This is a genomic window from Paraglaciecola hydrolytica, assembly GCF_001565895.1.
Lineage (GTDB): Bacteria > Pseudomonadota > Gammaproteobacteria > Enterobacterales > Alteromonadaceae > Paraglaciecola > Paraglaciecola hydrolytica.
The window spans coordinates 2,653-117,995 of record NZ_LSNE01000003.1; the positions used below are offsets into that span (position 1 = coordinate 2,653).

A 115,343-nucleotide genomic window follows, 5' to 3' on the forward strand; every position below is an offset into this window, starting at 1 on the left:
TTAGCGACTCAACCTCTGGACTTAAATGACTCTTTCAAGTCTGTCCCGAAGCGAGGAGGCGCATTATAGAGAAGCCTTCATCACTTGCAACACCTTTTTTAAAGTTATTGTTTAAGTGCTGGTTTATTCGCCAAAGCGTGCGTAAAACACCTCAATTGGCCTTATTAAGCAGCCTACATACGTCCTCAACTTTTATAGTGTTGGCGATTTATCGATAAGTAAGTAACATAGGCATGGCAATTCTTATTATAAATATAACTTTTTAGGTACTCTTAAATATGAACTCATCGTTACTCACCAACATTATTTGTGTTTTGATCTTAGCCGTAGTGGGCTATTTCCTTTTTGATACAGTTAACCCTGCCATGTCTTCAGCAATGGCCGTCGCTCTTGGTGTTATTCTGGGCGGCTTATTGAGTATTGTCCTTTCATCCAAAGCAAACGGCGTCAGCAGCTCTACCACATCACAAACAACTGACCTTAGTACTTTATATGTAGGTAATCTTCCTTATAGAGCAAATGAGCAATCCGTTCAGGAACATTTCGAAAAATATGGCGCAGTTAATTCAGTGCGATTAATGAAAGACCGTCGCACAGGAAAGCGCAAAGGTTATGGCTTTGTTGAGATGGATGCCAAAGGCGCTGATAAAGCTATTAAAAACCTGAATGACTCTGTCTTTCAAGAAAGAACACTTAAAGTTCGCTTAGCTAAAGATAAAGTTGAAGAAGAAGAGCAATAAGCTCGACATTGGATTATTACCGAACACAAAAACGCCTGCTAATTTGCAGGCGTTTTTTTATGCTTAATAGAATGTCTATTGTTATTCAGCCTTAAAAGTCAAAGGCAGATTATCGAGTAGTTTCTGATTAAATGAATGAAAGCGATTGATAGCATGAATAAGATCTGGGGTGTGCACTTCGCCCATACGGTTAATCAGTTCATTGATCATGTTTTCAAACTCTTTACCATCTTGTAACTTCAATCTGCTTTCTTCAACAACCCCCAGCATCTTATCCAAATAATGGGCTACAGGTTTTACAGCCTTAGCGGGTTCATTGCTGGTATTTTCTTGGTCATAGTGAGACACCGTTTCATAGGCTTTAATAACCTGAGTATTTTCAACTTTGGTTAATTGAAGAGCAAAACTAGTCAGCTCCTGATCATCAAAGCCCAATTTCAATGCTTGTTTGTAAGCGGTTTCGATGTCGCCGTTAAAAAACTCATCTGCCAAATCATTGGCATCTGCCACTAATTTACCTATGGCTTTCAATTCATCTTCATCCAGTTCACCGCTCACACTGAAACTCAACGCATTACTTTCGTAATAAATACTATTTTGAGTAGCAAGGGCTTGAGGTTTAACCTCTTGTTTACGTTCATCCTGAGCAACAGACTGAGCTGCTTGAGTCGTATCTGTATTTGCCTCTGCTTGGTCATTTTCAGAAGTAGCACTATTAACCAGTGTAGGCTGTGGCTTTTCTTTGGTTTCAACCTGCTCTTTATCTTTTTCAGCGGATTCAGCGGACGCATTTTGTTTTTGCAACATTAACTGTTGAGTTAATTCAAAACGGCGAAAATCCTCAAAAGACAAACTGACTTCATCACCGTCTTTAGTTTTAATCAATAACTGTCCAGATTGTTGCTGAGAAACGCTAATCTGCGTGGTACTTACAACTGACTCTGAATTTAAGGTTTCTTGATTATCTTGTTTGCCAAAGATTTGTTGTTTGAGTTTCTCAATGCCTTCGTCAATTAGCTTTTTACTGCTATCGATACCGTTTCTGATTTCATCGTTCATAAAACCAGCCAAATCTTTTTCGGCTAACTTAATACCTTTAAGCACACCTGAAGTCGCTTGCTCAAACAATTTATTTAACTCGGCTTCATCTGCCCCCTTGGCTTTTGCATTTTTCAATGCTCCACCAACAAAATTCAGCACATTCTTAGCGACTTCTTCGAAATCAAATGCTGGTGTCGCTGGTTTGGCTGACTTGCCCACAGAAAAATCCGGTTTGCGGTTGTTAATTTCCAAGGTGGAATGCAATGAGTTTGCATACACTCTCACCCCAAAAGTTGAACTAGAGCTAAATTGGTCTGCTTTTAGCTGCGTTTGTTTAGCCTGAAAACTGGCTGCTTGTTGGAGTCCTGACTCACGCATTTGGTTCTGGATACTACCTTCATTACCTAAATGCGGTGGTTTTTCTCCTAAAAATGCTTTTAGTTGATTAATGTTCATCTGATATACCTCACTCGCCTCATTAGTAATTATCGACCAAGTTCGTACAATATTTAGGCTAAGCATGATAAAAAACTTAATACTGCCAGCCTTGCAGTATCAACTGAAACCTTATACCGTGCGCATTTTTACCGTGATGAACATGAGATAGACGATGCGCCAGACTGATATAAACGCTAAAGATTACCCCAATCAACTACAAAATAAGGTTGAATTTCTTAGTCAATATTTCGCGGCGTTTGCGATGCCAACACTTGATGTATACGCCTCTGAGCCACTTCATTACCGCATGCGTGCCGAATTTAGAGTTTGGCATGAAGGTGATAACTTATATCACATTATGTTCGATCAAGAGACTAAACAAAAATATCAGGTCGAAGCCTTCCCGCCAGCTAGTCAATTGATCAATCAGGTTATGGCAGACTTAATTCATTTGTTAAAAAATAATGAGATTGCGCGCCGTAAACTCTTTCAGATTGATTATTTAAGCAGTCTAAGTGGCGAAATAGTGGTGTCTTTGCTCTACCACAAAACCCTTGATGAGAATTGGACTGCTGAAATGCAAAGCATCCTAACTGAGTTAAGGAAACAATATAAGATTGATCTCATCGGGCGTGCGAAGAACCAAAAAATCGTCTTAGATAAGGATTTTTTGCTGGAATCACTTACGATCAAAGGCCGCGACTATCAGTTCAAGCATATTGAAAATAGCTTTACCCAGCCAAATGCCAGGGTCAACATCAAGATGATTGAGTGGGCAATTGATGCAACGAAGGATTGTCACGGGGATCTATTAGAACTGTATTGTGGTTTGGGTAACTTTACCCTACCTATGGCACAAAATTTCAAGCGTGTTTTAGCCACGGAGATCGCCAAATCTTCAGTCGCAGCGGCTCAATTTAATATTGCAACCAACCACATTGATAATGTAACTATTCTGCGGATGTCTAGTGAAGAGTTTGTAGAAGCGCAACAGCAGAAACGTCAATTTAGACGACTCGAAGGTATTAATCTCAGTGAATATGACTGCCAGACAATATTGGTTGATCCACCACGGTCAGGGCTAGACGACGAAACCCTGCATATGGTTAAAGAGTATGCAAACATCGTTTATATCTCATGCAATCCTGAAACACTTAAGGACAACCTAGTAACACTTAGTCTCACTCATGAGGTAAGTAGGTTTGCGCTGTTCGATCAATTCCCTTACACCCACCATAGCGAGTGTGGTGTATTTTTGCGTAAAAAACCTTAATCAACTGTGGTACGCAGCGCGCCATTGGCAATAAAACGTAACTGAAGTTTTAATCTGCCAGCGAGAATTTTTTTTTGTTCAACGCTAGCATCTAAACCCTCAGCACCAGCGCTAAAAACCAACTTGACCATAGCTTCAGCTTGTAAATTGGCCACCTTAGGTGAAAGCCCGGTGGTCGCCATAGTGTAATCAGTTAATTCAACATTAAAGTGCTGAATTTCCCTTAGCACAGCAGCCCTGAAAGCCAGTGATGTGCCAGTGTGTTCACGTAGCAATAATCTGAACACGTTACTGTTGTCACTGATAAATTCCATAAAGGTATCGACTGAGGTATTAATCACCCCGCCACCAGAAGCAATGCGTAAACGAGCCTGACGCATTAATTGCCTAAGCGCCAAACCCGCCTCATCAACGAGTGTTAAACCCAATTCATCAATATCTTTAAAATGCCGATAAAATGAAGTCGGCGCAATGCCAGCTTCTCTGGCAACTTCGCGCAAGCTGATACTGGATAAACTACGTTGGTCATCCAATAATGAAAATGCTGCATCAATGATGCTTCGGCGCGTACGTAACTTCTGTAATTGACGACTCAAAATTCAACTAACCTTAATTTTTAGCAAGTAGTTTAACCTGAAAATCTCTGGCGACACAGTTAGCTTTTTCATTGTTTCAAACAGAAAATCCTTGCCTAAGTTTCGCACTGCCGCTAAATTAGCGTACAGTTGTAAGCTGAATAAATTCTCTAATGAAAAAACCCCGTCTACTTTTTATCAATATTTCCATATTTGTGATCACAGGGTTGATTGCGTTGTTTGCTGTACCTTATGAGGCCTTGTTAAATGGATTTGATGCTATCGAAATAGCGGCTTGTATTGGTCTAATATATTTCTCAGGTATGTCGATTACCGCTGGTTATCACAGACTTTGGTCACATAAAACCTATGATGCCAACCCTGTTGTCAAAGTCATCCTAGCCATTGGTGGCGCAATGGCTTTGCAAAATAGCATACTTCACTGGTCAGCCGATCATCGTATCCATCATAAACACGTCGATGATAACGACTCTGATCCCTATTCAGCCAACAAAGGTTTTTGGTATTCGCATATTGGTTGGATGTTAAGAGAGTATCAAGCACATCGTTATGGCGATTACAGCAATTGTCGAGATCTGCAAAAAGACAAAGTAGTCATGTGGCAACATAATCACTATTTGTCCATTATGCTCAGTGCCAATTTTGGAATTCCTTTGTTATTTGGTTGGCTAAATGGCGATATCTGGGGGATGTTACTATTAGCAGGGGTATTCAGATTAGTGGTAGTTCACCACGTTACTTTTTTTATTAATTCACTTGCCCATATCTGGGGACGCCAGCCTTATACGGATAAAAACAGCGCGCGAGATAATGATATTCTGGCATTTTTTACCTTTGGAGAGGGTTACCATAATTTCCATCATATTTTTGAATATGACTATAGAAACGGTATTCGTTGGTGGCAATTTGATCCAACTAAGTGGTTAATTAGTGGCTTGTCTTACATTGGCCTTACAAAAAACTTACGTCGCTGCCCCGAAGAGCGTATTGAAAAAGCACGCTTTAATATGCAATTGCAACGTTCAAAAATACAAATTGCGTCCTTAGCAAATGCTGAAGAAGTACTGCAAAAATTACAGACCGAATATGAATTGCTAATGCAAAGAATGACTGATTATTACGCAACCAAAAAACGCTTAATGGAGCTTAAAAAACAAGATTTAAAACGTAGTTATGAAAAACTTGAAGTACATCATAAGTATAAAGAGTTAAAACTTAATTTAGCACTACAAAAAGAAAAGTGGCTGAAACTAAACCAGCTTGTCTACCTGCCTGTACTTGCTGACGAATAAAATGCACAACAAAAAAGCGCTTAAAGCGCTTTTTTGTTGTTCAAGATATCTAATATACGATGTGATGGGACAGTACTTTTAACGTGTAACATTTAAAAATGTAGTGCGTGTTCAAGACGGTTATTTATCTTGCTGATTTTCCAAAAAGACCACAAGTTGCTCAAAAGGCATGGGCTTAGCAAATAAATAACCTTGTGCTTCATCACAGCCCAATTTAAGCATGTAACTGGCTTGCTCTCGTTTTTCTACACCTTCAGCAATAGTCGATAACCCTAACTTGTTACCCAAAGTAACTATCGTTTCTGCGATAAAAGCAGATTTACCTGGGGTGATCTCGTTGACAAAAGAACGATCAACTTTCAGTCGGTCTAGAGGAAGTTGTTGCAGATAACTCATAGAAGAAAATCCGGTTCCAAAGTCATCAATAGCGACCTTCACGCCAAACTCTTTTAGCTCATGCAGTGCTTCAACCACTATCTGAGGTTCATCCATTACAATACTTTCGGTTATCTCCAACTCTATTCTGGCAGGTTTTATACCTTGTTCTGTGATCACGCTTTTAACGATGTTTATAAACTCAGGATCCCTGAATTGAGGCATCGAAATATTGACTGCCATTCTTAATTCGGTAAAGCCAAGCGCACTTAACACGCCTAATTGTCGACAGGACTCTTCCAACACCCAAGCTCCGATGTCAATAATCAAACCAGAATATTCAGCTAATGGGATAAATACATCAGGAGAGATAAAACCGCCGTTTGATGTGGGCCAACGCAACAGGGCCTCCATACCAACAACACGTTCTGTGACTAAATCGACCTGCGGCTGATACCAAAGTTGTAACTTGCGTTCAGAGAAATCGAGACCTAACTGACGGATCATATCTAAGCGCCAGGTTGTCTGTTCTTCCATTTCTGGTTCGTAGTACTCAAAATTGGTATTCAGATTTTTTTTGGCTTTGTTAAGGGCAATATTGGTTTGTTTAAGAATGTTAATACCGCTTTGAATTTTACTAGTCAGCCTAGCCAAACCAAACGAAGCGCCTAAATGTAAAGAATGTTCACCCGCCTTAAAAGGGCTAACAAACAATTCTTGGATCGTTTGCGGGTTAATAAAAAATTCGGGGCCAATTAAACCAAACACGTCCGAGCCAATACGCCCAAGTTTAACTTTATCTTTAAACGTTAACTCTAGTCTAGAGGCCACAGATAATAACAGGCTGTTACCCACATCTTGACCTAGTCCATCATTAATATCGGCAAAATGGCTAATATCGATTAAGGCTACCACTATATCTGAAGTAGTGAGTTTATTACTCCCTACTTCATCCAGCATGTTAATAAACTCACTGCGGTTGGGTAACTTGGTCAACCAATCTTTAAAAGCAGCTGTGCGCAACTGATGGAATAAATTGACGTTTTCATAACCAACTGACACGCTCGATAAAAAAACTTCCAATAGCTGTCTATCTATAGGACTTATTTCTTTACCAATTTGTAAATACACTGCGGCTTCGTAACCTGAGCTATTGAGATACAAAACTGAAAAATCTTGTTCAAATATATGCTGCTTTAATAACAAACAACGATTTACAAAACTGACTATTTTAACATTATGTAAATTTTCCAATTTTTCGTTAATGTAGCTGGCAAACTCTCCTGCGGCACCAAGGATATACACGCCATCGTCGTCTCGATCTAACACTGAGCCTGCACGTGCACACACTACCCCGCCAGCATCTAAACCAATTAAAGAGCTTATTTGGGTTACCACGCCTTCACAGAAATTTTTGACTGAGTGTTCTTCCATCAAATTAGCTGCAGATATAATAATCTTCTGCAAACCTAGACGGCTTTGATTAATTGAAAGTATTTGTTGATAGGAGCGTAGTGAAGCAATGATAGTAGTAACAAGTTTACTGCGAGTTAATTCGGTTTTCGTTTTATAGTCATTAATATCGTAGTCTTTGATGACTTGTTCTTCTGGGGCGTATCCTGGTTGGCCGGTACGTAAGATAATTCTGGGTTCATCTAACTTCAACTCGGTACGCATGGCTCTGGCCACTTTAAGCCCAGCATCATCGGTTTCCATCACCACATCTAATAAAATAATGGCAAGGCTAGAGCCCATTTCAGCAATCATTTTTAAGGCTTCAGCGCCCGAATAGGCATGAAAAAATTTTAAGCCTTTATCATTAACTATCAAATCGGATAAGGCTAAACGTGTGACAGAGTGGATTTCCTCATCGTCATCAACAACCAATATATTCCAAAAACCACTGGCAACTTTGGTTTCTGCGCCTTTTTCTTCCGATAAGAAAATTAATTCATCATTTTCATAATTACTGGGACACATTTAATTACTGAAGACTCCGATTCATAATACCTATTTTCCGACACTTTCTGCCTAATACCAATCCAGCATAGAAACAAAAAGTCATCTACAAAACACCGCGGTAATTTCATAGTTAATGATATTACCCCAAATAAATTCTTTTGGCTTCAAGCAATTAATGACGCAATATACAACTCAATAAATGTAACGCAATTTCACTTTAACGCAATGCCCATGAAAATCCAAAGCGCTATTTTACCTCAAGTAAACGTTGAGCTTAAATCTGACTCAAGTGCCTCTGAAAAGATTAGTACTAAGAATGTCAAACAAGCAGAAAAGTTAACTAAATTTGCTGGCAAAGAGCGCGTAGCAAAATGGTTTGCTCAGGCAGGGGTTTACCCTAGTTTTGCTAAACGTCCTAGCCAAACCTTAGATGAAAAAATCTTAGCTAAAAACACCTTAAAAGAAAGGCGCAAGTTTGCCAATCTCGAACGCATATTAGGCAAAGCCTTAGATTTTTGTCTCGAAGAAACCCAAGGAGATGACATTGATCCCGATTGGTTTTTCAGTTTTCTAAATATGGCAGAGGATGTTTATTCCGCACAAATGCAAGAAGTGTGGGGCAAAATTTTTGCAGTTGAGAGTAGCCAACCAGGCAGTTTTTCGCTTAAAACACTACAAACACTCAAACAGTTAACTCAGAAAGACGCTTTGATTTTTCGTCAGGCCGTGAACTTAGCCAGTAAACGTAAGGGTGAAAGTGCGCCTAAAATTTTACTGGGCTATTATCGTAAAAAATCAATCTGGTCTTTTTTAAGGCCGGGGGCGGAACACCAACTCAATCTTGCTCACTTTACTTTGAGCTACCCAGATTTACTGGCTTTGATGGACTTGGGTTTAATCCATCATAGTGAAATTGAATCGGGGGAATTAGCCCTTGAACAGCTAACAGAATGGCGGGTTGCAGGGCATTCAATTAGTTTTGTGCCCAAACATCGTGGATTAACTTTGGTCTATTTTAAGTTTACGACCACGGGTGCCGAGCTGAGTAAATTGGTGACCAGTCAAAAACAAGATGCCTATGTTAATGCGCTTAAACAAACCTTGGCTCATGCCTTTGAAATGAGCTAACAGAAAAACGGTTAGCTTGTTAGATACCATCACCAAATTCATGTAAACCACACTCGCGTTTCATACCAAAGAATCGGGTATCTTGTTCGTTCATGCCTTCTTCCAACGAACGAGTAGTGTGCCAATCGCCAATGGATACATACCCTTTTTCCCATAAAGGATGGTAGGGCAAGTCATGCTCTTTGAGGTAATAATGAATATCTTTATTACTCCAATCGATAATCGGATAAATTTTGTATTGGTTTTTCAACTGCTGCACAACAGGTAAAGTTTCACGCATGTCAGACTGACTTCGGCGCAAACCAGCAAACCAAGATTTGGCTGATAGCTCTTGTAGCGCTTTTTGCATTGGCTGCACTTTATTTAAGTTGTTGTATTGCTCCATGCCATCTAAACCTTGTTCCCACAGTTTACCCATACGAGCCTCTTGCCATGCAGGAGACATATCTGCGCTGAAAACTTTGAGGTTTAGATTCAGACGACTGGTTAACTCATCAATAAATTGGTAGGTTTCCGGAAACAAATAACCAGTATCCGTTAATACCACTGGGATATCCGGATACTGACGAGTGAGCATGTGCAACATCACCGCAGCCTGTGCACCAAAACTGGATGACAAGATAAAGTTGGCGGGTAAATGTTCCAACGCCCAGCTTATCCGCTGCTCGGCGCTAGCCAATTCCAAGCGTTGATTCACCTCAGCCAGCGACTCTTGCCCATTAATCGCGGGCAAGACTGGTTTAAGTGCGTCACTCAGCACAGAATTTTGTGCCTTAGGCATAAAAATCCTTAGCAGAATCAACTACCGGAGCAATAATTTCTGCTCTGATTACATAGTCACCAAAAGCCTCATTAGCTAAGCGTTCTTGTGACCAGCGGCCAATCAAAACATCCAATTCGTCCATGATTTGTTGTTCGCTAATATTCTCCAAATACATTTTTGGAATACGTGTACCGTTGCGATTACCACCTAAATGGAAGTTGTATTTACCTGGACCTTTGCCCACTAAACCCACTTCGGCCAACATGGCACGGCCACAACCATTCGGACAGCCAGTAACACGAAATATAATGCTGTCATCCGCTAAACCGTGTTTAGCTAACAATCCTTCTATCTGCGTCACAGCATCAGGCAAATAACGTTCTGCTTCTGCCATCGCTAAAGGACAAGTAGGCAAAGCTACACAAGCCATAGAATCTTTGCGCTGGGCGCTCACATCATCAGCCATCAAACCATGTTGACGTGCAAGTTGCTCGATCGTCTCTTTTAGCTCAGCGGGTACACCTGCAACGATTAAGTTTTGGTTAGCGGTTAAACGAAAATCACCAGGGTGAATTTTTGCTATCTCGGCACAACCCGTTTTTAAGGTTTTACCGGGATAATCAAGAATACGGCCATTTTCAATAAACAGCGTTAAATGGTATTTACCATCAACTCCTGCAACCCAACCAATGCGGTCACCGCGCTCGGTAAATTCATAAGGACGGCTAGCGGTAAATTGCACACCAGCACGCTTTTCAACTTCAGTCTTGAAGTTTTCAACGCCAACCCGTTCTAGGGTATATTTGGTTTTGGCATTTTTACGAGCGACTCTATTACCCCAGTCACGTTGGGTGGTAACCACAGCTTCGGCTATCGCTAAAGTATGCTCTAAGGGGATAAAACCAAAATCGTCAGCTTTACGCGGGTAGGTTTCTTTATCACCATGAGTCATGGCCAAGCCACCACCCACTAGTACGTTAAAACCAACAAGCTTGCCATCATGAGCAATTGCCACAAAATTCAAGTCATTAGCATGTACGTCCACGTCATTTTGCGGCGGGATCACAACAGTCGTTTTAAATTTACGCGGTAAATAGGTGCTACCTAAAATAGGTTCATGATCCGTGGTTTCTAACTTTTCGCCATCCAGCCAAATTTCAGCATAGGCTCGCGTTTTAGGCAGCAAATGTTCACTGATCTTTTTGGCCCATTCATAGGCTTCTTGATGAACTATTGACTCAACCGGATTAGAAGTACACAAGACATTACGATTTACATCACCCGCTGTTGCAATGGCATCAATGCCTACTTGATTAAGGGTTTGATGCATCAGTTTAATATGTGGCTTTAATACCCCATGAAACTGAAATGTTTGACGTGTAGTCAGGCGGATACTGCCATATAGGCTTTTTTCTTCAGCAAATTTGTCAATCGCTAACCACTGCGCCGTACTAATAATGCCACCCGGTAAACGGGCACGTAACATCACATTTTGTAGGGGCTCAAGTTTTTGCTTGGCACGCTCAGCACGCAAGTCACGATCATCCTGCTGATACATGCCATGAAAACGAATTAGCTGAAAGTTATCACCCACAAAGGCGCCCGTTAAGTCGTCTTGCAGATCTTGCGCTATGGTGCCACGTAAAAAATTACTTTGGGTTTTTAAACGTTCGTTGTCGGCTAATTTGCCTTGTACGATAAATTTAGTGTTGTCAGTCGTCATTAGTAAACGTCCTTCTGATAGCGTTTTGCACGTCTTAAATCAGTTAAATAAAGTTCTGCCTGTTCAGCCGTTTTACCACCAAACTCAACCACAACATGAATAAGAGCATCATGTACATCTTTTGCCATGTGGTTTGCATCACCACAAATATACAAATGTGCACCTTTTTCGAGCCATTGATACAGCTCTGCACCCTGTTCTTTGATGCGGTGTTGCACGTAGACTTTCTGTTCTTGATCACGAGAAAATGCCAAGCTGACTTTAGTTAATACACCCTCTTTAACAAAACGTTGCCATTCAGTTTGATATAAAAAATCTTGGGTATAATTTGGATTACCAAAAAACAGCCAGTTTTTACCTTCTGCTTCATCGGCTTGACGCTGTTGCATAAAGGCTCTGAAAGGCGCTATACCAGTGCCAGGGCCAATCATGATCACATCGGTATTAGGATCATCGGGCAATCTGAAATTATCATTGTGTTCAACAAACACACCTAGTTCGCCACCGGCTTCCAAACGCGCAGCCAAATAACTGGAAGCTCCGCCTTGGCGTAGGTTTCCTTCGTTATCGTATTGCAATAACGCCACAGTTAAGTGCACTTCGTCTTCTACTTCATCCTGAGATGAGGCAATGGAATACAAACGTGGGGTAATTTTGCGTAAACAATCTAGCAATTGCTGAGCGGTAACATGAGCCGGATATTCTCTGACGATATCCACTATCTGACGAGAAGCCAGATAAGTGCGCAAGGCTTCTTTGTCTGTTGCCAAATCAATTAGCTGTTTGTTTTGGGTAAAGGCACTATATGCACTAATAAAAGTTGGATAACTTTGGGTTAACTCAAACTGATTAATTAGCGCATCACGCACCGTATACTTTGCACCCGCAAGCTCAACCGTAGCTGATGGCTGAATTGATAATAACTGTAACAATTCATCAACTAAAGCCGCATCATTTTTAAACCATACCCCTAAAGCATCACCCGGTCGGTACTGAATTCCCGAACCTTCTAATGAGATCTCGATATGACGGATATCTTTAACCGAATCACGGCCAGTAATTTTTTGGCTTTCAAGTAAGGACGCACTAAAAGGGTTCTTTTTGTTATAAACACTTGCCTTATTACTGGCCTGAGCACGCGCATTGCTTGTGACAGCGGGAGTCGCCGATTGCTGTAATAGCTCGTCACTGATTTTAGCGATAACTGCGCCAAACCATGCCTGACAGGCATCATCGTAATCCACATCGCAATCAACCCTGTCAATAATACGTTTAGCACCTAAGTCGGCCAAACGTTGATCAAAGTCTTTACCTGTCTGACAGAAAAACTCGTAACTGCTGTCACCTAAACCTAAAACAGAAAATTTCAGATCAGGTAATTTTACGGCTTTTTTACTGGCTAAAAATTCATGTAATTCAACAGCATCATCCGGCGCATCACCTTCACCATGAGTACTGGCGATCACCACCAAATGGGTTTCCGCTTTTAATTGCTTGGCTTTGTAGTCAGCCATATTCGACAGCGTGACAGGAATATTTTTAGCTTCGAGCAGGGCTTTAAACTCAGCCGCTACGGACTTAGCATTGCCGGTTTGTGAACCATATAAAATAGTTAACTTTTTATCATTGGCAACGCTGCTCTGGACAGCTTGCACACTCTGACCTGATTGAGCAAGCCCTGCCAAATAACCGCTTAACCAGTTTAATTGTTGAGAACTTAAGGTAGAGCTAAGCTGATTGACAAGTGCCCATTGGCTGTCGTTCAACGCGACCATCATGTTTGAATTTTGTTGTGCTGCTATAGACATAAATCACTAACCGTTATTAATACCTTAGTAGATTAGCGATTTAAGCCCATAACCGGAAAGAATAAAAACTGATTTTTTATTACTTAAAAGCCTGAAACATTAAAAGTGTAGTTCTAAACCAGCAAAAGCACCTTTAAATTCTAAATTAGAATAGATCCCATCCAGATCATCCAGATCAACTTCAACTGAGCGGTAACCCAACTGGAAGGTCATATCGATGGCGAGGTTTTCCATCAAACTATAGGTCAATGCGGCCTGATAATCGGTCAACGTTTGGTCATCAAAACTTAAAAAACTACCTTCAATATAAAAACCTAAACCTGTGGTCGGAATACCTATCGCTACTCTTGAATAAACCATAGGCACCACCCCAGAAAACTCCTCGCGACCACTTGTGCTGGGGTCTTCGCTATCAATAACAAATAACTCGCCATCCAAATATTTGGCATTGATACCCACATCAAAACTTATAAGATCATTATCAAATAGTTCGTAATACAAAATCGCATCTGTGCTGGTGAGTTTGATATCAGTCAGTGCGGTACTGTTGGCCGTAAATAATTCGTCGCCAAAGGTAAAACTGGTCGTCAAAGATACTTTTCCGTCGGTATCCATGCCTGTTCTTTGCACTTTCAAATTAGGCACAAGCGGAATGGGATGCTCAAATGCCACATAAAAACTACCTTGCGTTTTATCTTCGAAGTTAAACGCAATGTTGGTGCCGTCATCCGAAAAGCCACCAATGGTTTCCATATTCCAGCCTTGAGCGCCAGCATATAGTCCCAATAATGTATCAGCCTGAGCTGAAACACAGCCAAGTAAACTAACCATGCCAATAGATAGTGCGTATTTTTTCATAGTATCAACCTTGATTTAATAATTCTGATAGCTCAATAAGAGCCGCATTTGCCCGCGATATATAGTTTGCCATGACCAAAGAATGATTAGCCAACAGTCCAAAACCACTGCCATTAAGAATAAACGGACTCCAGATAGGTTCCTGCGTCGCTTCTAGTTCACGCACAATTTGTTGCAAACTGATACGTGCATTCTTTTTCTCTAATACATCGGCAAAATCGGCTTCAACGGCTTTAAGAAAATGTAATAGAGCCCAACTAGCACCCCGCGCTTCATAAAAATTGTTATCTAATTGCCACCAACTAGTTTTATCCACTAAGTGACGTGCAGTAGGAGTAGATTGGCTAGCCTGTGCATCACCGGCCAAGCTGGTATCTAAACGATCTTGTCCAACACTGGCACTGAGCCTTTGTGACAAACTGCCTAAACGTTTTTCGACTTGCTTGAGCCAATCACGTAAGTTATCGGCTCGGGCGTAAAACTGTCCTTGATTCTGCTGGATGTCAGATAAAGTGGTGCGATACAAATATAAATAATCAATGCCTTCTTGATAACGGGATTCAGCAGATGGCAATAACCAATCCAAATGGTTATTATTAAATAAGGGCTGAGCTTTGGTTAAATTTGGATTTTCTAAGGATTGTGACTGTGAACGGCTCAAATCTTTACGCATGGCCAAGGACAAATCCCGCGTCATTTCTAATACGCCAAACTCCCAACTAGGCATATCATCCATCAATACACTGGGTGGTAATACGTCATTAGATAAGTATCCACCGGATTTATTTAACAAAGATTCACTGACCGCGATTAAGGTTGTTGTCATGGTATAACCAGGTACGACTTTTTCATTGCGTAATTGAGCTTGTTGAGCCGCTAACTCTCTAGGCTCAAATAATTCAGGCTCAACACTCCAAAACAAAGACACTATCCATAAGAGTAGGAAAAAAGCAGCCAGGTAAGTTGCGATCCATTTGGGGCTCAAAAATCGTTGCATAATATTCCCCTTAAATTGAAATATACGTTATTACGGCCTAACCACTATAGCATCAAATGACACCTGCAAACCTGCCTTAGTGCTCAGATTAAAGTTAACACTTTGCCCCTCAACCAATGGTTTTTTTAAACCAAACACCATCAAGTGCAAACCACCCGGCACAAATTGAATACTCTGGCCGGCCGCTATTGTGAGTTCATTTTGACGTTCCATGTGCATACCATCATCGTCCATCACGTGTTTATGTATTTCTACGCTGCGGGCTATATCAGTACTTACTGCGGCGCTAATGATGATTTCAGCTATATCACCAGTATTTTCAAGTGCAAAATAAGCTGAAGAATTAGGAACGCCAGGAGGTAACAAACGTAAAGTGGCATCTTTTACCACTAACTCTGCGTGACAAGGCAAAAGAACAAAGGCGCAAAACAAGCTTATCCATTTAATCATTTCAATTCCATACAACTAGTTGTTTCAATTTAGAATTATTCAGTAATTCAGGATAATTTGCCAACTCTTAATTAGACTATTTTTAATCGCTAATTTTTTACTACTAATAAGTATTGTGGCGGCGTTTATCATCTTTATCTTTAACGAGATAATAAATTATAAAGGCAATCAGCAATACCGGCCAAAAGACACTCAGCCCTGCGATAAATAGTCCGACTAAGCCTGCACACAGTGCAAACAACAGAGCGCCAAACACACTGACAGCCACCGCAAACCCGACTATCACCAAGATAGCTACCACCACTGTAATTAGTAAAATAGTCATAAAAGGCTCTACCCATTGTTGGTCAATTTGCACACGCAGATCAAGCCACTGTGTCGCGATTGAACCAACACAAACGGTTAGCACTATCGCAATCAAAATGGCCAAAATCAGGTTCTTGATCATGATTTAACTCAGCGTGTAGGTAGCAGCAACACGGCCATAAAATAAGCCACGGCGGTCGCTACAGGTAACATAACTAAGCAAACCAAAGCAGCAACCCTGACTAACCAACGTGGTTGTTCCCAATGTTTAGCCAATCCAGCACATACACCTGAGATTTTGCTATTCAGGGTATCTCTGTGCAATCTGTTAACATCGAAGTACTGTCTCATTTTTTTATCCTCGAACATTTTAAAGTTTCAGCGCGTGGTAACTCAGCGTTACCACAGCCAGCATTATTTCTATACTAAACACTCACTAAGCCGCTTTTTTACGTAATTTGGCCAACTCTTGTTCAATTTTTTCTTCAGCTTCGAGTTGCACAAACTGGCTGCTCAGATTCTGTGATGAACGTAACAAATCAAAAGCATCAACTTGCGACTCTAAGTCGTCAATGCGGCGTTCATACTGTTCAAAACGATTGATTGCAGCGTCAATTTTCTCAGCACTGGTATTATTTTTAGCTTGTAAACGCACCGTAACTGAACGTTCTCTCACTACAAATGAATTTTGTTTAGCACGTGCCTCAGCTAACTTTTCTTGTAACTTAGCAGTATCAGTCTGTAAATTACTTAAAGACTCTTCAACGGTCACCAATTCAGCCTGAAAACCGCTAAGCTGTTGTTGACACGTATGTTTTTCTGCTAAGGCGGCTCTGGCAAGATCTTCGCGATTTTTATCCATTGCTAATGCAGCATTGGCCTGCCAGTTTTCAATTTGCTGTTGAGTCTTTTCTGTTTTACGTTGCAAGCGCTTTTTTTCCGCTAAATGCGATGCCGCTACAGAGCGAAGTTCAACTAAGGTTTCATCCATTTCCTGCACTAATAATTTCAGCACTTTTGCCGGATCTTCTGCCTTATCTAAGATGGCATTAAGGTTGGCTTGTACTATGTCTGACATTCTTGACAACATTCCCATTTTGAATTCTCCAGTAAGATTAATAAGTATTCTAGCGGGGTAAATTTCACTAGTACTTTACTATTACAAATCCCATGCCAAACCATATAAATTGATTAAACCATTGTTTTTAAAGGACAATATCAATATTAAGTAATGATCGCTCAAGTTAGATAAAATAGAAATGGCCAATATAGCCACTTGTTTAGCGTTTTTGACTAAAAAATGAAAAAGGCGTTTTAAACTCAAATTGATCGTTGTTTATAGGGCGCTAAAACGAAGGCGTGTTGCAGTTTCTCTTTAGTCAGTGATGAAGCACTAGCTTTGCTGCACACATCCAGTTGCAATGGTTTTTACACAACACATAGGTTTAATCATCACGCAAAAATTGACGCTCGCAGGGCTGATAACAACAAAATGGGCTTGAAAATAAAATAGGGTTAAAACGAGGGAGATAAAAAAAGCAGGATTCAATCGCAAAGAAACGGTCAATACAACTTTTAGAGACCGTTTCGATAATTAACAGAGACAGACTGACGACTGCACATCGGCGTTTTGTGAACTAAGCCTATTAGGCTAAAGACCACTGCACCTAAGATGTATGCCAGTACTGGCGCTAGGGACAAATAAAGTAAGGGCATATGACTCATCATATTAATACTCCTTACTCTGCTTCGTTTTTATCGGCCTCAATTACTTTGATATCAGTAATGGTCACTTTCGCAATATAGGTCTTTTCTTCGTTAAAACTTAAAGAATTAGTCGCCGTTAATACCGCTGCTTGCACACTATACTGAACTTCTTGCGACGCTACTTGTACTGCTTGAGTCACTAAAGTTGTTACGTAGTCTTCAACAGACATTTCTTTTGCTTGTACGCCAGCAGCAAAAACTAAACTAGAAACTAAGGCTACTGCTGCGATTTTAGATTTAATGAACATGATATTTTCCTTTTGGGTTAAATTAAAAACTATCTTAAGCATTACTAGATAGTTATTGCTTAAGTCGCAATAACTATTGCGATAGTTGTGCCAAATTGGAAAAAATATGTATCACTATGTTTTTTAAGGATTTTTTATTTTATAACTGCATTTTAGCTGTGGTTGAATTACGTTCAAAAATACATTTTGGTTAAATTAACCATCTACTTAGTCAATTTAGCCAAACTGGACACTGAATAATTTAGTATTGTAAAAATGTCGCCGCTTTCTGCTGGGTTTCCAGTAATTGATCCAATGCATCAGTGAGTAACTCGGAGCCGACCCCTGTTTTTGTTCCTTGCTGACTTAAATAACGACGCCATATTCGGCCACCCGCCTGCCCCTGAAATAACCCTAACATGTGACGAGCAATATTCCATACCCGCGCCCCCTGAGCTATTTGTTGTTCGATATACGGCAGCATAGCCATTACCACTTCAACACGACTTTTTACTTGGTGGGCATCGCCATAAAAACGTTTGTCAACTTCAGCCAAAATATAGGGGTTGCTGTAGACTTCGCGGCCTATCATTACACCGTCTAAAAACTGTAAATGTAATGCTGCGTCATCGAGAGTCTTCACGCCGCCATTTAAACTAATGTGCAGGTGCGGAAATTGCTCTTTTAAATGATAAACACGGTCATACAACAGGGGTGGAATATCGCGGTTTTCTTTTGGGCTTAAACCTTTTAGCCAGGCTTTACGAGCATGTACGATAAAAGTATCACAACCACCATGTGCAACGGTTTCAATAAAACGGGTGAGATCTTCGTACTCATCCATTTCATCAATACCAATACGTGACTTAACGGTGACTGGAATATCCACTTCAGCTTGCATAGCTCTAATACACGTAGCGACGACTTGCGGCTCAGCCATTAAACACGCGCCAAAACGCCCATTTTGTACTCGGTCTGAAGGGCAACCTACATTAATATTGACTTCATCGTAGCCATATTCTTGGGCTTTGACCGCACACTTAGTCATGTCTGTAGGATCAGAACCACCTAATTGCAAAGCAACAGGGTGTTCTTCAGAATTAAAACTTAGATAGTCACCCTTACCAAAGATAATCGCCCCCGTGGTCACCATTTCGGTATATAACAGCGCGTGCTGGGAAATCTGGCGTAAAAAATACCGGCAATGTTTATCAGTCCAATCGAGCATTGGCGCAACAGAAATAGTGCGATTGATTGCTTTACTCATTTTTTGCCTCGCCAATGTAAAATTTAGGGCGCGCATTCTAGCTGATTTCGCCTGTCAGCACTAGAGAAGCTTATTTAGGCTAAAGAGATCCTATCAAAGCTAGTGATTCAGCCATCTGACTAACAAAATAAATCCTAAGTAAAAGTCACTAATAGTAGTTCGCTTGATTATTGAAACTATTGTAAAAATACTTTAGGCGCACATGATTGTTTATCGTTATTTTCACTCAATCAAACATTCACATTAATAATAACTGGTGATATAACAAGTACTAATACTTTATTGAGTGCGGCCATGCAGTTGCGGTTGCGGTTGCGAGCAATGTGAAATGAATTCACGATAAATATAAGCACAGGACATCATGACATTTTTCAAGGAACTTAAACGCCGTAATGTAGTAAAAGTCGCCAGTGTATATCTGGTCACCGCTTGGTTAGTGATTCAAATCATTTCCGTCATTTCCCCTTATCTACAATTACCCACTATGTTTGGCACTATTGTTACCGTGGTGCTAATGATAGGTTTTCCTATTGCTTGTATTTTTGCTTGGGCCTTTGAATTGACCCCAGAGGGAATTCGCCCCACCAGTGATGTCGAGCAAGGTACTTCCATCACCAAGCAAACCGGGCAAAAAATTAATCGTTTGTTGCTGAGTGTGGTGGCGTTACTGCTGGTTTATCTTGCGGTCGATAAATTTTGGTTATCTTCTGCTGCCACACCAGTAGTGCAGGAAGCTGAATTAGTTACTGCCCAAAACCAAACCAAAGTGCTGGCGGTATTGCCCTTTTTAAACTTGAGTAATGATCCCGAGCAAGACATCTTTGTTGATGGCCTGACCGAAGAGCTGCTTAATACACTGGTACGAATTCGTGATTTAAAAGTACTAGGGCGTACCACCAGTTTTGCCTATAAAAATGTGCAAAAAGATTTAACCGTGATTGCTGCAGAGCTCAAGGCCGATTATTTGATTGAAGGTAGCGTGCGCAAAAGTCAGGACAATTTACGCATAACCGTACAATTGATTGAGGCTCAATCAGGGGCGCACCTTTTCTCAGATACCTTTGATCGTAAACTCGAAGATGTGTTTGTATTGCAAGAAGAAGTCAGTGATCAAGTGGCCTCGGCGCTTAAACTTAAACTGATCCATCAGGATGACCGCTATGCAGCGGCTCTTGATAAGCTCGATTATAAAGCCGTTGAAAAGTTAGTTATCGCCCGTGCACTAGCAAACCGTAATACAACCGCTGACATTAATCAGGCCAAACTTATCTTAAATACTTTGCTTGAACAGTATCCTGATACATCAGCTATTTTGGGCTTAGCCGCCTACGTGGGGGTTGCTGATGTGTCTTACACTGAAAATGATGATGTAACTGATAAGCAGATTATTGACTTTGCCGAGCAAGCCTTAGTGCTCGACCCTTTAAACCGCGATGCCATTTTCACCTTGGCAGTATATTACGATGATTTTGCCCAATTGACTGACAAAGCCTTGCAACTTTACCAAAAGGCGATGCGGGCTTATCCCTATGATTCTGAATTTCAGATTTCGTATTTTATGGCTTTATCATTCCAATATACACCTTGCGAAGACCTTGCAACATTTGTGGATAGTATCGCCCCTTCAGCTATTGAGTTAGTCTACAAAAACCGCCTACAATATTTTGTGCTACGTTGTTTGTCACCTGCAGACGCGCAAGATTTTAAACAAAATGCCACAACAGAAGACGTATCTCGTTACGTCTCATACATAAACCCTGAGCTACGGTTATTGACCGCGCAACGCTTTTATCAAGACAACCCCAACCAACGCACCACTCATGGATATTTTTATTACTTAAACAAACTAGGCCTACACCAGCGCGCCCAAACGTTGTTAGACAATATCGATATGAGCAGTAAGGGATACTGGGCAACCTATAGTTACACCGCGGCTTATTTTAATGGTTTCCCTTTGCCCAACAAATCATTTGATGAGTTGTGGAATGCATTGGTACCTAATCAATATTTCAACATTTATTCAGAAGACGCCATGGTATTAATCGACATGGCGCAAAAGAGTGAACAGCTTGGTGAGCTAAATAGACGAGTCAAACAATTGATCCCACCTACGCCCTCAATTGAGCAATTAGATGTTACGGTCTCTTACATTAGCTTTTTGCGCAAATTGGGCAATACAAAACAAGCAAAAAAACTGGCCGAACAAGTATTACAACTGATAGCAGAATACAAATTAGCTCATCCTGCCTCTTATAATTTTTATCTAGACATGCCTGCATTTGAATTTGCCTTGTCGATTTATGCTGGGCAATTTGAGCAGGCACAAAGCTTATTGCAACAACTGCCAGAAGATTCTGGCATTGGTTTGTGGGGTCTGGAAGAGATGCGCTATGAGCTTAATGATATAAGCGACAAACCGGTTATTCAGGCACTGCTCAGTAAAATAGACAGCGAGCGTATGCGCTTACGCAAAAAGTATGAATTTGAGTAAGGCTTGAACGTTCGGGGTGTTAGAGCTCGAAAGCGCTGCTGAGCCAGTTAGAATTCTCGTTATTCAGCCAACTGATTGACAAAATAAATTCTAAGTAAATGTAACTGGTCATAACTCACTTGTTCATTCAAAGCATCATAAACAGGCCTCAAACGCTCGTGGGAATGTTCTGTAAATGCTGCTACCGCTAAATCAATCTCGCCTTGACTCAAACCTGATTGTTCTAATAGTTGTTTGGGTTTTGCAATCTTATGTCCATCCTGAACGTAACGGTATAAATGATTAAGGATAGTGCCGTCTTTTACCTTAAATTGTGCCGCCAAAGATGTAATAGATTGGCCTTGTTGATAAGCACTGACTATTTCCGCGCTACGACTATTAGAGTTGGTTGCACTGCTTTTACTTACGGTTGTTTTGCTGGCAGTTTGAGTATTGGCGACTTCCTGAATATCATTTTGCTGGCAGAACTCAATGATAAGTTCAAGGAAATGCTGACCATATTTATCTAACTTGGCTTGACCTACTCCATGTATACGCAACAGGCTTTCTTGAGAATGAGGGAAGTAATAAGCCATTTCGTTGAGGGTACGATCCGAGAAAATAGCGTAAGGAGGTAAGTTTGCTGCATCGGCTAACTGCTTGCGATCAGCTTTTAAGATGGCGACCAATTGCTGGTCACCAGGGTTAGGGAGCGCTTTAGAAGAGTGGCTACTTACAGCGACAGGTTGTTGCAACAACGCAAAAAATGGCACCTTACCTTTTAATACATCCGCGGCTTTTTGCGTGAGCTTTAACCCGCCAAATTGTTCTTCTTGATTGAGTAACCCTTTTTGGATTAGTTGCCGTGCCAACGCCATCCACTGCTTCTTATTATACTCATTGCCAATGTTGTAAGTTGACAATAAATTGTGTTGATTCTGAAGGACTTTTTCAGCATTTGAGCCGCGCAACACATCAATAATATGACTCGAACCAAAACGTTGACCGGTGCGATGCACGCAGGACAAGAACTTTTGCGCAGGCACAGTTAAATCAGATTTTTCTTGGCTTTCGCTAGTGCAATTGTCACAGTTTGCACAATTTTTTTTAGCTGATTTTTCACCAAAATATGCCAGCAATGGGGTTCGCCTGCAATCTTCGGCTTCAGCCAAAGCTAACATTTGATTAAGGTGTATATTAGCTAAACGCTTTTCTTGCTCGTTGCTCATCTGCTCAATAAAAAATCGAATTTTACCCGTGTCACCGTAACCAAATAACAGCAAACAATCGGCGTCTAAACCGTCACGGCCCGCACGACCTATTTGTTGGTAATAGCCTTCAATATTTTTTGGCAAATCGTAATGTAATACGTAACGTACATCAGGTTTATTAATGCCCATGCCAAAGGCAATAGTCGCCACTATGATATTGACGTCATCTCGGATAAAACGTTCTTGATAGTCACTACGTTTGAGACTACTCAATCCTGCATGGTAAGGTAGGGCTGAAAACCCATCCTGTTGTAACTTAGCTGTGAGTTCATCTACACCGGATCGGGATTGACAATAGATGATCCCCGACTGTTCTGGGTGTTGTTCAACAAACTTTTTACACTGCTGGTAAGGGTTTTCTTTAGGTACCACTGCAATAAACAAATTCGGGCGGTCAAAACTAGAAATGTATTCACTACTGTCAGCTATGTTGAGCTGGCGTTTAATGTCTTCTCGCACTCTTGGCGTAGCAGTCGCAGTTAATGCAATACAAACAGCCTTTGGAAAACACTCAACAAGCCTATTAAGCTGACGATATTCGGGACGAAAATCATGCCCCCACTCCGAAATACAATGAGCCTCGTCGATGGCGATACACGCCACATCACATTGCGTAAGCCGCTCTAGAATATTGTTTTGTAACGCAGTTTCTGGTGCCAGAAAAAGCAACTTTATTTGCTGCTGTTTGATGGCTTCTAAATTATCTTGATAATCACTATCCGATAGCGAACTATTTAACACGCATGCGGGAATAGCCAGTTCATTCAGTTGCCTGACTTGATCTTGCATCAGCGAAATAAGTGGCGATATAACAATGGTTAAACCATCAAATACTGTACCTGGGATCTGGTAACACAAAGATTTACCGCCACCCGTTGGCATAATCGCCAAGGTATTCTGTTTATTTAAAACGTTGCCGATAATTGCTTCTTGAGACGCTCGAAACTGATCAAAACCAAATACGCTTTTTAGAATAACAGTCGCTTGATTAATCACTTTATTTCTTCCCTGTTAAGCCCAATAAACGAGGATGCGTTAACCTAAAAATAACGATTTTTAAGTTAACGCATTGCGCAAGATTAAAGTGGCTTCCCTTCTTCATCAATTTCAACAATATTCTTAAACAAGGGTTGCAAACTTTCCATAATGGCGGCTTTATCACCCACTACTACAGTAATCATTTCATCAAGCTTAAGATGTTTTTTAGCTAAAGCATTTAATTCTTCTTTGCTTATTTTGGATAAAATCTGGTTTTGTTCATCAACAAAACTCCTCGTCAGTTGGTACTCCATAATTTCAGATAAAAAACTCAACTTTTGTCCTGGTGTTTCATATTCTCGCGCATCACGTTGACCAATCGCATTTTTCATAAATTGCAATTCCACATCCGTCATACCGTTTGCAGCAAACTCAGAAATTTCCTTTCTAAATTGCACTATCGAATCGGCTGTGGTGTCGCTGCGTACTCCAGCTTGTGCTTTATAAAAGCCATAAATATCATCACCATAGAAAAATGAACGCGCTCCATAGGTATAACCTTTGTCTTCACGTAAATTAAGATTAATACGGCTATTAAAGGCACCACCAAGGTTATAGTTCATCAAATCAACTCGATAGTATTCACCAGTAGCATCGTAATTGAGGGCACGTTTACCTATGCGGATCTCAGACTGGGCCGCTTCGGGTTTGTCGATAAAATATAAGGTTCCAGCGGCTAAAGCAGGAAAGGCTTTGATAGCAGGCTCGGCACTAGTATTGCCCTGCCATGAATTTAAGTTTTGCAAAGCACTTAACATGGAGAGCTCACTCAAATTACTCACTACAAGCAACTCTGACTTTGCTGGCCCATAATTCGCCTTGTAAAAAGCTTTAACGTCGTCCAAGTTTAGTTTTTCAACAGTTTCAATCGTACCGCCGCTGCTGTATGCAAAACTATTATTGTGGCCAAAAGCTAGCTTATTAAAGGCCTCTGCCGCTAGAGAACTCGCATTCTTTTTAGCCGTTTTTAACCCTTCAATTTGCTGTTTTTGCAAACGAGAAAAATCGTCTTGAGTAAATTTAGGTTGGGTTAACTTTTCAAGGGCAATAGCCAGAGTTGGTTCCAAATTTTTAGTCAGAGTACGAATACGTAAGGTTGTATATTTATTACCCGCTCTAAAGTCGACACTGGATCCCAGTTTTTGCAATTCATTCGACAAGTCTTCTGCACTGTTTTGCTCTGTACCTTCTCCCATCATGGCAGCCGTTAATGCGGCGAGTCCTAATTGACTTAAGTCTTCACGGGTTTGGCCTGCAGGAATACGTAAGTGAATAGTGGTAGTAGGTACTTCATCGTTAACCGCACCCAAAATGGCAATCTTATTTGTGGTACTCACTTGATAGATATCAGGCACTTTGATACTGGGGTTTGGACCAGAGGGAGGAACCACTGAACGGTCAAAATCCGACTTGCCTGGACGCAAGACTAAAGCACTTTCATCTTGTTCTTGGGTGAAGGTGCGCTCTAGCCGCTGCCATGTATCAGGCTTAATTATTTTATCGGCTTGGCCCTTAGGCACTATGCTCATGATCACCGCATGTTTGTTTTTGATGTATTGCTGATAAACCCGCATTACATCTTCTTTGCTGACATTTTGATAACGAGCAATATCGTCACCTATGGCATTGGGATTCTGTCGATAGGTTTGATAGGCGGCTAATTGACTAACTTTGCCACTGACACTTTCTAAACCATACACCATGCCCGATACAATACCGGCTTTAACACGAGCCAAATCATCTTCATTGGCACCGCCACGACTTTCAAACTCTACTAAAGAAGTGCGCGCTATCGTTTCCAACTCAGCGAGAGAAGAGTTAGGTGTAGGCAAAGCTAACAAACTAAACTGACAGCTCAGTTCACCACAGCTATGCCCTGCTTGTGCTTGCACTGCCTTACCGTTTTTAACCATATTTTTGTAGAGTAAAGAGGTTTTACCGCTACCTAGGATAGACATCAGTACATCTAAAGGTGCTTCATCAGGATGATTGGCGTATACCGTCGGAAAAGCCATATACATCAAGGGTAACGACACATTGTCTTGCATTGAAATATAACGATCTTCTGGTAATACAACATCTACATATTCTGGATCAACTACCTCAGGACCGCGTGGGATACCACCGAAGTATTTATTCACCCACTCTAAGGTTTGTTGCTCATCAAAATCGCCACCAATAGTTAAGGTGGCATTATTAGGGCCGTACCAGCGTAAAAAGAACTTTTTAAGATCGTTTAAGTCGGCACGATTTAAGTCTTCGATATAACCAATGGTGAGCCATGAATAGGGATGACCTTGTGGGAATAGGGCTTCATTTACACGTTCACGTAATAAACCATAAGGGCGATTATCATAATTTTGGCCACGTTCGTTTTTAACAGTTTCACGCTGATTTTCAAATTTTTCTACCGTCACAGCATCAAGGAAAAAGCCCATGCGGTCAGCCTCTAACCACAACATACGCTCTAGTTGATTAGAGGGCACAGTTTCGTAGTAGTTAGTGCGGTCGGTATTGGTAGAACCATTCAGCGTACCACCTGATTCTGTGATCAAACCAAAGTGCTGTTCGTCGGCGACATTTTCAGAACCTTGGAACATCATGTGTTCAAAAAAGTGGGCAAAGCCTGATTTTCCGGGCTCTTCGCGTCCTGAACCAACATGGTAGGTAATATCAACATGAGCAAGTGGATCGGATTTGTCAGAGTGCAAAACCACAGTTAAACCATTAGCCAATTCATATTGAGTAAAAGGGATAACAATTTCATCGTCAGCCTTTTGCACGGAATTTATTTTAGTCATACCCACTGGCAGTTCAAGCTTTGCTTTAGTACTAAGCTGTTGTGGAGCTGTATTGCTGTCACACGCTGACAAGCCAAATAACAAAACTATTCCTGTACTTAGAAGTACATGTTTTTTCATACTTATATTTCCCTTTATGGCTTAGGTTAATTTTTTGCTTGGGGATAATGCATCATTATGCAATGCAGATAAAGCCTCAGACAGAAGCTGAGTTGGCTTTATGTAACTGATGTTTTACAGGGTATATTTTTATCAGGCAAAGAGACTAACACTTGCACTAGGCAACGCGGCTATGACATTGACAAACAAACTGATAATAAAAGATAAATCAGAAAGGAATACAAACACGCCACAATGAAATCACTCATCTTGCCAACGGGCTTTTATGGAAAGAATTGCATCCAAATTTTGTTCAAACAATTCGACCAGTTTGGGATCAAAATGTTTGCCACTTTGGGCCTTAATAAACTCCATGGTGCGTTCAATAGACCACGCTTCTTTATAAGGTCTGACACTGGTAAGTGCATCAAATACATCAGCTAAAGCCACAATCCGCCCTTCAATAGGAATATCCTCTCCCGATAAGCCTTTTGGGTAACCACTACCGTCCCATTTTTCGTGATGGGTTAAGGATACCGAAATCGCTAATCTGATTAAGTCAGAGTCAGGCTCACCTAAAATTTCAGCACCGATTTCTGGGTGTTTTTTCATAATAGCAAACTCTTCTTCAGTCAGTTTGCCGGGCTTTAACATGATGTTGTCAGGGATGCCTATTTTACCAATATCATGCATAGGTGCGGCATGCAGAAGGCGCTCTGCCTCTGTGGCAGTATAACCAAGGGCTAAAGCTAGCACTTGGGAAAAATGACTCATACGCATGACATGCATGCCCGTTTCATTATCTTTATATTCAGCTGCCCGACCTAAACGTTGTATCACTTGCAAGCGAGTGCGTTTGAGCTCGTCTGCTTGCACTAACGATAAGTGAGTTTTCACTCGCGCTCTTACCACAGCAGGAGAAATAGGCTTAGAAATATAATCCACAGCACCAGCATGCAAACCCTTGGCTTCATCTACGGCATCGTTAAGGGCAGTAACAAAGATGACGGGAATATTTTTAGTTTCGTGGCTTTGTTTAAGGGTGATGCACACTTCAAGACCGGTCATGCCTGGCATCATCACATCAAGCAAAATTAAATCAGGTTTGTCTTGGTTAACCAACTTAAGTGCATCAAGGCCACTTTTAGCAAAAATCAGGCGATACTCGTCACCCAAGGTTTGTTTTAGTACACGTAAATTAACTGGCTCGTCGTCTACTAAGAGCAGCGTAAAGCGACTATCCATCATGATTTATCTCCTCCATCAAACTGTGCCAGCAAAAGACTGATTTCACGCTGTGCTAAATCAAATTCAAAATCATTGAACGCGTGGAAAATTTTATCGATTTTTAAGCGATAAATATCAGGGCTTTGTTGAGCTAGTTTAGCGAATAATGCTTCATCAAATTCACTGTGGATGGCCATCTCATGAACCTGCTGGAGCAACAGGGTAAATTGAGTTAGGTCAGTTGATTCAACTTGTTGTGGCGATTGTTGAGCACTACGTTGAGTCTCATTAAGTTGCGTACTTAATTCCGTTAACAACACATACACTTGGCTTAAGACCGTTTGTATGATGCTGGCATCTTTAACATTTAGCGCATTTTCCAACTGAGTGAATACCTCCCCCAATGAACTTAAGGCTAAGTTTCCGCAGACACCCTTATAACCATGGGCAAGATGTTTTAGCTCCTGCCAATTTTCTTGGCTCATGGCTTGTGTAAGTTTGTCTTCTACTTGCGCGGCAGTTTTAACAAATTTAGCAATTTCAGCAAACAATACCGCCTTGCTACCCCACAATACAATACCGGTTTTTTCGTCAATTATTGCCTTAGGGTTACTGTTTGCGACTGCCACGCTAGTGTGACTGAGTGTGATACCAAGCACTCGAGCAATCTCCGCATTTAAGATCTCAATATTGACGGGTTTGTTGGCAAAACCGTTCATACCGGCGTCAAAAGCGGCTTTTTTATCTTCAGCTAAAACGCTGGCGGTTAAGGCAATAATAGGTAAAGCGGGAAGCTGATTTTCCTGCTCATAAACACGTCGCTGCTGGGTGGCGCTTAGCCCGTCCAATACTGGCATTTGCACATCCATCAGTACGATATCAATGCCTTGATTTAACATTCTGAGCAAAGCTTGTTCACCATCTCTGGCAGTTTGAACTTTATGTCCGGCCCGTTTTAATAAAATACTCAACAACTCAATATTTTGCTCAATATCGTCCACCACTAAGATACTCAAGGGCGGTAGTTCATGTTTGGTTTTGTCAGCCACAAACCCTAATGTATCAATAGCTTTTAAAGGCAAACTAAACGAAAACGTACTGCCTTGATTTAATACACTGGTGGCACTGATAGTACCGCCCATCAATTCAACCAATTGTTTACTGATTGTGGTACCTAAACCTGTACCACCAAAACGGCGACTCATGGTGGCATCTGCCTGAGAAAACGCATCAAAAACCTGGGCAAGCTGAGTTTGACTCATGCCAATGCCAGTGTCTTGAATCATAAAATCAATCAGTTGCCCATCGCCCTCCTGAACACTAATGCTAATTTTTCCCTGCTCAGTAAATTTAACCGCATTGCCAATTAAGTTGGTCAATACTTGACGTAAGCGGTCAGGTGCACCGTGATAATAGTGATTCAATGTTGGAGCAATATGTAATTCGAGTTCAATTCCTTTGTTTTTGGTTTGCAACCACAGGGTTGATACAACGGCATCAATTTCTTCCACCAACGAAAAGTCGCGCAGCTCTAATTCTATTTTGCCTTTATCTAATTTAGCGCTATCCAAAATATCGTTGAGCAAATGCATTAAAGATTTTGCAGATTGATTAATGGTATTTAAGTATTTTTGCTGCTCTGCAGACACGTCACTTTCGAGCAATATGTCACTGAAACCAATTACCGCATTCATAGGCGTTCTAATTTCATGGCTCATGTTGGCCAAAAATGCCGCTCGAGTCGCTGCGGCCGTTTCCGCCTTCTCTTTAGCGAAGATCAGTTGCTGTTCCATTTCTTTACGCTGACTGATATCCATAATAAAACCATCGAGCCATTTGGGACTGCCATCGGTACTGCAAACTTTACGGCCAAATTCCAGTAACCACTTTTGCTGACCTTGTTTGTCAATAATGCGGTACTCAAGTTGAAAACCTTGTTCAGCATTGGTATCACATGTGTTGATCTGAGCGATATCGTCGGGATGATAAAAATTCGCGATACTACGTTTGGGATTAGGCATCAAAAAATCGTCAGCCGGATAACCTGTGACCCGCTCAATTTCATCACTGACAAATTCCATTGGCCAGTTATCCTGTTCTAAGCAGCGATAGGCTATGCCGGGTATATTACTGATCATGGAGCGAAACTTGGCTTCATTTTCCCGTAAATCCGCCTCCATTTTATTACGTAGGCGTAGGTCGGAAATAAAAGCCACATACAGATTTTCATGTTCGGTTTCAACACGACCAATACCAACCCGTACCGGAATTAATTCACCATTTTTATGCAGCACCTCTACTTCACGACCATTGCCGATGATTTCACCATCTCGAGTGGTTAGATAACCTTGAAAATTGTCATTTTGTTCATTTTTAAGCGTGTCAGGCATAATCATGCGCACATTGCTGCCCAACAACTGTTCATTTTGCCAGCCTAATAGCTGTTCTACTGCTTTATTGGTACTGACAATCACACCACGGACATCAATCGTAATAATACTATCAAGGGCTGCATCCATTGTGGCAAGCAGGCGTTGCTCATTATTACTCGCCTTAATCGAAATGTTTTTATAACGTAGAGCCAAGTTAACAACCAGTACCAAGGTACTGATAATAATGGTGATCAGCGTCACACCAATAGCCAAATACGCGGGGATTTCACTTGATTGATTGGATACCTCAAATCCGGGAGGTGGTACAAAACGCGCAGCCGCCATGCCGGTGTAGTGCATACCGGTAATTGCACACCCCATCACCACACTTGCTATCACAGTAATTAGCTTTTGATCAAAATAACGATGTTTAACATAAGCTAAACCAAAACGTATCCATAGCGCCAACATCGCCAGTACCACGGCGACCACAATTGACACTAAAAACATCAACAAATCATAACGTAAGAATAAGGACATTTTCATCGCAGCCATACCCACATAGTGCATGCTGCCAATGCCGGACCCCACTAATAGACCGCCAATCAGTAATTGGACAAAACCCAATTTATTACGAGTAATCAGGTGAAGGGCCACCCAAGATGCTGCCACCGCCGGTACCATAGAAATCAAGGTAATGCGCCAGTTGTAATCCACCGACGTACATAAATCAAAAGCCAACATGCCAATAAAGTGCATGGACCAAACCCCGCCCCCCAACGCTATACTGCCCGTTGACAAAGATAGGTAGCGCCCAAAAGCAGTATTACTCTTCGAGGCTTGGGCGGAAATTTGAAACCCCATAAATGAGGCAAAAATAGCAATGGCAATCGACAAGACAACTAAGCCAGGTTCGAAATTTCCGTAAACCAGCAAACTGTCGTCAGGGTAATTAAATAAGTTTTGAATGAAATCTAGCATGTAAGAGAAGTTTTGAACTACAAACCATGAATCGAGTGTAAGTGAAAATAAAGTGATTGCAATCACTTTCGCTAACAACTCCTTGTTTTTAAAGGCATGCAGAAGGTTTTCGCATAAATACTTACTCATAAAAACAACTAATTTACATTAAAATAACACGAGGTTTTTTCATCGTTATGTGCGACTAACAGAACTTATGCTTCTGCTTAAAGTTAGTTTTAGTTAAACTTGCCCTAGTTATCTCGAAGATAGGTTTTTTAGAGCATATATGCATGTTTTTACCGGTATTTTGGCCATTTTAGCTTACTTTTTTAACACCTTATTTTGGGTTATACCCATAGTGTTTTTGTCATTTTTTAAACTTATTCCAATTAAGCCGTGGCAAACCGCTATTTCTTACTTATTAGATGGTTGTGCGACTGCATGGATAAGTGTGAATAAACTTAATCAAAACCTCGTGGCTAACACTGATTTTAAGGTCAATGGAGATGAAGATTTAAGTCTAAACGATTGGTATCTAGTGATATCTAATCATCGTTCCTGGGTCGATATTTTGGTGCTACAACGGGTATTCAATCGCAAAATTCCTTTTTTGAAATTTTTCCTCAAAAAAGAGCTCATTTGGGTGCCTTTATTAGGCCTAGCATGGTGGGCCTTAGATTTCCCATTTATGCACCGTTATAACAAAGCGTTTTTAGCTAGACATCCACAACTGAAAGGTAAGGATTTAGAAGTTACCCGTCAGGCCTGTGAAAAATTTCGTTTTAAGCCCGTAAGCATCATGAATTTTGTCGAAGGAACACGTTTCACTCAACACAAAAAACAACTACAAAATGCCTCTTACGAGCATTTACTTAATCCAAGAGCTGGCGGCATGGCCTTTGTATTAAGCGCCATGGGCGACAAACTGCATAAACTATTAGACGTCACCATACATTATCCCCAAGGCACTCCGAGTTTTTGGCAATTTGTTTGTGGCAAAGTCCAGCATATCAACGTGGAAATTAAGGTTTTTTCTATCGAAGAACTTATCAAAAACGACATTTTCGCGGCAGATTATTTTGACAACCCAGAGCAACGAGCCAAGTTTCAACTGTGGTTAAGCTCCCTGTGGCAGCAAAAAGATCAGGAACTACAAAAATTAACCATGAGCCAGAAATAAGATGTTTAGTTTTTTACCTGTTGTAGTGTTATTTCCACTGCATTTATTTCTGCAAGTGGCCAATATTATGTTTTGGGCTACCCTTGTTGTCTTGTTTGGCTTGCTCAAACTCCTACTACCTTTCTCACTCTTTGTTCGCCCGCTGAATGTGTTACTTAATTTCATGTTATTTGCTTTTAGTAAAGTCAGTGTAAAGATAATTAAACTGACCAACAAAGTGGAATTTGACTATCAAGTTGATGGTCACTTAAGTAAAAATGACTGGTATCTAATGATGTCTAATCATCTAAGTTGGCTCGACATTGTTATCCTTACCGAATTTGCCGCTGACAGAATTCCCGCCCCCAAGTTTTTTCTGAAAAAAGAGCTCATTTGGTTACCATTTATCGGTGTCGGCGCTTGGGCTTTAGATATGCCTTTTATGCAACGTTATAGCAGCGCCTTTATTGCCAAAAATCCGCATTTAAAAGGTAAAGACATTGCGACGACTAAAAAGTCCTGCGAAAAATTCAAATTACACCCCACAACGGTGATCAACTTTGTTGAAGGTAGTCGTTTCACCGCCGAGAAACACCGGTTGCGTAACAGCCCGTATCAGAAATTATTGCCACCTAAAGCCGGAGGTATTGCCTTTACCTTGGCAGCGATGGGAGAACTATTTAACAGTGTATTAGACGTGACTATTTTGTACCCCAAGACCTCAGGCAGTGCCATAGTGGCCCTACTCAGTGGTAAGTTAAAAACCGTGGTACTGCGAGTTAAAGTGCACGCCATCAATAATGCTATTATTGGCGACTACTTCAATGATGAAGATTTCAGAATGGCTTTTCAGTCATGGTTAAACCAAAAATGGCAAGAAAAAGACCAACAAATTAACGATATGGATAAAACGTGAAAACTAATGAACAAATTACCCAGGCAGTCATAGACAGTTTTGCCTACTTCGATTTAACCATCAGTGCAGAGGGTTGGTTGTTTCAAATAAGTGCCTTTTTGGTCATTGCCAGTTTAGCCTGGATCAGCCTCAAAATATGCAGCATTGTGTTAAGTGGTAATCTTACTAAATTAATCATGCGCACCAAAAACACCTTTGATGATGAATTACATCAGCATGGTTTTTTCCGGCGTGCCAGCCACTTAGCTCCCTCTATCGTCATTTATGTCCTCTCTCCTTTGTTTATTGGTAATGAACTGTTACTCAGCTTCTTACAAAAGACCGCGGTTATTTATGCATTGATAGCGGTAGTAAGATCAATCAGTGCCTTACTCAATACCATAGAAGACAGTTATAACGCCTCCAATCTCGCGAAAAAAGCGCCTATCACTGGATTTATTCAAGTGGCTAAACTTTTTATGGTAATCGTTGGTTTATTGCTGATCATATCTAATATTTTGGATAAATCGCCGCTAATACTGCTGTCTGGTCTTGGCGCGGTTACTGCCATCCTATTGTTGTTGTTTAAAGATACTATTTTAGGTTTTGTGGCAGGTATCCAAATTGCGGCTAATCGTATGGTCAATACCGGTGACTGGATTTCCATGCCGCAATACGGCGCTGACGGTGATGTATTACAGGTTGGTTTAACCACAGTAAAAGTACAAAATTGGGATAAAACCATTACCACTATCCCCACTTATGCACTTATTGCTGAACCCGTAAAAAACTGGCGCGGCATGAGTGAATCTGGCGGCCGCAGAATTAAACGTTCGATTAATATTGATATTCAAAGTATTCGTTTTTGTGATGAAGATATGCTCAAAGAATATTCCACTATTCGTTATATAAAGGCTTATATTCAACAGAAAAAAGAAGAGTTACAGGCTTTCCACAGCGAACAAAAAATTGATACACAAGATTTAATAAATAGCCGGCGCTTAACCAATATCGGGACTTTGCGTGCCTATATGCAAGCGTATTTAGCCAATCACAGTAAAATCAATAAAGACATGACCTTGATGGTGAGACAGCTGCCACCTACCGAGCTTGGCGTGCCATTAGAAATCTACTGTTTCAGTGCCGACAAAAACTGGATCAATTACGAAGGTATACAGGCAGATATTTTTGATCATCTGCTCGCCATTTTACCGGCCTTTCATTTACGCGCTTATCAACGTGTCAGTGACAGAAGCCTACAAAACTAATCCTTAGGGCCCTTATTGGCTTGAGGATTAAGAATAGTAACTTCTCTTTGAGGGAAGGGAATTTCAATGCCGTTAGCTTTGAGGGTTTCAAGAATGATTAGCATTAAGTCACCCCCTACTCGATTTTTACCATCATCCACTCCGCTCATCCAAAACTCCACAAACATATTAATACCTGAATCACCAAAACTATCGATTTCACAATCAGGCCTTTCTTCAATGGGAATATCTTCCCCACTAATGACCTGAGGATGCTCGGCTACGGCAACCTTGATAATTTCCACCAAACTGCGCACATCGGTGGCATAAGGTACGGAAAAATCCACCCTGAAACGCTGTTTGGGATCTTTGTGGGTCCAATTGATAAAAAGGGATGATATAAATTTTTCGTTGGGAACAACTATGTCTTTACCATCAAAGGTTTCGAGCACCGCATAACGCATACGAAACTCTCGCACATACCCTTTGCTACCATCGTCTAATTCAACAAAATCTCCAACGGTTAACGAACGATCAAGCAAAATGATAATGCCCGAAATAAAGTTAGAAGCGATGGACTGTAAGCCCAACCCTAACCCTACACCAACCGCACCACCAAATACCGCCAGCGCCGTTAAATTAATGCCCATCACATTGAGCAATAACAATGAAATGACACAAAACAAGCCTACTTCAAATAACTTACTGAACACCTCTCGGGTGCGGATATCAATGGATTCTTGTTTACGAATTATCTCCTTGCCAAAGCTATTTGACACTCGCCCCAACCAAAATAACAATGCGCCAAATATTAATACTCTTACCAAGCCATAAGCAGAAATCCCCACATTACCGACATTAAGTGAGATTTCTTCCAACACCTGAATAACATCAGGTAAATAGCCGGTTAAATGCAAAATTAAAGTCGGCAAACCTAACCATTTAAATAAGCCCGCGATAAAACGATGAGAAACGAAGGCAGTAATACAAGAATAAAAAAACAGAATAACCGCAATGACATAAGCGGTATTAATGATCCAAGCGGTATATTGAATGTGTTCACTTATTTCAGTGGTGACTTTCAACAAGATAATGGCAAGCAGTGGATAAAATACCATGCCTAGTCGAGCTATCAATTTTTGTACTGGATGACTATATTCACCGTTGACAGTGGCACTAATCCCAAAACGTTGCCGAATTTTACGCGCCAACAAATAAGCACACAAATACACCGCAAGAATGAAAATGATCTGAAAATAAGTGGAAGGATTACTAAAGGCATGTTGCAGCTTTACCAATAAATCTGCGAATAAGCTGGCAAAATATTCAGTACTAAAAGTCATACGACGTTACTACCTGTTTTGATAAACACACTTGTGCATAGCCATCATAGCAAAATTAACCCGTTTGATAGAAACCAGTATTGACCGGCTTCCTCCCAAATCATTGAAATTGCGCGGCGGCGGAAAATGAATGTGACCTTATGAGCTTAGCTCGCTAAGTGATTCAGACAAATTAATGTGAAAGAGTGCAGCCAACAAGTCGTGGCTGCAAGGAAGAAGTGTATATAAAAATTTTATATGGTGGAAAGTGCGTAAGCACACACAATGCAAACCACAATGCCTGCTATACCAAAAAAACTGTATTCCACTTTGGTTTTCATTGTCTCAGCGCCTGCAGGTTGAGGAAGGGCGCTCATGATCAAGCTACTCAAACCTAATACAAATGCGACTAATGCTAAACCAAAAATTAGCGGCTCAAGCCAGTTACCCATAAAATTATCCTTACAACCATAGAGTTCTTTGTTAAGAAGTGAATTGTAAGCGATAGCTCCTTAGGATGACAATTTTTTAAAACAACAAAATGCCTTATCTTCCCCTCAACGCCTACAAACCTTATAGCGTAATCCACCACTAGTTAGCTATTTACACCAACCATACTAATTCTATTTTCCTCAAAAAACCTGAAAAATATCTTAATACATTGTTTTTAAATGATTTTTATTTTTGGCCTAGGCCTTGCTCTATCAATAACAACAATAAGTAAAAACCGAAATAAACCTAGTGGAGAAGATTATGCGCCCTTTATTACTTGCCGGATTAATGCTGGTAAATACTAATATCGTGATGGCCAACGAATGTGACATTAATTTTGATGGCAATTTACAACTTGAAAACCGAGTACTTACCATCACTACTTCGGATAAAACTAAAGTGCTTATCCAGGAAAACAATCAGCTATACGTGAATGGCAAACACATTAAATTAAATGCCGAGCAGCAAAATTTAGTTTCGGCTTATTATGCGGGTATTTATGCAGCAGCTCCCCAAGCCGCGCGTATTGCCAGCGATGCAGTACAACTTGCCAGTGTAACCATTAACGAAGTGTTTAATGAATTACTCGGAAATGACAGCGACGCGGTGGATACCTTAACCTTAAAACTAAACGAACTTGGTGAGCATATCCAAAACAACTTTTACGCTCAAAACGGCGAAATCCGTTTAAACTCAGCGAATTTTGATGACGGCAACTTTCTTAGCAACGAATGGGAAGATGAATTTGAAGACGCCATTGAAGACGTGGTTGCCAACTCTATCGGCAGAATCATGCTCTCCATAGGCAGCGAATTATTGTTTGGCGGTGGGGATATGGATGCCTTCGAAGCCAAAATGGAACGTTTTGGTCAAGATATCGAACAACGGGTTGAATACCAAACCAGTGGCATTGAAGCAAGAGCCGATGCGCTATGTCATGGTTTAGCTAAAGTTGACCTTATCGAAACTCAATTACAAAAATCGATACCCGCATTAGCTGACTTAAACATCCTGCGAGTCGAACAAAACCATCACGCAATGTGATAAATTAGGTTTTTGACTCTGATGTAAAATACGCTATGCAGATATCTATTGTGGGTTGTGGCTGGTTAGGCCAGCCATTAGCACAGCAGCTCCTAAAAAGTGGCCACAACATTGTGGCCACTTGCCGATCCAAAGCTAAGCTACAGCAACTACAACAACTTGGTTTACTAGTGCAGCAATTCAATCTTGGAGATGAGCTTAACAAAGAGACAATGCAAGCCGTATTGCAGTCTGATCTGCTTATTCTTAATGTGCCACCCGGTGGCAAACACATCCAAGCCGACTTTTTTATTGAGCACATGTGCAACTTAGTCAAACAAGCCAAATTTAAGGGCACTCAAAACTTATTTTTTATCAGTACTACCGCTGTCTATGGTGAGGCACAAGGAGAAATCATCGAGCAATCAGTCTGCCAGCCCACTACCCTATCAGGCCAAGCTCACCTGCAAATTGAACAATGTGTATTGGACGTATTTAAACATAATGCCTGTATCTTAAGATTGGCGGGATTAGTCGGACAAGAGCGTCATCCTGCTAAACATCTAGCGGCAAAAACCGACTTAGCCAACCCCTTACAAAGAGTAAACTTGGTCCACCAGCAAGATGTTATTGAGGCGATAAAGCTTATTATGCAAGGCCAACATTTTGGCCACATTCTGCACCTCTGCGCCAATGATCACCCTAGCCGTCAAACTTATTATCAATGGGCCTGTAGTAAACTAAATTTAGTAGAACCTACTTTTTTACCCAGTGAAGAAGATAAAACAGGTAAACAGATTAATGCGCAATGGACATGCAATAAACTGGGCTTAGAACTCAAATATCCTAGCCCTTACGATATGCTGGGAGCTTATAGTAAAGAGTAAAAAAGCCAGACTGAAGTCTGGCTTGGTGATTCTCAAATATGAGTACTAACCTATCAAAGCCTGACCAAAAAATTTCAAGGCTACGGTATTAATAAAGATTAACAGTAGAATAACCGGAATAAAGGTCCCTACCGAAAAGTCCACGTAACGCTCAAACCAGCTGCCTTTATAATGAGGCGCGCCTTTATCAAGTTCGGCGTTAAAGTTAGCTTTTTTCCAGCGATAAATAACAAAAATACAAATTAGCAAACCATTCAGTGGCAAGATCGTGTCGTAGAAAACATCAACAATAATATCAAATAGCGATTTAGTTTGGCCTGCGTAACTTACAAACTCGGTAAAAAAGCTGGCGATCCCAAAGGACATTGACGCCAATACCGACATCACCACCAATAACAATCCCAGCACGCCTAAGGCTTTTTTCCGGCTATATTGTTTTTCATCCATTAAGGCCGCCACAGGCACTTCGAAAATTGAAACCAATGACGTAATCGCGGCAAAAAATACCAATAAAAAGAATAAGCTCGCGACTATACTCGCCCCCAAATAACCAATGGTGACTTGTAAGGCTAAAAATATCTTAGGTAAAAAAGAGAATATCATGCCCACTGACGAGTCACTTAAATCAGCGGCATTAGTAGCAGGATTAAACGAAAAAATTGCGGGCAATATCAATAAACCAGCAATAAAGGCTACAGCCGTGTCGGTCAAAGCGACCAGTTTTGCTGAGTTAGGTACATCGGCCATGTTGTCGATATAAGAGCCATAAGTGATCATGATACCCATGCCCAGCGACAAAGAGAAAAAGGCCTGAGACAGTGCGGCACTGACTACTGAAGCATCAATTTTTGAAAAGTCAGGAACTAAGTAATATTCAACCCCGGCCATGGCATTGTCTAAGGTTAATACAAAAATGACCAAAGCAATGAGCATGACAAACAATGCCGGCATCATTAACTTTGCACCTTTTTCAATACCTTCTTTCACTCCACCCTGCAGAATTAAATAAACAATGGCGACAACAGCGACCATATACAAAAACAAACTGGGTGCATTAATAAAATCGCCAAAGGTAGCGGGATCAGCCAATACTGACAGGTTGCCTATTACCGATTGAAACAGATAACCAAAAAGCCAAACAGTGATTACCAAATAAAACACCGCGATCATGAAGGGAGTAATAATCGACAACCAACCGGCTACTTTCCAGTGAGTTTCACCTCCAGATAGTTGATTGTAAGCACCAAGAGGATCTTTGCGGCTGTGACGACCTACCGACATTTCGGCAATCATCACAGGCAAACATATTAAAAAGACAAATAGGGCATAAATTAATAAAAAAGCACCGCCACCATTTTTGGTTGCCGCAACGGGAAAGCCCACCATATTACCAATACCAACAGCCGAACCTGCTGCGGCTAAAATAAAACCTAGGCGAGAGCCAAATTGTTCGCGAGGTGCACCCATAGATATTTCCTGTGTTATTTTTATAATTAGCCGCTGATATTAACAGCACACTTTAAAAAAGTCTTTTGTGTGTTGCTCAAGATCAACAAATTGATAATCTAAAAAGTTTACAGGCTTCACCAAGGTATGGTTTTACCTGCCCAATCAATAAAATAGGGCCCCTGACTAGGGTTAAAATTAGGCAATTGAGAGAGCAATTGCTGTACCGTAAATTCTGCAGTAAACAGCTTTTCAGGCTTAACATTTGCTTGAAATGGCTGTGATAATTTAGTGTCAACCGTACCAGGATGATAACTCACAATGCACACATTTTTAGCGCGCCGCTGCAATTCAATTTGAGCGGTTTTCAGCAACATATTTAGTGCCGCTTTGGACGCTCGATAACCATACCAGCCACCCAAACTATTATCTTGAATGCTTCCTACTCTGGCACTGAGAAAGATTAGTTTGGCGGGAAATGGACCACGCATTAGTGGTTCAACATGTTTGAGCCATAACGCCGGCAACACAGTATTAATCTGGAAATAATATTCTAGTTGTGCCTGATTTAAGTCTTCTAAACGCTTTTCAGGGTTGATACTAGCCCCACACCCTCGTTTTTCGGACAAGCAGCCAATGCAACAAACGATTAATGAAAATTGTTCCTCAGTATGGGACACTTTTTGACAATAGTTAGCAATATCGCCTTCATTATGACTATTTACAATCTGGTAATGAACACCATCAACTGGGGCACTCGGTAAGTAACGAGAAACCGCAAATACTTGGGAATAACGTTCAGACAGAGCTAACTGTTGCACTAGGCTTTGGCCAATGCCACCAGAAGATCCGATCACTAAAGCTCTGGTTAACTTCGACATTCCTTACCTCCTTTTTACCTCACAAGGGCTACAAATTTGGGATTCTGCAAGACGTTTCTCGCCCGTTAGCAAGTAAGAAATTCGGTATCTATGGCGAGCAAAAAAAACATAACACCAATTAGCAAACCACTTAATACCCCACCATCTGAGCGGCGCATAAACCCAGCCCTTGCCTACTAACTTCCACGCTAAATAAGTGACATCTAAACCGCTTATCATGCGACCATCTGGCAACTGTCCGTGAATACGCGCATTGAGTTGCTGCCAATTCAACTGTGGATAACATTCAGCAAATAACGAAGATTGAATATCGACAAAAACTAAAAGTCTTTTGCTATCGAGCTCCTTTAGTTTATCCATTTCAGCTAGACAGAGGGGACAATAGCCATCATAAAAAACGGTTAACTGAGTATTCATAAAAATCACTTTTAAGCTTGATTACCTCTGTTCATACGTATGAAAGTACTATTTGGATTAAGGTATAAAGAAATCGATAGTATTTTACTCTGCTCAATCACACTTATTTTATTTTAGGTAACGAGTAGCCTTGAACTCAAGCGAGAGTGATAATACAGCCTGTAATCACAGTTTTTTGGAGACAACATTTTGGCAAATATTCAACATGCAACATTAGCGGGTGGATGTTTTTGGTGTATCGAATCTGCTTTTAACAGCATAGAAGGAGTGATCTCGGCTTTTTCCGCTTATGCAGGTGGTCAAACAGCAAATCCGACTTACGAACAGGTCTGTGATGGCACAACTGGCCATGCCGAAGTAGTCAGAGTTAACTTTGATGCAGATAAAATATCCTATCGCGATATTCTGGAAGTATTTTTTGCCCTACATAATCCTACCCAAATAAATCGTCAGGGTAATGACATAGGTACACAGTATCGCAGTGAAATTTTCTTTCACGATAACGAGCAAAAAAAAGTCGCCGAACAAATCATTGATGAGATTGAATTAGAAGAAATCTGGTCGAGCCCAGTGGTAACTGAGATAACCGCTTTGAATAACTATTATCAGGCCGAGGATTACCACCAAGACTACTTTAGTAAAAATCCACAAAACCAATATTGCAATATGGTGGTGGCACCTAAATTGGCCAAGTTTAAAAAGAAATTTGCCAGTTTGTTAAAATCTTAAAAACACCAAACTAGTTGCACTCCAGTCTATAAACCGGAGTGCAACAAAATCCTTTATTCAAACCAACTAGGCCGAATAGCCAAGCTAAATAACAATGGTGAGTAATTTTCGTAATTGCTCTTATTTTGCAAACAAACAATGTTTTTAGGATAAACCTCTTTCCAAGGATCATTAATCATCCACAGGGTTTGATCTATTACTGCCACACCTTCAATTGAAGCATTGTGCATTTTTTCATAATCCTGGCAATTATCCGTTGAACTGGTCAGTTGCGCATAAAACTCCATCGCTATGATACGGGTTTCTTTTTGACCACTGATATCAATAATCCATAGTTTGCCGTCGTTACGAGCAGAGGCAATAAGATAACCCTCACCACTTTGGGTTTGATAATAATCCATACCATTGATGGGGTGATTGCCTTTTTCAAACTTAGGTAACTTAAGTTTGGCATCCGTGACGGGAGCAAATTCATCACTCTGCCAAAAAGTTGCATCCATGTTTAAAGTGAAAACGCGCGCCTGTTTAAAACTATCCCGCTCCAAACCAAGATATAAAATACGATTAGCACCAAATGCCAGCGCTTCAATACCATCGTTTGGTGAATCACCAACCGCTAATTCAGCAGCATATTGCAAAGGACGAACATGGGTCATTAATACCTTATGTTCATCACTCAGTTGTAGTCTTACCAACAAGTTAGGGTATGCAGAAGAGCCCGTGTCTTGATATTTATGCTGACAACTTGGAGACAGTTCTTCAGCGTAAGTGGCATCTTCAGTAATCATATAAAATACCGAATCGTCATCTGGATCTACGACCAGAGATTCAAGATCTGGGTTGTCACCAATATAACTAGCAAAACAGCTCTGTTTTACTTCAGTAGAAAGCACCATTTTCATGCCACCATCAGTCAATCCAGCATTGACTGGATCAATTGCACGAAGACGTAAACGCTGTGTCTCTATGGCACTTCGATCACTCAAAGTAACCAGCTTGTCTCGCCATCTGACAAGACCAGATGGTTGAGGATCCAGCATTACTGAGCCATCTGGTTCCGTTATCCAACGTCCATATACACCGAAGGTGAGCTCTTCTTTGGGGACTGTTATATCTGATATGTCAGACACAGAAGGGGTGCAAGCGGATAATAACAGGCAGCCACTTAGTAAGACGCCGAATACTGATTTCATATTTAATCCATTAGTAAAATTTGTATAAGTAAAACTAATCTAACAAGCCACTATGACACTTGTTGTTGCCAGTACACAGTTACCACATTCGGTGGCATATATTAGGGTTTAACTAAATTAAGATCTAGGCTTAGTTAGACTATTTGGTCTTATTTAAACTTACTAAGCTTGAATCAAGAATAGAGTAGTTTAAAAACAACAATACTTAGGTTACTCGTCAAATTTTGTTAAGCTAAAACACAATGATAAGATCATGCTAGCAGTGCAATTGATATAGCCCTTTTACCTAACCCTAAGCAATAAATAATGACACATGTTTCAAATAAAATAGGCCTGTTTTATGGCTCTAGTACTTGTTATACCGAAATGGCCGCCGAAAAAATTCAGGCATGTCTGAACCAACTGTTGTTTCCAACACAAGTTGAGCTTTTTAATATTAAAGACTGTGCACTCAAACAAGCTGAACAATTTGATACCCTAATTTTTGGCATCTCTACTTGGGATTTTGGTGAATTACAAGAAGACTGGGAATCCAGTTGGAATGACATTAGTTCCTTACAGCTTGCCAATAAAAGTGTGGCCTTATTTGGTCTAGGCGACCAACTTGGTTACAGCGACTGGTTTCAAGATGCATTGGGCTTGTTGCACGATGAATTAGCCCTATTAGGCTGTAACTTTGTCGGTTATTGGCAAAACGTCGGTTATGACTTTGCCCAATCCAAAGCACTGATCGCCGATGGTGAATATTTTGTTGGTCTATGTCTAGATGATGAAAATCAATATGAGCAATCCGAACCAAGAATCGAACAGTGGTGTCAGCAACTTGTTGCCGAGTTAGACGAATTATAAGACCTCGTGACTGAGCCCAGACCACCTCGACTCCATCAGCCTTATTACCGAAATGGTGCCTCCCATCGTGATGGCGCCGACGTCAGTTTTCATGACATAGTAAAAATGTTTGGTTTTCGCACGGTAACCATAGGCAAATGGGTTAACAAAGAAGAACAACAGCTCGCTGCCAACCTGTTTTTTGATGCACTGTGTGATTTGATGGATATTTTGGGGATACCTGAACGAGTTATTTCGCTAAATGGCAACTTGTCGCTGGCTTTTGGTAGCGGTGGTAACAAACATAGCAGTGCCCATTACGAATCCACCAGTAAAACCCTCGCGTTGGCTAAAAATGCCGGAGGAGGTGCTTTAGCTCACGAATGGATGCATGCCTTTGATCACTATATTTGTGACAAATTGTTTATACATAGCAAAACAGATGAATTTGCTTCTGTTATTTGGCTAACCGACAGGCAGTTGCATCAACATCCACTTAATCAAAAGCTAGATCAAGTTTTTGCCACCACCTTTTTATCCGAAGATAAACGTACAGCCAGTGAATATGTTGAGCGCAGTGTATTGGCCGATAAACATTTAGATCATTTTTACTACGCACAACCACAAGAATTGCTCGCTAGAGCCTTTGAAGCTTGTATTCAAGATCAGCGCATAAAAAACGCATTTTTAGTACAAGGTACCAAGCAAAGCCCTGAAGCTAAGCTTGGGATCTACCCACAAGCAAAATTAAGACAAAGTATTTCACACAAGCTACTGGATTATTTTTGTCATTTGGGGCAGGCTATAAACAAATAAAAACCACTTTATTTTTGAGTTTTGGCTTAATTCATAATGAATTAATAGATGCTCTGCAACAAAACTGTCTTTATACTAGGCAAATTCGTATACAACTTATTGGCGATAAATACCGATGAAAAGAAAAAAACACGGCTCCGCAGACGACGAAGCAGCAATTGACATGACCCCCATGTTGGACATAGTGTTCATCATGCTGATCTTCTTTATCGTAACCACCTCATTTGTGAAAGAGAAAGGTTTGGAAGTATTACGTCCAAAAGATTCTAATACCCCTCCACCTGAGACAACCAAAAAATCGTTGGCTATTCGTGTTAATGAAGATGGCACTATTGTGGTTAATGGTCGTGAAGTTGATATTCGCCGCGTTGAAGCCAACATTCAAAGCTTCTTGGCTGAAAACAACCAAGATACAGCAGCGGTGCAAGCTCATCCAAAAGCGAAACACGGTTTAGTCACTGAAGTTATCAACGAAGTGAAAAAAGCAGGTATCGATAATGTATCTGTGTTGGTTGGAAAATAACGTTTTTAACCAGTAAATTATTAAAAAAACGCCGCTTTATAGCGGCGTTTTGTTTTATACGATTTGATATTTTCTGGTTTTACTCAAGATCTAAAGCTTCAGGCGATAAAATAATACCTGTGCTATCGGCGTATAAATGATCTTCTGGTAAAAAGGTTACTCCACCAAAATTTACCGCGATATCCACTTCACCTGTTTCTTGATCGTCGGCACCTACTGGTATAGCTGCGATGGCATGTATGCCTATATTAATTTCTTCTAAGTCGTCCACTTCACGCACACTGCCATAACAGACTATGCCTTCCCAGCCATTTTCATAAGCAAGTTGGGCGGCACTGGCATCGATCAAGGCACGGCGCATTGAGCCACCACCATCAATCAACAAAATTTTGCCAACTCCGGGTTGAGATAATACTTTTAATACCAGTCCTTTATCTTCAAAACATTTAACGGTTGTAATAATTCCACCGTAAGAAGAACGACCACCAAAGCTAACAAACATGGGTTCAACCACATCAACACTGTCAGCAAATAAATCACACAACGCAGAAGTATTGTATTCCATTTGAATTCCTCAATGTGATGACGACTTTGTAGATATCAGTATACTGGCACTCTAAAGCAATGCCATCATTTATGCATAATCTACTGATTTTTTTAGCACTTTATTCCTTATCTCATGTTATTAACGGCTAACATTTTATTAGCACCGATTAGGCTCAAGGTACTTTGTTTTTTGCCCGGCAAATGACATCATTAGACCATGCTGTTATTTTTGGTATAAAACCATGTTCAAAAACATCAAATTAGTCGGTTTTATTGCCGTTTGCCTGTTTGGTCTAAGTGCTTGTGGGCAAAAAGGTCCTTTGACTATGCCAACAGAGCCAGCCACGAATCAACCTATAGAATCAACTTCATCCGCCACATCTAACCAACAGGAACCCCGTTGAGATGGATCATTTTAGTTATAAAGCTCAGCAACTTTGTGCTGAAGACACCTTATTAAGCGATATTGCCAAAAAACACGGCACTCCCTGTTATGTGTATTCCAAAGCGACAATTGAACGTCACTGGTTAGCCTTTGATAAAGCAGCGGGTAATCATCCTCATTTGGTTTGTTATGCGGTCAAAGCCAATTCTAATTTAGCTGTGCTTAACGTGATGGCTAAGTTGGGTTCAGGTTTTGATATTGTTTCTGGTGGCGAATTAAGCCGTGTATTAAAAGCCGGGGGCGATCCTGCCAAAGTCGTATTTTCTGGCGTAGCTAAAACCGAACAAGAAATTGCGCTAGCCCTTGAACACGGCATCAAATGTTTTAACGTTGAGTCTTTGCCCGAATTGGATCGCATTAACCAAGTTGCAGGGCAATTAGGCAAACGCGCCCCCATCTCCTTAAGAGTTAATCCAGATGTTGACGCTAAAACCCACCCTTATATTTCAACCGGTTTAAAAGACAATAAATTTGGCGTTGAGCGTCAGCAAGCGGTGGCGGTATACCAGTATGCGACGACTCTACCTAACTTAGACATAGTAGGCATGGACTGCCATATCGGTTCACAACTCACCGATTTGAAGCCTTTTGTCGATGCCTTGAATATTTTACTTGCTCTCATTGATGAATTAGCCAGCTTAGGGATCCACATAGCCCATTTAGACATCGGTGGTGGCTTAGGGGTAAATTATAATGGTGAAAATCCCCCTCATCCTGACCAATACGCTCAAGCTATAGCTCAACGTATGCAAGGACGCGAAACCTTACAGCTTATTTTTGAGCCAGGTCGCGCTATTGTGGCAAATGCAGGGGTATTGTTAACCAAGGTCGAATTTATCAAACAAGGCGCGGAGAAAAACTTCGCCATAGTGGATGCAGGCATGAACGACTTAATCCGTCCTGCCTTATATTCGGCCTGGCAACAAATTGTGCCTTTACAGCAACATTCAACCCATAAAGCCGCTGTTTACGATGTCGTTGGTCCCGTGTGTGAAACCAGTGACTTTTTAGGAAAAGGGCGTGAACTAGCCATTGCTGCCGGTGACTATTTGGCAGTTAGAAGTGCAGGTGCTTATGGTTTTGTGATGGCTTCAAACTATAACAGCCGCTGCCGCCCTGCCGAGATCTTGGTTGATGGAAACAATGTGCATGTTGTGCGCGAGCGTGAAACCATCGAGCAACTGTTTATGGGTGAGCATATACCTGCTTAAAACAGATTTATAATCCGGCTAGGCCAATAGCCGGATTATTTTCTTTGTTCCTGATTAAAGACATAGTCAGTTATTCTACGAAATGATATAAATTGCCAATGTTATCTTTCTTACTTGGTTTATCAGTAAGTCAGAATTCGAATTGAGTTAAGTAGTAAAAATGCAAATCCACTTTTCAAAAATGCAAGGTTTAGGTAACGACTTTGTGGTTATCGATAACGTTACCCAAAATGCGTTTTTCTCAAAAGAGAAAATCCAGCAATTGGCTGACCGAAATTTTGGCATTGGCTTTGACCAACTACTCATAGTAGAGCCGCCCTACGATCCAGAACAAGATTTTCACTATCGTATTTTTAATGCTGATGGCTCAGAAGTATCACAATGTGGCAATGGCGCCCGTTGTTTTGCGCGTTTTGTTAAAATGAAAGGTTTAACTAACCGTAATAAAATAGTAGTGAGCACCAAGGCGGGCCGTATGGTGTTGTATTTGGAAAAAGACGGCATGGTTACCGTTAATATGGGCACGCCAATCTTTGATCCGGCACTCATTCCCCTTAAAGCGAATAAACAAGAAAAAACCTATATTATTCGGGCGCAAGAACATACTTTTTTCTGCGGTGCAGTTTCTATGGGTAATCCACATTGCGTATTATTAGTAGATGATGTACAACAAACTGATGTGGCAACCTTGGGGCCATTACTGGAAAAACATGAACGCTTTCCAGAAGGCGTTAATGTTGGATTTATGCAGATAATTAATCCCAGCCATATTAAACTGCGAGTGTTTGAACGAGGTTCAGGTGAAACCCTCGCTTGTGGCAGTGGAGCTTGTGCAGCGGTAGCCGTAGGCCAGCTTCAGAATAAATTGAGTAAGGACGTCAGAGTGGATTTACCCGGTGGTAGTTTAAAGATTAAATGGCCAGGTAAGGACGCGGTGTTAAAAATGACAGGTGCAGCAGAACATATTTTTGATGGGATCATTAATCTATGAGCGAAACGTCGGGACAACAAAAAAGCAATTTGGACTTAACCAGCGACTTTGATGACGAGCATACTCGTTATGCTTCAGAAGTTGCCGAATTCTTGCTTACCCATCCCGATTTTTTTCTTAAACACGCCAGTTTATTGGAAAGTTTAGAAATTCCCCATGCCCATAAAGGCAGTGTGTCACTGGTCGAGTTGCAAAGCGAACAATTACGTACCAAAGTGCGTCTACTAAATTACAAGCTCAATCAACTGATCTCCATTGCCCGTCAGAATGAACAAATTTATCGTGTCTACGCCGATTTAAATTTACGTATTCTAAGTTGTGAGACCTTGGATGAATTGAGGTTTGTACTCGAAGAAGTCATGCAAGAACGTTTACACCTCGAAGCTGTAGTAATTAAACATTTTATTGGCGCCCATGCCTTTCCAGAAATTCAGCGTCATTTGTTTATCGAAAAACGGTTCAAGCGCGATAAGTTCTTTTTTGGCCGCCTAAGTGAGCATGAAAGGAAGTTATTGTTTCCTGAGCAACAAGCCAACTCGGTTGCCTTATTGCTGTTGGGAGATTTAGGTGAGTTAGGCATGCTGGCGATCAGCAGCAAAGATCCCAGCCATTTTCATCCTGATATGGACACCTTGTTAATTACTCAACTTCAGCAATTTTTAAGTATTCTATTACCTAAACTAATGAAGTACTAAGGCAGTACCTATCCATAGTGATAGGTAATTTCTGTATAAAACTTAAATCACACTGACAAGCTAACACGTTTTTGCCTCAATGAATTTATAGAAAATATAAAGAATAGCTATTCCACTATGATTTTTTACAAAAAAATTAAGCCTTTTCAAGCTATTACCTTCGACCTTGATGATACCCTCTACGACAATAATAGCCATATGCCAGTGGCCGAAGCGGCTTTTCTTAAAGATCTGCATCAGCAATATCCCTCTACCAGTGATTTGGATCCAGACGACTGGCGACGTTACAAACAAACCGCACTGCAGCTTAATCCTGATTTGAAAAATGACATGGGTGAATTACGCCGACATATTTTAAACAGTGTTTTCAGTAAATTGGGTTACAAGGGGCTTCAATTAAAAGATTTAGTTAACCACAGCTTTGAGAGTTTTTATTTCCACCGTAGCAATTTTAAAATAAATGAAAACATTCATTCTTTATTAATTCAACTAGCCCAGCGTTACCCATTGGTGGCAATTACTAATGGCAATGTTAATCTTGAACAAATTGGTTTAGCCCCCTACTTTGTGCATATTTTCAAAGCCAATATGGCACAGCCTATGAAACCCCATAAAGCTATGTTTGATGCCAGCAAATCCTTATTAAACCTACAAGCAGGGCAAATTTTACATGTAGGTGATAACTTGCAAAACGACGTGTTTGGCGCCATTAAAGCAGGTTTTCAAAGTGCCTGGTATGCTCATGATCGAAACATGAATCTAAATAAAGAATTAATGTTCTTAGTTCCGAACATTCAACTTCATAAGCTTGATGAACTGCTTGAATTTGACTCGCTTAATGCAAGGTAAAAATTTTAGAACAGCGCAAGCAGATATAAAAGAATCACTATTATTAATGGTACTACGCAACATTCGTCTAGCTTAGAGGTGTATTTAATTACAGTACTCCTGATATACTCCTGCAAAAAGTAAAGTAAGTTAATACTGTAATGGATGTATCTCGACTACTCGATGAGTTAAACGACAAGCAACGTGAAGCTGTTGCTGCCCCCGCGTCAGACATGCTGATTTTAGCCGGTGCCGGTAGTGGCAAAACCCGCGTATTAGTGCATCGTATGGCGTGGTTAATGGATGTAGAAGGTTTAGCACCCTATAGTATTTTAGCGGTAACCTTTACCAACAAAGCCGCCCGCGAAATGCGTGGCCGGGTTGAGCAATTACAAGGCTCTGCCCTGCGTAATATGTGGATTGGTACTTTTCACGGCATTGCTCATCGTTTATTACGCGCCCATTATGCTGAAGCTAAATTACCCGAAAACTTTCAGATCCTTGATTCGGATGATCAATATCGTTTAGTGCGCAGAGTGCTCAAAAGTTTAAATCTCGATGAAAAACACTGGGCACCTAAACACGTGCAGTGGTACATCAATGGCAATAAAGATGAAGGTTTACGGCCCGAACATATCGAAACCCATGGTGATGCCAGCCAACAAAAAATGCGTGAAATCTATCAGGTTTATCAACAAACTTGTGACCGTGCTGGTTTAGTAGATTTTGCCGAGTTATTACTTCGCGCCCATGAACTGTGGCTACATAACCCAAATGTATTGGCTCATTACCAACAACGTTTTCGTTGCATTCTGGTGGATGAATTTCAAGATACCAACAACATTCAATATGCGTGGTTACGTTTGTTAGCTTGCCCTGCTAATAATATGATCATTGTAGGTGATGATGACCAGTCTATTTATGGCTGGCGCGGCGCAAATGTGCAGAATATCCAGCACTTTTTACGCGATTACAGCCAAGCTAAAACCATTCGTTTAGAACAAAATTATCGCTCCTCAGGCAATATATTGCGCGCGGCTAATGCCGTGATCAGCAATAACGAAGGGCGTTTAGGCAAAGAATTGTGGACTGAAGATGCCGAAGGCGAGTTAATTTCTTTATACGCCGGGTTTAACGAACTGGACGAAGCTAGATTCAACGTCTCACGTATCAAGGATTGGCGCGACAAAGGTTATGCCTTAGCTGATTGTGCCATCTTATACCGCAACAACGCCCAATCACGGGTACTTGAAGAAGCCTTATTACAAGAATCTATTGCCTATCGTATTTACGGTGGATTACGCTTTTTCGAACGCCAAGAGATACGTGATGCTTTGGCATATTTGCGTCTAATCAACCAAAACATCGACGATGCCGCTTTCGAACGTATCGTCAATACACCCACTCGTGGACTCGGTGATAAAACCCTAAGTTTAGTGCGTGAGGTCGCCAAAGAGAACGAACAGTCTTTATGGCTTTCCGCAGTACAGTTGATTGAAGAAAAACGTTTGTCGGGCAGAGCACTGTCTGCTTTGGATAATTTTATTAAGTTAATCAAACAACTACAGCATGATATCAATGAATTAAATTTAGAACAGCAAGCCGATCATGTGATTAAACATTCTGGTTTGTTTGCGATGTATAAAGCCGAAAAAGGCGAAAAGGCGCAGACTCGTATCGAAAACCTTGAAGAACTTGTCACCGCCTGTAAACAATTTACTCCCCCCGACGAAGCAGAAAACATGAGTCCTTTGTCAGCCTTTTTGGCCCACGCTACTTTAGAGTCAGGCGAAACACAGGCCGAAAGTCATCAAGACGCTGTGCAGATGATGACTATCCATACGGCTAAGGGACTTGAATTTCCTCTTGTTATACTCGCAGGGGTAGAAGAAGGCATGTTCCCAAGTCAAATGAGTAACGAAGAGCCAGGCAAAATCGAAGAAGAACGACGTTTATGTTACGTGGGCATGACTCGCGCCATGCAAAAACTTTATATTACCTATGCGGAAAATCGCCGTTTATACGGCCAAGAGAAATACCACACTCCGTCGCGTTTTATTAAAGAGATCCCCAGCGAATATATTGAAGAAGTGCGTTTGCGTACCACCATCTCTCGCCCAGTGCATAACAGGTTTAGTCCAGTTACTGGACATACTGCTTTTGACTCTACTGGGTTTTCGCTGGGTCAGCGCGTAAGCCATCCTAAATTTGGTGAGGGCACAGTACTTAATTACGAAGGAGCGGGGGAGCACGCCCGTATCCAAATCAACTTTGATGAATTTGGCAGCAAATGGTTAGTATTGTCTTTTGCTAAACTAAACCCTGCCTAATAGTTATAGTACGACGCGATTTAGGAAAGTTAATTACAGATAACTTTTCTCTTTTCGCGAGGTTCTGATAAATTGGGTTGTATAAACCCATGACTACATTAAGCTCCTATGTCACGTAAAGTGTTGATCATCGAAGATCACCCAGCCAGCATGAAACTCATGCGCGAGCTAATCACTAAAGCTAAGTTAAAGCCCATATGTGCCACTAATTTGATTGAAGCCAAACATATTTTTTCTTCTTCGGAGCCAGAAGAATTTTTATGTGCAGTAGTGGATTACGAACTGCCAGATGCCCCTAAAGGCCAAGCCATTGATTTTACTTTAAGTTCTTTTTTACCCACTGTAGTGGTTACCCGTTATCTTGATGACGAACGCCGTGATGCCATCCTCAAAAAAGAGGTGGTAGATTACATCACCAAAGAAAACACTCAGGTTTATGAATATTTAAGTCGTTTATTGTCACGCCTTGAAAAAAACAAAAAAGTAGGGGTGTTGGTAGTTGATGCCATTCGTGCACGCCGAGCCGCTATGGTGTCGTTGTTGCGCCGCCATAACTTTATTACTTTTGAAGCGCCAGATGCCGAACAGGCGCTCAACATCATGCAGCGATTTAGTATTATCAAACTTATTCTGGTTGACGATGATGGTTTGCCCAAGATGAACGCCATTGAGTTGCTGAGTGAACTACGCCAAAATTTTAAAAAAGAAGACCTCGCGGTGATTGGTTTATCGAATAGCAAAAATTCGGCTTTATCCGCACGTTATATTAAAAGTGGTGCCAACGATTACCTATTAAAACCCTATCATCACGAAGAGTTTTTTTGCCGTATCATGCAAAACGTTGAATATATGGAAAATATTGAACTGATTCGACGTGCCGCTGACTCAGATTTTTTGACGGGTTTACCTAATCGCCGTTATTTTTTCGAAAAAGTCCAAGCGAGTCAAAGCCACAAGCCCGTCTTGCAAAGTTTAGCCATTATTGACGTTGATCACTTTAAACAGATCAACGATAGCTATGGCCATGATTGTGGAGATTACACCCTAAAGGAGATTGCCAAGCTGGTTGCTGAGCATTTTGCGGATTACACCGCAGCACGTTTTGGCGGAGAGGAGTTTTGTGTTTATTTCTGCAACGTAGAAGCCGCCGACGTGCATAAAGTACTGGAAGATTTTCGTATCAGTCTCGCCACCCAAAACTATCAATTTGAGCAACATAGTTTTAATTGCTCAGTCAGCATCGGTTTAACCCATCAAACTAAAGGTGACATCAGTAGTATGATCCGCATGGCCGATGAGTTGTTGTATAAAGCTAAAAACAACGGCCGTAATCAGGTTGTTAGTAATTAGTCTTTTACCACTTGTTTCCCTTTGCGGTAGGTATGATAAGAATCATAACTAAACACAAATAAGGCCAGCCAAACAAAGACAAAAGTGATTAAACGCGCCTTGTCGAGTGGCTCATGAAATACCCAAACAGCCATTACAAACATAATGCTCGGGCCTAAATACTGAAAAAATCCTAAGGTGGAATAACGTAAACGTCTAGCTGCGGCGGTAAAACACAAGAGCGGCGCGGTGGTTACAATGCCTGCGCTAATGAGAGTCATATTAAGTGACCACTCATTAGTACTGAGATTACTGAGTTCAGAACTAAAATAGACCCAATAAAACACGGCAAAGGGTAACATCATCAAGGTTTCTAATAGCAAACCAGGCAAAGAATCCACCGCCACTTTTTTACGTAACAAACCATAAAAAGCAAAAGTCAGTGCTAGTGCCAACGCGATCCAAGGTAACTGCCCAAAAGATATTATTAAAATCGTCACCCCAATAAATGCTAGAGCAACCGCAATTTGTTGCATGCGCCTGAGCTTTTCCTGAAAAAACAAACGCCCAAACAATACATTGAGCAAAGGGTTAATGTAATAACCTAAACTTGCATCTAATAGATGGTCACTATTTATCGCCCAAATAAATAACAGCCAATTGGCCGCCAGTAAAATGCCAGATAACAACAAGATAGCCATCACTTTTGCATTTCTGAGGGCACTTTTAACCTGTGGCAACTTGCCGCTCATTACAACCAAAATTACCAACACTACAGCAGACCACACGATACGGTGCATGAGGATTTCGCGCGCCGGCATGGCTTGTAGCAATTTGAAATAAAGCGGTGCTACTCCCCACATAAAATAGGCGGCCAGCGCAAAAATAGCGCCTGACTTTAGGGTTTTATCGTTCAATGAAGTTACTCAGGTGAAAAGGAAAAAATTTCAGCGCAAGTTTGTCGTAGGCGACGACGAAAAGCAATCTTGTCACAAATACCTTATAGGCTTAACAGGACATAAAAGGTAAACAGATCGTTACTTAGCTGGTAAAATTCAAAATACATAAATGGCCAGCAAGCTACACCAGTCAAAATGCTGAGGAGTACCAGCAAAAAATGGATTCAAAACCACATATCAAACGCCTCCTATCAACAGCTATTTGGATACTTTTACTCAAGCCTGTTTATGCTCAAGAGCCAGAAAAAGAGCTCACTAAAGAGCAAACGAGCGATAAACCAGCAGTCGCTGTGGTAGAGCCGGTAATCTCTATTTTACAAAAAAGGGGCAAGGCAGACAGTGCCTTGGTGGCCATTCCCTTTTCTATTGCTCAGCACCGGCTTAACTATATCTTGCCTGTCTCGTGGGCAAGTAATCCTAATGACATCGATATTGATGGTTTAGGCGATCTAAATCTCGACAACTTCGAAGCCAAATATCAGATCAGCATTAAGTTTCCACTGTACTTGCATGAAGAAAACACCTCGGGTTTGTATTTTGGTTTTACCGCCATGTCTTTTTGGCAAGTATACAATGGCAAGATATCAAAGCCCTTTCGTGAAACTAACTACGAACCAGAAATATTTTATAGCTTTCAAAATTCGCTAACGATTTTGGGATTTGAATTTAATCAATTGCAAGTGGGTTTTAATCACCAATCAAATGGCCAGAGTGGTGCACGTTCGCGTAGTTGGAACCGGCTATTTGCCTCAGCTCTGTTTAGCGATGCCAATGCTTTTTACTACGTTAAAACTTGGTACCGCATCCCAGAAGACGACAAATTAGATATGAATGATACCGAAGGAGATGACAACCCTGATATCACCGACTTTTTAGGCCACATAGAATTAGGATTTGGTACTAAATTGGGTAATTTTGATTTGTTAACACTGGTGCGTAACAACCTTAAAGTTAACAACAACAAAGGCAGTATTGAACTCAACTTATCTTATGCACTAAGTGCTAGATATAACCTGTTATTGCAGTATTTTAATGGTTATGGCGACTCACTGATCGACTACAACCGCCACCAGCAGCGTATTGGACTAGGTGTACAGTTGGCATTTTTTTAACTCTTAGCTGAGCAATGCCAACGGCCAAATAACCTAAATAGTACTTAGTTTAAATTTTCATCCGGCCAGTATTTGGTGCCTTTAACCGTTGCTTGTAAGGCCAAACCGTTTTTGGTGATTTGATAAATAGTCATGTTATCGACCGTCACTTCACCTCCAGCAGCACCGCCTTTGTCACCTGCTTTAGCTGCAGCGTCTGCTTGTGCGCCAAAAGCCCAACCTTGTTCGATAAATCGTTGTAGTACATCCTTGTTATGGAAGACAAAAACCACTCTAAAGTCTTTAATACCAGCACCTAAACCTAAACCCACTTCGGCCATTTTCATATAGGTCTGATTGCCAGTAGTATTATTTTTAACCACACCATAACCACCACCAAAACTGGCTAATAATACGTTAACGTTGGTATTATCAAACACCGCATACCCAGCGGCACTTTGTAGTTGCTGCTCAACACTGGGTTTGAGTGCGAAAAATTCACTTAGCACCGTAGAACGCATTTCTAATACCGCTTGGCGTTGTTGGTTTACTGTCTGTCCGGAGTTACTGGCACAGCCAAACATCGCTAAACATAAAATCATAAACCCTGCGTAACGATAACTTTTGTGTATTGGCATAACATTCTCCTGCGATAATTCGCGCAATGATAAAACAAACCAATAGTTGATCGATGTCTACTTACTGATTCCGTGTTGATTAAATGTTTAAGAGCAAGTATCAATCCATGATTACCTAAATACCTAAATCTAAACTTTCGAATCACTGTTTATTTACCCTATCAAGATGCAGAAAAACGAGATTTACTATTTTTAATCAATTGCTTAGCGAATAAATAAGAAGATAAAAACCTTATAAAAATAGTGCAATTTGAGTAATCAAGATCAGTGTATAAACATTAGTCTGTCACCGTTTTTCCCTTAAAATAGGGCCTATCTACTTTATACTGTTACTTTATGACTACTCGCATAAGTAAAACTTACCCACTTAGACTGACGTAAAACATAACGTTGTGTTTGCCCTTACAAGTCATTAACCTAATGGCAACAACTGAGTTGCCTGTTTAGAGGGTCTGTGCACAAACTATTTGCCCTATTTCATCGTTGGTCACACTTAAACATTGAGGTTCACCACGCCGTTTTTTGCGTTTTAGTGGCGAGTTTATTTGCTTGTGGCGGTGGCGGCGAAAGCACATCAGCGCCTGCTCCTCAGCCTTCAGTGCCAGTTGAACCATCCCCAACCCCAGTGCCACAGCATTATTACCTAAGCCCAGATCTGAGTATTGATCCAACTCTACCAGAGCCCCAAAGCACCACCTACCAGCAAGCCGCTGACGCTGTCAGGTTTTTGCAACAAGCCAGTTTTGGCGCCAATGGTGGGCAAATTCAACATCTAATGAATATTGGCACTAGCGCTTGGATTGACGAGCAAATCGCCGAGCCACAAAACAAACATTTATTAATGTTAGATGAGCGATTTAAAGAAATCGGCTTGATACCCGCACCAGTCATTGAAGACGACGCCGATGGTTATTACCGCGATATACAACGCAGTGATGTGTGGTGGGAAGTGGCTTTGTGGGGTAAGGATCAATTACGTCAAAGAGTGGCCTTTGCGCTGAGCCAAATATTTGTTATCTCCAATGTCTCAGATGTGCTGTACAACGATACTCGGGGTATCGCGAATTTTCAGGACTTACTTGCCACCCATGCCTTTGGTAATTATCGAGATCTACTCAAAGCCGTTACTTTAAATCCCATGATGGGTGAGTATTTAAGTATGGTACGCAACGAAAAAGCCAATCCAGATAAAAATATTCGCCCCGATGAAAATTACGCTCGCGAAGTCATGCAGTTATTCAGTATTGGCCTAGTTGAGCTAGAGTTGGATGGCAGTGTGCGCCTAGCCCCCAATAATCAGCCCATTGCGACCTATGATCAAACTCGCATTAAAGAGCTAGCGCGAGTTTTTACCGGCTTTAACTTTGCTACCCTAACCCAGTGGTGGGAATGGACCAACAGCGGTGATAGCGAAATATTACCCATGAAAAGTTTTTCGACCTTTCATGATAGCCAGCAAAAACAGTTGCTCAATGGACAAGTGCTTAGTGCCGGACAAAGCCCCGAACAAGATATAGATAACGCCATCGACAATCTATTTCAGCATGCCAATGTCGCCCCTTTTATTAGCCAACAGTTAATCCAACGTTTGGTCACCAGCAATCCCAGTCCAGCTTATGTGGCGCGTATAGCGACAATTTTTAATGACAATGGCCAAGGTGTACGTGGTGATATGGCGGCGGTTATCAAAGGCATTTTATTGGATGATGACGCCCGCAACGGCCATATTAATCAAAGCGATACCTTTGGCAAACTTAAGGAGCCGGTATTGCTGATGGCACAACTGTGGCGTGCATTTCATGCTGAAGGTGTCAAAGTTAAAAATCCCGATGGTAGCCTGAGTCGTGAACGTATTCGTTTTCGTGGTTCAGACCGAGAAACCGGTCAACGACCTTATGGCTCGTTTTCGGTATTTAACTTTTATCGTCCTGATTTTCAACCTCCGGGTGAAATCAAAGAAAGCGGTTTATTAGCCCCTGAATTTCAGATCCTGACCGAAAGCAGCATCATTGCTAAAACCAATTTTCTGTCGAATGCCATTTATTATCGCGACAATAATGACGCTGACTGGCTGGCCGAAGGAATTGGCCATAATTGGGATGTAGTGGCCCCAAAACTCAATTTACAGACAGAATTTGCGCTAGCCAAACAACCGGAAAAACTCTTAGATCGCCTGAATCTATTATTATTTGCCGGCCAGTTACCTAATGTGCTCTATCAAGAACTGCTAAGTTATCTGCAAAGTTTGCCAAACAACAACACTTATGATCAAAAGCTAGTTACCTTTGAAGCGCTCTATCTATTAACTGCCTCACCTGAATTTTCGGTGCAGAGATAATGATGAAAAACAGCAAGCCATGAAAAATAACAAATTCTTTAATGACAATCTCATGCATCACAGTAGACGGCAGTTTTTACGTCATGCACTTTATGGGTGTGGCTCCTTAGCCTTAGGCAGCTCTAGCTTTGCGGCCAATGCCAGCCAGTTACATTTGGCGGGTGCAAAATTGCAGCAAGCGAGTCACGCAAGACGCGGATTTGACGACTATAAAGCACTGGTCTGCATCTTTTTGTATGGGGGTAACGATGCTTTTAACATGGTGGTCCCCACCAGCAGCACTGAATACAATGATTATAAAAGCGCCCGCCAAGGTCTGGCCTTAGAACAAAGCTCACTACTCGCACTAGGCAAGCACAATAACGTTGACTATGGTCTGCATCCCGCTATGGCTGGGCTTAAAAACCTATTTGATACAAAAAAAATGGCTCTATTAGCCAATGTTGGTGCCTTGGTCGAACCGGTCAGTCAAATAGCCTACCAACAAAACAAAGTATTATTGCCACCTCAACTGTTTTCCCATAATGATCAGCAAATTTATTTACAAAGCCTGCAGTCCGCCAGCAAACCCACAGGTTGGTTAGGTCGGGCCGGGGATTTATTAATGTCGGCCAATGATAATCAACAGCTATCGATGAACATCTCCTTATCTGGTAATAACATCATGCAGGCAGGACAAAACGTATTCCCCTACTCAATGGATGCGAGCGGTGTCAACATGCTCAGTCGACTCAACAACGACAGCACAGAGCAAACCGAACTTAACAGAGCTGCTGTTTATCAACGTATCTTGCAACAACAACGTAGTCATCTATTTACTCGTCACTTTGCCAACACTCAGCAACGCGCTTGGGCGTTAGCCAGCACCGTCAATGATGCTTTGGCCGTAACTTCGCCAATAACTACGCCTTTTCCTGCAGAAAACTCTTTGGCCATGAGCTTAAAGATGATTGGGCAAATGATAGCCGCGCGGGGTAACTTGAACGTGTCGCGCCAAACGTTTTTTATCGGTATTGGTGATTTTGATACTCACGGTGATCAAGTTAACCGCCAACCTGCTCTCTTTAGTATGTTAGATGAAGCCATTACTGCCTTTTATGCGGCCACGGTTGAATTAGGCATGGAAAATCAAGTCACCACCTTTACCGCCTCTGACTTTGGTCGTACCCTAAGCAGCAATGGCGATGGTACGGATCATGGTTGGGGCAGCCATCAACTGATGGTGGGTGGCGCGGTAACTGGCGGACAAATTTTTGGTAATATGCCCACATTAGCCTTAAACAGTCCCGATGACATTGGTGAAGGGCGTATTATTCCTACCACCAGCATGGATCAATATGGCGCGACTTTAGGGCGTTGGTTTGGTTTACAAGAGTCTGACATGGCAGATGTTTATCCCAATCTGCACAACTTTAACCGTTCAGATCTGGGTTTTATGGGCGCTTAAGCAACGCCCCCTCAATTAACAAACTGCATATCACAAATGAAAAGAGTTCATACAAGCTGGGAGATTTTTTGGCGTTTTCTAAGTTTAGGCTGCTTCTGTTTTGGTGGTCCTGCTGCGCATCTGGGGTATTTTCATCGTTACTTTGTTGAACGTTTAAATTGGCTGGATGCTGAACAGTACGGACAATTAGTGGCTTTAAGCCAGTTTCTACCCGGCCCCGGTTCTAGTCAGGTAGGCTTTGCTATCGGCCTACAACGTGCAGGTTTAGCCGGAGGCATCGCTGCTTTCATTGGTTTTACGCTGCCCTCTTTTTGTTTAATGCTGGGATTTTTTGCCCTTAGCTCTCAGCACAACCTAGATTTTTTAACCTTAGCCTCAGGTTTAAAATTATTGGCCGTGGTGGTGGTCAGTGACGCGGTATTAAGCATGTATAAACATTTCTGCCAGAGCCACTCTAGCCGCATCATTGCCGTCTTAAGCGCTAGTGTATTGATTTTTTTTAGTGCTATTTGGCTACAAATATTAGTCTTAAGCATGGCAGCCACATTTGGCATGTTGTATCACACTCACTTAAAACTTGGCTCAGTACCTAGGGAAAATCTGCCAACCACACAGAGTTTATGGCTAAGCCTAGGGCTATTTTTTACCTTGTTTGTCATCAGTTGCTGGGTAGTCTATTTCAGTGCAACTGACTCATCACACTTGGCTCACATGGCCGCGCAATTTTATCATAGTGGCAGTTTAGTTTTTGGTGGTGGCCATGTTGTTTTGCCTTTGTTACAACAGAATGTTGGTAGTGCATTAACCAGTGAGCAGTTTTTATCGGGTTATGCCGCAGCTCAAGCTGTACCCGGCCCAATGTTTTCATTTGCGACCTTTTTAGGGGCGCAACTTGTACCTCTTACGCCAATTTCAGGTGCCATTATTGCCACCCTTGCCTTGTTTTTACCCGGTTTATTATTAGTGTTTGCCTTACATCAACACTGGGCCCATCTGAGTAATATTCCGCGTGTTGCAGGTGCAACTTTAGCCATCAATGCTGCCGTAGTTGGTTTATTATTTAGTGCCTTAGTTGACCCGATAATTAAACAAGCCGTACATCAAATAAGCGACATTGTTGCACTGCTTATTGGATTTGTGTTGTTACGCTGGCTCAAGATTCCTATCCTGCTATTAATCACTTTTTATCTTGCTTATGCCTACCTAATCAGATAAGAAAAATTAACCTGATAGTAACTAAATTTGCATTTGTCAGCATCACCACTCTTGCTTAACCTTGTTAATCAAAGACTAAAGGTTAAAGCGAAGCAATCTCTACCTGCATTTTAGTCACCACCGCAGTGTAGCAATGATTAGCAATTGAGCCTTCTCCCGATAGTTTTTCACTGGTTAACCTAGCCGCATTTCACTTATGCAAATAGACTTTCCTTGAGCTTGTTAGGTTAAAAAAATACAAAACTTAAAATGGATGTTTTTGGAGTAGACAATGAAATGTAGTACCGCTTTTCGCTCGCTAATGGCCCCCACAATACTTGTGTTACCTTTGGTTTTTTTTGCCTCTGTTACACAAGCTACCGTCATTCGCTTTAACTTTGACACAGAATCCTTTTTCAATCGGACAGCCGTATCTCAAGGCTACACACATAACTCCGACGGGTCAGGTAATGCTTCTGGCAATACAGGGCTGAACGGCTCAGTGACTGGAACCATCGACGTTAACCGAAATGCCGCTGGCATAGACATCATCGATAACTATTTGCTGCAAGTGATTATGCCCCATGGCATTGCTCCCGGCTTTAATTTTGCTCCTTGGACAGTGCAATACTCTTCATCTACCTTAATGCAACCAGGAGCGGGTGCTACAGCGCAAGTTTTTGGTAGCGGCTATATGTACATTCAACAAGAATTTTTGTTCGACCCATTTTACGGCCCGGCTACCCCGCAAGACACTTATTACGACCCAAATATCAGACAAGAATATTTATTTCGTGTTGACTTGCAAATCAGTGCCGTTGCAGGAGTTGGCCCAGATGGTGGCAACAGTTTAGCTGTGGATAGAGTTGATGTGCGTTGCGCTGTGCCGGGAGATGCTCGTTTAACTTGCAATGGTTTTGGCTCGGTCAGTGATTCCAACTACTCAGACTGGGATTCAAACCAAGGCTTGGCGTCTTCTTTTGAAATTCTACCAATTAACTCACAAAACCCTATATCAAGTGTATCGGTTCCTCCAGTCTTATCGCTGTTACTTCCTGCTTGCTTTGGGCTAATGCTAATGCGTCGCCGCGCATAATTAGTGATAAAGAAACTTTATATCACGTATATGGAGCTTATAAGTTTAGTAATGCTGACCATTAAACGGGGTTATAAATGCGCAAAATTTTGAATGTTAATAATTGTGCTAGGTACTTTGGCTATATGCCGGAAAAAGAGCCAACAGCTTAACTAACAATACACTCCCAAGTGTTTTAGGGGCAAGCAGTGGCTTGCCCTATTTTTATTCACAATAAAACGCCATACATCAAAATTACCGAGCCCTGCGCTAGATTAATTAAGTTTCTTTTCCACTTTATTCAGTAATTCTTGCACATCTTTTAGGCGACCACTGTCAGCTAACTCGTGATCAACTCGGATTGGCGTTTGCTGAGCGATTAATAAACGTTTTTGGGCTGCTTTATACTTACCTTCGTCGTATAAAAATTCAGCATAAAAATAATTACTATCGATGCCTTGTGGATCTAACAAAATAGATTGTTCAAATAAGGTAACGGCTTTTTTATCACTGCCAAAAGCAACCGGCCAACTTGGTACTTTATGATAGAGAATAGCCAGACTGTTATAGGCCTTGCCCGCCAGTGCTGTAGGTTCACGCTCAAGCACTAACTCATAATTGGCTGATTTAAGTGCTAAATTCTATCGTAATTTTAGACACTTAGAACTTCGATCTGAGTTTCCATTTTGTCAATATCCCTAAGGATTTGCGCTATTAATCTAACTTACCGTAGTATTGTGCAAAATACCTACGATGTGGATTATTCGAACACAATGAAAACAGCTTGGTCACGGATATTATGCAAGACTTTCTATCTCGCCTTTTTTGTTAGTGCCTCGTTGGTTTTCCACGCACAGGCACAAGATATCCGGAGTGCCAGCGGCCCCCACATTGAAGTAAAACTGCTCAATCAGCACAGTGCACTAGTTCCCGGGCAAAGTACTACGCTGGGTATCTTGTTATCACCCGAACCGGGCTGGCATACCTATTGGCGTAATTCTGGCGATTCGGGCGAAGCCCCCACTGTTAGTTGGCAGACCAATGCACCATTGTCTTTTGGCGATATTCAGTGGCCCTTGCCTCACGCAATACCCGTTGCCCATTTAGTTAATTACGGCTACGACAGCAACAACTTATTGATGGTCACCGTTACTGCTCCCGCTGATTTGCCCCTCGACCAGCCTATCAACATAGTGGCCGACCTTTCTTGGTTGGTATGTAAGGAAGATTGCATACCGGGCTGGGCGACACTTTCTATTACGCTGCCGGTACAAACCACAAACTCACCAAGTACCGATGCGCCAATCTTCAGCGCGACCCAACAACTTTTACCTCAACAGCAACAATTGTCGGGGCAGTTTGAAATCACTGAAGAACATATCGTGGTGCAAATTGCCGATATCGATACGACAAAGTGGTATCTATTTCCGTTTCGTAGTGATCTTATCCAGCACGCCGCACCACAAACTATCATCGAGGATAGTGGTGTCACACGTTTTCTTATTCCGCGCTCGGCCTATTTTAATGGTAAAGCTGAGCAATTAGATTGGTTGTTAAGTGATGGTAAACAGGCCTATTACCTTACTACTTTGGCTAATTTATCAAGCAGTACTACCTCAAAAAGTATGACTTTGTTTACTCTGCTAAGCTTTAGCTTAATGGCCTTTGTTGGGGGTTTGATTTTAAACTTGATGCCCTGTGTACTGCCCATACTGTCTATCAAAGCCATGGCTTTACAATCCACCCAACAATCACTGAGTCATAAACTCGCATATTTGGTGGGTGTAGTGCTGTGTTTTAATCTTTTTGCTCTGATCATATTTTTACTGCAACAGAGTGGTCAGCAAGTTGGTTGGGGCTTTCACATGCAAGAACCTATAGTGGTAGTTTCACTGGCCTTTTTGTTTACCTTTATCGCACTCGTTTTACTCGATGCTTTAAGCGTGAGTTCACGCTTTTCCGGTATCGGCCAAAGTCTGGTAGCGGGTGATAGTGCCGGCGCCCATTTTGCCACTGGCGCATTGGCGGTTGTTGTCGCCTCTCCTTGTACCGCGCCTTTTATGGCTGCAGCCCTTGGTATTGCGCTGGTCAGTCAGCCCTACGTCACTTTCATCATTTTTAATGCCTTGGCCCTTGGTTTTGCTCTGCCCATGACCTTATTATTTTTATCCCGTCGTGCTATGGCCTGGTTGCCCAAACCAGGGGTGTGGATGCAAACCTTTAAACAGTTTTTAGCCTTTCCGATGTTTATTACTGTGGCCTGGCTGTGCTGGGTGTATGCGGGGCAAGCCGGTAGTCAGGCTCAATTCGCCTTGTTACTGGCCTTAATCTGTTTCAGCATGTTTGCTTGGCTGTTGAGCCGCTCAGTTAAGTCTTTGGCGAAAGGTCTTTACACTGTGGGTTTGGTAATGAGTTTAGTATTACCCTACGTCATCAGCGTAAATATCAACAAACCAACAATAGGCGACAGCAAACAAACCCATTACAGCCCTTTCGAAACAAAGCTAATCAACAAATTGCGCGATGAAAACCAAGTCGTCTTGGTGAATATGACAGCTGACTGGTGTATTACCTGCAAGGTTAACGAGCAAGTGGCGTTTTCCAGTGACAAAGTCACAAACCTATTCGCCCAAGAAGATGTGCACTACATTGTGGGCGACTGGACCAATAAAAACAGAGAAATTCTAACTTTTTTGAACCAATACGAACGGGCGGGCGTACCTCTATATGTCGTTTATGCGGGTCGACAATATGAACAAGTGCTACCGCAAATACTCACTCCAGCAACTATAATTGACGCGATAAACACAGCAAAAGAGGAGCTTTACCATGTTAAATAAACGATTATTCGGGGCCTTGTTTGCCCTTACTTTAAGTACCAGTGTGTTAGCCAAGGTGAGTATTGATAAGGCCGCACCTGATTTCACCCTCACTAACAGCCAAGGGCAAAGTGTCAGCTTGTCAGATTACAAGGGTAAATACGTGGTACTCGAATGGACCAACCATTTATGCCCTTACGTACAAAAACACTATGACAGCGACAACATGCAGAGTTTACAGCGCAAATACACCGCAGATGACGTGGTGTGGTTATCGATTATCTCCTCGGCACCCGGTAAACAAGGGTATGTAGAACCAGCCGAAGCCAATAGACTCACCGCAGAGCGTAAAGCCCTACCCTCTCACGTATTGTTTGATCCAGAGGGCGATACAGGCAAAAACTATGATGCCAAAACCACTCCGCATATGTACATCATCGATCCCCAAGGTCAACTACGTTACGCCGGTGGCATAGATAACATAAAATCCGCTAATCAAGCCGACATTCCCAAAGCCATCAATTACCTTGATGCAGGCATGACAGCCCTATTAAGCGGTGGTGAAGTTGAAAACAAACTAACTGCCCCCTATGGATGCTCGATCAAATATAAAAGTTAGCTGAGCTAAGTCAGTGTAAGCGCTGTTAACCTTAAATGCCTTACAGCAGTTGTAGCATGGTCATGATGGAGGATGCGAATCTTGACTCAAGCCGGAAAAACGATAGTTAGAATAAGCTTATTTTGGAGCGTATTCTTTTTAATCCTTAAAGGCATGAATAGCATTTCTTCTGCTGTCCCAACGACAATGAAGTTTCTATTTGGAGCAAGTGTGCTAATTCTGACCAGCATGCTTGTGATCCTTTATTTCTTAAAAACGGAGCACCGCCACCTTAGTAGCATTGGTTTAAAGTGGCAGTCGGGCACCGCAAGGCATTTAGTTTTAGGAACATTGCTGGGCATGGCGGTGGTTGGCTTTATGCTGTTTACCCTTGCACTGTTGTCGCCCATCAAAGTCGAGCTTGTTGCTAATCCTGATTTTTGGAATGCCATTGGCTGGGCGACTGTTGTATTGATTGTTTTAGCTCTCATGGAAGAGATTGTCTTTCGCTCTTATCCATTTTTTCGACTAGCCGAGTCTGTTGGGATCAGAACATCCATTTACCTTAGCTCTATTGTGTTTGCTTTCTATCATGGTTTAGATCCTGCCAATCTACTTGGGCCAGGTGTTTGGGGGCTGTATTTTGGCTTAGCCGCCATTAAAACCAAGGGCATTGCCCTGCCTTTAGGTCTTCACTTCGGACTTAATTTAATGCAATGTCTATTTGGCATGAAACCTCACCACGCAAGTTCGATTTGGACCATCGTACCTGATGGGACTACTCGATTTTTTGCTGCTGAAACTGTCGGCTTAAGCTTGCAAATCATCTTACTTATTGTTGGCGTAATTCTTATCGAATTACATGTGAGGCAAAAAGATGGAGCCATATAACTCAAGCAAAACATCTAAGTATATTGCTGTTAAAAGCTCAAATTTTGTGCAAAGGTTAAACCTATTAATGACACTAAAGGAGTTACCATGAGACAAGGAATAATTGGCTATTCAAACCCAGCAAAAACAACGGGCTTTTTGTCATTAAGTGCGATGGGCGATTGGTTTATCGAACACATTGAAATTGTGCTCGTTATCCTTTGTTTTTTCGGCTATCAATATTTTGAATATCAACGCCAACAAAATGCTACCGCTATTGTGCAAAACCCACAAAAGTATGATTTTTTGTTTGTAGATTATTTTGTATTAAATAAAAACTCGGATCCGAGACACCGTTATGTACCACTTAAAGTACTGTCGGTAGACCAGCAAAACGTGACCTTTAAAATTGGCAATATCGCCCATTCCACAGCAGTTTCTCCCAGCCAACACATGAAATTTGATAGCGCTATGCACCGCAACTTTTATCGGGCTAACACACTCAGTTTGAGTAAAGACAAAATAGCTAATTTGTATAATTCAGGCATAATTTATGATGCTCGTCGCCCGCGAAACATTTATATCGACGGCTGGGTTGTACTGACCCTTGCTGAACTGAACACCGAAAAGTGAGCACAGTAAGCGAGGTTTTAATTTAGGTTAGCAAGTGCTTATGCAGGAATAACACTGTATAACCGCGACGTCACTGCAACCGTCATTTACAAGATATTCTCACCCTTTTCAGGATCACGGGCTTCTCTGGCTTGTTGCCTAATATCGTCAGCATCACTCGCCAAATCTTCGCTCAGCTCCGGATCCTGCAAATCCACAGCGGTATCGTTAATCACTTCTTGTTGTTTAGAACTTATTTTTGGCTCTTGGAGGGACTCAGAAGCCGTTGGTTGATGCACTACTATGCCCTGCGGAAAAATAATCTCTCGTGCGTCATCCGGCATACTAATACCCTGTTTTTCAAACTCACGCATGATGGAACGCATTAAAAACGACGATACTTTTAGCAAACTATGGTTATGAGTATTGATCCAAAAATACACTTTAAGATTAACCGTCGACGAAGCCAACACATCAACCAATACTTGAGGCTCGGGCTCAGTCAACACCGCATCCGTGGTGCTGAGTACTTGCATAGCGATTTTTTGCGCCTCGACTATGCTCGAATCATAGCCGATACCAATCACAAACTTGCCGCGGGATTTAGGATTAGCCGTAAGGTTACGAATGATGTTTTTATACACTGTCGCGTTGGGGATTTGAATGTGGTCCCCATCAAAGTCCACTAAGGTAGTAGCCCTTGCCGTCACTTGTTTTACCACGCCGATCCGTCCTTCAACCTCTATCACATCATCAATTTTAAAAGGTTTTTGAATACTCAGCAGTAAGCTCGAAATAAAGTTTTCAGCGATATCTTTAAAGGCAAACCCTATGATTAAACCCATCACACCGGTACCCGACAATACCGCTACTGCAAATTCGCTTAAACCGGCAAACCGCAGAAAAAGATAAAAGCCAAACAAGATAAACAAAATGCTGATAAGACGACGTGTTACCAAATGAATCAACTGGCTAGTGCTAACAAACGCAATGGGTTTGACCAGTAGGGTTGATAAGGGGCGAGCCAATAAAAAAATAATGATAAAGAGTGTTAAACCAAGTCCAATCATTGGCAGTTTTTGCAAAAAAGCCTGCCACGAAGCTTCTACTTCCGCCCAGATTAAACTTGTACTGTCACTAATCGACTCACTTTTAGTGGCTGGAAAAAGACTGCCCGATGGCTCATCAATGTCGTTATCTTGAGTTTGCCAAGTTAGTGCGTTAGTTAAGTGCATGGGATCTAAAAAATTAGGCAAGATGACACCATTTGCTTGCCCCAATGGGTAAATGATTGCCACCAACATAAGACTCGTTATTAACAGTGATTTAAACATAATTTCCCTAGGGCTAAGTTACTGTTGCTAGACGCTTACCTGACACACAAGATAGCAAGTTAGCTGCCAGCCATCAATTTTTCGCATAATTTGACTCCACCCCTGTTTGGTCTGTTTATTGCGTAGCAGTGATTAATAAGGCAATGATAAATAATTTATATGCCTCCTTGTTAACTCTACTTTGTAGGAATAATTCCTGATGCTCGCACCTACTATTGAACTTAGCCCTAAGTCCCTTGATTATTTAAATCGACGTGAGCTTAAGCAAAATGAAATCAGTGATTTTCAAGACTTGCTCAATAAAGCGCAAAACGAAGCGGTTCAACTTCAACGCTCGAGCAAAGAAATTCTAAGCCAGATGACAAAAGACGAATTATCTCTGCTGCAAAAGGCCAACAGCCTTGCCCATGACATAAAAGTGTCTGAACTATCAGAAGAAGGTGCGACCAACCTACTCCGTCAACCCGATCATTCAAACCGGGTTGACCTCAACAATGACGGCATTGTTGAGGTGGGTATCGGCAGAAACATGGTATTCCCACCCGTTAACGCTCCTACTCATATCAAAACAGCTTGGGACAAAGCCACGGCGGACATGAGTGAATCCGCTGTTATGCACCTGCAATTAACTATGCATCTAACCGTATTTGGTATTCAAATTGAAGGGCAAAATAAGGCAGAAAACATGTCGCCTCAACAACAATGGAGTCGTACTGGCATAGATGCTTTATTTTCTGAGTTAAGGGCAGGTTTAGATTTCAGGGTACAGCGCGAAGGCTGGACTGAACACAACAGCATGTTAAATAACTTCTATAATCGTTTTGAACAGGCTTTATCAGGTCAAGCGCCCCAAGCAGCGGCGTTATCAACAACAAACAACAAGTCCTCTGAGACCTCAGCAGAATCATCATCCACGCCATCAAAATCCGGCACAAAAACGCCACTGACAGAACAACAAAAAAGCCAGCGTTTACTCGATTTAATGCAGTCAATTATTGACGCCCGCCTAGGCCTCGATCGAGAAAAGCTCAAAGAAATTGAAGCACAAATGCAAGAAGTTGCCAACAATGACAAACTGGATAACAAGCAAAAAAAGCACCTGATTGAGCAACTTGAAAAACTCAAAGAAGCCTTTTTTGCTAGCCTCGAAGAAAAACTAGTGGAAGATGAAAAACGTAAATCAATTGTCAATTCACCCTCAACATTGCTCAATTCCTTGACCGAAGATCTGCTGAAAAATGAATTAGTCAAACAAACTCGCTAAATGCTATATCCACAAACGAGGTGAAGCATATCCCAGATAAGAGCTTGCTTCAGGTGGTGCTGAGTTACGCCTCCTTACTCATTTATTAGTCTTAACACCTAACGCTAACAACGATCAAAGTTGCCAATGAATGGCTGACTTTTGCTGTTGTAACAACAATTGATTAGTTTGAGAGAAGTGTTTACAGCCTAAAAATCCGCGATGGGCAGATAGTGGCGAAGGATGTGGAGCATGTAATACGTGATGTTTGGTTTGATCAATAACTACACCTTTACGTTGAGCATGGCTGCCCCAGAGTAAAAATACCGTTCCCTGAGTATGCTGACTAAGTTGTTCAATAACTTTATCGGTAAACCTTTCCCAGCCGATTTTTGCGTGGGAATGGGCCTTTCCTTGTTCAACTGTCAGTACAGTATTTAGGAGTAATACCCCCTGCTCTGCCCAAGATTGCAAATACCCCTGTTTAGGGATCGAAAAGCCAGCAATATCACTTGCCAGTTCTTTATAGATATTCACTAACGAAGGGGGAGTTTTGACTTCAGGTAGTACTGAAAAACACAGGCCGTGAGCTTGATTAGGGCCGTGATAAGGATCTTGCCCGAGGATAACCACTTTAACTTGCTTGAGTTCTGTTAACTTAAAAGCATTAAAAACATCGGCTTGCGGCGGATAAATAATCTTACCAGCCGCACGCTCTGCTGCTACATGGGACATGATGTGCTGAAAATACGGCTGTTTGTATTCTAGCTCCAGTACATCTGACCATGTCTCAGCTGCCATCTATTAACCTAATAAACTAAACAAGTGAGCCTTCAGCGCTGCATAATCGTTAGGCAAATCTACTGAGTAAGCTTCTTTGCTGGCACACTCTGCTAGGGCTTGTGGCAAGCTAATAGGTTGACCAAGGACATTTTCCACGGTTTCACGGAATTTAGCCGGATGAGCTGTACCCAAAAATATACCAGTTTGCCCTGGCTCTAATTGTCTAACCAAAGCCTTATAGGCAATAGCTGCATGGGGTTCGCTGACATAACCAAGTTGAGCCAACTGGCGCATAGCAACCTGAGTATATTCTTCGTCGATGGTATCGCCTGACAATACCGACTTATCCAAATAACCTTGCTCGATAATGGCTTCGATACGTGGCCAGTTATTTGGCTGACTCACATCCATAGCGTTCGACAAAGTAGCGATAGTGGCTTTTGGCGCCCATTCACCGGTTTTTAAATAACGAGGCACGGTATCATTAAGATTAGTCGCTGCAATAAAGTGTTTGATTGGCAAACCCATTACTTTGGCAATCATGCCGGCCGTTAAGTTACCAAAATTACCACTAGGCACCGAAATGACTAAGTCTTCGCGCTCTTTGCTACTAAGCTGAGCAACCGCTTCAAAGTAATAACACACCTGTGCCACTAAACGGCTGATGTTAATTGAGTTAGCCGAGTTTAAATGCAGGCCAACACGTACTTCCTGATCATCAAAGGCGCTTTTAACTAACTGCTGACAGGCATCAAAGTCCGCATCAATCGCCACGGTATGAATATTATCGCCTAGTGTAGTAAACAGTTTTTCCTGCAATAAACTGATTTTACCTTTAGGAAACAAAATCACCACATCGATGTTGTCCATACCATGAAAAGCATGGGCCACTGCCGCGCCGGTATCGCCTGACGTTGCCGTTAAAATAGTGATTTTTTCGCCTTTGGCTATTTCAGCCAAACACTGAGCCATAAAACGGCCGCCAAAGTCTTTAAACGCTAACGTTGGCCCGTGATACAACTCAAGGCTGTAGATATTGTCAGTGACTTTTGTCAAGGGTGCTGGAAACGCAAACGCGCGCTCAACTATGCCAGCAATAGTGGCTTTAGGTAGTTCATCTCCGATGAGTTTAGTTAAAATCTCAACGCTTCGTTCAACAAAAGGCAAAGCCAGAATGGCGTCGATATCATCAAATTTAGCTAAGTTTGTTGGAAAAAATAAGCCTTGGTTTTTACCTAAGCCTTTTTTAACTGCCTCAGCAAAACTGGCTTTGTCTGAAGCATCTTTTAAATTTACGAGTTCCAATGTTTAATACCTTATATAAATGAGTTAGCAATGCTGGCTGAAAAGCACTGCTTAATAAACTACTGCACCTTGCTGGTCTAACTGGCAAATATGACTAAAGCCAGTGTCATTCTGAATATAATTTTCTGCTAGCCATTGGTTAATCACTTTAGCTTGCTCTAACGAATCACAGACTGCAAATACCGATGGGCCTGAGCCAGAAATACCAAAAGCCAAAGCACCGTTTTGTATAGCAAATTCGCGGGATTCATCAAAAAATGGCAATAATGATTTACGATAAGGTTCGGCAACCACATCGGTCATCATGGCTGCAGCCAGCTTTTCATCTTGGCGATAAAGCGCATCGATAAATACCGCCAACTGACGACCAAATTGAATGGTGGTACCCATAGGCACTTGCTTAGGTAAAATAGCTCGTGCCGCTGCCGTAGAAACACTGATCCCTGAATAACAAGATACCCAATACCAATGTTTAAATATCGGTAAAGGTAAGGCGACTTGTGCGCCATGTTCTGCCATCAGTGTCAGCCCGCCCATAAAACAGGGCGCTACGTTATCATAGTGTACACTGCCGCTAATTTGCCCTTCGAGCTCCCCCATCATCAATAACAGTTCATTATCGTCAAACAGTTTCTTACCCACAAGAGCCGTATAAAACTGATTCAAGACATGAAAAGCAGCCACGATGGAGCTAGCACTGGAACCTAAACCACTACCAATAGGCAAGTGTTTATGTAAGGTCATCGCTACTGCTGGCAGCGAATCACTTGCTATGCCTTTATTCGCTAAGCAACTCAAGTAATGATGGTAACATTGCGTCACTATGTTACTGGCCGGATCCGCTGGCAGTTTGTCGGCAAAACGCCCTTTAATTTGCAAACTAAAGCTATCAGCTTGGCATACTTCAACTTCGTCACCTAAGAGACTGCCATCAATAGGCTTTAAAGCGGCGCCGAGTAAATCAAAACCCAGACTCACATTACCAATTGATGCAGGAGCATAAGCGCTTAGAGATTTCTTTTGCATGTATTGAGTGTCCATTAAAAATTTTGTTTCCATGGCATAGTACGTAGCACATCAGCAAATACCCCCGCCGCTGTCACCGCCGCACCGGCACCATAACCTCTAATCACAAAAGGAATCGGCTGATAATAATGGCTATGAATAGCTAAAGCGTTTTCACCATCTTTAATCATATACAAAGGGTGAGCAGCATTAACCGCTTCGATTGAAACCACACAATTACCTTTGCTGATTGAGCCCACATAACGTAGTACCTTACCTTCCTGTTTAGCCGCTTGCACTTTGTCAGCATAATAAGCATCAAGTTCAGGTAAACGCGCCATAAAGTCATCGACTGAGCCACTTGCATCAAAAAAGTTAGGTAATACCGGTTCTATTTTGATGTCGCTCAACTCTAAAGTTAGATCCGCCTCACGAGCCATAATCAATAACTTACGCGCTACGTCAGTACCACTTAAATCATCACGTGGATCTGGTTCGGTAAAACCGTTTTTCTTGGCGATTTCAGTGGCTTCAGACAAGCTCAAGCCTTCTTCTAGCTTGCCAAATACAAAAGATAAGGAGCCAGACAAAATACCTTCAAAACGCACCAGTTCATCACCTGCGTAGATCAGTTTTTGCAAGTTATCGATTACTGGCAAACCAGCACCTACTGTGGTTTCATATAAAAACTGACGGTTAGTTTGCTGAGCAGTATCCCGTAATAACTGATAAAACTCAGTGGTATCGGTATTGGCTTTTTTGTTAGGCGTGACGACGTGGAAACCATCTAACATCATTTGTGGGTATTGCTTAGCCACTATATCACTGCTGGTACAGTCGACAATCACTGGATTAACTAAACTGTTGTCCTGAACAAACTGGTGTAAGTCTGCTAAAGAAAATTGCTCTTCACTTTGCTTTAACTCTGCAAACCAATCCGCATTTATATCTATGCCACCAGCTTGTAGTAATAACTTTCTACTGTTGGCAATACCGTATACCTTGACGCTGATTTTACGCCCTAATAAGGCAGATTGTTGTTTGGCGATTTGGGCAATAAGCTCACGTCCTACCGTGCCACACCCCACCAAAAACACATCAATGGTATGCAAGTTAGAAAAGAAGTTTTGATGCACAATCTTGACGGCTTTTTTAGCTTTATCACTTTCGATTACAGTTGAAATAGAACGCTCAGACGAGCCCTGTGCTATGGCAACATTATTCACTCGAGCCTGTGCCAGTGAACTGAAAAACTTGGCCGCTAATCCTTTAGTATGACGCATACCATCTCCAACCAAAGTTACAATGGCTAAGTCTTGACGCACTTCAATGGGGTCTAATAAGTGGTTGGTCAATTCCAGAGCAAAAGCATCCTCTAACAAATTCAATGCACGAGCTGCATCCTTGTTATGGATACAAAAACTGATGCTGTATTCCGACGACGACTGAGTAATCAAACTAATCGAAATATTGGCGTTCGACATCACTTCAAACACGCGACTGGCCATACCCACCATCCCTTTCATACCGGGGCCGGCAACGTTAAACATCGCCATATTATCCAGATGAGAGATACCTTTAACGCTGGTCCATAAAGTACTGGCCTCGTTACTGATCAGGGTGCCTGGTGCGCTAGGGTTTAGCGTATTGCGAATTAAACAAGGAATATGGTGCTGAGCGATAGGGCCGATAGTTTTAGGATGCAATACCTTAGCGCCAAAATAAGATAATTCCATGGCCTCTTGATAGGTTAATTTATCCAGTAAAACGGCACCTTCAACCTGATTAGGATCAGCATTATATACACCGTCAACGTCAGTCCAGATTTCACAACATTCTGCATCAATACACGCAGCCAAAATTGCTGCCGAATAATCAGAGCCATTACGCCCTAGAGTAACTTTTTCGCCGGCTTCATTAACCGCAACAAAACCAGGCATGATTAACACCACTGCACCTGAACTATCAACATCAGTAAAACGTGTTTTGCTAGCAGCTACATCGGCAATGCTGTCGAGGTAATCACCTTCAGCCAAAATGTAATTAACCGGATCAATAATACTGTTGGCTTGACCTAAGGCAGTGAGTATTTCACTAAAAATATTAACGCTGACGTATTCACCAATACTGAGGATCTTGGCGACCACTGATTCTGGAGCGCATTGTAATAAGACAAAACCTTCAAGGTTCTGATTTAATTCGTTGATGGTCTGACTAATGTAATCCACCAACCTAGTTTGATTAAAACTAGGCAATGTTTCGTTGAGCTCGTTCACTATACCCAACAACACCATATTCAACTTAGCCAGCAACTCACCATAGTCTTTACCCAGTGCAGCTTCATCACAAAGCAAAGACAAGGCATTGGTTACGCCTTTAGGAGCAGATAATACAACGGCAGCGCCATTTTCTTGATGGCAGGCCATGCTAATATCTTTGACCATTAAATATCGTTCTGCATCTGCCAGAGACGAACCACCAAATTTTAACACCTTCATTTATTGCTCCTGTATTTCATGCTCACAGCACGACCGGCCTGTTGATTTCACTTTTATAACGTCCAATAACAAAAAAGCCCGCTTTAGGTCGCGGGCTTTTTTGTTAAATGCTTGTGCACTAGCCAGCGACCACCTCTGAGAGGGTGGTAATAATCATCGTGCCGGTGGTGCTTGTTATTTTTATTTTCATGTGCGCAATTTGCCGTATAGACGTCTATATGTCAACTGGCAAACCAAATTGTTTGGTTATTAATGTGATCATTACCATTTAATTTGGGAATTCCGCCAACTTTGGGAATTCTTTTAAAATCATTAACTTAAATAAATTTAGTTTGATACCAAAAAAAATTTTTTTCAAACACTTGGGAATTTAAGCCGTTTTCATTCATTCAAAATATAACTATGTCTTTTTTAATCTTAAAAATGATGGGCTTAAACACTTAGTTGATTACTAATTAAGTGCTAATTGCCATCAGTTTATACAATCTCTATTAATCTACCTAGCGCGTCGTTTGTCTCTAACCCACATTTGAGAGCTATTGGATATTTTCATTTCAAACAAATCGATTGAAGCAAATAAATCGCTGAGTTTTTTAAAGCCATAGTTTCGTTGATCGAATGAAGCATGATTTGAAATATGCGTACCAATTGCGCCCAACTTTGCCCAACCATCATCCTCTTCTACCGCTTCAACAGCCTGACGCAATAAATTCATCAAACGAGTATCGCTTTTGATATTCTTCGGTGCTGGCTCCGGTTTGTTAACTTGAACGGATTCGTCATCAAAAAACAAAAACCTCGAACAACTATTAACAAAAGGAATAGGAGTTTTACGTTCACCAAAACCAATGATAAATTTACCATCCGCCAAAGCACGGGTTACTAAAGGAGTAAAATCACAATCTGAAGAAACCAAACAGATTATATCGACTTGTTTGGTATAAAGCACATCCATTACGTCGATAACCAAAGCCATGTCAGTGGCATTTTTACCTTTAGTTAAATCAAATTGTTGAACAGGTTGAATGGCAAACTCATGAAGTATGTCTTCCCAAGATTTAAGGCAAGCATTTTTCCAATTTCCATAGGCTTTGCGAATATTAACAACCCCATAACGCGCAAGCTCAGAAAGCACCTTATCAATCTTTTTGGCTGGAGCATTATCAGCATCAATAAACAATGCAATATTATCTTTGTCTTTCATTTAAAATCCATTTAGTAAATGAGCAGTCTAAATCGCAAAAATCAGGTTTAACAGCCCGAAATTAAATACATGGGTATTTGATCTAACATTGAGAAAAAGTAACAGAAACCAAATTATTTATAGGATAACTATTTACTCAGCCTATCAACATGGGATAAGTTTGATGTAACTAGTTGACGTGGAAGATAAATATGGACTTAAGGCAAGCTCTCAGCGTCCTTTCAAAGTCGTCGCCATACGCAGTATCAACAGAACGATCCATTTCAAAATCACTAGATCTAGATAAGTTTAAAAACTACCTCTATATCGAAACAGATATCGAAAAAGACTTTCGCAATCTCATTGATAAACTATCAGCTCAAAAAATTATATTTTTGTGTGGCAGCAGTGGTGATGGCAAGTCAGAGATCATGACTCGCTTTAGCCAAAACGACCAATATGCTCATATCGACTTTCATTTGGATGCAACTCATAGTTTCGATCCAAAACTTGATGCCATTGCTACCCTCAACAAAATTTTTTCCTTATATAAAGCATCAAATCGTCCATTAGTTGTCGGTATCAACTTAGGGATGATGGCCAACTATGCAAAGGAAGGCTCTAACGAGCATGATGAAATAAAAGCAGCAATGCAACGCCATATAAATAAAGGTGGAGACTCCAACAACATAAACTTCTTAAGTTTCGAAGAGCATAAGTACGCAAAATTTTGCTTCAAGAATGGTAAGCCGTATTCTGATTTTGCTAGTCGGTTTATTAAAAAATTAACAAGCCAATATTCTGACGGGCGTTCGAATCCATTTTGGGATTTGATGTCAGAAAATCGAATATCAGGACAAGATAGTCAAACAGTTACTAACTTTAATTTACTTGCTATTGAATCCGTTCAATATTCTATTATTGAATTATTAATGAAAGCTAGGTTAGCCAAAGACCAATTCCTTACCGCACGCGCATTATTAGACTTCATTTATTCAATATTAGTTGGCAAGGGTTTCTTATTCGACAACCTCTTTTTAGGTAAAAATAATGAATTATCTGATCGAATCGAAAGTTTTGATCCGGCCCTGCTTCGAACAGAAAATGTAGATAACTTTGTTTTAACCATGAAGTTAAACTTAGACGAACCTCGACTAAATGCCTTCAATAATGATTTGAAAACAATTGGCATTAGCGAGTTAACAGAACCAGCATCCTATATAAGACTTTTTTTCATTCTACGTTTTGCTGAATTTGGAAATAATTACCACGCAGATTTCTCAGACGAATTTAATAATAAATTAATAGCAGACTATGCGGACGTTTTAGTTGCACATCAAGATTATACAAATGAACAAGATGAAAATGAAAAAAACATTATAAATAATTTCTACAAAAATACTCTTTTTTCAGCCTTGTGGCGATATATCAATCGAAGTGCGCCACAACTTAAAAACAAACAATTTTTAATCGCCAAAGAAAACAATATTTTGTTTGCTACTGATTTAAAATTATTTGTAGATTGGCCACTGATTGCAAAATACGATTCACAAGACTTAATGGCGTTTAAGGCGTTCATTAAAGTTAATCAAAAGCCTATTGAACCAGCGTTACCAGTCAATATAAATCTTTTAGAACTTCTACAGCGACTTAACTTAGGCTACCGGCCAAACAAGTATGATAAAAGCTGTGTACTTTTGTTGGATGAGTTAGTTGAACAAATTAAGTTAGAAATGGCAAAGTCAGATACGCTAATTATTGTTGATGAATATGAAATCTACGAAGCTGAGCGTGACGACAATATGATCGAAATGACGGAGCAGTAAGAATGGATTCAATCATTAATATCGATAATCTCAACGCTGAGATTAGTGACAACATCCCGAGTGAATATTTACCCGTAAAAACGAATTATAACGAATGTAACTGGGATATCGTATCCGGGTACTTTATTGGCTTTGCTTACAATATAGAACTGACGAAATACTCAAAAGAGGCGTTTGAAAGTGACTGTAAAGAGGTATTTTTAACAAAGCAAATATCTGAAAAACACTTTGCAGTAATCCGTAAAGCATTTTTTGAAAAAGAAAACTATCTAAAACTTAGTCCAACAAATTTACTACTTCATACCCAAAATGATGAAACAATTCATCCTAAGATTAACTCCGCTAGTAAAAAAGTAGCGTTATCTTTATTAACCTTGTTGGGTTTTGACGACCTAAAAGCATCGAGTAAAGATAGTGATCATTTTATAAGTGAAATTATAACGTCAACTCTAAAGAGAAAGTTAAAAGCAAAAAACTATAGTGATCATGCCTTAACTTACTTACCATTTTTACAACAAAAATTGGTACATGACTTTAAATTTATAGCTAGCAAACCATCGTATATGATGGAAAACATAGCTAGTTTATTGTCTATATATAGTTTTTTATATACCTCTCAGATTGCACTGAATTTGAAAGAATGGCGAGTCGGGTTACCGCAAAATAAACCACTATTCTTTGTACTTGAAACAGAAAAAGTTAGTGCAGAGAGAACGAAAGTCATCAACAGCGGTTGGAAGAGTTTTGCAGCAGCCAGCGGTAATTTATTTCCGATGCTGTCTACTTTACAGCTTATACAGGCCAAAAATTCACGCAAACCTATTTGGCAAATATTCGAAGAACTCACTGAGCTGGATCAGACGCAACAACAGCTTTGTATCGATACATTCGATAGCTACTGTGAACGATTTATAATTGCACGCAATTTGAAAAAAGACTTTATCAAATCTCGCGATCTTGACTCAGCTTTTGAGCAGCTCTTTGATTTGGCTTTTGCCCAATTCGATAAAAGCTTCGCAGACCCATTAACGACTCGATATCAAGCAAATGAAAAAGTTGTTTCAGCCATGAGAGAACATACAGCCAAAGGTTTTGTAAAATCTAAAGGTCGAATTGGCAGTATCCTAGTATTAACCCAAGACCATTTATTACTCCTAACTAACGTGATTATTGGCGACAAGAAACAACTTCGATTTAACGATTTAATTGAAGAATTAAAGCTTCGGGGCATCTTTTTCGATGAAACCAGTGAAGAAAGACTAATTGAATTTTACGAGCGCATAGGGAATGTAGAGCGAATGAGTGACAGTGGAGATGATTTATATGTCCGTCAAACCGTCTAGTAAATTTGAGGAATTTGTTGTTGCTGAGTTATTAAACTGGGCACCAGATAATGTAAAGAAGGGATTTAGATATCAATTCAAGTCTCCCAATTCTGAAAACAGTGAAAAGCTCTTTAACGAATTTATCAAAGTTTCAAATGGAGCGTATATTGAATTTATATCCAAGTTTCATGACCACCCCATTAAGTTACCATGCATTTCGGTTAATGGTGTGCAACTGGTCCCTCTACTTCACTCGTCCTCTGAAAATGGATTTACAGAAAATTTTATTTCTCACCTTAGAGATGAAGTAACCAAACCTCAAAGTGTACTTACATCTGCTTGTTTAATTATTCTGCATAACAGCAAGTTGGATACGATTATTAATAGTTCTCGTGATTTAGCGCAGCAAGGCTATGTATGGAACAACGAAGAAATTAAGACGGTATTACAAAAGCTAATAGAAGGACAAGATAAAGACAAAGATTTATCTTTAGTATTGCTTGAATACCAATTTGATGCCATCAAAGAAGAGCGTGCAACATTATTTGGCTTTGAAAAACTTTTTGATGCTATCAAAGATGATAGAAAAATTAAATTTGATGAATTATTTCTTCTAGAGGATCCAGTGATAGATGATTTTACTAACAGCCCAAAGCAGTTAAGAAAACGTCTCGATGAAAACCAAAAGCTATACAAAGAAATCGAATGGGAAGTAGTTAATTTTCCCAATCAATTAGAGGATCGCTTAGCAAACAAATTTAGTACTAAGTTTATAAAATCAAAATTTCCTAAAGGCGATACTGAATCATGGAAACAAGTTGCGTTTGATGATTATCGCGAAGAGATTAAACGTAATCAAAAGCAAACTCTAAGCCTCGACAAAATAGAGTTTGATAACCAAAACATCTTCCCTAAGAAGAAAGGGAGTACCGCTGCACAACAGCGTGAGTGGCATGTCATCATTCAACTGCCCTATGGAGTAAACGAGATTGACTTAGATCTCATATGGAATGGTGGCGATTTAGAAAACGATCACCTTAGCCAGCCAAACAAATTGTTACCCAAAGGGAGTACATACAAGGTTATTTCGAAAGGAGCTAAAACCAGCCGAACTAAACTGATTGCACCATACAACGGTGAGCCACTTTTCTTTACTATAGGCACCGAAAACAGAGATAAATCGAGCGACAGATATAGACTACATTTTCTAATATTGGTCGAGAATCAATTTAATGTGGATGCATTCAAAAGCATATTTCTTCTCAACCCTCGCAAAAAACTTATAAGGTTGTTAACAAATGATAGCCACCTTGCCGTTAACCCCAATGCATTTTCTACATTAGAGTTAAACGAAGCAAATCAAAAGATTGCTTGGGAAAGCGTTAAGGCTATTGATTTTAAAGCGCTGTCAGAAAAATCCAACGATGTAGAATTTTCAATCATAAATGACAAAAATAGCCTTGATTTTATAATCGAAGGCGAAGTAGCAGATTCGTCCTTATCACTACCATTAATATTCGATAAAGAGCGAGTAAATGCGATTTTAGATGATGATTATTATGGTGTTTTTAATCGTGATAAAGATAAGGTAATAATCGACAACAAAGAAGTATTGCTGATAACAGATCGTTTAATGTTGATGCGTTTAGAAGCTCGATTTATTGACGAAAATATTCTGGCATTTGATGACGTTAACGGCACGACGCTAAGTCTTGAGGATATTAAATCCACAGACAATAATTTATATCTCGCTTATAGTGAACTATATGATTTTTGTAAGGCCCGAAATTCGTTACCCTCGTTATTATCATGGGGGCCTATATTTAGAGCTATCGTAAGCAACTTAGTTAACAGCTATTTAGCACTGTTAGATAACATTGCCCCTGATACTGTTTTGCCACCAGCGCTTAAACAGGTTTTAAATATTGGATTGGTGAAGAAAAAAGACTGTGAACTGATATCGCCATTTCACCCAATTGTCTTAGTTTACTACTTGTCACTTACAAACCAATTTCAAGACGATCTTACATTTGCAGAAAATGAAGAGAGCGAGGCAAGTTTCAAATTTTTACCTAAAGTCACTCTTAATAGGTTAAATCCTAGGGGATTGATCCCCTATTTATATGACAAAGAAAATGAGTTTTCTCACGTTAATGTTTTCGACTTAAACGCGTTTTGGCTTGAAGCAATTCCCCATGAAAAAAGCCAGTATGAATTTGTCACCAAGTTAGTTAAAGAAAAAATAAACGAATTTCAAACCGCTTATAAAGACCTATTTAGCAATCACGAGCAATCAAAACTAATTTTAAATTCGGTCAATCAAGGCATCTGTCATGAGTTATTTTTAGGCGTTGTAGGATATTTCAAAGATAACCTAGATAACGCCTCGTTTGTGCACGTCAACTTATACGATAAGGAACTAGTATTAAATTCTTTTGATGTGTTTGCCGAATCCACCAACAACGACAGTCTTAAAGAGTTTTTGGGCATTGGGACTAAACGGTATACCGACAGCGCTGACAGCATTATCGAGTTACTGCGAACACGTTTAACCTACAGCAAATTCACTACGGGCAATGTCAGTAAATACGAATATGCTCACATATCCTTCTTTTACAATGATGAGAAAGTTGATTGTATTTCAGTCAATATAGATTCTAAACCGAGTGGCATTGCAGCTGATGGCTTGTTAGGTGGCGAGTCATCAGAAAGTCAGCACGGAAGTTACCATACTGCTTTTGGATTAAAAGACGTCAAATATGACAATAATCCTCTATTACAAACGGCTAAACTCTTTGGCTCTTTAATAAAACCAGCCAGAGAAGCCAACTCTCAATTTTCTGGGAAAGATGCCATTGCATTAGCGGTAAATGAAAGTTTTAAAACGCTATTAAATCAAACGTGTGATTCATCAATTTGGACAACCATTATCGACCCCAAGGTAACCTTGGATTTCTTTAATACGCAAGACAAAGTACTTATACATTACTCTGACCAATATACTTCATCTTCCGGTTTTGATGCGATTACTGTAAGCCGTCAAAAAGATCTTTTTATTAAGGTTCTTGAACGAGGCAAAGGCACACAGATAAGTGATTTTAATGCCTTCAATGGTGATTGGCTGCTTAAAATGCTGACGTCAAACGATACCACAAAATTGGGTATGGAAGGCGAAATAGGTGCTTATAAATTAGCCACAGCTCTGCTGCAATCACCTACCATAACTTGGATACCTCTATCCGTTGGGGAGCTAGTAAGAGTATCAGGCAATATCGGATTAAAAATTCTCGATACTGAATTATCTGCTGCTAATGGGGGTCATGTTGGCGCAATGTCGGATGATATATTAATGGTCGGACTACAAAATCAAAAAATGTTTCTGCTCCCAGTAGAAGTAAAAACAGGTAGTACCCCCGACTATAAAAAAGCGAAAGAACAAGTCCTAAGTCTCAAACAGCATTTAGATAAACAGCTTAAGGGCCGCACCTTAAAGGGTAAATTAAATCGAGCATTATTTTTTAAACAAATTTTGGCTCAAATTGACAAATACAAACTGTATAAAGTATTCCCCGATAAGTACTTTAACAAAGAGGTTGAGCATAAAAACGAGTGGTTAAGGGGGGAATACCACATCGATGATGTAAGTGAACTCCCGAAAGGCTTTGTTATTAGTCACCTAAGTAGTGACAGCGTTTTTGATCCTGATTATCGCGAAGAGCAGCAAATACTGCTTATTGATTTACCCATAGCATTACTCCCCTCATTAGTTAAGGGATCGCTTAAAGACTTTATAGAAAGCAATGCTTTACCCGCACAATTTAAAGCACCGAAGTTGTATAATTCATCTATTTCACCTCAAGAACAAGCTTCAAATACTCCGAGTGAACCACAGGCTAACGACTTGTCCATCTCTCCTCATGTAGATGTAGTTAAACCTCCAGAAAAAAAGCAGTCCGTTTCTACAGATTCACTAAAAATACTCATAGGCAATAATATTCAAAATAACGAAGACGTGCTGTGGGAGCCAACCAACACTGCTAAATTTATGAATACCAATTCAGGCATTATTGGCACTATGGGTACGGGTAAAACCCAATGTACAAAGTCGGTTGTTACTCAACTGTACCAAAACCAGCACAACAATGTTGATGGAAAACCGATTGGAGTTTTAATATTTGACTACAAATCAGACTATGTTGATGAGAAGTTTTTAACAGCAACCAATGCCAAAAAATTTAAACTCTTTAAGCTGCCATATAATCCACTAAGTCTATTTGGCGATACGCCTATGTTACCCATTCATACTGCGGCAGGTTTTTCTGAAACCATGTCTAAGGCTTATGGATTAGGCAAAAAACAACAGCTTAAATTAGAGAATATTATTCTCGAAGCTTATGAGTTGGCAGGCATAAAACCCGAAAATGCGGCTACTTGGAAGCGCCCTGCTCCAACCATTGAAAACATCTGGGATCTGTTTTTAGAACAAGAAAAGGTCGAAGAAGACTCACTTTATGCTGCCCTATCAAAGTTAGCGCGTTTCAAAATATTTGAAACTGATCCAGAAAAAATGATGAGTTTGTACGAGTTAATCGATGGCGTCACAGTTATCGAACTAGCAGGCTACCCCAGCGAAGTACAAAATTTAATTGTTGCCCTCACCCTTGATTTGTTTTATTCACAAATGCAAAAACAAGGCAAGCCTGAAGTTCAGGGCGATTTTAGGCAGGTATCTAAACTCATTTTAGTGGATGAAGCTGATAACTTTATGTCACAAAACTTCTCTAGCCTTCGCCGGATATTGAAAGAAGGGCGTGAATATGGTGTGGGTGTCATCCTCTCAACCCAAGACATTACTCATTTCAAAACTAGCGAAAATGATTACTCAGCCTACATTCTGAGTTGGATCGTGCACCGAGTTTCACAAATTAAAAATCAAGATATCAAATCGATATTTAACAAAGATGACAAAACAGAACAAGAGCAATTAATGAAATCAATTCGAGAACTCGAAAAGCATTACAGCCTTTACGTGAATGGCGATAAAAAAATAACAAAAATTAAAGATAAAGCATTTTGGGAATTAAATTAAAAAGGAAGCAATTATGAATGTCCGGCCTGAATACAAGTCATTTGGAGAATTATTTGCCGAGAATAATGTTTTTTTCACACCTAAATATCAAAGAGATTATTCATGGGAATCAGAACAAATTGAACAATTTTGTGGTGATATTGAAAATGCATTAACTGCCCTTGTGGAGGGAAATGTTTCACAACACTTTTTTGGCGGAATTGTTTGCTCTCAAGAAGAGGGGGTCGGAAATAGAAAAATAGAAAATATGTTAGTTGATGGGCAGCAGAGGCTTTCGACGATCATCATATTTTTCTCCGTCATTAAAAGCATACTGCTAGCATATGAAGGAGATGAAAAAGATCTAGCATTTCGAGACGACTTATTGACAGATATTCACAAATACCTCGTATTTGAAGAAAGAGTACAAAGAGAGAAAGTTTCTCACGCTAGGTTAAGAATTGGAAATGCCGACAATGTATTTTTTCAAGCTACCATTCAAGGCGCTGAGATAGCAAGAACAAGAGATTCACATAAATTAATATGGTCTGCAAGACAAAGCTTTCAAGCTTTTTTAGTCGATAAATTATTTGAAAATAAAACCCTTACAGAATCGCTAGAAGTTGTGGACAACATTATTAAGCTATTCGAAGAAAGCTTTTTGCTAATACACATTATTTCAACAACAGTAGATGATGCCTATAAACTTTTCATGGTTTTAAATGATAGAGGAATTAATTTAACAGAAGGCGAGTTACTAAAAGCACATACCATCGGTAATTTCGATGAAAATAATGCTCATGTCATTCAAATAACTAATGATTGGGATTCTATTCTTGCAAATGACGCTAGTAGTGTTAGTGACTTTTTACGTTGGATTGTAACAATGCTAACTGGTGAGCACATACCCAATAGCCAAGTTTTGGAGAGGTATAAGCAAGATTATTTAACAAGTAACCTTGCACCTCAAGACATGGCTAATAAAGTTAGATTTATTAAAGAAGCCTGTGAAAAATTAAAGTTGTTATCTGATGCGGAATGGCCATTTGAATCATCAAACAACACAAACCAATTCCATAAGACTAAACTAGACTGGCTAGTAAAAAAACTTAAGCACACTCATTCTATGCCTATGCTTTTGGCTGCAACATATACGACAGAGGTGGAATTCCAAAAAGTTGTTTCAGAAACATGCAAGTTTTTTATAAGGTACAAAGTTATAAGTAATTTACATGCTGGATTATTTTCCTCACTTTATCCAAACAAAGCGAAGATTATTTATACACAAAGAGATCGTTTCTCAGTTGCATTAATTCAGGAGGCTTTCAGAGATGTAATTGCTTCAAAAGACTCTGAAAATGAATATTTCACAGCAGGTATAGCATCACTTGCTTACAGTAGAAAAGGTGACAATAGGCCACTCAAATATCTAATGATTACAATTCAGGAAAATTGGGATTGGCTCACTAATGAACCCGCATTAGGAGTAAGAAGAAGACTGCATATGGAGGATAAAACTGCCGTATTTGATTTTAAAAATACCTCCATTGAGCACTTGTACCCATACTCAGCAAGAGAGGTAGACCGTAACGTAGACCTTGAAGAGGTAAAAAATAGAATTGGAAATTTAGTTATTCTTGACATCAACACAAATGCCAGTAACAAAGATAGTCCATTTAGAGATAAAATAGTTAACTTTACAAACTCAGGGATAGGTATTCATGAATTTGTTTTAGAGCATGATGAATGGTCACATGAGCAAGTTGAATTACTGCGAAATAAGTACATTGAGTTAAGTGTCAGAGCTTTTTCTTTTTAGGAGCTTTATTTGTGGAAACAAGCGTCCGAGAAATCGAAGAGTATTCAAAAAAACTTGGATTTGAGTGCCACCACTCTGAAAACCGCCTGAGGATTTCGAATGACCAAACCGCATTTTTTTTGCATATGGAGATTAAGAATAAGAATAAAATATATATCTACTGTTCAGTGAGGCTTTCTTCTTGGCAAGTTATAGATGAAAGGACTGACTTTCACGAAATTTTATCTATTCTTTTTGCAAGTTTCGTTAGAACTAATAAACCTTATTGGAATAGTACATTTGCTGATATGGAGCATCCTGTAATTGATGCGCCAACGGAAATATACTTGCGACAAATAGTCTTCACACAACCTTACAATGGTGAAAATAGTTTTGTTGTTTTTAACCTCGCCAAAACAAAAGAGTTAATAACATTATTGTATTCATTTAATTACCTAACAAGACATTTTATAGGATTTGATCATTCTAGTGAAAGGAGATTTGTTCTTCCATGTTTAGAGTTAAGTTGGGAGTTGGAGCTGAAAAAAGCATTCGGAGCACAAGGAGATCTTTGGCAAGCCAATACTAGGGTTAATCCCGATTGGTTTCACTACATTAATGTAGGAAAGGGAATCTCAATGATAAAATCAGAAAGTGTTTCTTATGCACTCAAATTGTTTATTTCGAAAATAGGGAAGCATAGATACATTAGGTATGAGAAGTTTGATTTAGTTTTTAATAAAAACAATCAAAATGTTCAAGTTAGAAAACTAGTAATAGATGGCTATAAAGCCTTAAATTCATTTGAGACTTCAGGAAAATTTTTCAAGCTAATACTTGATGGCTGCATAATTCTCGTAAAAAGTAATTTAATTTATATTTGCTATACGCCTACAGGACAAAATGCTGTTGAATATGTAAAAAGAGAAATAATTCATAGGAGGAGACTTGAGAATAAATATTTATTCAGAGAAAAAGCATATAGCTGGAATAAGCATTGTAACCCTGCTCTATTCGAAGATTTCTGCTTAAGCATTTTAAGAATACTACCTCAGACTGAATCAGTAAGAAAGGCTAGCCCATTAAATGAACCAGATGAAGGTATGGATATAATTTGGGAAATAAAAAGTATTTCACCAAAAGTTTTGGGTGAAAATATCTCCCCGTTTATTACAGAAAGAATTGTTGTTCAATGTAAAGCGGCCGCTAAGCCAATTGGTAAAGGCCTAATTACTGACGTCAGCGACACAATAGAATATCATAACGCTTCTGGTTACCACTTAATGACTTCAGCACCCTCTATAACAAGGACGTTGAGGAATTATTTGATTAGGAAAAAAGATAGGGGTTTCAAGATAGATTGGTGGTCATCAATAGAAATTGAAGAATTGGTGGATAAACACCCACAATTATTATCTGGTTACGAATCCATTTTACAAATGATTTAACTACAACAACTTCACTGATGTATTACTGTTAATTCAGCGAAGTCATTGAAGAGAATCAAGTAAACTTGAAAGCGACTTATGATTTCTTAATGCCCCAATCCCATGCTCAACATGACTTGCCCAAGCTGTTTGCAATTCCTTCCCATCAAGTTCTGGATATTTCTGTTTCAACAATAACTCGGTAACCAACTGGGTTTTACCTAACCAAGTAAATTTATCTAATGTTAGGCTGCCATCAAGCTTGTATGAAATGTTTGGTTGGTAATAGTAATCTGACTCAATTGAACGAAAAAATGCGATACGGGCTGATACATTGGGTGTAATACCTGTGCTTGCTTTAAGTTTTTTCAACTGCTCTTCAACGGTTTTATTTAGCTGCATTCGATTGGGTAACATTATACTAGCTCCTTATATACGACTTGATGGGAGGTCTTCCAAAAGTACCCTTCGGTTAAAGTCGAACACTTGGTTTGTTGATCAAACTTTATTTCAAATGCGTGCGAAATATTATTTTCCATGGCGCCAAAGAAGTCTTCATCCACCTCAGTATCGGTTGATAGCAAAATGACTTGCTCTCCCGCTTCTGGAAAATAGTGCTTAACAAGCTTGTCTCGGTGTTTAGAGTCTAATCGGCCTAACGGTGTATCTATTACTACGGGTAATACTTTACCTGATAACTTGCCTAATGCTTCAAGTATGGCAAAAGCGAATATTTGTTTTTCACCCGCAGACATTGATTTTCGATTTATCGCTAAGCCATCAGAATCAACCAAAGTGACATCAAATGTTGCAGAGTCAATTTTAGCAGAGAGCTTAAGGTCTTCTTTACGGGCTAGTTTACGATAAGACTGAGCAAATAAATCTTCTAGCTGGCTAACACGCATTTGGGTCAATCTTGCTGAAAACTCATTTAATACATTAGTGGTGGCATCAACTCGCTCAACAGCTTTTGATATTGATGCGTCTGTTTTTTGATTGGTGTAGAGTTTTTCGAGCTTTTTAGCTAATTCAAGTGCTTTAGTCATAAAGTTTTTGGCTTTAACTAAATGATGGCCATAGTCTGTTTTTAGCTTGTGCTTTTGTGTATCCAACTTCCTTAAGTTAGCGAAAAGATCAGCGAGCTCTTCTTCATCTGGCGCTCGCTGAATATTGATTGAGACAGACTCTAGTGCTTGCTCAGTTGCAATCAACTCTTCAGTCAATGCGTTGCAATGTGACTTTGCATTCGCAGCATCTAGCATCTGGGTTTGAATTAAATTGAGATCTGTCAGCGAGATATCTAAGTTTACGTCTTTAGATAAAGGAGTATTTATTGCATTAAAATACTGGCGAATAGTCGTGAGTAACTCATCCGCATTGTCTTTAAATTGCGCTGAGATTACGTTTTCTAAACCTGACAAACTCTGATTTAACTTATTAGCAAACGCATTTGAGTCTTTTACTTCTTGCTCAGCTGTGAGTGCATTGATTAAGCCAGCCATTGCATTGGGAGCCAAGGCCATGGGGAATGACCCATCAAGCTCATGGAGTAACTTAGATTCGAGTATTGCTTTTCGCTTTATTAGCTCATCAGCCTTATTTTTTTCGGCATTTTTAGTTTTTGCCCAAGCACCACCGCGATCCTGTATTTTTTGCTCGGCTTCACGCACTTGGGATTCCAGCACTATTAGCTGCCGCTTTATTTTGTCTTCACTTTCTCGCTCTTTATTAGCGAACACCAAACATTCACTCTTTTCATATTCCAGCTGTTCAATTAATTTGATCGTTTTTGTATCAGCCGTTTTTTGGCTTATCTGTTTAATATAAACGTCTAAGTCGTCTGACAAGCGGTTGATCACATCAATACCTAGCAACTTTTGCACGGCTTCTTTTAAATAAGAGCCTGTATCGTCTTCGGCTAATTCGGCAATTTTTTCGCCGTCAAAAAAGAATAGATCACCAATACCCGGAGGCACTAATTCATGTAAAAAGCTTTGCACTTGCTCAGTAGTAAGTGACTTTTCGCATTCATCATTTTTGAAAAGCACCAAAGATTCATCGCTGCTAATTGACCAACTTCTTTCTAATCGATAGGTACTGTGCTGGCCTTGATGGGTGTGACTAAAAGCTAAACTGATTTTTGCCACAGGTGTAGCTTGTTCTTTTACAGCTTTATTATTGATTTGCTGAGCAAGATAGTCTTGAAATTCCTTTTTAGATACAACATTACCAATGGCTTTTTTACCCAACAATGCAAGCCGGATAGCACTTAGTATTGACGTTTTACCTGCGCCATTTAACCCACCAAATAAAATGACAGGCTTAGATGATAAACTATCTCGCTTGGGAGCCAATTCGATTGTATGTAAACCGTTAAAAACGCGAAAGTTTTCTAATGACAGGGTTTTAAAAATCATTACAACCCTTCCTTTTCAAGCAGTTTATTAAGTTGTTCTAGTTCTTCTGCTATTGAAATCACTTCTTTTGATTGACGCATTTGATTCTGACGACTTTCTAAATTTTTCTCGATAATCTCTTCTGCCGATTCCCAGTCTTGCTGTACTAGCCGACCTATTTTATTAAAAATACCAGTACGTCGAGATAAACCACTCAATGAGGTTTCAAGATCAATCAGCTTTTTAATCATTTGTGGCGCAACGGCATACTTAGGCGAAATTTCATTTAGTAAAACAGCCTCTTCATGGCTGAATTGGTTTGTGTCATCAACACTCCAATCTAAATCGAAACCAAATACCTCGTTGAAGATTTTTGGTAGAGTGTCTTCCCAATCAGGCTCGTTTGGATCGTTTAGCCATTCGTGGCGCACTGCGTGAAGCTCTGGCACAGTGATCAATTCAATTTCTTTGCTTACTTCACTCAATTGCTTTTGTGTTTCAAGCAACTCTTTTAAAAATTGCTGCCTAAAACTTAATAAATAGGGACCATAGGTATAGCCCTCAGTCATTTCTTTTTTACCGTCGATAGTGAGGGTTTTAAAAGCCATTCGTCCATCTCGGCGAATGTGACTGCGGTACTTACCTTTATCTTCAATAATGGTGGTTTCAGCTAACTTGTTACGTAAGTCGAGCAAGGGCTTCATCCATTCTTCACCGTTTTGTACCAAACTTTCCATTGCTCTGTCTTTAGTGACTACGGTACAAGTCCAGCAACCAAAGCGTGAATTCCCACACGAGGGCGTAGTTTCGTCAATCACCATTGGGCACTCACCTTGGCCAGACGAATCTTTATATAAATTCCACAGAATGAGGTTTTTGCCTCCCCAAGGGTTTTCCCATTCTAGCTCGTATTTATCAAACCATTTGTTTCTGATGCCACTTGGCGTTTCTTCACTCTTAAGGTGGCACAAACGCAAAATTTTCCAAACATCATCCACATGCCACATATCAATTGGGGTATAGATAAAAGCATTGGATAATGTAGTGTGCTTAGCTAAGACTGTGCCGTCTATTTTATGCTTAGCGATGACTTGTGCTCGTGATGCGCTTTCTTGTGAGCGTGAGCCTAATACAACAATTACTTCATCGTATTGGCTGACTTTATCAGTAATGAAGCTGCTGACAGGATCGATTTTCATTCGCTCTGTACACCATCTAAAGCTTCTAGTGGGTGCTGGATAACCCTTACCTAGCAAATTAGCCCAAAACGTTTCATTCGTTTTAGGCACCACTTTGTGCGAAGTAATAGGTAGTTTGTCTCGTTTAGCGCCACGCTCGATCGCCTCTAACGAATTATTGACGTGATTAACGACGATAGGCGTTTCAACTAATGTGTCGGATGCAACAACAAAAACGGGTTTATGCCTATCTTCTGGCTTTAACCCCAACAAAGCTAAATAGACTAATGCCATCACAGCAGACGAGTCTTTTCCTCCACTATAGCCAATAACCCACGGGCGTTTATCAGACAAATAGACTCGTTGAGTATCGGCAATATATTCACTTAGAAAGCGACCAGAAAATTCTTCATTTTCTATAAAATCGACGTAGTCTTCGTCAATATCGTGTTTATTTAATAACATCATGCGTTTAGTAATTCTTTTTCTTTGATTAGCTCTTCTTCCGAAATAGGAAGCGCTATTTGTCGTTTAATTTCGATTGCGGTCAAAAATATATTAGATGTGGCTTTGGATAAACGACCATGCTGCATTGCACGGTTTGACCACGCAGCATTGGATTTAAGCCAATTGATGCTTTTGAGGCCTTCAAATTTATCAGCTTGGGCCGTTGGATTTAACTCTGATATTTCTTTACCGACGATGGCTAATGCTTGTAATCCAATACCGTGAGCTGTAATAAATTCTTGTCTAAATTCAGCAGATGATAAGGTTTTTGCTTGTACTTGCTGCCATTCAAGCATGTGTTGGTTTAATCTATTCCAGAAATCAACCGCTTGTTTTTGCTCAACATCGCTGAATCCATCTTTAGGCCCTTTCCCGAATAAGGCACGCGTGGCTTGCTTGATACCACTCAATGTGAAAATTTTACTACTTCTTACTGAAATTGTAGAACGTTCAAATTCTGTTAATCCTATGAACGGCTTGGCATTCATTGAAAGGTATCGAGCTAATTCAGAAGCTTGGTCTCTGTGATCATACAACGTGCCTAATGAGGAACTTGGTCTAACAGCATATTTGTTTAAATCAGCAAACATTTGTTGGCTACGTTTAAGGCCTTCGTCTACGAAAAATAAAACAGCAATATTATCTTGGCCTAACTCAGGACTTTCTTTTATCGCTTCTTCAATTGCCGCTCGACGATGCTGACCATCGTTTATTAACATATGCGCATCCATTGGAACTCGTAATGTACCAAGGTTGTTCATGCTCTCCGTTTCTATAAACTCTACGTCAGAACCCACTGATGCTGTTAGCGCAGAAAAAACGTAGTCCTTTGGTGAGTCAAGTAAATAGCGCGTCATCTCGGGTATACGACTTTTGTTTAAAGTACGTTGAGCACGTAACTCAACTGGCACTTCTTCTTCGTCATACATAAATATCTTAGGAATAATACGTAAAGGGCATGTCGCAATATAGAATGGTTTTCCTGCTTGAATCGCCCTAATAGCGGGGAAAGAATAGCAATAATTGCTATCAAACTTATCCATCGGTAATAATCCAAATCACGTAAATGTACGTAATATTATTGCGTACAAAAGCAATTCTGAACAGAAAAATTACACTTTAATTCTTATTTTTTAAGTACCTATTAATCAGGCTTTGACTTCGTTTATTCACTATTTTGTACACACACGTCATCTAATTCATATGCCAGCTTAGTGGCTATTCTACAGGTCACATCAATGAAAGGTAAGGCATATTGTCCACCAGTAACTCTATATTCAAGCCGTTTTTCTGCATAATCGAAACTAAGTAGTTGAATCACACCTCTTTCAATATCCTGTATTTCGATTTCGTTTGCCAATCCCTGATCATATGATTCAGCCAGCAATAAACGTAAATCGTGGCCAAATTTTTTTGATCTGAGTTGTTTGATTGATATACCAGAATGAAGCAAGTAAGCCTTTAATGACAATTCGATTGAACGACCTAATAGAAAGTAAGAGGGTAAAGACACACTATCCGATTTGTTTAGCACAAGATTTGCTGCTAGTAAAAACTCCTTCGCACTATCTAAAAAGCCTTTACTTGTTTCACCAATATGCATCAAAATTCTGCCTCTATCGTTTTCTAACGGTTCGTCAAAAGTGACTTATTCTATAACCATTGAGAGTCATTGTTGTTGAACTTAGTTTTTCTATAAACTCAACAGCTGACATATGTTGCTCTCCTGCACCGCTAACTACGCCTAGTTTTATCAATTTTTCATCTAAACGCTTTTGGTCTTTGTAGTGCTCATCTGATTCAGCCATTAGCTCATGTTTGTTTAATAATGGCGGACGCTTTTCCTCATTTACGTAGTCAAAGTAGTCGATATCTTGTTCAGCTAATTTTACTTTCACACGTTCCATTATTCGCGGAATTGGGTTCTGAATAAAATCGTCATAAACCATAAATGTCACCTTGCCAGAAGTAACGTGAATTTTAACCACATCAGCCTCATTCCAGTCACCATACATCATTGCAGCAGCACCTATGTAGATCCTAAGTATTAACGGTAGTTCATTAATAAACTTAGATTGAATTAAAAGTGAATGACCAACATTATGGATAGACGGTATGTTTACCCTTGCCTGTTCAATGGCAGCATTTAGTAAATCATAATCGGCAATTGCAAAAAGCCACTCTTTCGCCTCATCTTGTCCTGCTAATACCGAAATAAATAGGGATTTTATATCTCTTTTTTGAGCTTCTGGCATGCTGCTGTAAGTTTTACGTTTCGAGAATAATGCAAGAGCAAAGTAAACCAAATAATCTTCTTTTCTTGACGCTTTTGCTTGGTCAAATTGTGCCTTTCTATCATCATCCATTATCAAATTAAGTAATTTTTTGGCACTGCCAAAATGTTCAATAATGTGCGCAAACTCGGCAAACTCATCAGCGGTAGGCAACCTACCAAGTTCCAGCGTCATGTTCCAAAATCTTTCAATTAACTCATACTGTTGTTCTATCAGTAAGTTAAGTTTTTCGGTTTTTGACGGTGCTTTATTTAAGGATTGCCAATGTGTTTTTCGCTTTAACTTTGCTGAAAGGTAGAATTGTTCTTCTAACTCATCCTTAAAAACAATAAAAATACCCGGCCCAACCGATATTGCCGTTTTGTCGAGAGAATCCTCAATGAAAAGCTGTAATTCAGATTGAAAATAATATTTCTGGAAGGTATTCCTAGACGTAATAACACCGTCTTTATACTGGGTCATTTGCGCTAGTTTTGTTTCACTTATTAGCATACAAGCGACAATAAGAATTTTGTCGGCCAACTCAAAAGCCTTGTGCAGAGCCTCTATTCTTTCTGGTACATCTTCAATAACGTTAAGTACGAAGCCTAAATTGACTATGTCGGCGTTATACAGCTCGGCGTCTGGTCTGAAGTTAGGATCCCAACCTGAAGCATCAATTCCATTTGCATGTAACTCTGCTAAATCGTCACCTAAGCCACACCCATAGTCGAAAACGCTGTATTGACCATTGAGATATCCTTTGTTGTACATAAACTTCATCGGTGTACTTAAGCCATGACGAACTATGGCAGTTTTATGCCGATCAATTTTTTTCTCTTCCAATTCAAAAAGTGCACTGGCTCGAAATAATCTGCCATCAACTAGCTCGTAACCTGCTTTGGCAATAGTCGCTTGCCAGCCAAGTTTAAATCCAATTGCTCTCGTGTTTTCATATAGCCCTGCCAACTCACCTTCTTGGGTGATCAAAGTGAATTCATCGTACTGAGGATAGGTTGCAGCAACCATCAGTTCTTTACGATGCAGTATTGGCGGGTTGTCAGACTTGGAATAGTCATTAATGCGATGGTGCTTTTTATTTAGATCTACAAACAGACTCGTTTTTAACTCAGGGTAAGCCTCGGTATCAAAATCTGGGTAAGCCAATACAGAAAATTGAAAAGAGTGTTTTGAAAACTTTGCCACATCCCAACTAAATGATGATTGCTTAAGGGCTGATAAAATCCGATTTATAAATTCCAGTAATTGAGTATTCTGAATGCCTGAACAATGAACATAAATAGCCTGTGGTGTTGATTTACCAATCGGCAATTCAGCAGTTAACTTACTAAAACTAAGCGCATCCATTAATCATTATTCCATAGGTTTGAAAATGGGACTCCTGAACCACTTTTTTTAGGAATTCTTTTACCTAATTGCGAAGCACTCATTATTTGTATAAATCTGGAGTTATCAGGGCCAACACTTATGTGTATTGGTCGATTTGTGCCGTAGAAATAAAGCCTATCAAAACCTACATTCTGACTTATCCAATCAGCTACTTGATCCATGTCATTTTTATAGCCTGCAATCATGAAGTCACACGCGGCACCGTACCTTTGGCAGTGAGGATTTCTCTTGGAATTAACTTCATGTGAGGCATGTTGATCAAGCTTGGGTGCAATACCTTGAGGCGCTTTTTTTAATATTTCTTTAAGCAATACTGATGATGTAAATCCGTAGGTAATGTCGAGTTGTCCGAACTTTTTCTGGATAGGCAACAGCACATGCTCACACAAAAGTGATATAGCAGCTAGGCTGGAGTCGGAAGGTGTATTTGCTTTAATTTGTGGGTAGCGTAGGAAGTGCCAATTTACGACCTGCTCGACCAATTTATCTATTGGGCTAAGCACCATTGAGCGTATCTTCACTAATTACTTCAGACACTAGATAAAAGTATGCATTGCCTTTTTTTCTGAATGTTAACTTGCCTACTTCTCTTTGGTGCATTAACTCACACCCTGAGACTTTAAGATGTTTTTGCATCTCTTTGCTGCTCAGCCAAATAGCACCCCGTCTTTGTTCTACAAGTTTCAAATTTACCTCCTTTTACCTCGTGGTGTGTTGTCGTCAGATATAATTTCCACCTAAGCACAAAAACCACTTAATTTTATAGACCCGCGTCCATTATATGCATTGGAGTGGAGTAATGAACCAACGAGGTTGAGCGCATAATCTGACTAGGCATTTTTTGCGAGAGTACTAAACCACTACCTCGCTACGATTACCGCTTTTTCCGTATAAGGTACATCTAACATCATCACAAAAGCCAAGCAAAGAATTTGAATATGTAACTTTTGTCCATCCAAGGGATTTGGTTAACCTTATATGAGCAAACCAAATAATTATTCAGATACTTTGCTTATTCATTGGATTGTTCTTCAACACTATTCCTAATGGAGCACTTTTGAATACAAATTAACAGGCTTTGAATTAGGGGGGATAACCCCTTTGTTGCCTACCCACTCGGATAGAGAGCAGATAAGAATTTTACTATGGTGGAGACTTGGCATTAAGTCAGCAGGCTCATTGTTTCTACAAACTTTCCATTCCGCCAATGACCTAGTGACCTTTTTCCATCTGGTGTGATGCGTTCGAGGTAGTCGGGGTACTGTGGGTTCTTGCCATATAGCGTTTGTCCTTGAGCCAACAACTCGCGATTCAAATTCCCCGATTTATAATCGCGCTCAACCTCTTCAGCTAAGGCCAGCACATCAAATTGATTGGTCACAATATATTCCCGTCGGTGTTCGTATTAACTGGAAGCCCTGTATCAATGCCATGTTTGGTGGCAAAGGCCTGAAGCTTGTTGTCATAAAAATTCATGTCTTGTTTATATCGACAGAAAAATTTTATGGCCGCGTTGGGTTCTTCATAGATTGCCCGAATATCATTTTCTCCCGCATCAATAGAAAAAGAGCCATCGTCTAGCCGATACGCTGCCTGCCCTCCAACGAAGCATTCTTGTGTAAACATCGTCAGCACGTTTTCAACTTGTTTAGGCTTCACGATTTGAAATTCGGTGTGGCAATAGGGCATGATCATCGGCTCTTGAAATACTCAAACTTAAGTATAGCAAAAGTCATGACTCGTCGATGGCCAAACGCAGATTTTGGAACATTTGGTGAGTTCAGGTGAATCTTTTCATGAGCGTAATCAGTTTTGCTCATGTTTTCATATTACGTTGAGTTAATTGTATGTCAGCTAAATAGTAAGTGAGGTATGATCTTCCCCCAATTTCGTAGACACTCAGCTTGCCATTAAATATAACTGTTAAATTGCATCTTGTTTAATGGCCACTACATATTTTCCCTCTATCCCTAGTAGTTTCCTAATAAGTGTATTTATGAATTACGGCCAAATTTTAGTAAATAATAGAATATTCCAATTTAACTGGTCGAAACAAGCCGAATATCAACCACAGCCAAGATGTTGATAACGTTTACAATGAACTTCAAAGGTCGCGTACTTGTAGGTGAATTTTAACAAGGCGGTCTTTTCTCTAATATGTTCATACGAAATCGGGGGTTTATCACGCAGAAGGTCAAATAACACCTTGAAAAATGCCCCCTCTTATTAGAAAACATAAATTTACTTAATTAAAAAAATTGGTTGAAAAACGAACAATACTATTCTAGATTTGCACGAAAGATAAATAGTATTTTATTGGATTAAAATGGATATGGAAGTTCAGAAAATAACAATAATTGACGCTGAAGAAATTTCAGAACTTCTCAAATATACCGCTAACAAAGGTATTGAAGTTTCTGAGGATATACTAAGTCCACTACTTTCATCTATTTCACTTCAAGACACAGATTCCTCCAATGACGTTGAGCTATCCAACTCAGAGTCTGTTGAAAATAGCTTAAGTGTTATTATTGCATATTCAAAACTGACCAAAATAACAGCCCCGGTCACTGGAAAAACAGTTATTCACTCTAGAAAATATCGGCAATCAGTCCGCTTCATTAAGTACTCAGCAATTTTCTTTTTGGCTATTTCACTGCTTAATGAAATGGTAGGGATGTACTTAAGCGATAGGTCAATTCCAGATGATGGGTTTTGGACTTATGTTTTTGGTATCCATTTATATGTTGTCACCCCATTATCACCAATATTCTGGGGAGGTTTAGGTAGCTGTATTTTTTTATTAAAACGATTTTCTGATATTGCCGCTGACAGAACTTTTGATACTGATTTTATCGGAGGTTGGCAGACAAGAGTGTTACTTGGTGCAATATTAGGTGGGGTAATTCAATACATTTTTGACCCGGGATTTATTGTTGAATCAGGTATGGATGAAAATGCACTAGCCTTTTTAGTTGGACTGTCTGTAAAGGTATTTTACGGTGCTTTGGAAAAACTAATAGACGCCGTAGCAGAAAAATTGAACTTAGATGCAATTAGGAGAAATAAAACTGAACAAAATACGTTTTCTGAATTAATCGTAAAAAGAATAGCAGCAGGAAATTTGACGGAAGAACAACGTAATGCACTTTTAGGTTTGCTGGATGACAGTAAGCGATGAAAAAAGTAGCAACCCGACTATTTACATTTAGTGTTTCACTTTGTTTTTTGTCTGCAAGTTTTTATAACTTCGCACTTGATAGCGACGATGGGAAATACAATAAGCTTCAAATTCACTACATAAATCTTGGTCAAGGAGGCTCTACCCTTATCGTTGGTCCTGATGGGACTACTGTTTTATATGACTTTGGAGTCAAGCAAGGTAAGTCTGGTCTAGTGGACTATCTTGATAGTGTTCTTGGAGGAAATAAAACAATTAATTATGCGATTTTGAGTCATAGAGACAAAGACCATTTTGTCGGATATAAAGACTTAATAGAAGCTGGTTACAATATTACAGTAGCTAATTATGAACCAGATGGGCCTCCTAAAGACTCCCCATTGTATGTTGATAACTGGACGAATATTACTCCCAAAACCCGAGCTGGTATCGCTCGGTCTATTCCGGTAGGGCTTACAATTGCGCTAGGTAACGGCGCGTCAATATTAGTTGCAGCGGCAAATGGTAAGATTTTTGATGGAACAAGCGTCAAGGTATCAAATGAAAATGATCGGTCCATCTCTTTGTTCCTCGATTATAGAAATTTCCAATATGTATTGGATGGTGATTTGGGTGGTGGGGAAGAAACATGTTCGGGTCACGAGACATCTCAAATGGATGTCCAGACAGAAGTGGCAAAAGCACTTTTAAATGCAGAAAAAATAGATGATGAAAACGGTGTAGAAGTATTTCATGTGGCACATCATGGTAGCGAAAGTAGTACACCAGCACGTTATGTGAGCCGACTAAACCCAGAAGTTGGACTTATAAGTGTGGGAAATCCTAATTGTTCATACCGCCATCCGCGTAAAGACGTAGTTTCGATGCTATTAAATAAAAGTTCCGGGGATGACGAGGTATGTTCAAAGGTCACACCACTAATTCATGTATTTCAGACAGATTATGGCAGTGAGAAATGCAGCAATGAGACGGTGGGCAGAGAAACAGATAACAGCGGCATAATTTCTGGCGATATTATTCTCAGTACAGATGGTCAAACTGAATACAATATTAAAACTACAGGAATGTTGTGGGTAAAAGGTCGAAAAGTTAAAAAAGCGGAAAGTCAGACTTTTTCGATGAAAATGGATAAAAATAAGGATGTTTAAAAAATGAGTGAAACTGGCATTGGAGTAGCATTATCTGGGGGTGGTTACCGGGCAACATTATTTTCTTTGGGAGCATTATGGCGCCTCAATGAAATGGGTATTCTAGGAAAAGTAAAAACAATAACCAGCGTTTCAGGTGGCAGCATAACTGCTGGGTTTTTAGCATGTAATTGGGACTTATTGAATTTTGACTCTAGAACTGGTGTAGCTGGCAACTTTCCTGAAATAATTGCTCATCCCCTCATTCAATTTTGCTCCGAAAACTTAGACGTTGGCTCAGTACTTAAAGGACTTTTATCATTCAAAGATACGATTGGTGACAAAGTCGCTAAAAGTTATGATAAAAAACTTTTTAAGGGTCGACTACTAAATTGCATTTCTAAGAATGCCCCCCTTTTTATTTTTTACGGCACTAACTTTCAAACCGGGGGCAGTATACGATTTAGTCAAAAATACATATCGGACTGGCGTCTGGGTATTAACAAAAACACAGCTATACCCATGTCAAAAGTCGTCGGAATATCAAGCGCATTTCCTCCTGTGCTCTCCCCTGTAACTCTCAAAGTAAATCCGGCTGATTGGGAAAAGACAGATATTTCTTCATCGCATGACGTTGTGAGATTGAAGTCAAAACTATTGCTCACGGATGGTGGTCTTTACGACAACTTGGGATTAGAGGCTGTAACTAAAATTAACAAAGAATACAGCCATGTCATTTGTTGTGATGCCGGGGCTCCCTTAGAAATCAAAGCTAACATTGCGACCAATTGGGCAGGACAGTTTCTTCGAATGACTGACATTATGATTAATCAGCAACGAGCCCTAAGAAAACGAAAACTAATATCTGATTTTGAAAATACCGAAAATCAATTCAGTGGGACCTATTTGGGTATAGGAACAGCTATAAATGACTATAAGTATGCCGACTCTATGGCCAAAGATAGTGAAATCACTGCTGCATTATCAAAAATATCAACACGCTTAAAAGCGTTTAGTCATCACGACACTTATAGGTTAATTAATTGGGGATATGCTTTATCTGACACCGCTGTTCAGCGCTGGTGTCCTGAATTAGTTGGACAAGGTACTCACGTAAATTCACGTCAATGGCCTTTTATTGACTACAAACTTTAGTAAAAAATAGAGTTCAGAAAAAAACCATAAATATGATTCGGTCCTTTTTGTTAAACGAAAAACGGCAACTAATTTGGGTTGTTCAATAAGGTATGTAAATTAGGAGACTATATGTCATCAAAATATAAAGAGTTATTAGAAGAGTTAAAGTCAACAGCAGCAGACTTCTCAGAACTCAACGTTAGAACATTTACTGGAGATTTGAAAACGGCAATCGGGCCTGATGATAATGGCACCCCCACCCTAGGTGTTGATTTAAAAAACTTAGATGAGCTATTAAAGAAAGCGGTAACTGGGGGAACTATAAAGTTAGAAGCAATGACAGTATTGAAAATAGATGGCGATATAGATCAATTTTTAGATACCAATATTAGTGATGATATGAAGTCAATACATGATTTGGCGGTTGCGACAGGTAAAGAATCGCGAGCCGCTATAGTCGCATTTGTCAAAGATTTCGCGTCTTAGCTCTCGTGGGAATCGAACAACTCGGTGATGCAATTGACCACTCAATTCAGAATGGCCAATTGCCAGATTTAGATAAATCTGAAGCCCCATATTTACTTTATAGAAAAAGATTATTCTGGCTTGGATATCTGTATGAAGAGAATGGTGCAGATGTAATGGATGAGGCTTTATCTCAAGGTATAAAAGCATTTCAATCCGATGTCGGTATCAAAGAAACAGGGAAGCCGAACGCTCAAACGTTTCTAGCGCTTGATTCTCTCGTCGCTTTTGAACCCAGACATGATAATGCTTTATTTTTAGCAGCCCTAGCTAAGGACAATCCAGCCCTTCACAAAGCGAGAAAACTGAAGCTATCAATGTACGGATTGTTAAAAAGTAGTAGCTGGGACAAAGAGTTCGAAGTCGATTCAGCATTTTTACTTTTTAAACAATTACTTATCGCTTTGCAGATACCAACAATTAACGATCAGTCTGATAGAATTGAGCTTGAAAGGCATTTATTTAACATCGACCTAATAAGCAACAATATTAATGGAAAAGGTAAGGACATTTATTTTAAGTCACCTTACATTGACAGGAATAAGAAACTTAAATTTTTAGAAACGCTTGATATATTTATTAGAAATATAGCAGCGATAGAGCTTTGGTTGTATGGGTATCCTATAGAGTTAAGCCGTTTACAATCTGGGAATATCACGATATCAAATTCTTTAAAACGATTTTGGAGAGAATCCCCTCAAAGTGAACGTCCTAGACTATCAGAACGAGATTCTATTAGTTATAGATTTTTTAAACGGATCAATATTTTGCAGAGTTATGATGTTAAGGAAAGTGAAAGCGTTGTATCTGAAAAGATCTTATCTGAGCTTAAAAACAAATCATTTCGAGACTCAATAGAAAAAGAAAGTGAAACGTTCTTGAGCAGGGTTTGGGATGGAATAAAGAGAGTTACCCGATTTATTTTTGATATCTTACGACGATTATCAACCTCAGTACTTACGCTTATTCAAAATGCAGCAAGATGGCTCATATCAAGCGGGAGGACTATATTTACAAGCATTTCAACAATATTCAAAACAACCCAAGTGGGTTACGCATACTTATTTAAACAAGGCAATGCAAACAATTTAGAGCATGTTGTTGTTCAGAAAAGTATAGATTTCGACTTAGATATTTACGTGAATACACATGGCAATGTGGTACTAATAAACGGTATTTTTAAAAAGCAAAACCTCTCAGCTAAACTATTCAGACTCGGGTTAACTGGTGTCATGAAGCTTTGGCACATTTTTAGAAAACTGGTTGCGTCTTTCTCTGGAGCTACGTGGCTAATTCTTTTTTGGTCATTTGCAAAATTAAAACAAGACTTCGAATACCTTGAAAATCTTGTTTCAGATTCGGTATCAGCACTAAAAGAATGGGATACCCTTAGTGATACCCAATAACGATTCTTTTTCTAATTTTCAAGTTTGTCTCCCTCGTATGAAAAAACGAGGAGAATACTCATGCTAAAGCGTATTCAAATATCCGCCTTATTAATGCTGGCTCTAGTATTATCAGAGATAGCTTTATGGCTTTCATGGTCAAATGATGTAGGAACACTTTCATACTTATCTTCCGCGCTGATTGGCTACGCGTCGCTACTATCTATTCTTTTTTTTGGTGACAAAGTTTCTTGGTTAGGAGAAACGCTGAAATATGTTTGGAATTCTACATTATCTACTAACCGCAAAGCCTTATTAACTTTAGTTGGTATAACAATCATCTGTTCTGCTCTAACATTTATTCTCTACGAAAAGTGGAAAAACAATAGATTCAATATCCTATTAGAAATTGCTTCTAACAAAAATCTTGAGATTCCAGAATTGTCTTCTATGCAAATGAAAGACCTAATTACACAACAAATATTTAAAAGTGAAATTACCTATGAAGGAGAGGCCCGATTTAAAGTTGACAAAGGAACTAAAGTCCGAGTAACTGCAACATTAGGGGTTAACCAATATACATTCCTTCCGTTCTCAATTGAATCCGACAAATTTTACAAGGTGCTCGATTTAAACAACGCTGATAAAACAAATGAAGCACCACGCTTGAATACTCAAGAATCGGTAAATACTCAAGAATCGGTAAATACTCAAGAATCGGTAAATACTCAAGAATCGGTAAATACTCAAGAATCGGTAATTGCCTCTTTTTATATGCCTCAATCCTATTTTCGACAATTTAACTTTATACTAGAACCGGCATCAAAAAAGTCAAAATATGAAAAACATGTGGAATATGGACCGCCAAGTGATGTAGATATTGTTGATAAAAATGGTTATCTAATAAGCTACAACAAAGTTTTACGCATACCAAATTGGGTAGCTTACAAGATTATTGGAGAAAGTAAGGATATCAATGTAGTAAGAAGTTTTAAACAAGAACCACTAATTAGCTCATCAGTTCAAGCTTCAGAGGAAGATTACAGAGCATCTGGATTCGACAGAGGGCATCTAGTATCTGTCTCTGATATGAAATACAAAGGAGCCCGGGAGGTCGCAGAAGCTGGTAATTATGCCGCTATTGCACCACAGTCCCGATTTTTAAATAGAACAACATGGGTAGAATTGGAGCAACTGGGTAGAGCTTATGCCAAAAATGGGGTTGGTATAATAGCAGGTCCATTATTCTTGGGCGAAAATAACAAGGTTCAATTACTGACTATTGGTAATAATTCAGTGGCAGTTCCAACACATTTTTTTAGAATAATTTATAGACGTTCAGCGACATCATCTATAGAAGCTTTATCGTTTATCGTTCCCAATTCCGATAACGTATCAAAAGATATTAAAAAATATTTAGTTTCGATAGATGAAATTGAAAAACAAACAGGCCTCGATTTTTTTAACGAGCAAGAACCGCTTGCTGAAGAAAAACTAGAAAATTTCATTCCCACAGAATTTTGGGCAATATAATTTTTTATGAACTACAGACTGAGTAAACGCCAATTCGATGAATATTTTTTATTTAATTAGCTATGGACACGAATGTTAAGTTGCATCTTGTTTTGATCCATCATTTGCAAAAATAGTTGAACCAGTATTTATTGTCCAAAGCTTTGAAAACCAATATAAATGTATCAGCTTGCATTGGTTAATTTTCAGTGCAATTATCCATTCCTAATGGAGCACTTTTGAATACAAATTAACACATCTAGCTTACTGTTTGCTAAACAACCCCAGTTGACTAAACTCAACTCTACAGTACAAAAAGCTAATTTAGATAGCGGCATTATTTTTACCAAGACATATTCCTGACAACAATTTCATTTTCCCTCGAGGTTAATATAATTCTCATTTAGTTTCTATATGCTGAATACTTTGATTTATTCAAAAATTTGAGAGAGATTGCTGTCGCGTGGTTAAAGCATCGTAAATTGTAACCATAGAATTTTGAAGACGAGTATTAGCAAAGGCTGGTTGGCAAGAGATTTAGCAGCATTTGAAGTACTTTCGTTTTACCGAAGGTTTGTTATACTCTGGACGTACAAGCTGGTCAAAAGTGTTAACCAATCAGGCGTAGGAGAAAAAATATGAACATTCAAACAGGCGGCGATGGCTTAGGCATTTAATAATGCTTTCCGTTTGAAATAGTAAAACTGGCAATTGAACAGCATAGTAAACACTTATAACAGAGCGCGTATTGTTCTGGGTGTTGTATCTGAAAAATGTCCTACCGATTCAACTCTGTATCCAATAATCTTTTGTCGCTACGATTTTTACGGCGGATGAATTTGAACTTATCAAACGCTCAAATTTCTTTCAAAATTTGCCATGCTGACATCTTTTTTAACCCTATATAATTGCGCTGAGCGGCCACCTGATTGGACTTTTTGGTCAACAAACTCAAACATGTCAGAGGATTCGATGCGGCGCATTAGGCTTTTGCGTTGAATTTCTTTTTCAATGATGGTTTCAATCACATCTTTCAATTGGCCAACCGTAAAGTGGTCGGGACAACAATAGATTGGCACCATTGAGTACAGGGCTTTTTGTTGTAAACGCTTATGTGCAATATCGATGATGTGTTTATGGTCAAACGCAACTGCCAGATTAGGTAATTCATTTACACTTATCCAACTTGCTTGTTCAACGGTTTCAATGCGTGTTTCAACAGCTTGATGCGCCACCAAAGCGTAATAAGCAGAAGTAACACTAAATCCCCTCGGGTCGCGGTTAATGCCTGAAAATACCTGAAGCTGTTCTAAATAACGTGGAGAAAGTCCGGTTTTTTCAGTCAGTTTGCGCCGCGCCGTCATATCCGTATTGTCGTCTTTATCAACATCAACAAATCCTCCGGGCAAACCCCATCGCCCGGCAAAAGGCTCAATCAAGCGTTTTACCATCAATACATTAAGTACGCTATCGATAACAGTGAACAACACACTGTCGACTGTGAACAAAGGATTTTTGAACTGATTAATATCGTAGTCTTGCATCATAATAAACATTTAATGTCGTATAGACACTATAAGTTTTTTTCATCACGCCTTCAATATCTTCAACAAATTAGAGAAATTTTTAAAAAAGATTTAATTTAACTTGACAATATAATGTCACTGAGACATTAATATAAATGTGTCGCAGGGACACTAACTTTTAGAAGGTACAATATGTTTGGTATCAATTACATCAAAGCAGACCCATCAACCCATTTAATGCAGTTCAAAAATGGAGCTGTGGTCAAACAAGGCTTGGGCACCAGTTTCTTCTATTATGGACCCAGCTCATCATTAGTAGCTGTGCCTGTGAATAGCAAAGAATTACCTTTTGTATTTCGTATGCAAACTCAGGATTTTCAAGATATCTCCATTCAAGGGCAAGTAACTTATCGTATCGTCAAACCCGGAGATGCCGTCAAACAACTTAATTTTACTATTGATGCCAATGGGCGTTATGTGTCAGAAGATCCCAACAAAGTAGAAGAAAGAGTACTCAGAAGTGTGCAAGTATCAGTACGTAATCAAATAGAGCGTCGCAAACTGCGCGAAGCGTTAACCTGTGCCATGACACTGACTAACGAGTTAAAGAAAGATTTGGATAATGTAGCGGCGCTGGTTTCTTTAGGTATTGAAATTAACGATGTGGCATTAACCGCTATTGTACCTAATCCCGAAACGGGTAAAGCATTGGAGGCTGAAGTAAGAGAAAGCTTGTTGAGAGAAGCAGACAATGCAGTCTATGCTCGTCGCTTAGCGAGTATTGAACAAGAAAAAAGCGTCAAAGAGTCTGAACTTGAAACTGAAAAAGCCATTCAGAAAAAACAACAAGACCTAGAAAAAGCCACACTTGAAGCTGAGCGCGAACAAATGCAGCAGCGTTTTCAAATCAATCAAGAACGCATTGCTGCTCAAATTGAAGATGAAGAGCAGCTTAAAGGTTTAGTTGAGCTTAATGTAGCGAACGAACGTGCCAGAGCGGACGCAGAAGCTTACAAAATCAAAGTAAAAATGGACGCCTATGCGCAAATGGATACTGAAAGACTAAAAGTCATGAGCATGAGCGGCATGGGACCTGAACAGCTGATTGCACAAGCCATTGAAAATCTCACACATGGTGATAATAAAGTCGGTAACCTAAATCTAAGTCCTGATTTGCTTCAGTCACTTCTGCGCCAATAAAAGGACCAACACGATGTTACAAGAGCGCAAACTTATACTTGTTACACGCAAAACCCGCTTGCAGGAGCTCAAAGAAAAATACTGCACCTTAGGTCAGGCCAAGTTTTACATTGAGCACTTAGGTGAGCGTTTTGATGATTATGTGACTGAAGATACTTTATACAGTGAGGCCGTCAAAACCGTATTAGCACAGCTTAAACAAGCAGGGCGAGTGCAGCTATTAGAGCGCAGCATGTTGGCTACCTACCTATTTTCCCACGATGATGTTGTTATTGTACTTGGACAAGATGGCTTGGTAGCCAACACGCTCAAATACCTCAAAGGCCAGCCATTGATTGCAATTAACCCGATACCCGACTTGTTTGATGGCGTGCTGCTGCCGTTTTGTGTTGCTGACATTTCAGATGTTCTACGAACAGTATTGAATAACAACATGGGGATTAAACATGTTTCCATGGCACAAGTGACCACAAACCTCGGTGATTCACTGTTAGCGGTGAATGATGTGTTTATCGGTCCAAAAAGTCACACTTCAGCACGCTATGAAATCTGCATAGGTGAGAATAAGGAGCAGCAGAGCTCAAGCGGGGTTATTGTTTCGACTGGTTTAGGCTCAACTGGCTGGTTTAAAAGTATTTTAGCTGGCGCCAGTGGTATTGCGCAGCGACCATTACATAAACAGCTTAGTAAAGGGTTGGCGTGGGATAGTTCTGACTTGTATTACACCGTTCGAGAGCCGTTTCCTTCTGCGGTTACCCAAACTAATCTAGTATTTGGCAAAATTTCGAATCAAATGACCCTTAAACTCACGTCGAAGATGGCAGAAAACGGTGTGATATTTTCAGACGGGATGGAAAACGATCCAATTCAGTTCAACGCTGGCACTACAGCGACTATTTGCTTGTGTAAAACACAGGGAAGGTTGGTTGTTTAAGCCTCAAAAAACTAACGATCAACTATTTTTTAATAGCTATTTACTGAAGAAACATGGTTAAACACAATTCTTACAGTATGACATTTAAGACCGTTTTATTATAAAAAATTAATTTTAAATAACCCAAAGAAATTAAAAACCCCTCCAATCAAATATCTTTTTTTGCATACATTGTCATATTATTACACTAGTTAAATCAATATTTTCATAGGAACCCTTGAAAACAAAAGGTTTAACCATTTTCACATTTCAAAAATTATATCTTTTTTTGTTCTTTATTATTAATAAACAGTAACTTACAAAATAACTAAAGACTCATGATCACTTCAAAAAAATACTTTCCTAAAAACTTTACAAACATTTTTTAGCCGTTATTACTATAAAAGAGCGTAAGTTTTAAAGCTCATTCAAAAATAATAACGAATGGAGTCAAAAAATATGAAAACGTAATTTAAAGAGAGATTTAAAATGACTAGAAAATTAAACATTACACAAAAAAACAAAGTCCAATTGCACTTTTACAGCTATAAAAATCATGCACTTATGTATGTCGATAGTAATCTAGAGCAAGACTTAGCAAGAGTATTTGAATTTGATGACAACATTAAACGTTATCGAACGCAGCCATTCAGCACATATTATAGAAATGAACTCGGTGATTTATGTCGATACACTGAGGATGTATTAATTGAATATGTTGATACATCGCTTAATCACCTTGAAATAAAGCCTGAAAAACATGCCAAAACAGTGGTATTTAAACATAAGTTAGACATCCTGAAACGCCATTATAAAAGTAAATTTAACGCTCAATTGAATGTTTTTACTGATAAGACATTTACTAAAGAGCACATTCAAAACTGTAAACTTTTATATCGTTTTAAAGTAAAACCACTCTCACTTTTAGAACGAGGGTTTGTTCAAACAATCGATATACCCTCTTTAACATTTGGTCAACTCAAAGAGCGTGTATTAGCAGCTAATCAACATCTATCTTTGGCATTCAAAATTGCTGCCCATCAAGCCCTAAAGTGGAATATCAAAGCCGCATTAAATGACGAAACTACAATGGAGGTGTGCGCATGAATTTCGCCGAACAATTAGTACCGAAAGCGACATTACTATGGGGCGCAACTCGCTGGACAGTAGAGTCCATTGATGACGATGCTGTAATAATGACAAATGCGTCAAATAAACAATTACGCAGCTTCCCACGTCCTTTTATTGATTCAACTGCAATTAAAGGAAACATTAAAATTGTAATGCGTGACGGCGATTTACAAACTGTCATTCTAACGAAATCAGAACAAGATTTAGCCGACGCATACACTAAAGTTGGCGAAGCTTTAAACGAAATGAAAGCCCCTTTAGGGTTGACGGGAGATTTAGACAAAAATCGAAAGTACAATGGACAACTCAAAGCCCGAGAAATTTTTGATGAACTTGGGTTAAATCACTTAAAAACACCATCAAAAAGTGAGCTTTCTAGAATAGCTACGCACTATAGAAAAACCGGCGGTGATTTTTCCAGTTGCGTGATTAAAACACGCAAGAAGCAAGGAAAACCGCTTCCATTTGAAATTGAACTCTTGTGTGGTAAGGCAATAAAAGGTTTTTTCTTGACTAGAAACAAACCAACTGATACCGCTACATTTCGTTATCTTGAAAGTATTACTCCGGACAATCTAAAAGCATTATTACCTAGTGCCAGTTGTTTTAGACGAAAATTAAAGGCACTTAATAAAGAACTTTGCATCTTAAAACGCGACGGTGAAGCTGCCCTTCGGGCTTACAATAGAGGCATTGGAGCCAAAATAATAGCGGATATGCTTTTAGAGCGTGTCGAGATGGATGCTATGCATGTCTGCCTCGGCGTAATGGATGATGATAAACATTTTTTAGGCTACTTCACTGTTTACTTTGCAGTGGATGCGGCCTCAAGAGCAGTAGTTGGCTATCACATAGAAGTTAAGAAAAAACTGCGAGGCGAAACAGCTGCTGGCGTCATGGCGTGTATTCGAAATATATTAAGTACTCAAATGCCTCACGGGGTGAACACGCTTTTCCCTATTGGTGGAATTCCCGATGTTATTGTAATGGATCACGGAACTGCGTTTGCAAACGCTCGGATCAGAAAGTTATGTAAGACATTGTCTATATCCCTCCAGTACACTGGTACAAAGCGGGGCTGGGGTAAACCGATTGCAGAATCCTTTGTTAAAACACTTCGTCAACGTTTTTTAAGAAATATCAAAGGTTATCGTAACGCTGATAACTTTAAAAATCGAGATAGCCAAAAGCCTGAGCACGAAAACTGTGTAAAGCTTAGCGAGCTTAAACGAGCAGCGGAATACTTCATTCACTACGATTACCATAAAAGTAAACACAGTGGTTTAAAACTATCCACTCCCGAAAAAGAATGGAAACGGCTATACAGAAATCCACCGCCCCGTAAAGCTGATGAACAAGACCGTAGTGTATTCAAAACCGAAACGAAAAAACGTGCTATGCATTTAGTTCGGGGCATTTTTCTTCAGTATCAATACTTTCAATCTCCTGAAGCTAAAGACCTATACAAAGAATTAGATGTCTTTGGTAATAAAAAGGAAAGTATTGATGTACATATACTATTTGACCCCGAAGATGCTTCTGAAATCGCTATTATACACCCACTCACTGGGGAGTTAATTACAGTTAGCAATACAGACAATTCCGTCCACCAAGGAATGTCATTCATTGAAGCGAGAGCAGTAATAGACACAAACGCAAGTCTCGACGATGAGAATGATGAATTTGGAGCTCTGAATATGCTCAGTCAGAATCCAAAACAAATAAATACTCATGTTAGACCGCACGAAAAAACAGCGGTCATAAATGACTATGATGGTGACTTCAGGGATCTTTTAGATACTGAAGTACCGGATCGTGGTCCCACAACCGATGACATTGACTTCGAAGAATTGAATGACGGCTCAACAGGCTTTGGGTGTGAAGAATGATGACAAATTTAACGTTATTAAAGCAAACGAAATCAATAATACACGACTTGAAAATTATCACCCCGGTTTATAGTGATGCTATGAATTATATTCAGCAACTGACTGACACAGGTCAATTTTCCAACCCTAAAATTGGCTATCTAATCGGTGAGAGTGGCAAAGGTAAAACTAAAATTTGCAAAGCCTTCAAAGATAAATATCCGGATGAGACTAACGAGGAATCTGATATACGACGGATAATTTATATCAAGCTGACTGGCGATGCGTCAAAAGGTGAAATTTTGAAAGAATTATATCTAGAACTCATGGGGAAAACGCAGCCACAAAAAGGCAATAACGCAGAAAAAGAAAAGACAATTATAGGCTTACTTGAGGATCTAAAAACTGAACTTGTGATCATAGATGAAGCACAACATGCAATGTCTGCACAATTTAATGAACACGGTAAAACGGGAACTTTTATAAATATGCTTAAAACTATTTCTGATGATTCTAAAGTGCCAATTCTTGTCTCAGGCATTCCCGGGCTAGAATCCTTGCGTGTAATGGAGGGGAAAAATGCAGGGTTTAGTCGGCAGTTGAAACGTCGTAGTTTTTTGCCCCATTTCATTCGTATGCTAACGTTGAAGGAAACACAAAAAATCTTAGTTAGTTTTGCAGATAAACTTGAAGCACTCAATATAACAGCCGACGCTCTTAAAGAACCCTCAATAGTTTGTAAATTCTATTTAGCATCTAGTGGTGCCATTGGCATTATATCTGACTTAATTCAAGCAGCATTAATTGAAGAAAAAGGTCGAATCTCAATTAATGCCAAATCTATTTACAATGCTTCAAAGTTAAGCTTCGAAGAATTTGAAAACCCTTTTACTTACAACGACCGTGTTTTAAAAATTAAGCTCGATGGGCTGAAAAAGGAGGCTGCGTGATGAATTTACTTCCTCAACGTCCTTTTATCAAAAATGGCGAAAACGTTCTGGGTTACTTGCTTCGACTGGCTAAAAAAAATCGATTTAATAGTCTAAGTGAACTCATAAAATCCTACTCTACAAAAAAGGTTCCAACGACTTACAGAAAAAATTCCGTTGATGGTGTTGTTGAATTAGCAAGCAAGTTAGTAGGTAGAAGTATTAACTTAGAAAAAAATTATCTATTAGGTGAATATGAAGAAGATCCAAGCGTATCGGCGGGAAAACGATTTTCCCTTTCACGTAAACCTTGTATTTGCACAGAGTGTGTAAAGGAAGATGGTGTTATTTATGCTAATTGGCAATATACGCCAAATTCTTATTGCACTAAGCACAAAATGGCCCATATCAACGTTTGTCAGACTTGCAGTCGAGAATTGCAGTGGAACACTGATTTACTAGATTTAGTATGTCAGCATTGTGGCTCTAAACTTTGTGGGAAAACAATAGATACTGAGCCTCACCACATTCGTAAACTTCGGACACTTCAGGGGCAGAAAAAATGGGTATACACATCAAAATTATTTGACTATGCCGTGGCACTAATACGTCCGTTTGATCTAATCGATAAACGGGTGACTGAAAGCCCGATAATGCTTCGTAATTGGAACGAATTATACTCAATGGCGAGTCAAATGATCGAATTGGGTGAAAATGTGCCATCAGCATATAGCCTTTTTAACCAGCTTTTCTATGAATATCCGTTCGATGATTTTGCTCAATCACCTCTGGCTGCTGGAATGAAACAAGTACTAAAAAGACACCCTACAAATGATGAATGTAGACTATTTGTTGATGCCGCTGCTTTAAAAAAGTGGCTTGGCTTGAGCGAATTCCAAGTGCAATCTTGTATCGAACTAAAATTTACTAAAGTGACTTTTAAAAAACCTTATTGCGGTACATTTATTTATGATTTTTCTGATTGGCAAAGGCTACTTCAAAGGGTTAGGACGTTGGACGAAGTTGGAACTCCCATCCAACAAGTGGCAGAAGAAGCCCCTATTTTCTGGAATTATCCGGAAGAAATTGTGATCGGAGTTTTACGTAGCAGAATTCCTGTACGTTTCAAAAATCCTAATATGCCCAATTTTTCTGAAGCTTTTGTAGATCGAAAGACTGCTCACTACTACTTGAGAAAGCAACGAGGAATGAAATTTGATCAGGTTTTATCACAATATAACGCATCCAAATTACTAGGTGTTGGTCCTCAAATTATTCGAAAATTTATTAAAGATGGAAAACTCAGTGTAATGGTGCCAAATAATAAAGTGCCAATGATTTGTATTGATTCACTAAACAAACTTATTGATAACGAAAGTTTCCCTACCCGAGATAAGGTTTTAAATGCATATCCGAGTTTTATATCGAACTAATAATTAGTCTTTTAAAATTCTATTTCTCTGAATAAAAAAAGAGTACTATTTAATAGTACTCTTTTTTTATTCATCGATTTTAAAAATCCCACGTTATCTGAAATACTGCAAAAATTCCCAAATTAAATGACACGAGGTTTTATCAATCCTAGATTTTTAACCAGCTTTCCTTCTAAAAAGCCGGTTATTTACTAAAAAGTAGTTGAACCGAATTCCCAAACGCTAAAATTGATCAAATGTGATCATTACCATTTAATTTGGGAATTCCGCCAACTTTTGGAATTCTTTTAAAATCATTAACTTAAATAAATTTAGTTTGATACCAAAAAGTTTTTTTTCAAACACTTGGGAATTTAAGCCGTTTTCATTCATTCAAAATATAACTATGTCTTTTTTAATCTTAAAAATGATGGGCTTAAACACTTAGTTGATTACTAATTGAGAGCTAATTGCCATCAGTTTATACAATGTCTAATAATCTACCTAGCGCGTCGCTTGTCTCTAACCCACATATGAGAGCTATTGGATATTTTCATTTCAAACAAATCGATTGAAGCAAATAAATTGCTGAGTTTTTTAAAGCCATAGTTTCGTTGATCGAATGAAGCATGATTTGAAATATGTGTACCAATTGCGCCCAACTTTGCCCAACCAACAGCGTCTTCTACCGCTTCAACCGCCTGACGCAATAAATTCATCAACGAGTATCGTTTTTGATATTCTTCGGTGCTGGCTCCGGTTTGTTAACTCGAACGGATTTGTCATCAAAAAACAAAAACCTCGACTAACCCATATCAAATGGATTTTTTGGAGTTCCGTCATTCAGTAACTCAGACACGATGGCATTTACCTCAGCCTGGACATACGCCCAATACTCAGGATTATCGAGGGTTCTCTCTTTAATTTGCTTGGGGATAAAGCGGCTCATTTCCATATTGAAGTCGTCACGTACTTCATCTTCCGACATTAACTTGGCTAACTGAATAGACAGTGTCTGCCGAAAGTCTTCTGTTTGCTTTTGTCTGGCGGTGAGTTTCTTTTCAACCAATGTCTTGGATAAATCAATACCGCGTTGCTTGATCCAAACAATATCCCAGATATCGCGCGGCTTAATACGCCTTGCCCGATACGCTAATGCGATCAGCTTATCGGCCAGTGTTTCTTGTAACGATTGTACCGGGACTAAGATCCCTTCAGTCGGTACAACAATATCGTAATGATTAACTAGCGGGCGCTTTTCGATATCGAATGAGGGAATTGCACAGACGTCAATATGCATTTTCTGCCTTGGCAAATCAGGACGATTTGGCGAATTTGTTGTTTTAGCATACTTTATTTCCCACACTCTTCCCCATACTTAGCTCTCCAACATATGTAGATTGCGTCGGCAGTGTTTTAGATCTGCTATCGCTTGCGCTTTGTATGCACGATACATTTTGATGTCGGGGTCATAGTACAAATTAGGTGCAATTTGCTCGACTGGCTTTTTAGTGTGGGTAAATTCGATCACACCATAAGGCGTATCAAAACAACCACTTCGACCTTTAGTCACCACCGTGACTCTACCCATCACAACTTGCGAAATATCACCGGTATGACTGAGCTGACTTTCTAAGCTGATGTAGTTCAATACGCCACTGCGCAACTTTTTGATGATTTTATAAATGGCAGTCTCAGGCTCAGGTGGTGTAATAACGCTTTCATAGAAGCCTTTCACCACTCGTCTTAATAGCCCTTTATTAACACAATCTGCTAAGAACTTTCTAAAGGCTGGGTCACAAGGCACACCCA

At 40.0% G+C, this 115,343-nt stretch carries 96 protein-coding genes (1 of these 96 running past the window's edge); 48 read left to right on the top strand and 48 right to left on the bottom strand.

What is annotated here, in order from left to right:
- Positions 1–278 precede the first annotated feature (278 nt).
- The gene (locus AX660_RS02565; RefSeq protein ID WP_068372114.1) at positions 279–740 is read left to right on the top strand and encodes an RNA recognition motif domain-containing protein; all 462 of its coding nucleotides are present in this window, start codon (positions 279–281) and stop codon (positions 738–740) included.
- Between the two features lie 81 nt (positions 741–821).
- Here AX660_RS02565 and AX660_RS02570 read toward each other — a convergent pair whose 3' ends face one another.
- Complete coding sequence (locus tag AX660_RS02570) at positions 822–2,237, bottom strand: DUF5610 domain-containing protein (protein WP_068372117.1); 1,416 nt, start codon at positions 2,235–2,237, stop codon at positions 822–824.
- Between the two features lie 154 nt (positions 2,238–2,391).
- Between AX660_RS02570 and trmA the strand changes: the two genes are divergently transcribed.
- Positions 2,392–3,492, top strand: a complete 1,101-nt coding sequence (gene trmA / locus AX660_RS02575) for a tRNA (uridine(54)-C5)-methyltransferase TrmA (protein WP_068372121.1) — start codon at positions 2,392–2,394, stop codon at positions 3,490–3,492.
- On the opposite strand, the gene fabR is transcribed toward trmA, so the two are convergent.
- Positions 3,489–4,088 (bottom strand): HTH-type transcriptional repressor FabR, encoded by a 600-nt coding sequence (fabR, locus tag AX660_RS02580; protein WP_068372124.1) that lies wholly within the window; start codon positions 4,086–4,088, stop codon positions 3,489–3,491. The two genes, trmA and fabR, sit on opposite strands and share 4 nt — an antisense overlap.
- 152 nt (positions 4,089–4,240) lie before the next feature.
- Between fabR and AX660_RS02585 the strand changes: the two genes are divergently transcribed.
- Complete coding sequence (locus AX660_RS02585; RefSeq protein ID WP_068372126.1) at positions 4,241–5,380, top strand: acyl-CoA desaturase; 1,140 nt, start codon at positions 4,241–4,243, stop codon at positions 5,378–5,380.
- Between the two features lie 120 nt (positions 5,381–5,500).
- On the opposite strand, the gene AX660_RS02590 is transcribed toward AX660_RS02585, so the two are convergent.
- Positions 5,501–7,735, bottom strand: a complete 2,235-nt coding sequence (locus AX660_RS02590; protein ID WP_068372129.1) for a bifunctional diguanylate cyclase/phosphodiesterase — start codon at positions 7,733–7,735, stop codon at positions 5,501–5,503.
- 213 nt (positions 7,736–7,948) lie between these two features.
- Between AX660_RS02590 and AX660_RS02595 the strand changes: the two genes are divergently transcribed.
- Positions 7,949–8,845: a TIGR03899 family protein gene (locus tag AX660_RS02595; RefSeq protein ID WP_068372131.1), complete on the top strand. Its 897-nt coding sequence runs from the start codon at positions 7,949–7,951 to the stop codon at positions 8,843–8,845.
- A 19-nt stretch (positions 8,846–8,864) separates the two neighbouring features.
- Here AX660_RS02595 and AX660_RS02600 read toward each other — a convergent pair whose 3' ends face one another.
- The 11 genes from AX660_RS02600 to dusA form a co-directional block, all read right to left on the bottom strand.
- A complete protein-coding gene (locus AX660_RS02600; protein WP_068372134.1) occupies positions 8,865–9,626 on the bottom strand; it encodes a phosphoadenylyl-sulfate reductase in 762 nt (253 codons plus the stop codon).
- Entirely contained in the window at positions 9,619–11,331 is a 1,713-nt protein-coding gene (gene cysI / locus AX660_RS02605) for an assimilatory sulfite reductase (NADPH) hemoprotein subunit (protein WP_068372137.1), read from the bottom strand. Before cysI ends, AX660_RS02600 begins: the two co-directional genes overlap by 8 nt.
- A complete protein-coding gene (locus AX660_RS02610; protein WP_068372139.1) occupies positions 11,331–13,139 on the bottom strand; it encodes an assimilatory sulfite reductase (NADPH) flavoprotein subunit in 1,809 nt (602 codons plus the stop codon). Before AX660_RS02610 ends, cysI begins: the two co-directional genes overlap by 1 nt.
- Before the next feature lie 99 nt (positions 13,140–13,238).
- Positions 13,239–13,997, bottom strand: coding sequence for a TIGR04219 family outer membrane beta-barrel protein (locus AX660_RS02615; RefSeq protein WP_068372142.1), 759 nt, complete (start codon positions 13,995–13,997; stop codon positions 13,239–13,241).
- Positions 13,998–14,001: 4 nt separating this feature from the next.
- Positions 14,002–14,994, bottom strand: coding sequence for a DUF2333 family protein (locus AX660_RS02620; RefSeq protein WP_068372145.1), 993 nt, complete (start codon positions 14,992–14,994; stop codon positions 14,002–14,004).
- 30 nt (positions 14,995–15,024) lie between these two features.
- Entirely contained in the window at positions 15,025–15,444 is a 420-nt protein-coding gene (locus tag AX660_RS02625) for a copper chaperone PCu(A)C (RefSeq protein WP_068372148.1), read from the bottom strand.
- Between the two features lie 103 nt (positions 15,445–15,547).
- Positions 15,548–15,892 carry a hypothetical protein gene (locus AX660_RS02630; RefSeq protein ID WP_068372153.1) on the bottom strand — a complete coding sequence of 115 codons (345 nt, stop codon included), beginning with the start codon at positions 15,890–15,892 and terminating at the stop codon, positions 15,548–15,550.
- A gap of 8 nt (positions 15,893–15,900) precedes the next feature.
- Positions 15,901–16,101, bottom strand: a complete 201-nt coding sequence (locus AX660_RS02635) for a PspC domain-containing protein (RefSeq protein WP_068372158.1) — start codon at positions 16,099–16,101, stop codon at positions 15,901–15,903.
- 85 nt (positions 16,102–16,186) lie between these two features.
- Entirely contained in the window at positions 16,187–16,846 is a 660-nt protein-coding gene (pspA, locus tag AX660_RS02640) for a phage shock protein PspA (protein ID WP_068372160.1), read from the bottom strand.
- A gap of 643 nt (positions 16,847–17,489) precedes the next feature.
- Entirely contained in the window at positions 17,490–17,765 is a 276-nt protein-coding gene (locus AX660_RS02645) for a hypothetical protein (RefSeq protein WP_068372163.1), read from the bottom strand.
- Between the two features lie 241 nt (positions 17,766–18,006).
- Positions 18,007–19,011 (bottom strand): tRNA dihydrouridine(20/20a) synthase DusA, encoded by a 1,005-nt coding sequence (gene dusA, locus AX660_RS02650; protein WP_068372165.1) that lies wholly within the window; start codon positions 19,009–19,011, stop codon positions 18,007–18,009.
- A gap of 361 nt (positions 19,012–19,372) precedes the next feature.
- Here dusA and AX660_RS02655 point away from each other — a divergent pair, with 361 nt between their 5' ends.
- A complete protein-coding gene (locus tag AX660_RS02655; RefSeq protein WP_068372168.1) occupies positions 19,373–21,502 on the top strand; it encodes a hypothetical protein in 2,130 nt (709 codons plus the stop codon).
- 59 nt (positions 21,503–21,561) lie between these two features.
- On the opposite strand, the gene recQ is transcribed toward AX660_RS02655, so the two are convergent.
- The 4 genes from recQ to AX660_RS02675 all read right to left on the bottom strand — a co-directional run bounded on the left by recQ (position 21,562) and on the right by AX660_RS02675 (position 31,399).
- The gene (recQ, locus tag AX660_RS02660; protein WP_068372171.1) at positions 21,562–23,748 is read right to left on the bottom strand and encodes a DNA helicase RecQ; all 2,187 of its coding nucleotides are present in this window, start codon (positions 23,746–23,748) and stop codon (positions 21,562–21,564) included.
- 83 nt (positions 23,749–23,831) lie between these two features.
- Positions 23,832–26,711, bottom strand: a complete 2,880-nt coding sequence (locus AX660_RS02665; protein ID WP_068372174.1) for a M16 family metallopeptidase — start codon at positions 26,709–26,711, stop codon at positions 23,832–23,834.
- Positions 26,712–26,951: 240 nt separating this feature from the next.
- Positions 26,952–27,938 (bottom strand): response regulator, encoded by a 987-nt coding sequence (locus AX660_RS02670; protein ID WP_068372177.1) that lies wholly within the window; start codon positions 27,936–27,938, stop codon positions 26,952–26,954.
- Positions 27,935–31,399, bottom strand: a complete 3,465-nt coding sequence (locus AX660_RS02675; protein ID WP_327082840.1) for an MHYT domain-containing protein — start codon at positions 31,397–31,399, stop codon at positions 27,935–27,937. Before AX660_RS02675 ends, AX660_RS02670 begins: the two co-directional genes overlap by 4 nt.
- A gap of 139 nt (positions 31,400–31,538) precedes the next feature.
- On the opposite strand from AX660_RS02675, the gene AX660_RS02680 reads away from it, so the two are divergent.
- The 3 genes from AX660_RS02680 to AX660_RS02690 are packed head-to-tail and all read left to right on the top strand — an operon-like array spanning position 31,539 to position 34,574.
- Complete coding sequence (locus tag AX660_RS02680; RefSeq protein WP_068372180.1) at positions 31,539–32,432, top strand: acyltransferase; 894 nt, start codon at positions 31,539–31,541, stop codon at positions 32,430–32,432.
- A gap of 1 nt (position 32,433) precedes the next feature.
- Positions 32,434–33,327, top strand: coding sequence for an acyltransferase (locus AX660_RS02685; RefSeq protein ID WP_082768711.1), 894 nt, complete (start codon positions 32,434–32,436; stop codon positions 33,325–33,327).
- Positions 33,324–34,574: a mechanosensitive ion channel family protein gene (locus tag AX660_RS02690; protein ID WP_068372183.1), complete on the top strand. Its 1,251-nt coding sequence runs from the start codon at positions 33,324–33,326 to the stop codon at positions 34,572–34,574. Before AX660_RS02685 ends, AX660_RS02690 begins: the two co-directional genes overlap by 4 nt.
- Here the strand turns inward: AX660_RS02690 and AX660_RS02695 are convergent.
- Together AX660_RS02695 and AX660_RS02700 are read right to left on the bottom strand one after the other, a co-directional pair.
- The gene (locus AX660_RS02695) at positions 34,571–35,896 is read right to left on the bottom strand and encodes a mechanosensitive ion channel family protein (protein ID WP_068372187.1); all 1,326 of its coding nucleotides are present in this window, start codon (positions 35,894–35,896) and stop codon (positions 34,571–34,573) included. The two genes, AX660_RS02690 and AX660_RS02695, sit on opposite strands and share 4 nt — an antisense overlap.
- 233 nt (positions 35,897–36,129) lie before the next feature.
- Positions 36,130–36,327 carry a hypothetical protein gene (locus AX660_RS02700; RefSeq protein ID WP_068372190.1) on the bottom strand — a complete coding sequence of 66 codons (198 nt, stop codon included), beginning with the start codon at positions 36,325–36,327 and terminating at the stop codon, positions 36,130–36,132.
- 301 nt (positions 36,328–36,628) lie between these two features.
- Between AX660_RS02700 and AX660_RS02705 the strand changes: the two genes are divergently transcribed.
- Both AX660_RS02705 and AX660_RS02710 read left to right on the top strand, forming a co-directional pair.
- Positions 36,629–37,411 (top strand): DUF2884 family protein, encoded by a 783-nt coding sequence (locus AX660_RS02705; RefSeq protein WP_068372192.1) that lies wholly within the window; start codon positions 36,629–36,631, stop codon positions 37,409–37,411.
- Positions 37,412–37,446: 35 nt separating this feature from the next.
- The gene (locus AX660_RS02710; RefSeq protein WP_068372195.1) at positions 37,447–38,277 is read left to right on the top strand and encodes an SDR family oxidoreductase; all 831 of its coding nucleotides are present in this window, start codon (positions 37,447–37,449) and stop codon (positions 38,275–38,277) included.
- Positions 38,278–38,322: 45 nt separating this feature from the next.
- On the opposite strand, the gene AX660_RS02715 is transcribed toward AX660_RS02710, so the two are convergent.
- The 3 genes from AX660_RS02715 to AX660_RS02725 form a co-directional block, all read right to left on the bottom strand.
- Entirely contained in the window at positions 38,323–39,744 is a 1,422-nt protein-coding gene (locus AX660_RS02715; RefSeq protein ID WP_068372198.1) for a sodium-dependent transporter, read from the bottom strand.
- 116 nt (positions 39,745–39,860) lie between these two features.
- Positions 39,861–40,604: an SDR family NAD(P)-dependent oxidoreductase gene (locus AX660_RS02720; RefSeq protein WP_068372201.1), complete on the bottom strand. Its 744-nt coding sequence runs from the start codon at positions 40,602–40,604 to the stop codon at positions 39,861–39,863.
- A 3-nt stretch (positions 40,605–40,607) separates the two neighbouring features.
- On the bottom strand, positions 40,608–41,021 hold the full coding sequence (locus AX660_RS02725; protein ID WP_082768712.1) for a thiol-disulfide oxidoreductase DCC family protein: 414 nt from the start codon (positions 41,019–41,021) through the stop codon (positions 40,608–40,610).
- Positions 41,022–41,210: 189 nt separating this feature from the next.
- Between AX660_RS02725 and msrA the strand changes: the two genes are divergently transcribed.
- Positions 41,211–41,750, top strand: coding sequence for a peptide-methionine (S)-S-oxide reductase MsrA (gene msrA, locus AX660_RS02730; RefSeq protein ID WP_068372204.1), 540 nt, complete (start codon positions 41,211–41,213; stop codon positions 41,748–41,750).
- Positions 41,751–41,803: 53 nt separating this feature from the next.
- Here the strand turns inward: msrA and AX660_RS02735 are convergent, their stop codons facing one another.
- On the bottom strand, positions 41,804–42,943 hold the full coding sequence (locus AX660_RS02735; RefSeq protein ID WP_068372207.1) for a hypothetical protein: 1,140 nt from the start codon (positions 42,941–42,943) through the stop codon (positions 41,804–41,806).
- Between the two features lie 306 nt (positions 42,944–43,249).
- On the opposite strand from AX660_RS02735, the gene fldB reads away from it, so the two are divergent.
- The 3 genes from fldB to AX660_RS02750 all read left to right on the top strand — a co-directional run bounded on the left by fldB (position 43,250) and on the right by AX660_RS02750 (position 45,110).
- Complete coding sequence (gene fldB, locus AX660_RS02740) at positions 43,250–43,792, top strand: flavodoxin FldB (RefSeq protein WP_068372210.1); 543 nt, start codon at positions 43,250–43,252, stop codon at positions 43,790–43,792.
- Between the two features lie 6 nt (positions 43,793–43,798).
- A complete protein-coding gene (locus AX660_RS02745) occupies positions 43,799–44,587 on the top strand; it encodes a CLCA_X family protein (protein ID WP_068372213.1) in 789 nt (262 codons plus the stop codon).
- Positions 44,588–44,702: 115 nt separating this feature from the next.
- Positions 44,703–45,110, top strand: a complete 408-nt coding sequence (locus tag AX660_RS02750) for an ExbD/TolR family protein (protein WP_068372216.1) — start codon at positions 44,703–44,705, stop codon at positions 45,108–45,110.
- Positions 45,111–45,189: 79 nt separating this feature from the next.
- Here the strand turns inward: AX660_RS02750 and rraA are convergent, their stop codons facing one another.
- A complete protein-coding gene (rraA, locus tag AX660_RS02755; protein ID WP_068372219.1) occupies positions 45,190–45,675 on the bottom strand; it encodes a ribonuclease E activity regulator RraA in 486 nt (161 codons plus the stop codon).
- Positions 45,676–45,898: 223 nt separating this feature from the next.
- Here rraA and lptM point away from each other — a divergent pair, with 223 nt between their 5' ends.
- The 7 genes from lptM (at position 45,899) to AX660_RS02785 (ending at position 53,506) form a co-directional block, all read left to right on the top strand.
- Positions 45,899–46,060: an LPS translocon maturation chaperone LptM gene (lptM, locus tag AX660_RS22730; protein WP_082768713.1), complete on the top strand. Its 162-nt coding sequence runs from the start codon at positions 45,899–45,901 to the stop codon at positions 46,058–46,060.
- 1 nt (position 46,061) lies between these two features.
- The gene (gene lysA / locus AX660_RS02760; protein ID WP_068372222.1) at positions 46,062–47,312 is read left to right on the top strand and encodes a diaminopimelate decarboxylase; all 1,251 of its coding nucleotides are present in this window, start codon (positions 46,062–46,064) and stop codon (positions 47,310–47,312) included.
- Between the two features lie 160 nt (positions 47,313–47,472).
- Positions 47,473–48,303 carry a diaminopimelate epimerase gene (dapF, locus tag AX660_RS02765; protein ID WP_068372225.1) on the top strand — a complete coding sequence of 277 codons (831 nt, stop codon included), beginning with the start codon at positions 47,473–47,475 and terminating at the stop codon, positions 48,301–48,303.
- Entirely contained in the window at positions 48,300–48,998 is a 699-nt protein-coding gene (locus tag AX660_RS02770) for a DUF484 family protein (protein ID WP_068372228.1), read from the top strand. Before dapF ends, AX660_RS02770 begins: the two co-directional genes overlap by 4 nt.
- Before the next feature lie 117 nt (positions 48,999–49,115).
- Positions 49,116–49,847, top strand: coding sequence for an HAD-IA family hydrolase (locus tag AX660_RS02775; RefSeq protein ID WP_068372231.1), 732 nt, complete (start codon positions 49,116–49,118; stop codon positions 49,845–49,847).
- A 140-nt stretch (positions 49,848–49,987) separates the two neighbouring features.
- Complete coding sequence (gene uvrD, locus AX660_RS02780) at positions 49,988–52,156, top strand: DNA helicase II (protein ID WP_068372235.1); 2,169 nt, start codon at positions 49,988–49,990, stop codon at positions 52,154–52,156.
- 108 nt (positions 52,157–52,264) lie between these two features.
- Entirely contained in the window at positions 52,265–53,506 is a 1,242-nt protein-coding gene (locus AX660_RS02785) for a GGDEF domain-containing response regulator (protein ID WP_068372238.1), read from the top strand.
- Here AX660_RS02785 and rarD read toward each other — a convergent pair.
- A complete protein-coding gene (gene rarD, locus AX660_RS02790; protein WP_082768714.1) occupies positions 53,503–54,402 on the bottom strand; it encodes an EamA family transporter RarD in 900 nt (299 codons plus the stop codon). The two genes, AX660_RS02785 and rarD, sit on opposite strands and share 4 nt — an antisense overlap.
- A 200-nt stretch (positions 54,403–54,602) precedes the next feature.
- Here rarD and AX660_RS02795 point away from each other — a divergent pair, with 200 nt between their 5' ends.
- The gene (locus AX660_RS02795; RefSeq protein WP_068372241.1) at positions 54,603–55,556 is read left to right on the top strand and encodes a phospholipase A; all 954 of its coding nucleotides are present in this window, start codon (positions 54,603–54,605) and stop codon (positions 55,554–55,556) included.
- Positions 55,557–55,600: 44 nt separating this feature from the next.
- On the opposite strand, the gene AX660_RS02800 is transcribed toward AX660_RS02795, so the two are convergent.
- Entirely contained in the window at positions 55,601–56,137 is a 537-nt protein-coding gene (locus tag AX660_RS02800) for a lipid-binding SYLF domain-containing protein (RefSeq protein WP_106404035.1), read from the bottom strand.
- A gap of 490 nt (positions 56,138–56,627) precedes the next feature.
- On the opposite strand from AX660_RS02800, the gene AX660_RS02805 reads away from it, so the two are divergent.
- From AX660_RS02805 to AX660_RS02820, 4 genes are all read left to right on the top strand, one after another.
- Entirely contained in the window at positions 56,628–58,511 is a 1,884-nt protein-coding gene (locus tag AX660_RS02805) for a DUF1800 domain-containing protein (protein ID WP_201027398.1), read from the top strand.
- Positions 58,512–58,530: 19 nt separating this feature from the next.
- Positions 58,531–59,958 carry a DUF1501 domain-containing protein gene (locus AX660_RS02810; protein WP_201027399.1) on the top strand — a complete coding sequence of 476 codons (1,428 nt, stop codon included), beginning with the start codon at positions 58,531–58,533 and terminating at the stop codon, positions 59,956–59,958.
- 36 nt (positions 59,959–59,994) lie between these two features.
- Positions 59,995–61,173, top strand: coding sequence for a chromate efflux transporter (gene chrA, locus AX660_RS02815; protein WP_068372247.1), 1,179 nt, complete (start codon positions 59,995–59,997; stop codon positions 61,171–61,173).
- A 271-nt stretch (positions 61,174–61,444) separates the two neighbouring features.
- Positions 61,445–62,248, top strand: a complete 804-nt coding sequence (locus AX660_RS02820; protein WP_068372250.1) for a hypothetical protein — start codon at positions 61,445–61,447, stop codon at positions 62,246–62,248.
- A gap of 254 nt (positions 62,249–62,502) precedes the next feature.
- Here AX660_RS02820 and AX660_RS02825 read toward each other — a convergent pair whose 3' ends face one another.
- Positions 62,503–62,835, bottom strand: coding sequence for a hypothetical protein (locus tag AX660_RS02825; RefSeq protein ID WP_068372252.1), 333 nt, complete (start codon positions 62,833–62,835; stop codon positions 62,503–62,505).
- 165 nt (positions 62,836–63,000) lie between these two features.
- Between AX660_RS02825 and AX660_RS02830 the strand changes: the two genes are divergently transcribed.
- The 4 genes from AX660_RS02830 (at position 63,001) to AX660_RS02845 (ending at position 67,147) form a co-directional block, all read left to right on the top strand.
- Positions 63,001–65,067 carry a protein-disulfide reductase DsbD family protein gene (locus tag AX660_RS02830; protein ID WP_068372255.1) on the top strand — a complete coding sequence of 689 codons (2,067 nt, stop codon included), beginning with the start codon at positions 63,001–63,003 and terminating at the stop codon, positions 65,065–65,067.
- Positions 65,057–65,665 (top strand): thioredoxin family protein, encoded by a 609-nt coding sequence (locus AX660_RS02835; protein WP_068372258.1) that lies wholly within the window; start codon positions 65,057–65,059, stop codon positions 65,663–65,665. Before AX660_RS02830 ends, AX660_RS02835 begins: the two co-directional genes overlap by 11 nt.
- A gap of 210 nt (positions 65,666–65,875) precedes the next feature.
- Positions 65,876–66,535, top strand: coding sequence for a CPBP family intramembrane glutamic endopeptidase (locus AX660_RS02840; RefSeq protein WP_157884300.1), 660 nt, complete (start codon positions 65,876–65,878; stop codon positions 66,533–66,535).
- 87 nt (positions 66,536–66,622) lie between these two features.
- Entirely contained in the window at positions 66,623–67,147 is a 525-nt protein-coding gene (locus AX660_RS02845) for a hypothetical protein (protein ID WP_068372266.1), read from the top strand.
- Between the two features lie 86 nt (positions 67,148–67,233).
- Here the strand turns inward: AX660_RS02845 and AX660_RS02850 are convergent, their stop codons facing one another.
- The gene (locus tag AX660_RS02850) at positions 67,234–68,460 is read right to left on the bottom strand and encodes a mechanosensitive ion channel family protein (RefSeq protein WP_235594641.1); all 1,227 of its coding nucleotides are present in this window, start codon (positions 68,458–68,460) and stop codon (positions 67,234–67,236) included.
- Positions 68,461–68,659: 199 nt separating this feature from the next.
- Between AX660_RS02850 and AX660_RS02855 the strand changes: the two genes are divergently transcribed.
- Entirely contained in the window at positions 68,660–69,724 is a 1,065-nt protein-coding gene (locus AX660_RS02855; RefSeq protein WP_068372269.1) for a hypothetical protein, read from the top strand.
- Positions 69,725–69,838: 114 nt separating this feature from the next.
- Here AX660_RS02855 and ung read toward each other — a convergent pair whose 3' ends face one another.
- From ung to AX660_RS02880, 5 genes are all read right to left on the bottom strand, one after another.
- Positions 69,839–70,504 (bottom strand): uracil-DNA glycosylase, encoded by a 666-nt coding sequence (gene ung, locus AX660_RS02860; protein WP_068372272.1) that lies wholly within the window; start codon positions 70,502–70,504, stop codon positions 69,839–69,841.
- Positions 70,505–70,507: 3 nt separating this feature from the next.
- A complete protein-coding gene (gene thrC, locus AX660_RS02865; protein ID WP_068372275.1) occupies positions 70,508–71,791 on the bottom strand; it encodes a threonine synthase in 1,284 nt (427 codons plus the stop codon).
- Positions 71,792–71,842: 51 nt separating this feature from the next.
- Complete coding sequence (gene thrB, locus AX660_RS02870) at positions 71,843–72,817, bottom strand: homoserine kinase (protein ID WP_106404036.1); 975 nt, start codon at positions 72,815–72,817, stop codon at positions 71,843–71,845.
- Positions 72,818–72,831: 14 nt separating this feature from the next.
- Positions 72,832–75,294, bottom strand: a complete 2,463-nt coding sequence (gene thrA / locus AX660_RS02875) for a bifunctional aspartate kinase/homoserine dehydrogenase I (RefSeq protein ID WP_068372281.1) — start codon at positions 75,292–75,294, stop codon at positions 72,832–72,834.
- A gap of 496 nt (positions 75,295–75,790) precedes the next feature.
- Positions 75,791–76,498, bottom strand: a complete 708-nt coding sequence (locus AX660_RS02880) for an NYN domain-containing protein (RefSeq protein ID WP_068372284.1) — start codon at positions 76,496–76,498, stop codon at positions 75,791–75,793.
- 191 nt (positions 76,499–76,689) lie between these two features.
- On the opposite strand from AX660_RS02880, the gene dptF reads away from it, so the two are divergent.
- Genes dptF through AX660_RS02905 form a run of 5 tightly spaced genes read left to right on the top strand, consistent with a single transcriptional unit; the run spans position 76,690 to position 87,942 of the window.
- A complete protein-coding gene (dptF, locus tag AX660_RS02885) occupies positions 76,690–78,303 on the top strand; it encodes a DNA phosphorothioation-dependent restriction protein DptF (protein ID WP_068372287.1) in 1,614 nt (537 codons plus the stop codon).
- A gap of 2 nt (positions 78,304–78,305) precedes the next feature.
- Positions 78,306–79,646: a DNA phosphorothioation-dependent restriction protein DptG gene (dptG, locus tag AX660_RS02890; protein ID WP_068372290.1), complete on the top strand. Its 1,341-nt coding sequence runs from the start codon at positions 78,306–78,308 to the stop codon at positions 79,644–79,646.
- A complete protein-coding gene (gene dptH / locus AX660_RS02895; RefSeq protein ID WP_068372293.1) occupies positions 79,627–84,717 on the top strand; it encodes a DNA phosphorothioation-dependent restriction protein DptH in 5,091 nt (1,696 codons plus the stop codon). The genes dptG and dptH overlap by 20 nt, the downstream gene beginning before the upstream one ends.
- A 13-nt stretch (positions 84,718–84,730) precedes the next feature.
- Positions 84,731–86,515 carry a DUF262 domain-containing protein gene (locus AX660_RS02900; RefSeq protein WP_068372296.1) on the top strand — a complete coding sequence of 595 codons (1,785 nt, stop codon included), beginning with the start codon at positions 84,731–84,733 and terminating at the stop codon, positions 86,513–86,515.
- An 11-nt stretch (positions 86,516–86,526) separates the two neighbouring features.
- Complete coding sequence (locus tag AX660_RS02905) at positions 86,527–87,942, top strand: restriction endonuclease (RefSeq protein ID WP_068372299.1); 1,416 nt, start codon at positions 86,527–86,529, stop codon at positions 87,940–87,942.
- Between the two features lie 42 nt (positions 87,943–87,984).
- Here the strand turns inward: AX660_RS02905 and dndE are convergent, their stop codons facing one another.
- From dndE to AX660_RS02955, 10 genes are all read right to left on the bottom strand, one after another.
- A complete protein-coding gene (dndE, locus tag AX660_RS02910) occupies positions 87,985–88,338 on the bottom strand; it encodes a DNA sulfur modification protein DndE (protein ID WP_068372301.1) in 354 nt (117 codons plus the stop codon).
- Positions 88,338–90,338 carry a DNA sulfur modification protein DndD gene (gene dndD / locus AX660_RS02915; RefSeq protein ID WP_068372304.1) on the bottom strand — a complete coding sequence of 667 codons (2,001 nt, stop codon included), beginning with the start codon at positions 90,336–90,338 and terminating at the stop codon, positions 88,338–88,340. Before dndD ends, dndE begins: the two co-directional genes overlap by 1 nt.
- Positions 90,338–91,963: a DNA phosphorothioation system sulfurtransferase DndC gene (dndC, locus tag AX660_RS02920; RefSeq protein WP_068372307.1), complete on the bottom strand. Its 1,626-nt coding sequence runs from the start codon at positions 91,961–91,963 to the stop codon at positions 90,338–90,340. Before dndC ends, dndD begins: the two co-directional genes overlap by 1 nt.
- The gene (gene dndB, locus AX660_RS02925) at positions 91,960–93,045 is read right to left on the bottom strand and encodes a DNA sulfur modification protein DndB (RefSeq protein ID WP_068372310.1); all 1,086 of its coding nucleotides are present in this window, start codon (positions 93,043–93,045) and stop codon (positions 91,960–91,962) included. The genes dndC and dndB overlap by 4 nt, the downstream gene beginning before the upstream one ends.
- Positions 93,046–93,167: 122 nt before the next feature.
- A complete protein-coding gene (locus AX660_RS02930) occupies positions 93,168–93,605 on the bottom strand; it encodes a HEPN domain-containing protein (RefSeq protein ID WP_068372313.1) in 438 nt (145 codons plus the stop codon).
- 34 nt (positions 93,606–93,639) lie between these two features.
- Positions 93,640–95,643, bottom strand: a complete 2,004-nt coding sequence (locus tag AX660_RS02935) for a DNA phosphorothioation-associated putative methyltransferase (RefSeq protein WP_068372317.1) — start codon at positions 95,641–95,643, stop codon at positions 93,640–93,642.
- The gene (locus tag AX660_RS02940; RefSeq protein ID WP_068372320.1) at positions 95,643–96,191 is read right to left on the bottom strand and encodes a hypothetical protein; all 549 of its coding nucleotides are present in this window, start codon (positions 96,189–96,191) and stop codon (positions 95,643–95,645) included. The genes AX660_RS02935 and AX660_RS02940 overlap by 1 nt, the downstream gene beginning before the upstream one ends.
- Positions 96,181–96,372, bottom strand: a complete 192-nt coding sequence (locus tag AX660_RS02945; RefSeq protein WP_068372323.1) for a hypothetical protein — start codon at positions 96,370–96,372, stop codon at positions 96,181–96,183. Before AX660_RS02945 ends, AX660_RS02940 begins: the two co-directional genes overlap by 11 nt.
- 475 nt (positions 96,373–96,847) lie before the next feature.
- Positions 96,848–97,066 (bottom strand): hypothetical protein, encoded by a 219-nt coding sequence (locus tag AX660_RS02950; RefSeq protein ID WP_068372326.1) that lies wholly within the window; start codon positions 97,064–97,066, stop codon positions 96,848–96,850.
- A complete protein-coding gene (locus AX660_RS02955) occupies positions 97,063–97,380 on the bottom strand; it encodes a hypothetical protein (protein ID WP_131811755.1) in 318 nt (105 codons plus the stop codon). Before AX660_RS02955 ends, AX660_RS02950 begins: the two co-directional genes overlap by 4 nt.
- A 631-nt stretch (positions 97,381–98,011) precedes the next feature.
- Between AX660_RS02955 and AX660_RS02960 the strand changes: the two genes are divergently transcribed.
- The 6 genes from AX660_RS02960 (at position 98,012) to AX660_RS02985 (ending at position 104,573) form a co-directional block, all read left to right on the top strand.
- The gene (locus AX660_RS02960; RefSeq protein ID WP_068372331.1) at positions 98,012–98,866 is read left to right on the top strand and encodes a hypothetical protein; all 855 of its coding nucleotides are present in this window, start codon (positions 98,012–98,014) and stop codon (positions 98,864–98,866) included.
- Complete coding sequence (locus AX660_RS02965) at positions 98,863–100,014, top strand: ComEC/Rec2 family competence protein (RefSeq protein WP_068372334.1); 1,152 nt, start codon at positions 98,863–98,865, stop codon at positions 100,012–100,014. The genes AX660_RS02960 and AX660_RS02965 overlap by 4 nt, the downstream gene beginning before the upstream one ends.
- 3 nt (positions 100,015–100,017) lie before the next feature.
- Positions 100,018–101,148, top strand: coding sequence for a patatin-like phospholipase family protein (locus tag AX660_RS02970; protein WP_068372337.1), 1,131 nt, complete (start codon positions 100,018–100,020; stop codon positions 101,146–101,148).
- Positions 101,149–101,259: 111 nt separating this feature from the next.
- On the top strand, positions 101,260–101,616 hold the full coding sequence (locus AX660_RS02975) for a hypothetical protein (RefSeq protein ID WP_068372339.1): 357 nt from the start codon (positions 101,260–101,262) through the stop codon (positions 101,614–101,616).
- A gap of 5 nt (positions 101,617–101,621) precedes the next feature.
- The gene (locus tag AX660_RS02980; protein ID WP_068372344.1) at positions 101,622–103,061 is read left to right on the top strand and encodes a peptidoglycan-binding domain-containing protein; all 1,440 of its coding nucleotides are present in this window, start codon (positions 101,622–101,624) and stop codon (positions 103,059–103,061) included.
- Between the two features lie 60 nt (positions 103,062–103,121).
- On the top strand, positions 103,122–104,573 hold the full coding sequence (locus AX660_RS02985) for a DNA/RNA non-specific endonuclease (RefSeq protein WP_068372347.1): 1,452 nt from the start codon (positions 103,122–103,124) through the stop codon (positions 104,571–104,573).
- Positions 104,574–105,400: 827 nt separating this feature from the next.
- Here AX660_RS02985 and AX660_RS02990 read toward each other — a convergent pair.
- Positions 105,401–106,108, bottom strand: coding sequence for an NUDIX hydrolase (locus tag AX660_RS02990; RefSeq protein WP_235594642.1), 708 nt, complete (start codon positions 106,106–106,108; stop codon positions 105,401–105,403).
- Positions 106,109–106,270: 162 nt separating this feature from the next.
- Here AX660_RS02990 and AX660_RS02995 point away from each other — a divergent pair, with 162 nt between their 5' ends.
- The 6 genes from AX660_RS02995 to AX660_RS03020 all read left to right on the top strand — a co-directional run bounded on the left by AX660_RS02995 (position 106,271) and on the right by AX660_RS03020 (position 113,552).
- Positions 106,271–107,278: an SPFH domain-containing protein gene (locus AX660_RS02995; RefSeq protein WP_068372350.1), complete on the top strand. Its 1,008-nt coding sequence runs from the start codon at positions 106,271–106,273 to the stop codon at positions 107,276–107,278.
- Positions 107,279–107,291: 13 nt separating this feature from the next.
- The gene (locus tag AX660_RS03000) at positions 107,292–108,212 is read left to right on the top strand and encodes an NAD(+)/NADH kinase (RefSeq protein ID WP_068372353.1); all 921 of its coding nucleotides are present in this window, start codon (positions 107,292–107,294) and stop codon (positions 108,210–108,212) included.
- Between the two features lie 468 nt (positions 108,213–108,680).
- Positions 108,681–109,298 carry a TnsA endonuclease N-terminal domain-containing protein gene (locus AX660_RS03005; protein ID WP_068372356.1) on the top strand — a complete coding sequence of 206 codons (618 nt, stop codon included), beginning with the start codon at positions 108,681–108,683 and terminating at the stop codon, positions 109,296–109,298.
- The gene (locus tag AX660_RS03010) at positions 109,295–111,211 is read left to right on the top strand and encodes a DNA-binding domain-containing protein (RefSeq protein WP_068372359.1); all 1,917 of its coding nucleotides are present in this window, start codon (positions 109,295–109,297) and stop codon (positions 111,209–111,211) included. The genes AX660_RS03005 and AX660_RS03010 overlap by 4 nt, the downstream gene beginning before the upstream one ends.
- A complete protein-coding gene (locus AX660_RS03015) occupies positions 111,208–112,140 on the top strand; it encodes a TniB family NTP-binding protein (protein WP_068372362.1) in 933 nt (310 codons plus the stop codon). The genes AX660_RS03010 and AX660_RS03015 overlap by 4 nt, the downstream gene beginning before the upstream one ends.
- Positions 112,140–113,552, top strand: a complete 1,413-nt coding sequence (locus AX660_RS03020) for a TniQ family protein (RefSeq protein ID WP_068372365.1) — start codon at positions 112,140–112,142, stop codon at positions 113,550–113,552. The genes AX660_RS03015 and AX660_RS03020 overlap by 1 nt, the downstream gene beginning before the upstream one ends.
- 479 nt (positions 113,553–114,031) lie before the next feature.
- Here the strand turns inward: AX660_RS03020 and AX660_RS03025 are convergent, their stop codons facing one another.
- The 3 genes from AX660_RS03025 to abiEi all read right to left on the bottom strand — a co-directional run.
- The gene (locus AX660_RS03025) at positions 114,032–114,250 is read right to left on the bottom strand and encodes an OST-HTH/LOTUS domain-containing protein (RefSeq protein ID WP_068372368.1); all 219 of its coding nucleotides are present in this window, start codon (positions 114,248–114,250) and stop codon (positions 114,032–114,034) included.
- An 86-nt stretch (positions 114,251–114,336) separates the two neighbouring features.
- The gene (locus AX660_RS03030; RefSeq protein WP_235594643.1) at positions 114,337–114,897 is read right to left on the bottom strand and encodes a nucleotidyl transferase AbiEii/AbiGii toxin family protein; all 561 of its coding nucleotides are present in this window, start codon (positions 114,895–114,897) and stop codon (positions 114,337–114,339) included.
- Between the two features lie 12 nt (positions 114,898–114,909).
- A protein-coding gene (gene abiEi, locus AX660_RS03035; RefSeq protein ID WP_068372369.1) for a type IV toxin-antitoxin system AbiEi family antitoxin crosses the window boundary here: on the bottom strand, positions 114,910–115,343 show its 3' portion. It continues 91 nt past the right edge of the window; only the last 434 of its 525 coding nucleotides appear in the window; its start codon lies off the right edge, out of view; the stop codon is at positions 114,910–114,912.

Coding starts and splice junctions, on each gene's coding strand:
- AX660_RS02565 (WP_068372114.1), top strand. CDS start 279: ATGAACTCATCGTTACTCACCAACATTATTTGTGTTTTGATCTTAGCC.
- AX660_RS02570 (WP_068372117.1), bottom strand. CDS start 2,237: ATGAACATTAATCAACTAAAAGCATTTTTAGGAGAAAAACCACCGCAT.
- trmA (WP_068372121.1), top strand. CDS start 2,392: ATGCGCCAGACTGATATAAACGCTAAAGATTACCCCAATCAACTACAA.
- AX660_RS02585 (WP_068372126.1), top strand. CDS start 4,241: ATGAAAAAACCCCGTCTACTTTTTATCAATATTTCCATATTTGTGATC.
- AX660_RS02590 (WP_068372129.1), bottom strand. CDS start 7,735: ATGTGTCCCAGTAATTATGAAAATGATGAATTAATTTTCTTATCGGAA.
- AX660_RS02595 (WP_068372131.1), top strand. CDS start 7,949: ATGAAAATCCAAAGCGCTATTTTACCTCAAGTAAACGTTGAGCTTAAA.
- AX660_RS02600 (WP_068372134.1), bottom strand. CDS start 9,626: ATGCCTAAGGCACAAAATTCTGTGCTGAGTGACGCACTTAAACCAGTC.
- cysI (WP_068372137.1), bottom strand. CDS start 11,331: ATGACGACTGACAACACTAAATTTATCGTACAAGGCAAATTAGCCGAC.
- AX660_RS02610 (WP_068372139.1), bottom strand. CDS start 13,139: ATGTCTATAGCAGCACAACAAAATTCAAACATGATGGTCGCGTTGAAC.
- AX660_RS02615 (WP_068372142.1), bottom strand. CDS start 13,997: ATGAAAAAATACGCACTATCTATTGGCATGGTTAGTTTACTTGGCTGT.
- AX660_RS02620 (WP_068372145.1), bottom strand. CDS start 14,994: ATGCAACGATTTTTGAGCCCCAAATGGATCGCAACTTACCTGGCTGCT.
- AX660_RS02625 (WP_068372148.1), bottom strand. CDS start 15,444: ATGATTAAATGGATAAGCTTGTTTTGCGCCTTTGTTCTTTTGCCTTGT.
- AX660_RS02630 (WP_068372153.1), bottom strand. CDS start 15,892: ATGATCAAGAACCTGATTTTGGCCATTTTGATTGCGATAGTGCTAACC.
- AX660_RS02635 (WP_068372158.1), bottom strand. CDS start 16,101: ATGAGACAGTACTTCGATGTTAACAGATTGCACAGAGATACCCTGAAT.
- pspA (WP_068372160.1), bottom strand. CDS start 16,846: ATGGGAATGTTGTCAAGAATGTCAGACATAGTACAAGCCAACCTTAAT.
- AX660_RS02645 (WP_068372163.1), bottom strand. CDS start 17,765: ATGTTCATTAAATCTAAAATCGCAGCAGTAGCCTTAGTTTCTAGTTTA.
- dusA (WP_068372165.1), bottom strand. CDS start 19,011: ATGAGTAAAGCAATCAATCGCACTATTTCTGTTGCGCCAATGCTCGAT.
- AX660_RS02655 (WP_068372168.1), top strand. CDS start 19,373: ATGACATTTTTCAAGGAACTTAAACGCCGTAATGTAGTAAAAGTCGCC.
- AX660_RS02665 (WP_068372174.1), bottom strand. CDS start 26,711: ATGAAAAAACATGTACTTCTAAGTACAGGAATAGTTTTGTTATTTGGC.
- AX660_RS02670 (WP_068372177.1), bottom strand. CDS start 27,938: ATGATGGATAGTCGCTTTACGCTGCTCTTAGTAGACGACGAGCCAGTT.
- AX660_RS02675 (WP_327082840.1), bottom strand. CDS start 31,399: ATGAGTAAGTATTTATGCGAAAACCTTCTGCATGCCTTTAAAAACAAG.
- AX660_RS02680 (WP_068372180.1), top strand. CDS start 31,539: ATGCATGTTTTTACCGGTATTTTGGCCATTTTAGCTTACTTTTTTAAC.
- AX660_RS02685 (WP_082768711.1), top strand. CDS start 32,434: ATGTTTAGTTTTTTACCTGTTGTAGTGTTATTTCCACTGCATTTATTT.
- AX660_RS02695 (WP_068372187.1), bottom strand. CDS start 35,896: ATGACTTTTAGTACTGAATATTTTGCCAGCTTATTCGCAGATTTATTG.
- AX660_RS02700 (WP_068372190.1), bottom strand. CDS start 36,327: ATGGGTAACTGGCTTGAGCCGCTAATTTTTGGTTTAGCATTAGTCGCA.
- AX660_RS02705 (WP_068372192.1), top strand. CDS start 36,629: ATGCGCCCTTTATTACTTGCCGGATTAATGCTGGTAAATACTAATATC.
- AX660_RS02710 (WP_068372195.1), top strand. CDS start 37,447: ATGCAGATATCTATTGTGGGTTGTGGCTGGTTAGGCCAGCCATTAGCA.
- AX660_RS02715 (WP_068372198.1), bottom strand. CDS start 39,744: ATGGGTGCACCTCGCGAACAATTTGGCTCTCGCCTAGGTTTTATTTTA.
- AX660_RS02720 (WP_068372201.1), bottom strand. CDS start 40,604: ATGTCGAAGTTAACCAGAGCTTTAGTGATCGGATCTTCTGGTGGCATT.
- AX660_RS02725 (WP_082768712.1), bottom strand. CDS start 41,021: ATGAATACTCAGTTAACCGTTTTTTATGATGGCTATTGTCCCCTCTGT.
- AX660_RS02735 (WP_068372207.1), bottom strand. CDS start 42,943: ATGAAATCAGTATTCGGCGTCTTACTAAGTGGCTGCCTGTTATTATCC.
- fldB (WP_068372210.1), top strand. CDS start 43,250: ATGACACATGTTTCAAATAAAATAGGCCTGTTTTATGGCTCTAGTACT.
- AX660_RS02750 (WP_068372216.1), top strand. CDS start 44,703: ATGAAAAGAAAAAAACACGGCTCCGCAGACGACGAAGCAGCAATTGAC.
- rraA (WP_068372219.1), bottom strand. CDS start 45,675: ATGGAATACAATACTTCTGCGTTGTGTGATTTATTTGCTGACAGTGTT.
- lptM (WP_082768713.1), top strand. CDS start 45,899: ATGTTCAAAAACATCAAATTAGTCGGTTTTATTGCCGTTTGCCTGTTT.
- lysA (WP_068372222.1), top strand. CDS start 46,062: ATGGATCATTTTAGTTATAAAGCTCAGCAACTTTGTGCTGAAGACACC.
- dapF (WP_068372225.1), top strand. CDS start 47,473: ATGCAAATCCACTTTTCAAAAATGCAAGGTTTAGGTAACGACTTTGTG.
- AX660_RS02770 (WP_068372228.1), top strand. CDS start 48,300: ATGAGCGAAACGTCGGGACAACAAAAAAGCAATTTGGACTTAACCAGC.
- AX660_RS02775 (WP_068372231.1), top strand. CDS start 49,116: ATGATTTTTTACAAAAAAATTAAGCCTTTTCAAGCTATTACCTTCGAC.
- uvrD (WP_068372235.1), top strand. CDS start 49,988: ATGGATGTATCTCGACTACTCGATGAGTTAAACGACAAGCAACGTGAA.
- AX660_RS02785 (WP_068372238.1), top strand. CDS start 52,265: ATGTCACGTAAAGTGTTGATCATCGAAGATCACCCAGCCAGCATGAAA.
- AX660_RS02795 (WP_068372241.1), top strand. CDS start 54,603: ATGGATTCAAAACCACATATCAAACGCCTCCTATCAACAGCTATTTGG.
- AX660_RS02800 (WP_106404035.1), bottom strand. CDS start 56,137: ATGATTTTATGTTTAGCGATGTTTGGCTGTGCCAGTAACTCCGGACAG.
- AX660_RS02810 (WP_201027399.1), top strand. CDS start 58,531: ATGAAAAATAACAAATTCTTTAATGACAATCTCATGCATCACAGTAGA.
- chrA (WP_068372247.1), top strand. CDS start 59,995: ATGAAAAGAGTTCATACAAGCTGGGAGATTTTTTGGCGTTTTCTAAGT.
- AX660_RS02820 (WP_068372250.1), top strand. CDS start 61,445: ATGAAATGTAGTACCGCTTTTCGCTCGCTAATGGCCCCCACAATACTT.
- AX660_RS02830 (WP_068372255.1), top strand. CDS start 63,001: ATGAAAACAGCTTGGTCACGGATATTATGCAAGACTTTCTATCTCGCC.
- AX660_RS02835 (WP_068372258.1), top strand. CDS start 65,057: ATGTTAAATAAACGATTATTCGGGGCCTTGTTTGCCCTTACTTTAAGT.
- AX660_RS02845 (WP_068372266.1), top strand. CDS start 66,623: ATGAGACAAGGAATAATTGGCTATTCAAACCCAGCAAAAACAACGGGC.
- AX660_RS02850 (WP_235594641.1), bottom strand. CDS start 68,460: ATGTTTAAATCACTGTTAATAACGAGTCTTATGTTGGTGGCAATCATT.
- AX660_RS02855 (WP_068372269.1), top strand. CDS start 68,660: ATGCTCGCACCTACTATTGAACTTAGCCCTAAGTCCCTTGATTATTTA.
- ung (WP_068372272.1), bottom strand. CDS start 70,504: ATGGCAGCTGAGACATGGTCAGATGTACTGGAGCTAGAATACAAACAG.
- thrB (WP_106404036.1), bottom strand. CDS start 72,817: ATGCAAAAGAAATCTCTAAGCGCTTATGCTCCTGCATCAATTGGTAAT.
- thrA (WP_068372281.1), bottom strand. CDS start 75,294: ATGAAGGTGTTAAAATTTGGTGGTTCGTCTCTGGCAGATGCAGAACGA.
- AX660_RS02880 (WP_068372284.1), bottom strand. CDS start 76,498: ATGAAAGACAAAGATAATATTGCATTGTTTATTGATGCTGATAATGCT.
- dptF (WP_068372287.1), top strand. CDS start 76,690: ATGGACTTAAGGCAAGCTCTCAGCGTCCTTTCAAAGTCGTCGCCATAC.
- dptG (WP_068372290.1), top strand. CDS start 78,306: ATGGATTCAATCATTAATATCGATAATCTCAACGCTGAGATTAGTGAC.
- dptH (WP_068372293.1), top strand. CDS start 79,627: ATGTCCGTCAAACCGTCTAGTAAATTTGAGGAATTTGTTGTTGCTGAG.
- AX660_RS02900 (WP_068372296.1), top strand. CDS start 84,731: ATGAATGTCCGGCCTGAATACAAGTCATTTGGAGAATTATTTGCCGAG.
- dndE (WP_068372301.1), bottom strand. CDS start 88,338: ATGTTACCCAATCGAATGCAGCTAAATAAAACCGTTGAAGAGCAGTTG.
- dndD (WP_068372304.1), bottom strand. CDS start 90,338: ATGATTTTTAAAACCCTGTCATTAGAAAACTTTCGCGTTTTTAACGGT.
- dndC (WP_068372307.1), bottom strand. CDS start 91,963: ATGATGTTATTAAATAAACACGATATTGACGAAGACTACGTCGATTTT.
- dndB (WP_068372310.1), bottom strand. CDS start 93,045: ATGGATAAGTTTGATAGCAATTATTGCTATTCTTTCCCCGCTATTAGG.
- AX660_RS02930 (WP_068372313.1), bottom strand. CDS start 93,605: ATGCATATTGGTGAAACAAGTAAAGGCTTTTTAGATAGTGCGAAGGAG.
- AX660_RS02935 (WP_068372317.1), bottom strand. CDS start 95,643: ATGGATGCGCTTAGTTTTAGTAAGTTAACTGCTGAATTGCCGATTGGT.
- AX660_RS02940 (WP_068372320.1), bottom strand. CDS start 96,191: ATGGTGCTTAGCCCAATAGATAAATTGGTCGAGCAGGTCGTAAATTGG.
- AX660_RS02955 (WP_131811755.1), bottom strand. CDS start 97,380: ATGATCATGCCCTATTGCCACACCGAATTTCAAATCGTGAAGCCTAAA.
- AX660_RS02960 (WP_068372331.1), top strand. CDS start 98,012: ATGGATATGGAAGTTCAGAAAATAACAATAATTGACGCTGAAGAAATT.
- AX660_RS02965 (WP_068372334.1), top strand. CDS start 98,863: ATGAAAAAAGTAGCAACCCGACTATTTACATTTAGTGTTTCACTTTGT.
- AX660_RS02970 (WP_068372337.1), top strand. CDS start 100,018: ATGAGTGAAACTGGCATTGGAGTAGCATTATCTGGGGGTGGTTACCGG.
- AX660_RS02975 (WP_068372339.1), top strand. CDS start 101,260: ATGTCATCAAAATATAAAGAGTTATTAGAAGAGTTAAAGTCAACAGCA.
- AX660_RS02985 (WP_068372347.1), top strand. CDS start 103,122: ATGCTAAAGCGTATTCAAATATCCGCCTTATTAATGCTGGCTCTAGTA.
- AX660_RS02990 (WP_235594642.1), bottom strand. CDS start 106,108: ATGTTTATTATGATGCAAGACTACGATATTAATCAGTTCAAAAATCCT.
- AX660_RS02995 (WP_068372350.1), top strand. CDS start 106,271: ATGTTTGGTATCAATTACATCAAAGCAGACCCATCAACCCATTTAATG.
- AX660_RS03000 (WP_068372353.1), top strand. CDS start 107,292: ATGTTACAAGAGCGCAAACTTATACTTGTTACACGCAAAACCCGCTTG.
- AX660_RS03005 (WP_068372356.1), top strand. CDS start 108,681: ATGACTAGAAAATTAAACATTACACAAAAAAACAAAGTCCAATTGCAC.
- AX660_RS03010 (WP_068372359.1), top strand. CDS start 109,295: ATGAATTTCGCCGAACAATTAGTACCGAAAGCGACATTACTATGGGGC.
- AX660_RS03015 (WP_068372362.1), top strand. CDS start 111,208: ATGATGACAAATTTAACGTTATTAAAGCAAACGAAATCAATAATACAC.
- AX660_RS03020 (WP_068372365.1), top strand. CDS start 112,140: ATGAATTTACTTCCTCAACGTCCTTTTATCAAAAATGGCGAAAACGTT.
- AX660_RS03025 (WP_068372368.1), bottom strand. CDS start 114,250: ATGAATTTATTGCGTCAGGCGGTTGAAGCGGTAGAAGACGCTGTTGGT.